Origin of the sequence: Pseudomonas chlororaphis subsp. chlororaphis, assembly GCF_003945765.1 — a bacterium.
GTDB classification, from domain to species: domain Bacteria; phylum Pseudomonadota; class Gammaproteobacteria; order Pseudomonadales; family Pseudomonadaceae; genus Aquipseudomonas; species Aquipseudomonas chlororaphis.
Window position 1 is genome coordinate 2283220 of record NZ_CP027712.1, and the last position, 105869, is coordinate 2389088.

Here is a 105869-nt window from a genome sequence, read left to right on the forward strand (position 1 = left end):
GCCTTTGCGGCGGTGCTCAATCGCGGTACAGCGTTGCGCCGCGTGGTCACCGAAGGGGCGGATGTGCGCCGGGCTCTGCTGGCCGACAATGGCTGGGGGCTGGCCGCCGCGGTGTTGTTGATCACCGGCTTGCTGCGCGCCTTCGCTGGCTACGAAAAAGGTACGGACTACTACCTGCACCAGCCGCTGTTTCACATCAAGATGACCTTGTTCGTCATCATCCTGTTGCTCGAAATATGGCCAATGGTTGCGCTGATCAAATGGCGAATCGCCCTGGGGCGCGGGGCGTCGATCGATACCGGTCGCGCCACGCTGTTTGCGCGCATCAGCCACCTGCAGGCGCTGCTGATTGTGCTGATAGTAGTGGCGGCCAGTGGCATGGCACGTGGGGTTATGTTCGGCCAGTCATGAGGTGAGGAGTCGCGTGTGCTCGGGCTCGCTGCGGGCTGTTGCGCGTCATTGAGCACCGCGCGCTCTAGCAGAGTTGGCTGAAAGCCTTGCTGATGGTGGCCCGGTTGGTTTTGAACTCGGCCTGCTGCACGGGAATGATGCCGAACTCGTCGCTGACGATAGCCAGCACGCGGTGCAGGTAGTCGACGTTGGCCTCGGAGCGGAAGGTGAATATTCCGCGTTTGACTTCGTAGAGCCCCTCCGTCGAGCAGGCGGCAATGGTCCGCATCGCATTCAGGTCGTTGGTGATCAGAAGGTAAGCGAACTCTTGCATATGACCGCTCCTTGTTCGTAAAGCATCTGCCGATGGCAAGGGGGGGAGCCTCGGCGGGTTCGCGGAGGCGGTAGGTCTTGAAATTACTCCTCCTGCTCATTGCCACGCTACTGAGTATTTATACAAAAACGAGGAAGGGCTTTCTCCCGGCCGAGTCGTATCGACAGATTGCCGGGATGGAGCGCTATCAGTGAAGGGCTTGGGTAGTGCACTTTTGCCAGGGCTGGCGCTGGCGGCCTGAACTGCGCCGCTGCCATATGAAGAGGGGGAGGATGCTGCGGGGAATCAATCAACGATGACGCTGCGCCAGCCATTGTGACGAGACAAAGGGCTGGCCGCTCATGGCGCTCAAGGTGTTTCGCGTTTGTCCGGGGCGGTGAGGCCGGCTTGGATCCGTTGGTAGATTTCTTCGCGATGGACTGCGACGTCTTTCGGGGCATTGATGCCGATCCGGACTTGCTGGCCGCTAACGCCCAGAATGGTGATCGTGATGTCGTCACCGATATTTATGCTTTCACCGACCTTGCGGGTGAGTATCAGCATGATCTTCTCCTTGATTGCTTAGTAGGGCACCTGATTCAGACAGTGCAGATGTCGGTAGTAGTGCGTATAGATTACTGCGAAGTACCACTGTGTGGGTGCCTCTTTCTGACGCGCAGACGCTGTATTAATTCCCGAGGTGCAACTATACAGAGGCGATAAATATCATTCTCCTTGTTTTGCGCTGATTTTGTGGCGTTTGTGCAGGGGATTGGGGTGCTAAAATCGCCGCCTCAGACTTTCAAGGGGTAGGTTGTGCGCACAGTAGCGATGATGATGGCGGTCCTGGCATTGGCGGGATGCGGTGAAGGCAAGCATGCCGAGGTGGACAAGAAGGTGGCGCCGGTTGTCCAGGCACAGCCGCCGCAGGCCGCCACGACGCCGCAATGGGATGTGCTGGTCGCCGGCACCCTGCCTCAGGCGACGAGCGATCTGGCCGGCTGGCTGATCGAACACGGGATCATTTCCTATGTCGTCGTCGAAGATGGCAAGGATCGGGTGCTGATCGGCCCGTTCGATTCCCAGGCCGAAGCCGAAGCCAAGAAAGCCGAGCTGGTCGAGAAGCTGACCAAGGCCAAGAAGCGCAATATCGAGCCGCAGGTGATCGAGCACCGCGTCGCGCAATAAGCCGTTCTTTTGGGTGCCGGGTCAAGGCCAGTCTTGCCGGCGCTCAATCATCCTTGAGGGGGGCTGTCCATGCCCCGGACGTTTATCGGCAACCCGGACGGATATCAGCCGCAGGCCTTCAGGTTGACCGGGCCGACGAACTCGTTGCCACGCCCCATCACACAAGCCACGCTCTGATTGCGCTGGCGCTCCCAGGGTTGTACCGGATAGGTCTTGTTCCAGGCTTCGTACAACTGACGATCCTGTTTCGACAGGCGCAGGTTGTACTGCTTGCTCATATAGAAGTAGGTCCGGGCGATCATGCCGCGAATGGATGGGCGTGGCATGACCTTCTTGGCCTTGAAGTCGACCTGAGTCAGGCACGAACCGTACTGGCCGGACCGCGCCGGCAGCCAGCCGAAGCTGAAGTTGTTACGGTCGCCATTGACCTCGCCGATGCTCGGTACCAGGTTGTGCAGGTCGGCTTCGGCGCGTTGATAAATAGGGTCGTGGCGCGTGCAGTTCTTGCGTCCGCCTTGCTGCCAGCATTGACGCTGATGGCCGATCTGCCAGGCGGGAACGATGTGCTCCCATTCGATGCGCGCGGCGCGATTGGCGTTCTTGCGGGGGACATAGCCGCAGGCGGCGAGGTTGACCCGATTGCCGCTGTACTTGCAGCCACAGTAGAACTCGGTGGATTGCGGGGCGTACAGCTTCCAGGCGATTTTCTTCGCTTCGTTGAAGGTACGGGGCGCATCGGCCTGGGCATTCAGGGCAACGCAAAGCAGCAGTACAGCAAAACAGCGGGCAATCATCGACTCAGTCTTCCTTCGGCACAACCCAGAAAATCTGCACACCGCCGTCATCGCGATAGGCGAGGGTGACGTTGTCGTTTTCGGCGATTTCTTCGAGCAGGCGCTCCCACTCGTCGACCGCTTCGTCGGGCTGACGGAAGATCAGGGCGGCCTTGGCTTTTTGTGCGTTGGGCGAATTGATGATTTGCTGAACGCGCAAACCGAGGCGTTCATAAGAGCTTGGTGGTGCTGCGGCGGGCACGGAACATTCCTTATTAAGCTGTATGCGCGTACAGTATTTTACTGTAGGAAATTTCGCAACCGCTTAAAATTCAAGAGGTTCTTCTGACAGCAATATCCGCGGATTGCTGCAAAACGATTGAGTTTTTTATCTGCGGGATAAAGAAGAGGGCAGGCCAACCGGGGCGGAGCACTCGCCCAGGGCGGGCGAGTGCGGGGTAGAGCGGTGCCCGACCAGAGCAGGTCGGGCGGGCCAATCAGTATTCCCAGAACATCCGCTGCAGTTCCTTGCTGTCCTGGGTCTTGGTCAGAGCGACCATGGCCAGGATGCGGGCTTTCTGCGGGTTCAGGTCGTTGGCCACGACCCAGTCGTATTTGTCGTCAGGCTGTTCCGCGTTACGCAGTACGAAGCCGCCGGCATTGACGTGGGACGAACGAATGATCTGTACGCCATTCTTGCGCAGCTCCTGCAGGGCCGGCACTACGCGGGAAGACACCGAGCCATTGCCGGTACCGGCATGGATGATGGCTTTGGCGCCGGACTGGGCCAGGGCCTTGTAGGCGGTGTCGCTGACGTTGCCGTAGCCATAGGCGATTTCGACGTCAGGCAGGCTCTTGATGGTCTTGATGTCGAATTCCGAATCCAGGGTGTGACGCTTGGCCGGCAGGCGGAACCAGTAGGATTTGCCTTCCACCACCATGCCCAGCGGGCCCCATGGGCTCTTGAAGGCTTCGGTTTTGATATTGATCATTTTGCTGACGTCGCGACCCGACTGGATCTCGTCGTTCATGGTGACCAGCACGCCCTTGCCATGGGCTTCCTTGCTGCCGGCGACGGCGACGGCGTTGTACAGGTTGAGCATGCCGTCGGCGGACATGGCGGTGCCTGGACGCATGGAGCCGACCACTACGATGGGCTTGTCGGTCTTTTCCACCAGGTTCAGGAAGTACGCGGTTTCTTCCAGGGTGTCGGTGCCGTGGGTGATGACGATGCCGTCGACGTCCTTGCTGTCGGCCAGTTCGGCGACGCGGCGGCCCAGTTGCAGCAGGTTTTCGTTGGTGATGCTTTCAGAGGCGATCTGCATGACCTGTTCGCCGCGCACATTGGCGACCTGGCTCAGCTCGGGGATCCCGGCGATCAGCTGCTCGATGCCGACTTTTGCGGCCTGGTAGGTGGCGCTGTTGGCGGCACTGGCGCCAGCGCCGGCAATGGTGCCGCCGGTAGCGAGCACGACCACGTTGGCCAGCTTCTGTTTGGTTTCGACTTCCTTGGCCTGCAATGCAGTCGGAAGGAGCAAGAGGAGGGCCAAAGCGCCCGGAACAAGGGTGTTGAAAGCAGATTTCATTATTTTCTCTCTAGTAGTGAGACGGTGCTGGTGCAGGTTCATCTAGATACACCCGAGACAGATCTGAATGCCGCGGGCGAAAGGGAACAGCAGGATCTGTACCAGCCGGACTGTGGTCGCAAAACTCTTTTAACTTAATGATTTATATCAACTTATTTTTAGTTATCGGATTCGATGGCCGTTTCGTTGTCCGGTTTTCCGAATGCTCGGAAGATTTGCGTTCGGTTGTCCGACAGTTCTGATTTTCATGAGGAAAAAGCTGAATTAAAGAGATGGTCCTTGCAGCCGATGCCCTTCAAGGATCGTTTCTTTATGGAGCTCACATGTCTATTTCTGTCGGTTTTCCCGCTGCCGGGGCCATCACCATCAACGGTAAATCACCGGCCACTATCGAGGCTCTGAGCCAGGGCGCCGCCGATAGCGCTGCGCAAGTCCTGGGGATCGATGAAGAGGGCAAGCTGCGAGTGGCGTCCGGTTCCGAGGCCGAGAAGGCCGAGACTCAAGACTCCGAAGGGGACAATCAAAGCCTGGTGGTGAAAATGCTGCTCAAGCGCATGAAAGAACTGCAGGCCCAATTGCAGGAGCAACAGCAGCAGTTGGCCGCTGCCCAGGCGGCGAGTTATCCGACCCCTGAAGCCAAGGCGACCGTGGTGATGGCGATTCAAGGCCAGATCGTCGATACCAACGGCGCGCTGCAGGAAGTGGCGGGGAAGCTGGTCAAGGAACTGAGCAAGGACGCTTCGTCAGGCACACTGGTCAGTACCACCGCATGATTGTGTGATGTCGTACGGGGCGCCTGTCCTGGCGTTCCGGGCGGCTCATGGGCTTGGCTCCCCCGTTGACAAATAGCAGCAGGGTTCGCATAGTTGGTTTTACGCAAACGTTTGCGCAGGCCCTGGGCGATAAAAGTCATACACCTCTCAGGTTCGCTTCAAGCCGCGTTAATCGGGGTCTGAAGGTCGTCGAGCGTACTCCGGCGCAAGCGTTGCTCACAATAATCATAAGATCGGAGTGAACCCATGAAGCTGCCATTCGCTGGACGTCTTCTCGCTGTCGCTGTTCTGGCTGCCGCATCCGCTACGCTTCCCCTCTCTTCGGCATTCGCCGAGACCCCAGAAAAACCCAAGGTCGCCCTGGTCATGAAATCCCTGGCCAACGAATTTTTCCTCACCATGGAAGACGGCGCCAAGGCTTATCAAAAAGACCATGCCGCCGATTTCGACCTGGTTTCCAACGGCATCAAGGATGAAACCGACACCGCCAACCAGATCCGTATCGTCGAGCAGATGATCGTTTCCAAGGTCAACGCGCTGGTGATCGCCCCGGCGGACTCCAAGGCCATGGTGCCAGTGATCAAGAAGGCGGTGGACGCCGGTATCACCGTGATCAACATCGACAACCAGCTGGATCCGGCCGTACTCAAAAGCAAAAACATCAGCGTGCCTTTTGTCGGCCCCGACAACCGCAAGGGCGCGCGCCTGGTGGGCGAGTACCTGGCCAAGGACCTGAAGGCCGGGGACGAAGTCGGCATCATCGAAGGCGTGTCGACCACCACCAACGCCCAGCAGCGCACCGCAGGCTTCAAGGATGCGATGGAGGCCGCGCAGATCAAGGTGGTCTCGCTGCAATCCGGCGACTGGGAAATCGATGCCGGCAACCGCGTCGCCGCCGCCATGCTCAGCGAATACCCGAACCTCAAGGCGCTGCTGGCCGGCAACGACAGCATGGCCGTCGGTGCCGTCTCGGCGGTGCGCGCGGCGGGCAAGGCCGGCAAGGTCAAGGTGGTCGGCTACGACAACATCAATGCCATCAAGCCGATGCTCAAGGACGGTCGCGTGCTGGCGACCGCCGACCAGTTCGCCGCCAAGCAGGCGGTCTTCGGTATCGAGACGGCGCTGAAGATCCTCAAGGGCGAGAAGGTGGACGGTGGCGCCAATGGCGTGATCGAAACTCCGGTTGAGCTGGTCACCCAGTAATCTTTCTGGCGGCGCAACGGCGCCCGCCTGAACAGGCGGGCGCATGGAGAGTTTCTTATGTCAGTTTCCGCTGTGAACGCTGTCCTTTCGGTCAGCGGTATCGGCAAGACCTATGCGCAACCGGTATTGACCGGCATCGACCTGACGCTGATGCGCGGGGAGGTGCTGGCGCTGACCGGGGAAAACGGCGCGGGCAAAAGCACCCTGTCGAAAATCATTGGTGGCCTGGTGACCCCGACCACCGGAGAGATGCGCTTCAACGGCCAGGCTTACCGTCCTGGCAGTCGCACCCAGGCCGAAGAGCTGGGCATCCGTATGGTCATGCAGGAACTCAACCTGTTGCCGACGCTGTCGGTGGCCGAGAACCTGTTCCTCGATAACCTGCCCAGCCGCGGTGGCTGGATCAGCCGCAAACAGTTGCGCAAGGCGGCTATCGAAGCCATGGCCCAGGTCGGCCTGGAGGCGATCGACCCCGATACCCTGGTCGGCGAACTGGGGATTGGCCACCAACAGATGGTGGAGATCGCGCGCAACCTGATCGGCGACTGCCATGTGCTGATCCTCGACGAGCCGACCGCGATGCTCACGGCTCGCGAAGTCGAGTTGCTCTTCGAGCAGATCACTCGTCTACAGGCCCGTGGCGTGGCCATCATCTATATCTCCCATCGCTTGGAAGAGCTGGCCCGGGTCGCGCAGCGCATTGCGGTGCTGCGCGACGGTTGCCTGGTCTGTGTCGAGCCGATGGCCAATTACAACAGCGAGCAACTGGTCAACCTGATGGTAGGGCGCGAGCTGGGCGAACACATCGATCTCGGCCCGCGCAAGATTGGCGCGCCGGCTCTGACGGTCAGCGGCCTGAGTCGTTCCGACAAGGTTCTGGACGTGTCTTTCGAGGTGCGCAGCGGCGAGATATTCGGTATTTCTGGGTTGATCGGGGCAGGGCGCACCGAACTGTTGCGACTGATCTTCGGCGCCGACAAGGCTGACAGCGGCACGGTGGCCCTGGGTTATCCGGCGCAGGTGGCGAATATCCGTTCGCCGGTCGATGCAGTGGCCCACGGCATTGCCCTGATCACCGAGGACCGCAAGGGTGAAGGCCTGCTGCTGACGCAATCCATCAGCGCCAATATCGCCCTGGGCAACATGCCGGAGATCTCCAGTGGCGGCCTGGTCAATGGTCGTGACGAATCGGCATTGGCGCAGCGGCAGATCGATGCCATGCGCATTCGCAGTTCGGGGCCAGCGCAGCTGGTATCCGAACTGTCCGGGGGCAATCAGCAGAAGGTAGTCATCGGCCGCTGGCTGGAGCGCGATTGCGCGGTGCTGCTGTTCGACGAGCCGACCCGGGGCATCGATGTCGGCGCCAAGTTCGATATCTATGGCCTGCTTGGCGAACTGACCCGCCAGGGCAAGGCGCTGGTGGTGGTCTCCAGCGACCTGCGGGAGCTGATGTTGATCTGTGATCGCATTGGTGTGCTGTCCGCCGGGCGCCTGATCGATACCTTCGAGCGCGATAGCTGGACCCAGGATGAACTGCTTGCCGCCGCTTTCGCCGGCTATCAAAAACGTGATGCGTTGCTCAACGAAGCGGCGCCTAGGGACCTCCCATGAAAACTGCATCTTCGGCCGGCAAACGTGGCGGCAACTATTACGGCCTCGGCACCTACCTGGGGCTGGCCGGTGCCTTGCTGGCAATGATTGCGCTGTTCTCGACACTGAGCAGCCACTTTCTTTCCTACGACACCTTCAGCACCCTGGCCAACCAGATCCCGGACCTGATGGTGCTGGCGGTGGGCATGACCTTTGTCCTGATCATCGGCGGCATCGATTTGTCCGTCGGCTCGGTGCTGGCCCTGGCGGCCTCCACTGTCAGCGTGGCGATTCTCGGCTGGGGCTGGAGCGTGGTTCCGGCGGCATTGCTGGGCATGGGTTGCGCGGCATTGGCCGGAACCATCACCGGTTCGATCACTGTCGCCTGGCGTATTCCTTCGTTCATCGTCTCCCTCGGTGTGCTGGAAATGGCCCGCGGCGTGGCTTACCAGATGACCGGCTCGCGCACCGCCTATATCGGTGATGCCTTCGCCTGGTTGTCGAACCCGATCGCCTTCGGTATCTCGCCATCGTTCATCATTGCCTTGCTGATCATCTTCATCGCCCAGGCGGTGCTGACGCGCACGGTGTTCGGCCGTTACCTGATCGGCATCGGCACCAACGAGGAAGCGGTGCGGCTGGCGGGCATCAACCCCAAACCCTACAAGATCCTGGTGTTCAGCCTGATGGGGCTGCTGGCGGGCATCGCCGCGCTGTTCCAGATTTCCCGCCTGGAGGCCGCGGACCCGAATGCCGGCTCCGGTCTGGAGCTGCAAGTGATCGCGGCGGTGGTAATCGGCGGTACCAGCCTGATGGGCGGACGCGGGTCGGTGATCAGCACCTTTTTTGGGGTATTGATTATCTCGGTGCTGGCCGCGGGGCTGGCGCAGATCGGCGCGACCGAGCCGACCAAACGCATCATCACCGGCGCGGTCATCGTGATTGCGGTGGTACTGGATACTTATCGCAGCCAGCGCGCAAGCCGGCGGAGCTGAGTCATGGCAACGATCAAAGATGTGGCGGCGCTCGCAGGGATTTCCTACACCACGGTTTCCCATGTGCTGAACAAGACGCGTCCGGTCAGCGAGGAAGTGCGGATCAAGGTCGAGGCGGCGATCCAGCAGCTCGACTACGTGCCCAGCGCCGTGGCGCGTTCGCTGAAGGCCAAGACCACGGCGACCATCGGCCTGTTGGTGCCCAACAGCCTCAATCCGTATTTCGCCGAGTTGGCCCGAGGGATCGAGGATTATTGCGAGCGCAACGGCTACTGCGTGATTCTCTGTAACTCCGACGACGACCCGGAAAAACAGCGCAGCTACCTGCGAGTGCTGCTGGAAAAACGCATCGACGGCCTGATCGTGACCTCGGCCGGTGGCGACGGCGGGCTGGCCAAGGGCCTGGCCGCCGTGCGCACGCCGATGGTGATCGTCGACCGCGGGCTGGAAGGGGTGGATGCGGACCTGGTGCGGATCGATCACGAATACGGCGCGTACCTGGCGACCCGTCATCTGCTCGAGTTGGGCCATCGCGATATCGCCTGCATCGGCGGCCCGGACTACACCAGCGTGGCGCAGCTACGTCTGGCGGGGTTCCAGCGGGCGTTGCGCGAAGCCGGCGTGGAGGTGCCTGCGCAGCGCATCCTGCAGAGCGACTTCACCAGTACCGGCGGTTATCACGCGGCGGCCCAGTTGTTGGAGCGCAACCGGCCCAGCGCGATCTTCGCCGGTAACGACATGATGGGCATCGGTGTGCTGCGCGCGGCGGCGGAGCGCAATATCCGGGTGCCGAGCGAACTGTCGGTGATCGGCTTCGACGATATCCAGATGAGTCGTTATGTGTATCCGGCGCTGACTACAGTTGGCCAGTCGATCCTGCAACTGGGCGAGCAGGCGGCGGAGCTGTTGCTGCGCCGCATTGCCACCCCTGGATTGCCGACCGACCAGCGTATCGTCACCCCAAGCATTGTCCTGCGCGAGTCGACGGCGCCTGTGGCCGGCGCATTCGCCGAGTACCGTTGAATCGAATTGTGAGTATCGATGTATGCCAGCAAAAGTAGTGGTAGTAGGCAGTCTCAATATGGACCTGGTCACCCGGGCCGAGCGGCTGCCGCGTGCCGGTGAAACCCTGATCGGCCAGTCGTTCGCCACGGTTTCCGGTGGCAAGGGGGCGAACCAGGCGGTGGCGGCGGCCCGCCTGGGTGCCCAGGTGTCGATGATCGGCTGCGTCGGTGATGATGCCTACGGCGAGCAATTGCGCTCGGCGTTGCTCGCCGAACGGATCGATTGCCAGGCCGTCACCGCTGTCTCTGGCTCCAGTGGCGTCGCCTTGATCGTGGTGGACGACAGCAGTCAGAACGCGATCGTGATCGTGGCCGGTGGCAATGGTCGGCTCACGCCAGAAGTGGTCAGCGGCTTCGACAAGGTGCTGCAGGCGGCCGATGTAATCATCTGCCAGCTCGAAGTACCGCTGCCCACTGTGGGGCATAGCCTCAAGCGCGGCCGTGAACTGGGCAAGACCGTGATCCTCAACCCTGCACCGGCCAGTGGCCCGTTGCCGGCGGACTGGTACGCGTCCATCGACTATCTGATTCCCAACGAAAGCGAGGCCGCGGCCCTCAGCGGCTTGCCGGTGGATTCCCTGGCGAGCGCCGAAGCCGCGGCCGCCCGCTTGATCGCCGCCGGGGCCGGCAAGGTCATCATCACGCTCGGCGCCCAAGGCTCGCTGTTCGCCAATGGCACGAGCTTCGAGCATTTCCCGGCGCCCAAGGTCAAGGCGGTCGATACCACGGCCGCCGGCGATACCTTCGTCGGTGGTTTTGCCGCCGCCTTGGCCGCCGGCAAGAACGAGGCTGAGGCGATTCGTTTCGGTCAGGTCGCGGCAGCGCTGTCGGTGACCCGCCCAGGTGCGCAACCTTCCATTCCCACGTTGTCCGACGTACAGGCGTTCTCTCCCGCATGAAAAAAACACCCTTGCTCAATGTCGCCCTGTCGCGACTGATTGCCTCCCTGGGGCACGGCGATATCGTGGTCATCGGCGATGCCGGCCTGCCTGTACCGCCGGGCGTCGAATTGATCGACCTGGCCTTGACCCAGGGTATTCCGGATTTCCTCAGCACCTTGCAGGTGGTGCTTTGCGAGATGCAGGTGGAAGGCCATGTGCTGGCGCGGGAGATCCTGGATCGACAATCCCCGACCCTGCAAGCGCTCGAGGCGTTGAGCGCCGAGGGGGCGCTGGGCGCGCGCAAGCTGTTGAGCCACGATGAGTTCAAGGCGCTCAGCCGCCAGGCGCGGGCCATCGTTCGCACGGGGGAGTGTCAGCCTTATTGCAACATCGCTTTGATTGCCGGGGTGACGTTCTGAGCGTTGCCCCTCTCTGTTCAACCACGCAAAGGAGTGCACCATGCACCGCTATGCTCAGCTATTGAAACACCTGATCCGGAGTGTTCTGCTCGTGTCCCTGTTCACTGCTACCAGCGCCCATGCGGCAGAAAAAATCGATCTGATCATCGATACCGATCCGGGTGCCGATGATGTGGTTGCGTTGCTGTTCGCCCTGGCGTCGCCGGAAGAACTGCAGATCCGCGCGCTGACCACGGTGGCCGGCAACGTGCGCCTGGACAAGACCTCGCGTAATGCGCGCCTGGCCCGTGAGTGGGCGGGGCGCGAAGAGGTGCCGGTGTACGCTGGCGCGCCTAAGCCGCTGCTGCGCACGCCGATCTATGCCGAGAACATTCACGGCAAGGAAGGCATTTCCGGGGTCACGGTGCATGAGCCGAAAAAGGGCCTGGCTGAGGGCAGTGCGATCAATTACCTGATCGACACCCTGCGCGCCGCCAAGCCCCACAGCATCACCATTGCCATGCTGGGGCCGCAGACCAACCTGGCACTGGCGCTGATCCAGGCACCGGATATCACTCAAGGCATCAAGGAAGTGGTGGTCATGGGCGGGGCGCATTTCAATGGCGGCAACATCACCCCGGTGGCCGAGTTCAACCTGTTCGCCGATCCGCAGGCTGCCGAGGTGGTGCTCAAGAGCGGCGTGAAGCTGACTTACCTGCCGCTGGACGTCACCCACAAGGTACTGACCAGCGATGCGCGCCTGCAGAAGATCGCGGCCTTGAACAACAATGCCAGCAAGGTGGTGGGCGATATCCTCAACGAATACGTCAAGGGTGACATGGAGCACTACGGCATTCCGGGTGGCCCGGTGCATGACGCGACCGTCGTTGCCTACCTGCTCAAGCCCGAGCTGTTCAGCGGGCGCCAGGCCAACATGGTGATCGACAGCCGTGAGGGCCCAACCTTCGGCCAGACCATCGTCGATTGGTACGACGGCCTGAAGCAGGAGAAGAACGTGTTCTGGGTGGAGAATGGCGATGCCCAGGGTTTCTTCGATCTGCTGACCGAGCGCCTGGCTCGCCTGAAGTAAGTGATATTCCCGGCAGGTGCCGGCCTGTCGGGCGCTACGCCTTCCCTGTATCCGGCGAGCCTGAGTGTTCGCCGGGATACTTCTCGAATATCTGCTCGATGAATGTCTGGGCCGCTTCGGTGCCCAGCTCCCTGATCAGCAAGTCGATGCCGATGATCGCCAGCTCTTCGGGGCTGCCGGGGCTGTAGGAGCAGTGGCCTTCGGGCCATTTGGCTTTGATGTCGGCGTCGATCGTCACGGTGGCCATGGAAGTCTCGCGAACTCGGAAAGGATAGGGCCGGACAGGCGCTTGTCGAGGGCTTCCGGTCTTGTAGAGTTAAACACCTTGGCGGGCTTTTCGCACTCCGACTTAGGCATGAGGGGAGGGCTGTGCGACACTTGGTCATTGTCTGTTTTCAAGGGGTGCCAGTGTGCAGATCGATTTGAACAACCCTGATGCCTTGACCTTCGAGGCGGTGCGCCAGTTGCTGGCGTCGGCCAGTGACGATGTGCATACCCAGTTGCGAGTGACCAAGGCGGGCATTGCCTATATCTCGTCGGGCGTGGTCGGTGGCGCGGACATCGACGGCCTGCTGTTCAGGCTGGAGACCTGGGCCGCCGGTTCCGGTTATGTCGGGCGGGTAGCGGCCAGTGATGAGGTCTGGGTGACGCAGATTTTTAACGCGTTGAAACAGAACTGGCCGAAGCCACCGTTCGATTACATCGATATTTACTGAGGCTGTTCATATCCGGTCACGATTGCTGCATGAAAACGTGGCCGTACCTGATGCAGACTTGCCCGCTGCCTGGCCAAGAGGCCATTGGCCAGTCCGTTTGTGAAACCAATAGTCAGAGCGGTTGTCGCACTATCTCTGCTTATTTTTGAAAAGGAGGCTTCATGCCTTGGAAGCTCGCGTCATTCGGTACCTTGTTGGCTGCAGTCGTTTTGACGGGGTGCAGCACTTCTTCGCCGGATAAGGATCCGGTAGCGACCGAGAGCGGCCATAGCCGCTGTGAGGCTAAGGCGGCCGAATTCGCCATCGGCAAAAAAGCTTCGCCTGAGCTGCTGGAACAGGCGCGTACTCGCGCAGGTGCGCAGAACGCCCGTATTCTCAAGCCGAATGACATGATCACCCTGGAATACCGTTCCGATCGGCTGAACCTAAACACCGATACCAATCTGGTGGTCACCCGGGTCAACTGCGGCTGATCGCGTCAGCGCTTTTGCACCTTGCATAAAAAACCCCGTCACATGGACGGGGTTTTTTTAGCTCGCTGAGAAATTACTCAGGACGAACTTGTGCAGCTTGCATACCCTTTTGGCCTTTCTCAGCCACGAAGGAAACGGTCTGGCCTTCTTTCAGGCTTTTGAAACCGTCGCTTTCAATAGCTTTGAAGTGTACGAACAGGTCGTCACCGCCACCTTGAGGAGTGATGAAGCCGAAGCCTTTTTCATCGTTGAACCATTTTACGGTGCCGGTTTGGCGATTAGACATGGTGTATCTCCAAGAAACATATATTTTCAGTAGTACTGTGCTGCTCAGGCCAACTGGGCACACCGGGCTATCATAGTCGAAATGTTCGACTTGGGAGCCCCCCGGACGTGCCGATTCCCAGGTGCTTGAGTCCGTTTTGTTGCTCCGATCGGCTGAAGGCCCCGGTTTAAGGGGCTTTCGCTGAAAATATTCGGTGATAAAAAAAGCCGTAAAAGCTGCGTAAATTGTGAAAAAAGGCCGGTTTTCAGATCGCATCGAACCTGATTCAAGGCCCTCTCTCGCGCTTTAAAGGCTTATTTCACCACCCGGCAAGCGGCAATAGCGTCCAGGGCCTTGGTTCTCAGCGCCGGATCCGGTTGAGTCTGCTTGCTCATGAGCTGTTTGATTTCGTCGGTAGTGAATTTCTCATTGAGCTTGTCCGCACCACAGGCGCAGTGCTTTTCCGCACTTTTCACATCAACGCTTTGGCTGGCGGCAGCCGTGCAATCCTTCATGTATTCGGCGCGTACCCCGGCTGGCCAGGCGGCTTGCGCGCTCAGTGGCAGCAGCAGGGCGAAAGGGGCGGCAAGGGCGAATAGTTGGGTGAGGCGCATGAGTCGAGCTCTCCTGGGATTGGTACAAGAATGGCGATTCTCGGTGTATTTGAGACCTTGCGTACACACCAAGTTCACTTTCTCGAAAGAAAGCGCGGATACGCTGGTCCCGGTGGGAAGTACGGCGCGATGACCGTTCATCTGTGCTAGCATGCCCGGCTTGGGTGTTTTCAGGCTCTGGGCGAGTTTCAATCCCACCGCGGTCTATGCCTCTATTTTTCTGATTTGAACTCCAGTCACTCTGGTTCGTTTTACCGGTTGGCCGCAAGGCTCCTGCCACTGTGAGGCAGGCGTTCGTCACGAACGGCCTGGATCGAACCGCGTACTGGCTCATCCCAACCCACGTGACCTTTGGTAGGGGTCACCACTAGGAGAGGAGGCGCCATGCCCACTATTACTCTTCCCGACGGCAGTCAACGTTCATTCGATCATCCGGTTTCCGTAGCCGAGGTCGCCGCATCCATTGGTGCAGGTCTGGCCAAGGCCACCGTGGCCGGCAAGGTCAATGGCAAATTGGTCGACGCCTGCGATCTGATCGACAGCGACGCGACCCTGCAAATCATCACGCCAAAGGATGAAGAGGGGCTGGAGATCATTCGCCACTCTTGCGCTCATCTGGTTGGCCACGCGGTCAAGCAGCTGTATCCGACAGCGAAGATGGTTATCGGTCCGGTGATCGATGAAGGCTTCTATTACGATATCGCCTACGAGCGTCCTTTCACCCCGGACGACCTGGCGGCCATCGAACAGCGCATGCAGCAGCTGATCGAGAAAGATTACGACGTCATCAAGAAGGTCACTCCGCGCGCCGAAGTGATCGAAGTGTTCAAGGCTCGCGGCGAAGACTACAAGTTGCGCCTGGTCGAGGACATGCCGAACGAACAGGCCATGGGCCTGTACTTCCACGAAGAATATGTCGACATGTGCCGTGGTCCGCATGTGCCGAATACTCGCTTCCTCAAGTCCTTCAAACTGACCAAGCTGTCCGGCGCCTACTGGCGCGGCGATGCCAAGAACGAGCAACTGCAGCGCGTCTATGGCACTGCCTGGGCGGACAAGAAGCAGCTGGCGGCTTATATCCAGCGTATCGAAGAAGCCGAGAAGCGCGACCATCGCAAGATCGGCAAGCGTTTGGGCCTGTTCCATACCCAGGAAGAAGCGCCGGGCATGGTGTTCTGGCATCCGAATGGCTGGACCCTGTACCAGGTGCTCGAGCAGTACATGCGCAAGGTGCAGCGCGACAATGGCTACTTGGAGATCAAGACTCCGCAGGTGGTCGATCGCAGCCTGTGGGAGAAATCCGGGCACTGGGCCAACTACGCCGAAAACATGTTCACCACCGAGTCGGAAAGCCGCGACTACGCCATCAAGCCGATGAACTGCCCGTGCCACGTGCAGGTATTCAATCAGGGCCTGAAGAGCTACCGCGAGCTGCCGATGCGTCTGGCCGAGTTCGGTGCCTGCCACCGTAACGAGCCGTCCGGTGCATTGCACGGCATCATGCGTGTGCGTGCCTTCACCCAGGACGATGCGCATATCTTCTGCACCGAAGAGCAGATGCAGGCTGAATCCGCGGCATTCATCAAGCTGACCATGGATGTCTATGCCGACTTTGGCTTCAAGGACATCGAAATGAAGCTTTCCACTCGCCCTGAAAAGCGTGTGGGTTCCGACGAGCTGTGGGATCGCGCTGAAAATGCCTTGGCTGCCGCGCTTGATAGCGCCGGGCTACCGTATGACCTGCAACCGGGCGAAGGGGCGTTCTATGGTCCGAAAATCGAGTTCTCGCTGAAAGACTGCCTGGGTCGTGTCTGGCAGTGTGGTACCTTGCAGCTCGATTTCAACCTGCCGATCCGTCTGGGTGCCGAGTACGTTTCCGAAGATAACAGCCGTAAACATCCGGTGATGTTGCACCGGGCGATCCTCGGTTCTTTCGAGCGTTTCGTCGGGATTCTGATCGAGCATTACGAAGGGGCATTCCCTGCGTGGCTGGCTCCGACCCAGGCCGTGGTGATGAATATCACTGATAAACAGGCAGATTTTGCCCTCGAAGTGGAAAAAACCCTCAATCAAAGCGGATTTCGTGCCAAGTCCGACTTGAGAAATGAAAAGATCGGCTTTAAAATCCGCGAGCATACTTTGCTCAAGGTTCCCTATCTCTTGGTTATTGGAGATCGGGAAGTCGAGACGCAGACTGTCGCTGTGCGTACCCGTGAAGGTGCTGACCTGGGCTCGATGCCCGTCGCCCAATTCTCGGAGTTCCTTGCACAAGCGGTTTCCCGGCGTGGTCGCCCAGATTCGGAGTAATTATTATTAAGCGTGAAATGAGACAAGATAAACGAGCTGCACCGAAAGCCCCGATCAACGAGAATATCTCGGCACGCGAGGTTCGGTTAATTGGCGCTGACGGCGAGCAGATTGGCATCGTCTCGATTGATGAAGCGCTTCGTATTGCTGAAGAAGCCAAGCTTGATCTGGTGGAAATCTCCGCCGACGCAGTCCCACCGGTTTGCCGTGTGATGGACTACGGCAAGTCGATCTTCGAGAAGAAGAAGCAGATTGCTGCGGCGAAGAAGAACCAGAAGCAGATTCAGGTAAAAGAAATCAAGTTTCGTCCAGGGACGGAGGAAGGGGATTACCAGGTAAAACTGCGCAACCTGGTACGTTTCCTGAGTGACGGGGACAGGGCCAAGGTATCCTTGCGATTCCGCGGCCGTGAGATGGCCCACCAGGAGCTGGGGATGGAACTCCTCAAGCGGGTTGAAGCTGACCTGCAAGAGTACGGTTCGGTCGAACAGCATCCTAAGATGGAAGGACGCCAGCTGATCATGGTCATCGCCCCGAAAAAGAAGAAGTAATCAACAGGGCACGGCAGGCCTTCTGATTATGTTTATCAACTGAATGCGGAGTATCCGAACATGCCAAAGATGAAAACCAAAAGTGGTGCTGCTAAGCGGTTTCTGAAAACTGCTAACGGTATCAAGCACAAGCACGCTTTCAAGAGCCACATCCTGACCAAAATGTCGACCAAGCGTAAGCGTCAACTGCGCGGTAGCAGCTTGCTGCATCCGTCTGACGTGGCAAAAGTCGAGCGCATGCTGCGCCTTCGTTAATTTTTGGATCAAGAATAGAGGAAGTAACTCATGGCTCGTGTAAAGCGTGGCGTCATTGCCCGTAAACGTCACAAAAAAATTCTGAAACTTGCTAAAGGCTACTACGGCGCGCGTTCCCGCGTATTCCGTGTTGCCAAGCAAGCGGTAATCAAGGCAGGCCAATACGCCTACCGCGACCGTCGTCAGAAAAAACGTCAGTTCCGCGCTCTGTGGATCGCTCGTATCAACGCTGGTGCTCGTATCAACGGTCTGTCCTACAGCCGTTTCATCGCCGGCCTGAAAAAAGCGTCCATCGAGATCGACCGTAAGGTTCTGGCTGATCTGGCAGTGAACGAAAAAGCGGCGTTTGCTGCGATTGTCGAGAAAGCTAAAGCCACTCTGGCTTAAGTACCCCCGACAGTCACCCGGGCTCACCTCTGTGGGCCCAGGTGTTAAACGTCATAAATAGGGGAAGAGCCTACAAGCTCTTCCCCTATTTTGTATCTGGAGTCTGTACATGGAAAACCTGGATGCGCTGGTCTCTCAAGCACTAGAGGCTGTGCAAAGCGCTGAAGATATCAATGCCCTGGAGCAAATCCGGGTTCAGTACCTTGGCAAGAAGGGTGAATTGACTCAGGTGATGAAGACCCTGGGGAATTTGCCGGCAGAGGAGCGCCCGCAGATCGGCGCCCTGATCAACGTTGCCAAGGAGCGTGTTACAGAGGCTCTCAATACGCGTAAGGCTTTGTTTGAAGAAGCCGAGCTGGCTGCCAAACTGTCCGCTGAGTCCATCGATGTGACCCTGCCTGGCCGTGGCCAGGTCTCCGGCGGTCTGCATCCTGTGACCCGGACTCTGGAACGTATTGAACAGTTCTTCACCCATATCGGCTACGGCATCGCCGAAGGCCCTGAGGTCGAAGACGACTATCACAACTTCGAGGCACTCAACATCCCAGGCCACCACCCGGCCCGTTCGATGCATGACACCTTCTATTTCAATGCGAACATGCTGTTGCGCACCCATACCTCTCCGGTACAGGTCCGCACCATGGAATCGCAGCAGCCGCCGATCCGCATCGTCTGCCCAGGCCGTGTGTACCGTAGCGACTCCGATATCACCCACTCGCCGATGTTCCACCAGGTCGAAGGCCTGCTGGTCGATCGCGACATCAATTTCGCCGACCTCAAAGGGACCATCGAAGAGTTCCTGCGGGTGTTCTTCGAAAAGGAACTGGCGGTGCGCTTCCGTCCTTCGTACTTCCCGTTCACCGAGCCGTCCGCCGAAGTCGACATGGAGTGTGTGATGTGCAGCGGTAAGGGCTGCCGTGTCTGCAAGCAGACCGGTTGGCTGGAAGTCATGGGCTGCGGCATGGTTCACCCGAACGTGCTGCGCATGTCCGGGATCGATCCGGAAGAGTTCCAGGGCTTTGCCTTCGGCATGGGCGCCGAGCGTCTGGCCATGCTGCGTTACGGCGTGAATGACTTGCGCCTGTTCTTCGACAACGACTTGCGGTTCCTCGCGCAATTTCGCTAGGTCGCACGCCCGTAACGAATCTTTCAGGAGAGCAGGATGAAATTCAGTGAACAATGGCTGCGTGGCTGGGTAAGCCCGCAGGTAAGTCGCGACGAGCTGGTTGCTCGTCTGTCGATGGCCGGTCTTGAGGTCGATAGCGTAACGCCGGCCGCCGGTGTTTTCAGTGGCGTGGTGGTGGGCGAGGTGCTGAGCACCGAGCAACACCCTGATGCTGACAAACTGCGTGTTTGCCAGGTCAGCAATGGTGCGGAAACCTTCCAGGTCGTGTGCGGTGCGCCAAACGTGCGTCCGGGCCTGAAGATCCCTTTCGCCATGATCGGCGCGGAGCTGCCTGGCGACTTCAAGATCAAGAAGGCCAAGCTACGCGGTGTCGAGTCGAACGGCATGCTGTGCTCCCAGGCAGAACTGCAGGTGGGAGAGGGCAATGACGGTCTGATGGAATTGCCGGCCGATGCGCCGGTAGGCAAGGATTTCCGTGAGTACCTGGAACTGGACGATGCCAGCATTGAAGTCGACCTGACTCCTAACCGCGGTGACTGCCTGTCGCTGGCGGGGCTCGCCCGTGAAGTCGGCGCGCTCTACGCAGCGCCTGTTGCCCGTCCGGTGGTGCTATCCGTGGCACCTGCGCACGATGAAGTGCGTCCGGTTGAAGTGCTGGCGCCCGCAGCTTGCCCGCGTTATCTGGGCCGGGTTATCTGTAATGTTGATCTGTCCAAGCCGACCCCGCTGTGGATGGTCGAGCGTCTGCGTCGCGCTGATGTACGCAGCATCGATGCGGCCGTAGACATCACCAACTACGTGATGCTGGAACTGGGGCAACCGCTGCATGCTTTCGACCTCGCCGAAATCAACGGTGGCATCCGTGTGCGGATGGCCGAAGAGGGCGAGAAGCTGGTCTTGCTCGACGGCCAGGAAGTGGCCCTGCGCAGCGATACCCTGGTTATCGCCGACCATACCCGTGCCCTGGCGATTGCCGGTGTTATGGGCGGCGAGCACAGCGGTGTAGCGGCAACTACCCGCGACGTTTTCCTGGAAAGTGCCTTCTTCGACCAGATCGCTGTCGCTGGTAAGGCCCGTTCCTATGGCCTGCACACCGACGCCTCGCATCGCTACGAGCGTGGTGTGGACTGGCAATTGGCCCGTGAAGCCATGGAGCGCGCCACCGGCTTGTTGCTGGAGATTACTGGTGGCGAAGCTGGCCCGATCATTGAAGCAGTCAGCGAGCAGCACCTGCCTTCGATCGCTCCGGTCACTTTGCGTGCCGAGCGCATCACCCAGATGCTGGGCATGGAAATCGAAGCGGCAGAAGTCGAGCGTCTGCTCGGTGCTCTGGGTCTGAAGATTTCCGCCGATGGAGCAGGGCAGTGGCGCGTTGAAGTGCCAAGCCATCGCTTCGACATCAGCCTGGAAGTCGATCTGATCGAAGAACTGGCTCGCTTGTACGGCTACAACCGCCTACCGGTTCGCTACCCTCAGGCGCGCCTGGCTCCACAAGCCAAGGCCGAAGCTCGTAGCGATCTGCCTGAGCTGCGTCGTTTGCTGGTGGCCCGCGGTTATCAGGAAGCTATTACTTACAGCTTCATCGATCCGAAACAGTTCGAGTTGTTTAATCCGGGAGTCGAGCCGCTGTTGCTGGCCAACCCGATTTCCAACGACATGGCTGCCATGCGTTCCTCGCTGTGGCCAGGGCTGGTCAAGGCGCTTCAGCACAACCTGAACCGCCAGCAGGACCGTGTCCGTCTGTTTGAGAGCGGCCTGCGTTTCGTCGGTCAACTGGAAGGCTTGAAGCAAGAGCCGATGCTGGCCGGTGTGGTATGCGGCACTCGTCTGCCGGAAGGCTGGGCACAAGGCCGCGATGTCGTGGACTTCTTCGACGTTAAGGCTGATGTGGAAGCGGTGCTGGGTTTTGCCGGTGCACTCGACGCGTTCACTTTCGTGCCTGGCAAGCACCCTGCGTTGCACCCGGGTCAAACCGCGCGCATCGAGCGTGAAGGTCGTCTGGTTGGTTATATTGGCGCTATCCACCCTGAGTTGTCGAAAACCCTCGGTCTCGACCGTCCAGTCTTCGTTTTCGAGCTGGTTCTGGCCGAAGTAGCCTCGGGTAAAATGCCTGAATTCCGTGAGTTGTCGCGCTTTCCTGAAGTGCGTCGTGACTTGGCCTTGCTGGCTGATCGAGATGTTGCTGCCAGTGCGGTACTGGATGTAATCCGTGAGAATGCAGGTGAATGGCTGACAGACCTCAGGTTGTTTGACGTGTACCAGGGTAAAGGCATTGATCCTCATAGAAAAAGCCTTGCAGTTGGCTTGACCTGGCAGCATCCATCGCGCACTCTTAATGACGATGAGGTGAACTCCACGACGCAAAATATCCTCACCTCGCTCGAACAAAGGTTGAACGCCACGTTAAGGAAGTGACGTATGGGGGCTCTGACGAAAGCTGAAATGGCCGAACGTCTCTACGAAGAGCTGGGCCTGAATAAACGTGAGGCCAAGGAATTGGTCGAGCTGTTTTTTGAGGAAATCAGGCACGCTCTCGAAGATAACGAACAGGTCAAACTGTCCGGTTTCGGTAACTTCGATCTTCGGGATAAACGCCAGCGACCTGGCCGCAACCCGAAGACGGGTGAAGAAATCCCGATCACGGCACGCCGTGTGGTCACCTTTCGTCCAGGGCAGAAGTTGAAGGCCCGAGTTGAGGCTTATGCTGGAACCAAGTCATAACGACGAGCTCCCGGTCATTCCGGGCAAGCGCTACTTCACCATCGGTGAAGTCAGCGAGCTCTGTGCGGTCAAGCCGCATGTGCTGCGTTATTGGGAGCAGGAGTTTCCTCAACTCAACCCCGTCAAGCGCCGCGGAAATCGCCGGTATTATCAGCGCCAGGATGTGCTGATGATCCGGCAGATCCGCGCGTTGCTGTATGATCAGGGGTTCACCATCGGTGGAGCGCGCCTGCGCCTTTCCGGTGATGAAGCCAAAGACGACACCACCCAGTACAAGCAGTTGATCCGTCAGATGATCTCCGAACTGGAGGACGTTCTGGTAGTACTCAAGAAATAATTTCAGCCTTTAAAATACTTCCAAATTTCAAAAGCTTGCGATATATTCTTGAACGCTTCGTTAAGAAGCTAACTCAGTAACACGCCTAGTCGGGGCGTAGCGCAGTCCGGTAGCGCACTAGCATGGGGTGCTAGGGGTCGAGTGTTCGAATCACTCCGTCCCGACCATATTTTTCAATGACTTAGCCCAATCTTCACAGGTTGGGCTTTTTCATTTGTGGGGAGATTTTCGGGACTTCATCCTGTCCTCCTCTTCAAAATCGTCAGTACAGGCCCGCGTGAGTCCGTGGCTGATACCCTATTTGCAGCGTCAATCAGCTTCTCAAGCTCCGCGCCGGAGTAGTGGCTGGTGATGCTGCCGTTCTTGTGGCCGAGTAAGGCCTTGCGATCTTCCTCGGTTACGCCTGCCGCCCGAAGGCGACGACCAAACGTGTGTTTCAAATCATGCACCCTGATGGATGCGTACCCTGGGTGAGCGGGGCGAAGGTTTTCCTCCTGCCAGAGTTTCGCCGCTCTCACCCGTGCTTTTTTCCATGCAGAGTCATTCATCCTGTGCATGGCTGTGCCGTTGTACGGAAACACCCACTCTTTACTCAGTCCGCGCTGCTTGTCGATAACCGACTTGGCCACGGCATTGAGCACCACCAGGCGCTCGTCGCCATTCTTCACGCCGGATCGCTCGTTACGGCCGCCGAAGTCGGAAGGGATCAGAAAAACACTGGTCCCCAGTTCCGGTACCTGGATTTCCCAATCCCATCTCAACTTGCAGACTTCCTGCTCCCGGCAACCCGTGTTCACCTTGAACAGGGCCATCTTCTGCAGGTGCGTCGGCAGCTCTCCAAAGAGGATCGACTGCTCGTCCCAAGTCATTGGGTAGGGCAGCCGCACCTTCTTCTTCAAATCGAGCTTTGTCAGCATCGGAACCGAGTCGAGCCAGGGCCTGCGCTCTTCATCCCGCCACTTTCTTGCGCAAAGCGACAGAATCCGGATCACCCGCTCAATGGAAATGTTCACTGTACGAGGTGCAACTGGCTTCAGCTGCTTACCGCACGGTAGAACCATCCCGTTCAATCGATCAGCCACAAACTCCTCAAGTGCCTGGTCGTCGATGTGAGTCAACGGCAGATCCTTCAGATAGGGATGAAGGTGCGTGAGGTGGTGTGCCGAAAGCTTGATTGAGGGTTGGTCCTTGTACTCAAGCAGGAATCGCGTCGCTGCTTCCTCCCAGGTGCGTGTACGGCGAACACCGTAAACGCGCTCCTGGCGTAACTTTTCAAGCCTGTGAATCAGATACTGCTCTGCTTCTTGCCGGTCACCAGTTCCAGTGCTTTCTCGAAGTCGCTCGCCACGGAAGACCTTGTCGATTTGCCAGATGCCACCTTTCTGGTAGAGACCGGAGATCGTTTTTCGCGCCATTGTGTTGCTCCTTGGCGCTCGCTGCGAGGCCGATTGTTGTCCTGTTTGGCGGCTTTTTCAATTGCCTTGGCCGCGATGTAGGCGTCGGCCCACTCGTCCAGTTCGTGCCGGTCGAAGGCGACTCCTTGTTTCCCTATCGGGAATTCCCGGACATTTGGCCTAACAGTTTTGTTGAATTCGTCATTGCACATACCGAGGTAGCCAGGCGCATCACCGAAGCGAATGAAGCGCGGCTGAATACTGGTGGCTTTGGCTGCTGTGGCATTTGCCATGGGGTGTCCTCGCCCGCGGTCAGCAGGCTTCAGGTTTATTCAGAATTGTGTTCGGGACAGTTGTCGCGACAGTTTGTAGAGTTGCGCCGCTCGACCGGCCCAGCGCACTTGTAAAGGGGCGAATGTGCTGGCCGGGACGAGCGCCAATTCAGATTTCGGGCGCGGGCATTTTGGAAAGCTCTGATAGTTACCGGCGTTGCGCGCGGCTATCGTTGAGTCGTTCGCCCAGTCCGTTGTCCTGGCTATCCGTCGACTTTCCGGTGGGCTGTGGCGAACTCCTCCAAGTTCAACTGCTTCGATTTGTTTCGCTCATGCTCGATTCGTGCACGGGCGATCGCTATATAACCGAGACAGTTTCCGTGCTCGTCTTGGTCTCGCTCGATGCCGATGAAGCGGAAGCCCTCGCGCATCGCCGCCTTCCCAGTGCTGCCGCTGCCCATGTACGGGTCAAGCACGGTACCGCCTGGCGGTGTGACAAGGCGTAGCAGGTAGGCCATCAGGTCTGTCGGCTTCACCGTTGGGTGGTTGTTTCCGCTGGTACCGACGTTCTCGACTTTGCGCAGGGTGGTGCCGGTGGTGAACTGCGGGCCGGGATTGGCCAGACCTTCATGGCGATCGGCGCGACTGGTCTTGGCGCAGTAGAAGAAGCGGGCGGCGCTGCCAGAATCCAGTCGCCGGGCCCCGGGTTTCATCTGAAAGCCGACGACGCCAGAATTATCGCTATTTGCACTGGCCTCTTTGCCGCGGCCCCGCTTCATGTTGCCGTAGCAGTTTTGACCGGCTCGCTGTGTGTCGCTGGTGCTTACAGCGGCCAGTTGGCCTGGGGCATCAGGGAATGCCGCTAGCACCTCAGGACTTCCGTCATGGATCAGGTTTGCGGGCCAGCGCCCAAGCTGTGAGGCCTTTTCGACGTTCGCTGTTACCTTGGCGTTATGTGCTGCGACATGGGAAGGATCATCCATCCACGGCCGGGCCCAACCTTCTGGCTTACCCGACTTACCGCACTCATCGCCGCCGCCCAGCCGCTCACCTGTCGGCATGACTCGACACATGTCGATGTTCAGCGCCCCGGTACCGTGAGCTTGGACATTATCTGCGACAGTTCCGGTGAACGGCTTGCGCGCCACGGTGATCGGCTCCAATGCCGGTTTCAGCGCTGTGCCCCATCCTTCATGCTCGCCCTCGAGGTTGTGCGACTTCGGGAAGCCAGAACCATAAGCCCAGGCGATCATGTCGCGGATCTCGAAGCCGGCGTCCTCGATCCGCACAGCCATACGGTGCTGAGTGCGGGTACCGGCGAAGGCCAGCAGGTGACCGCCCGGCTTGAGAACGCGCAGGCACTCAGCCCATACCTCGACCGACGGAACGTCGTGGTCCCATTTTTTCCCCATGAATGACAGGCCGTAGGGCGGGTCGGTTACGATGCTATCAACGCTGTTGTCTGGCATCTGCAGCAACTGCTCGAGGCAGTCGCCATGATAGAGCTGGTATTCGCTCATCGCTTCGGCCCCGTGTAGATCAGCCAGGCCATGTAGAGGATGGGAAGGATCATGGCGCCACCTTCGCGCCTGGCAGCTTCGGCACGGGCGCCGCTCGACGACCCCACACGCAGACCGGACCATCTTCCGCGTCATGAATCGACAGGATGAACCAGCCCGGTTCGTCTGGATGCTGGATCTCCCATGCCGAGCAATCGCACTGACCGTCATCCATGTATGTATCGAACACATCGGCGGGAACGTCGCTTTCCATGTAGGTGATTTTGGTTTCCACCTGGTGGCGCAGGCACCACTCCTGGAACTGTGCTTCGGTGATCTCGTCATCGAACTCCGATAGGTAATTTGGGTGAGACCACCAGCCGTCGATATCGCGCTCGACCGGCAGCGGCTGGATCAAAACAGTTTCTTCAGGCATGACTTCGTCCTTGCCGCTATAGCGGCTGACTTTGAAGGGGGAGGGAGTTACTGCGGGATGGAGTACGGATGCACTCCAGAAAATGAATTTGATACTCGATGACTGTTCGGCATCTTGGATGCGCTAATCTCGATGCCCGTGAACCTGTCAATGTTTGTTGCAGTAGAGTGTCGCTCAAGGGAAAAGCAAATGCGTAATGGGATATGCGGTTTGTGCGGACAGGCAGGGATCTTAAAAAAAAGTCACCTGCTCCCTAAATCAGCCTACAAGCAAGTTAGAGATCTGCCCTCAGAAGGTGGGAAATCACCTCTGAGGATAGACATGCAGTCGGGCAGATTTGGGAGGACTGATAAGCAGGTGGATGCTCATTTCCTATGTTCAAAATGCGAGCATCTTTTTTCCAAACATGGAGAAGCAATCGTTGCCAAGCATTGGGGTACCCATCATGAATTTCCTCTGCTTGAGCATCTTATGACTATTCGTCCCGTAGAAATGAGCGTTCGCAGACTCCTGTTTGTTCCCAACCAACTTCCCGAAGAGTTGAGTTTGGCTCTTTACTACTTCGCAGTCAGCGTATTCTGGCGCGCCCTAGAATGGCCGGTCCCGGCGCCGGGCATAAAAAGCTGTAAGGGGGCTTGCACTGGGGCGCAGTTAGAAAAGCTGAAGAGGTTTCTCTTGAATCCGCATGGGTACATAGAGGGTTTCTTGTTAGTGGCGGACGTTAACACGCAGCCAGAAATGAACGGGATTATGTCGCTACCAGCACTAATGGCTCTTCCAAGCATCAACGGTATACAGTTCGAGCTTTTGGGGATTAGATTCATGATGTTTGTTGGTGATAGCCTCCCTGAAGAACTCGATTTCTTACAGCGGAGGCTAAACCGCAACTTCATTATTGTTACGTCTGATCACTCCGGAAGTAATTCGGCGAAGCAAGTCGCTAAATTTCTGCACGACAATGATATTGATTAAAGTGTAGCGATTCCGTTGCCGACCGGCCTAGTGTAGACGTTGTGGTGGGGCCTCATGCGGCCACCGCTTCGCGCTGGTTTACCCTCCATGGATCATTCGCCCGGGCCAGTGCGGCCATCGGCGGTGGGCTGACGCTGTTGCCGCACATGTGAACCTGCTGGGTTTTGGTGAACGGCTTACCGTCGGCGCCGCGGTCGATGATGTAATCGGCCGGGAAACCCTGGGCCTTGTACAGTTCGGACGGCTGCAGCATTCGCAGGCAGATATCGACGATCACGTAAGGGGTGCCCTTTATGGTCACGGTGACGAGGCCGAGGCGGTCCCTGGTGGTGATGGTCGGCGCAGGTGCGTCGGTTCCGCTGATGTTCTCGGTGCCGTAGTAGCTGATCAGAAAGGCTGCGACGCGTAGGGCGCCGGCCTCGACCTCTGGCGATAGCTGCAGCTCGACCAGCGAGCTTTTGCCACCGCCTCCTGCTGTGATGGTGAGGGCTGGTTCGTCCACGGCTTGGCCGACACTTGCGCCAAACTGGCGCTCCATGAAGGCTGTCATCAGGCCGTGGTGAGTGCCGCCGGCGCTGATGGTGTGCAGCGGGTCCCCGGCGTCTCGCGCATCGCAGTTTCCGCGCAGGTGCACCAGGTTTGCCGTCACCAACTGCTGCTGGCTGCCGGTGTTGGTTACAGTAGTCATCGGGTCCTCGATGCTCTTGGCCGCAGTGGTGTTGAAACCTCCGTTCATCTGGGCCATGAACACTGTCGAGATGCCCATGGCGTGCTCGGCGCCGGCCGGGCGCTGGTAGTTCCCGCCGCTGGTGACGGTTGGCAGTGGATCGTCAAGCGCCTTGCCTTCATCCACAAACCGGAACTTGACCAGGTGCGCCGCCGCGATCGCGCGGTGGTTCTGAGTCATCAACGTCCCGGCCGGCTGGTCGACAGCTGCAGGCTTGCCGGAGTATTCGGGGCCACCGGCACCTACCAGCACTGCGCCGGCGAGGGCGTGTTTTACACCGCCGGCAACGACAGTGCCCAAAGGCTGGTCAAGGCCGGGCACTCGAGGTTCCTGTCCGGCGCGCTCGCCATATCCGGTCTGGATCAGGGTCGGGCTGATCAGCGTTAGCTCACCGCGATTCGCGCAGGTGACGGTCGGCAGCGGGGCTGCTGGGTCGTTGATCCGGTCGCCGCCCTGGTGCGTAGCCGGCGCGATGATCGGGCTGGCCATGGCGAACGATCCGCCGCGGGGCCAGGAAGTCACGGTGCGCAGCGGCTCATGTGCTGACTGCACGCTGTCACCGGACCAGTTCGCAATCGGCACGATGAACGGGTCAGCGGCATCGATGATGAATTTCTTCATACCCTTCGCGATCCGGCGTAGGGTGGCCGGTGCCAGTGGCTTCGGCCTGTTGAAGATGCTTTTGCTCGGGATAGTCCAGTCGATGCACTCGGCTGCGGTGCGCCACTTCTTTTGGCCCTTGGTCGGATTCTTGGCGTGGGTCGGCTCGGGCCAGACGATTGGCTGGTCGTCACATCGAGCGATCATGAACAGGCGCTCCCGGCTGGTCGGCGCGCCGTAGTCACAGGCCTTCAGCACCCGCCATTCAACGACGTAGCCCAGACGCTGCAGCTCGGCGACGAAAACGGCCCAGGTCTGGCCACGGCGTTTTGGGTCGGGCACCAGGAACTGCTGGTGGACCGGTACAACCTCACCGGGGGCTGCTACTCCGCCGCCGAGCTTCACCACGCGGCCGGTAGCCTTGCAGCGCTTGGCTATCAGCGGCCCCCACTGAAGGATCTGCTTCACGTTCTCCAAGCTGATGACGCGGGGCTTTTTCTTGCCGGCCCACTTCAGACCGATCCACGACAGGTTCCGGATCTCGCGCTTGCGCGGCTGACCGCCGGCAGCCTGGCTGTGGTGGGTGCAGTCCGGCGACATGTGGAACCAGCCAACGGCTTTGCCGCCGCACTCGGCATCTGGGTCACCGTCGAAAACGTCTGTGGTGAAGGGCACTGCACCGGGGTGATTGACGGTGTGCATGCTGATCGCTGCAGGGCTGTGGTTCTTCGCGACGTTCACCGCGCGGCCCAGGCCCATTTCCAGGCCGGTACCGGCGCCGCCACCACCGCAGAAGAAGTCGACAACGATCTCATCGTCTTGCGGATCGAGGCCAAGGCCGTACTGGGTTTTGAAGTCGAGCGGGTTCTTTTTCTGAAATGCAGACATGGGGGTCCTCGCCGAAGTGGCGTGAATAGATGATTTGAGGTATTCAGAGGGCTGAGGGAGGCAATGTGCCGCCCATGGAAACAAGGAGTGTTGTGTGGAGCAGACAAGGGCAGCCTTTGCTGAGGCTATTTTCGAAGCAATCCGTGAGTGCCACGAGTTCGGATATCACCCAACTAAGTGGGAAGCCATGAACCGTGCGCAGCATCCTGTTGAAGCGTCGATAAAGCTGGTTCAGTCCCCAGATTTTCAAGATGGGTTCAAGAAATTACTGCGAGAAGGAAGGGAGCATCTGACAGTGGAGGCTATCATGCTCAGACCCGAGTTCGCTTCTCTATTCAATGCTCCACTGCTCCAAGCTGCCAGATGGCGATTGCAGGCAGCGCCGCGTTAATACTGGTGATGTAGCGCGCCAGTGCTCCATCCGCCGAGGCCGGCGAACAGGTCGATTGCTGTTGTTCGTATATTGATTTAACGTTCACTTCAGAAGACGCTGCTGATGTTTGCGTGCGCCTGTGCGTTAAGGGATTTGTAATGATTAGGATTGATTTAAATTCATCGGAAAAATGGGTTGCGTTTGCAGTAACTGGTGTTCTAAGTATCCCCCCTATGGGGTTGGGATTGGGGCCAGACATGTTCCTGCTTCAGGATTCAAAGAATCCAGAGTGCGGCTCTTCGCATATTGTGTCTGCGGTTGCCAAATCATTTGTGTCCTTCGGGATTGCTGATCATAGACCCCTGACTCTAGACTATATAAAGGTATTGCTAATACCAGTTCCTAGTGTTGACGAGCAAGGCGTGAAAGATGCGTTAATGATTGCTGATCTTGCACTAGCTGTATTAAATAAAAAACTAGTTATGTCCCGGGCGCGTCTAATTAGTTGGAATAGAAGGCAAGGCGTGGCCGTTGGGGCTGTTTGCCATAGAGGTAAGTGGGAAGCGATTGAGGCAAGCAACACCGCAATGGGGCCAGGTTTTCGATACGCCCCTGAAGTATGTTACTGGGATAAATTTCTGCACGACTCTCTGAAAAATAATTTGACCCCGTTGGGGAAAGCACTGAGCAAGTGTATGTCTTGGGATCGAGAGTCTCAGAGGACAGCTAATATCGTCCATCGTTTTGCTTTCTCGTGGGTAGGCCTCGAGTCTATGCTCCCCAAAGGTGAGAAAGATGGACCTGGAGCAAATAAGCGGATTCCGTTATTAATAGGTGCTCCATCAAAATATTACTCTACTATCATTTACAAAAACCAAGCGCTTCAGGGGTTTTCTTCGGCAAACCCTAATCCAGAGTCAAAAAAATGGAAGAAAACAATAGAGGAAATGTATGTGTACCGTTGTGAGATATTTCATGAGGGGGGAACGGAGTTTACGTCTGAAACCGTTGATCCCCTGAAGGGCGACTGGTATGCAAAGCTAGCGGATTTTTTGTGCGATAGGCTTGTTACACTTGCTGGTATGGCCTGCGCAGCTGGTGTCGAATCTGTGGACGAATTCTGGGATTCCTACTTATTAAAATATCTAATGTCTGCGGACAATCACTGGCGCCAGACTAAGGTTTTCTTTGGCGAGCATCAAATTAATTTTGATTGGGCCTCGGGTATATATCCGGAGCTGAATCATGTTTAGATAATCGCTCAACTCTACTAATCTCCCGAGCAAATTTTGTCGGGAGGTTAGTCGTGATCGCCGAGGTTGCGCCGCAACTGAAGTGGCAGAATATATCGCATGGATAAAGGTTTTCTTCACCGGCTGGCGTGAGTCGTTAAGGTTGGGTGGGGGGCTGGACTACGGCGAGACTTCGCCAGTATCGATCCTCCGAAGCTCCACCACTTCGATGCGCTGCGTGCCGTCGGTGATCACCCAGCAAGGCAGCTCAAGGTTGCGAAAGGTGCCGTGGTAGCTGCGGTATGCACCGAGTGCAGCCTTGCGGAAGCAGTCTGCGGCGACTCTACCAATCGGCATTGGGCTACCCCCCCCAATAGGCTCAGCTCGTACACCGTTGCATTGGCTATGCGCTTCGACGCCGCTCGGATCGTGTTCGGGGAGAGCTTGAAGTCCTGGGCGACCTCAGCAACGTGCTTGTAGGTCAAGGCGTCGTGGATCTGCTGGTCGCGGGCGCCATTACGCAGGCCCGCATAGATGACTGCTTGCATGGGAAATCCTCCATGGCCTGGCCAGCCTCGGTGACGTGATTCGTTGATGTGGGGAAGGAGCTGTTGGGCAGAGCAGGAGGCTCAGGCTGCCGCGCGGACCTTGAAGGTGAGCATGGCTGTGGCGTCTTCGAAGCACTCGTCCAGTTCTTGGTAGGCCCGGTACTTGGCCTGGCTGCGAGTGGCAGCCCATACGCGCCGCACACAGTGGTGCGCATCGCCAAGCATGTACCGCACGTCATCCCAGTCGTACATACCATCGATGAGCACTTCCCACTGCTTGAGCGGTAGCTCTTCGGCCATGTCGCCGTACTGCATCTCCCAGGTCGGGTGGTAGTTCCGGATGCGCTTCTTCGGGTCGCTGTCGAGGATGACGCCGATGTAATGGCCGCGGTCAGCCATGATCACACCCGGCTCACCGTTGGCGATCACGCGGCGCCCGACCTCAGTCGGCACACCGTAGTGGTTGCGCACGTAGGCGCAGTTGAAATTGCTCATGGCTTTCTCCATGCATGCGCCGCCCTCCGTGCTGGCGGCGGCATGGTGGCAATTTGGCTTGGAATCGGGTGTGATAACTATTTTGGGCTGCAGATGGAGCTGATAGATGGAAACGAAAGACCTAATGACTTTGGCTCTTTCAGGCGGGGCCTTGCTAGTATCATTCGCAGCGCTGTACTTTTCTCAATTACACAAACCTTCCAGTGCGATGTTGATCCTTCTCGAAAGGACATTTACACCTGCATCAGTTTTGCTGCAGTTTGGAGACAATATTTACGATATACCTAAGGAGCGTCTTATTAGCCCTGAGATGCGGAACCTCAGATATACCTTAAGTAATACCGGTAAACAGGCACTATATGTAAAGTCTATCGAAATTCTCAGAGGGCCTGACAAGCGCGGGCACATGCGGTCAAGTCATTCGTTCACAATTATATATACTTCTGAGATGGAGTCCTGCCTGCTCGATCCAGGGCAGATTCTGCCAATTAATATAGATCACCCCGTTGACTTTAAGCTGCCCAGAGATTTCGACTATGTCTTTAATGCATATGAACTAGTTAGCGTTGAGTTGATTTCCGCTGACGGTGCTCGTTATCAAATTTGTCATGATATTTCAGAGCTTGGAGCCAGCGGGCCTGAGTTTCATCACCCTCTATGGGATGGTGTTGCTCTCGGGTCTCCAGTAAGAGGCTCCGGTTTAATGTAAAGAGCAGTCAAACCGTCCGACGGCATGGTGGCAATTTGGTTTTGAATGGGGTATTACGGGTGACCGGCATGGGGCCGGATACTGGAGGTACGATGGAAGCGCACTTCAACAAAATGCCGATTCCAGATGGTCACCGGCTCGTTGCTACAGGGATGGAGGCTAGGGGGGCTCGGCGGGGCGAAGACACTGATATTTATCACTACGAAGAACTTAACGCAGCTGGCGAAATAGTCGCTACTTATGAGGTGGAAGACAGCACTTCTGTCTACCCGCCCTTTAGTCGGCGGATATCTGTGTCGAAATCAGTCCGGGGTGAATAATTTCGTCACCTAGGTCACGTTTTAACTCGGCCAAACTCTCATCCCGGAACATACGCGCCACGTTTTCGCTTATCTGCACTTTGTGGCGCGGACTTTCAATCGCTTGAAATGAGAGGGTCGGCCCGAGCGCGTGAGCGTTGATGATCAGGTTCTGCACCGCCTCGCTGATTTCTTCGATATTGTTCCAGGCCATCAACTCATCAAGCATCTGCCGAGTACCCAGCCGTAGCCGGTGCCGCAACTCCTTCTCGTCGAACTCGATCCGCTTCAGCGCTGCTTTGGCCGATCGTTCTTTTCCAGTCTTGGCCATAGCCACCTCTTCAATTCCGCTGGCCGGCAGGCCCAGCCAGGTCTGTCTGCGGCGCGTGGCCGCCTGGTTGATGGTTCGTCTCACGCCGCTTCCTTCACTTGATCCGGATCGAGCTTTCGCCGCGCTCAAGATGCGCCCAGGCGGGCTCCGGAAGAAGTTCATGCTCCGCGTCTTCACCAGCTTCGATGCGCTTGCGCACTGCATTGTTGTGATCACGGATTTCCTTGAGTTTAACGGCGATGGTTTTCTTGTCTGGGGTGATCACGCTCTTCAGCGTGACAAATTCGTCAGGCACGGCTTGTTCGTTGTCGACGATGACCTTCTCAGGCGAAAGAGCAAGAGTGATGGTGAACAGCGGGCGCTTGATCGACTTGATATCTGCAGCCTCCATGTTCCGGCGCAGGAAGTCGCCGAGTTGGCCCACGGTGTTCTTCTTGACCCGCTTGAGCTCGTTCAGGCGATCGACTTCCTTGTCGATGGCGTCGATATCGCCTTCGATGTTCTGGCGCAGCATGACGATGCTGTCGGCCTTCACTTCGAACTCCCCCTTGATACCGTCCATGGTGTCCTGGATGGCCTGGCGCAGCCCTTCGTCGTCGGTATCCGCCATGGCGGCGAGTTCGGCCATCTGGCCGGTCAATGCATAGAGTCGGGTCATGCGGCACTCTCCTGGGCATCTTCAAGGTCAGCCTTGCGGGCATCTTTGGCGCGGGTGAATTTGAGTTTGTGGCCGTCACACTCCGGATCATTCTTGCGGAGATCCAGCTTTCGCATGGCCGATTTGTAGAGCTGCTGCAGCTCGTTGAGAGACTGCGCGGTAGCGATCAGATGGAGTGTTTCGGCCAGCCATTCGCGGTACTCGGCGGCCTGGCGCTCCTTCGTTTCGATCTTGTCCTCGGCCCGCTCGATCGCGGCCTCGCCGAGTCGTTCGTTGACGTAGTGGATGTCGTCATAGAGGCCCAGGCGAACGTCCGCGGAGAAGCCGAGCTGACTCAGGCATTTGCCGATAGCGTCGGTGAGAGACTTCTTCGGTGCATCGAAGTCGGTGCTGATGCTTCCGAATTTGTTTTGTGTGATGAATGGAGTGTGCCCGTAGTGGGTGATGGTCTTGCGCTCGCCATCGCCGCCCAGGTACCACAGGGCAACTTTGAGTGTGTGCACCTGGGCGTGAGCCAGCACATTTCCTTCCTTGCCGAGCAGAGGACCGCCGACGTCGAAGCGCTCCTCAATCACGTCGTAACCCCAGCCAGTGCCGCAGGGGCCGAACTGCTCGGTCGCGCGCTTAGCCAGGTACTGAGCATTCACCGCGGTACCGGTGAATCCACCAAGGCCGGTGTATTCCCTGGTGAACTTGGGATCGGTCTTTTCGACTTCTTCCCATAGAGCGAGGTTGGGTGCAGGCATGACTATCTCCCGCCGCGCAGGTGCGCAGCTTTGAAAGATGTGGGTTATTGGGTGAGGTGATCGGCGAGGGCGCTGATCAGCATTGCGGCAGTGCAGAGGGCAAGGGCAGGGAAGGAGCTACGCCAGTAAAGGAGGACGATCACGACTCGACCAGGGACAGAAGCCGTTCACCCAGGACGATCTTGGCGTTGGCCTGCTCCTTCTTGATGCCGGTGACCTGGGCGACTTCGGAAAGGGAAAGGCCTTCGCGACGGAGTTTCGCGCAGCGGATCGCCAGTTGCTGGCCGCGCTTGTGTGCGCCGGCGCCGCTCATTGCCGCCGCTCCAGCTGGGCCACGCGATAGCGGAGAACCTGCAGCACACGGCCGCGGTAACCTGGCTCCGCATACTGCTCAACTGGCGGCCCGTAGAAGCCCCGGCGCTCGGCCAGGCTGTATGCATCACGCAGGTTGTGAGCGGTAATGTCTTCCAATTGCTCGTCGATGAGCGATTTGACTGGGGAAGTGGTCATGCTGCCTCCTTTCGCTGCTGGCAGATGTTCAGCAGGCGTTTGCAGTAGTGGCTGAATTCTTCGGTGGTGATCAGCTCGTCGGTGTAGAGGCGGGTGATCAACTGTTGAACCAGAACGCTCATGTCGGCCTGGCTGGTGGGATCACTGACTCCCTCCAGCGCTTGGTCGATGAGGATGTGCGGGCTCAAAATCCGCACTCCTGTTCAACCCGCGCTTGCTCCTGGTCAAGGGCGACGGCCTTCTCGGCATGTGGCTTCAGCAGCTCGAGCGCAATGTCTTTCAGCGCTGTTTTCTTACCGAGCAGGTAGACCGCCAGGTCCATCAGCAGGCCGGAACTGCGAAAGCCCATGGCGTTGATCACCAACTGCCCGAAGGCGTCTTGCTGGTCTTCACCGTCGATCTGGCGCTGGTTCAGGTGATCCTGAACCGCCTTTGCAAAGTCGGCCTGGGTGACCTCGCCACGCTCTGAAGGGTGATAGCCCCAAGAGATCCGGTAGCCCATCAACAGACGCTCGGTGTTTGCTTCCAGCCATTCCGTTTCAGCGAGGTCTTCTTCGCTCACTGGTGGTGGCATCCGGTTGTCGTGCTCGAGCTGTGCCTTGCGTAGTGCTGACATGATCGTCTCCAGGGGGCTGGACCAACAAAACTCGGATGCACTCATCCATTCCGCTGGTTGCCGATGGGCGCGGAGGGGAGTGCATGCGGGTGGTGTCGGAGAGGAAGGGAATTATCTGTGAAGCTTTGATGTCAATATGGCATCATTTGAGCTGGTCAAATAGGATCCAAAATCCATCAAGAGGAACACTGCGATGTACAAGTTTTTTATCGATAAGGGAAATCTGAGGGCGACCGCCCAATTGCTTCATGATGCGAAGCGTGTAGATCCGGATCTTGATGTTGATGCTGTGCAGGAAATGTTGAAGCAAAAGCTCAACGCCCTATTCGCACCACTAGCTAATACACTGCGTTTGGCCGACTGCCCTTGCATCTATGGCCCGGTTTTCTGTATGCCAGCCATCGCACCGACTGGCTCGAAGACCGATATCATTTTGAACCTAACGGTTCGACCGAGCGATCCAGAAATAGCAAAATGGACTTTTGAAGCTCTTTGAAGCCAACGGTTGTCCGTATCGGGGTGTGATCTGCGCTTGTCATCGCAAGGACGCCCATTCTGTTCCGGCTCAAGGCCTCAGCTCAGCGACAAACTGAGCCCGGTATGGAGTCACCTTTCCAGATCACACTCCGATGCAGCCTCTTTCGAGGTGATCGGGCCGCATGTGCGGGCACTGATCGCGGCGCGGGCCAATTTCTACAAGCTGGCCATGCTTCGCCGGCAGTTTTCGTCAGGCTGACGTGATGTTTATGGCTCTGCCTCGCAATTGAATTGCTAGGCTGTCTGGCTGGCCGCAATGACCGCCTGCTGTAGCTTCAGGAGAAGATCTGCGGGCACGCTAAGCTCTGACGCTGATGGATCCAAGAAGCCCTCAGGCAGTGCTGTTACGAGCTCTTGTGCTGCAGTTCGTACCGCCTCGAGTCGCTGGCGTGGCGTCGTCGGGCCACGCATTGACCCTGCTGTCACCTTTGTCTTGCCGGTGGTCTTGGCCTTTTGCAGCTCGCCACCGAGGACTTTGCCTGCTTTTTCGCCATGCTGGCGGACGACTTGAACGGCCGTTGTCGCAGAGACCTGTCCTGAGGCGACCAGTTGCTGAACGTCGGTGTTGGCATTACCGAGCGTCATCACCTGCTCAACGTGCTGACGGGTCTTGCCGACCTTTTTTGCGATCTGATCAGGCGTCCAGTCGAACGCTGTGAGTCGTTTGTACCCGTCCGCAAGCTCAAGAGGAGAGAGCTTCTTTCCTTCCTGGCTGGTGATGACCCTGGCGACACGTTCGGCGTCGTTACCCTCGAAGGGGACAATCGAGATCCAGGCCTCTAAGCGCTTTGGGTCATCTTTGCTCGGCACCCTTGGAAGTCGTCCCGCTTGGTCGAGCTTCAAGTAGGCGCGGCGACGGCGGTGGCCATCGACAACCCACATTCCACCTTCAGCTCGAGGTCGTACCTCCAATGCCGGGATCTGGCCGCCGGCGAAGATGAACTCGGCCAGCGCATCAATACTCTCTTCCAGCTCTTCGCCTTCGGCTCGAAGGTTGAAGCCGGGTTCTTCGTAGAGATCCTCCAGGCGCGCCTTCATTGCGTCGGCACGTTTCAGATCCCCGTCCTTGATCATTTGCTTGAAAGACTTGGCCATGCAATTTATTTCCAAGTGGTTGTCATCCCAAGCAACCCTCGCGAGAAGGCTGCTCAGTGATGCTTTCCGCCGTGACCCGCTTCTGGCGTCGGTCACCGGCCTATCTCAAGTTGTTCCTCCAGCCGCGGGCCTTTCGGCTTGTTCTCCCGCTGGATAACTCTTCTTGGCGCTTTACGCTGCACGCCCGGGTCAGTTGCCAACCCTCTGAACCGTTGAGGCCGGTTCATCGCTGCCTTTGAAGCTGGGCCGGTGGTGATCCGGCAAGGGGTGTCGCTAAAGAGCGGCGGGTCTCTTGAGGCCCTGGCGAGTCCCTGTTGGGTGACTCGGCGAGGTGAAATATGTACCAAAGGTTCATATTGGTCAAGTACCAAAAGTACATATTTCTTGCGGCCATAAAAAAGCCCGCTCAATGGCAGGCTCTTATGGCTTGGACTGATTAAGTCAGGTGGAGGATCGGCGCCAGGTCAGGGCCGGCAGTTGAAGTGGGGATGGCAGAAACAAAAAGCCCAGCACTAGGCTGGGCTTATGGGCTCTCATTGCGGAGGCGGCGTAGACTTTATCTTACGCACTCGAGTTGGCGTTTTTTTAGCTCCAGAGGCAGTAATGTTTCCGCCCTTTGCTCCAGGAACTCCAGCATCTGGCTGCGAACCTCCATTTCGGTCTCCATCAGCTCCGCCATCATTTGTGATGTCGCTGCCAGCTCGGTCACCGCCTGGCTCATCGCGATTTTCTGGTTGCTGGACAGAAGGCTTGATACCTGAGACCTGCTCAGACTTGACATTTTCTTTCTCCTGCTTCGATTGCGGCGAAGGATAGTCGTCGGATAGACACAAAATCAAGGGTCTGCGACGAGATGCCAGCTGCTCATATTTTTGGAGCACCAAAAGCATCAATAGTTCTTCAGATGGAGAAGGTGGGCGAGCTGAAATGAATAGCTCATTGGCCTCCTCACGGTCAATTACAAATCCATGGGAAGGATAGCCACTGATCAGCTTGTTCAGTGCTCCTGGGTGGAGGTTGCCTTTGGATAACCTCTGTCCATAGTGGAATGCGATGGAGTTAGAGCGAGCAGATTCACCAAGGCTTAGCGGGTTTATTTGCGAGTAGACAGGTGCAAGCAACCCGCACACGATTTTTGCTGCATTATCAAGCGCATCCCTTGTTGATATCTGCTGGTTGAACCCAAGGCGCAAATCTATGAAATGCTGGCGCATGAGGCGGATTGATTCACTTTGCAATGCAACCAGCGTGTCAGTGATATCCAGCCCTGACCGTCGCCCGCTAAATTCCCCTTCTTTGGGGATCTGCACATCAAGCGGTCCTAATTCAGCCAGATCTGACATCACTAGCTCATCGGCCCCCAAGCAGAGCAGGGTTCCTGCGCTCTTGCAGTCCGAGAAGACCATCACGGTCAGGCGATCGTAGTTACGCTTAAAGGCCTTCGCAATCTTGTAAGCAGCATCGGCGTGACCGCCATATGTATCTAGATGCAGAACTGCATTCTTCTTCCTATTCTTTTTATGCTGAATAAGCATAAGCATCGCATTTTCGTATGACCTCTCAAGAGGCCCTCCGAATAGATACACGTCTGCATCTTTTTCTGCGCCAATCTTATTGATCATCCTCCCCAAAATTTCTTCAGAGGAATTCGATACTGGCTCTCCATCAGGCGAAGGGATCTCCTTTTGCCTTTTTTGGGGAACAGGCTGTTTTGCCATAACAACTCCCTTTGTTTGTATTTCAGTCCAGACAGTACAATGGCCCATTGCACTGCAAAGAGGAAGAGATTCCTTGCCTAGGTTAGCCTCCTCATCCTCGCATCATCCATATCAGCTTATTAATTGACTAGAGCATTCCACCACGCCAAACCACGCGCCCAATGATCCGGACCTCGTTGATTTCCTCATCACTAAGGATCTGATCGCCGTATTTTGCCTTGTCTGGGTTATCACTTCGGATGATCCAGCCGTTGAAATCTGACCTCACTAAGCGCTTTACGATTGTGCCCTTTGAATTGCTTTGCAGCGCGAAAATCTGTCCATCTCGAGGCTCAATCTTTGATTCATCAATTAGCAGCACGTCACCACCATTGATGGTTGGTTCCATGCTATGGCCGTCGGCGTAGATGACATCTAGGTGCTTTGTGTTGAGTCGATTTGCTCGTAACCACTCTGTCTTGAATGCAAGAACGCCGCGAATCTCGACATGTGAATTATCATCGTCGCTGCCGGTAGACCCGCGAGCAGTAAGCTGCAGGACCCCTGTATAGGATTTATCGTCTTGCAAGTTGAATTCGCGCGGGGGAATACGGTGATCAACAGGCTGTGCGGTGACAGCCTCCCGCATCTCTCCGCGACCGTACTCCAGCCACTCGACCCGGACAGAGAGGGCGCCAGCCAGGGCTAACATCTTCGTGCCACCCGGCATCGACTCGCCATTGAGCCACTTGCTGCAAGCTTTCGGCGTGACCTTGGCCATCTTTGCCAGGCGAACACCTGCTCCCCACTCTGGAATCCCTTCTGCGGCGAGAGCTTCCTTTAAACGGGAAACAAATGATCTGCGGATTTCTTCTATCTGAACCATAGGTTCAATATCGCATGCGCTTGCATGTACTTTCAGTTCCGACATAATATGTACTTGCAGTTCATATTTCCATTGGAGGCCCATATGCAGGCACTCAAGAAGGCAATCGATGATGCGGGCGGAGTTGCCGCCGTTGCTCTCGCTTGCGGGAAGACGCCGCGAGCCGTTTACAAGTGGCTCACAGCCGGCTGCCTCCCGCGCACCGAATACACCGGCGAAACCAAGTACGCAGAAAAGATCTCGGCCATGGCGAAAGCCTGCGGCAAGCCTTTCAAGGCATCTCATCTGCTTGCAGAAACAGCACCCACCAAATCCGCCGCCTAACCCTTTCGAGCAACCAAGGAGCAATCCCCGCATGTACGCAAACCCCAAGCACCTGCATGACCGCGAGATCAAGGTCCGGGTCGACGAGGACACGTTTGAACTGATCCAGGCCTTGGCCAAGTTTCATCGCACACAGCGTGCAGTTCTGTGCCGCGAGCTGCTCGAGGCGCAGCTGGCTGCACTGGCTTCGGAGAATACCGGCGATCAGCACGTGGCCTGAAGGCCCGAAGGAGGCCTCATGCCGACTGAAAAAGTCGGGCTGGACCAGGGATTGATGGAGCAGCTGGAGAGAGAGGCGGAAAAACGGGGAGTAACACCCGACGCCCTTGCGGCAGAGCTGATCCGGAAAGAACTGGCCAACCGAACAAAGCCCCGGAGTCCGCGGGGGGCGGTGATGCCATTTCACCGTAGGGCCTGAGCAGGCCCTGAAGAGTAACTAGCAAGCGCTCATCCAGACCACACCGTAGCAGCCAGGGGAATACCGATGGCCTATGACGACAAATCCCACCGCCACGACCACCAGGTCAAGGTCCGTCTGGATGACGAAGACTTCAACGAGCTGAAGGGATACGCCCTGGAACTCAAGGCGCAACACAGCGTGCTGGCCCGGGAAATCATCTTGGCAGCACTGGCTTTCAAGAAAGAACACGGCCATCTGCCGCTGATCAACGAGAAGAAGGCCAAGGCCTGAATAGGGAATGGGGAGAGGTTCATGTCGCCTGCAAACGAAGTCCAGCAGCACGACGTACAGGTTGAGAGATTCCGGAAGGACGACTTTGAGGACTTGGAAGCCTGGGCGCAGGAGGTTGGCGTAACCACCGACCAACTGGCCGAGCAGATCCTGAAGAAGGCCACGCAGTACCTCGCACAAAGGCGAGAGCGGAAGAGCAGCAACGTGGTGCTGTTCGCGGCGCCAAGGTAACCGCCCAATCCCTAATTAGGGACTCAGTCCCTGATAAGGCCACGCAAACGACAGGCACAAAAAAGCCGGGATTGCGCCCCGGCTAATTCGATACCACCTGATGGGGAAGATTATGCATACCCACACCAATTCAATCAACACCCCGACCAATGTCGCGACACGTTTTTCAAAACCAGAAAACGTGTCGCGGGAAAAGAAGACCTGGGACGGGCTGATCATCCACGACAAAGCCATGCGAGGTGGGGCGTGAGCATGGTGCCTACTTCTTCCTGTCCTGTGTGTGGCGACTCCAGCCAGGAAGCTCGCAATGCCATGTACTGCTATTCGCTCGAGGTCCCCGGCGCTTCTGTCTGTGGAGAGTGCGCTGAAAGAATTGCGAACGCCTATAGCAAGAAGCATGGCGGTGTCTGGCTTACCTGGCCGAATGAGGAAGCGCCAAGGTCTAAAAAAGCTGTTATCGGCCAATCCATAAGAACCCAAGTTTTCGAGCGCGACCTGTATCGCTGCCTGCGCTGTGGCGATCACAGAAACCTGAGAGCTGATCATATTCACCCTGAAAGCCTGGGCGGGGAGGCAGTTTTAGAGAACCTCCAGACGCTTTGTGCCAGCTGCAATAGCTGGAAGGGCGTCAAGGTCATTGATTTCCGCACATCGGCGGAGGCCTGAAATGCAATTCACCATCACGATCAACCAGGTGAAGGCGCTCGAGTGGGGGCTGAACTCTCAGCAGGCCCTGCTGTTCGCCTTCATCTACGGCTGCCCGAGCTGGACCAAGCCGGTTAAGACCGACGATGGGATCTTCTTCGCGCTGAGCAAGGCCAAGATCGTCGAGGAGCTGCCGCTTCTCACTGACAAGCCGGACACTGCCTATCGCATGCTGAAGGCCCTGGACGAGGCCGGTTTAATCGAACTTTCCAGCACTTCCAACATCACGCTTTTCCGGCTGACCGAGAAGGCCGTCGAGTGGAACCAGAAGCTTGATGGGTCGGAAAAATATCCGACCCCACCAGAAAACCAAGGTCGGAAAAAAATCCGATCTACCTCGGAAAAATCTCCGAGCAAGGTCGGAAGAAAATCCGAGCGAGGGTCGGAAAAATATCCGACAAATCAGGATACCAATCATCAGGATACCAATCAGGGCACCAGTCAGGAATTGGACGGCAGCCCGGACAAGCCGGCCCACAATCTGGTGCTGGTCGTTGATCGCACCGATACGCCCCGGGTTGAGATCCCCGCTGACATGCCTGGCCCCAAAGACCAGTCCTGCAAAACCTTCAAGGTCTGGGCGAATTACGCCATGGCCTACCGCAAGCGCTACAGCACCTGGCCGGTGTGGAACGCCAAAGTCGGTGGGCAGCTCGGCCAACTGGTCGACCGGCTCGGCGCCGATGTCGCCCACCACGTCGCCGCCCACTTCCTGAAAACCAGTGACGCTTCCATTCTCCGCAAGTGCCACAGCCTCAACGAGCTGCTGGCCAACGCCGAGAGTTACCACACCCAGTGGATCACGGGCCAGCGCATCAACGGGGCAACTGCCCGCCAGATGGAGCGCACCGAGGCGAACCTCTCCGCGGCAGAGCAGGCAGCCCAGATGGTTCTGGCCAAGCGCCAAGCAGGTGATCGCAATGAATACCTCTGAAATGAACGATCAGCAGGTAGCCGGGCTGGCGTCCGCGATCTGCGCCACTGCTGAGGCCATGGGGCAGGAGATGAACCCTGGAACTGCGGCGATGATGGCTGAGGACCTTTGCGCGTACCCGGTACCCGTCGTCAAGGCTGCACTGAAGGCTTGCCGCTTCGAAGTGAAGGGCAAGCTCGCCATGGCGGACATCCTGTCGCGTGTGCAACTCATGGATGGCCGCCCAGGGAAAGATGAGGCCTGGTCGATCGCACTGCTCGCTAGTGACGAGATCGAAACCGTAGTGATGACGACCGAGATACAGCAGGCCATGACCGCTGCTGCTCCGATCCTGCGGCTTGGTGACAAGGTGGGCGCACGCATGGCGTTCAACAGCGCCTACGACCGCCTGGTGGCAACGGCTCGGGCAGAAGCCATTCCAACTACTTGGAGCGTCTCCCTTGGATTCGACCCAGGGCGCCGGGTCATCGCCATAGAGTCCGCGGTCCGTATGCAACTGATTAATCAGCAGTCCGCCACTCAGTACTTGGCAGATCTTCGCATCACCCCAATCACCGCCGATGGCCAGGCCATTGCTGGGCTGCTCACCGGATCCCAAGCGAATCCGTCGCCACATCTTCGCGAAAGGCTCGCTGAGGTCCGCCAGATCGTGGATGCGGCAAAAGCACGCAATGACCTTCAGCGGCTGAAGAAGGCCCAGGCTGATCGTGTCGACACTTATCTGCGCAAACGCAAAGCCCGCAAGGCTATTGCGGCGGCACAACGCAAGGAGAGCCTTTGATGAACGAAACCAGGCAACAACAGATGCTCGCTGGCCAGACGGCACTGGCCCGCAAGGTCTTCCAAGTCGTCCCAGTCCAGCAGCACTGGGCCGCGCTCGAAATCCATCGGGCCCTGCAAGCCTCGAAAACCAGCAGCGCCGAATTCCCGGCAGTTCGCGCCTGCCTCGGCGCACTGAAAGAACACGGCCTGATCCGCGAACCCGTCAATGGCCACTTCCAGCGCGCTGCCGCCACCCAAAAATCAAGGAAAGAACAGACCATGTCGAAGACCGCCACCCAAACCGTCGTGTCCATCAAGAAAACCGAAACCGGAACGCTCGACTCTCTCGCGGCACTCTCCGGTGAGGTGTTGTTGCTCGCCGACGAGTTCGGCCAGCGCATGAAGGCCATGGCGGCCCGCATCGAAGAAGTGGCTCTTTCTGTGGCGGCTGATCAGGAGAGTAATGCCGAGGCCCTGGGTAAGTTGAAGCAGCTGCAGGCCTTGCTGAAGGGGATCGCTCAATGACCGATTACACCGAACTGAAGCAGTTGTCTGACCGCGTGATGACAGATCGACGGTTTTGCGTCGATGAACACCACAAGAATCTTGCTGAGGGGGCTCTGGCCCTGCTCGCTGATTTCAAAAACTTCCACCGCAGCCTCTGCGAGCGCTTCGGTTACTTCCACGATGACGCCGACTGGCAGCGTGACCAGGCATCGCTGGAAGAGCACATCGCCGCCCAGTTCAGCCACATCAGCGCGGAGAACAGTTCACTTCGCAGCCAGATGGAAACGGTGCAGCGCGGTGCTGGTCAGCTCAAGGCCGAGAACGAGGCGCTGCGCAAGGAGCGCGACAAGCTGGCCGAGGACAATCAAGGCTTGCTCGAAGACTTCGCGGGGTGCCTATGACTGACAAGATCTCCGTCAACTGCCAGGCCAAGCTCTCCGAAGCCATCACCTGCCTGACCACCATGTTCCGGGAGAAGAAGTTCGTGGTTGTCTCCCTGCGCCCGGGGAAGGACCGCACGCTCGATCAGAACGCCCTGTGGTTCGCGATGTACAAGCGCATTTCCGAGATGACCCAGATCGGCGATGCAGGCGACGCGCGCCGGTACTGCAAGCTGCACTTTGGCGTCCAGATCCTGCTGAACGAGGATGCTGGGTTTCAGGCTGAGTGGTACCGGGTCATGCGCCATCTTCCCTACGAGACGAAGCTGAGCATGATGGGCGGCTGCAAGCTGTTTGGCCCGGATGGCTTCCCGGTGACCAGCCTGTTCAATCGCGCCCAGGGCATCCAGTACACCGACCGTATGGCTGCGTACTTCACCGGCCATGGCGTGGTGTTCAGTGACCTGCTGAGCCAGGAGGCTGCATGAGCCTTCCTGCAAAGCAGCCCCGACCGAAGAAGTGCAAGAACCCAGAATGCAGGGCCTCATTCGTCCCGCAGCGCCTTGGGCAGGCCGTATGCAGTCCGAAGTGCGGCCTGGCGATCAAGGACGTGAACCAGGCGAAGGCCAGGAAGTCCCTGGCCCAGGTCGAGCGCCGGGAGATCAAGGTCCGCAAGGAGAGGCTGAAGACCAGGGCGGATCACGCTCGCGATACGCAGCAAGCGTTCAACGAGTGGGTGCGCCTGCGCGATGCCCAGTTGCCGTGCGTGAGCTGCGGCAGGCACCACGAAGGCCAGTACCACGCCGGGCACTACCGGACCGTGGCAGCGAGCCCGGAGCTGCGCTTCGAGCCGCTCAACGTCCACAAACAGTGTGCGCCCTGCAACAACCACAAGTCCGGTGACATCGTGAACTACCGCATCGAGCTGGTGCGGCGGATCGGTGCCGACCAGGTGGAGTGGCTGGAAGGCCCCCACCTACCGAAGAAATACACCATCGAGCAACTGAAGGCGATGACTGTCGAGTACAGAGCAAAGGCCAGAGAGCTGAAGGGGAGAGCAGCATGATCTATCACAACGTAATTTCCGCGGTCGTGCGCGCCCTGGCGGCCGAGACCATCAACTCCGCCGGCGGCTGCGACTTTGAGCCCAAGGTGCAATGCGCAAAACAGAAGGGCGAAATCACGGGCAAGGATGCGGCGCTGCTCATCGACTGTATGGTGCACAAGGTTCTGCATGCCCAGCTCTCGCCGCGGCACTGGAATGCGCTGACAGCGAAGTACAGCACCCACAAAGGGCGCAAGGTCGAGTCGATCGGCCGATTGATTGCAGTGCTGGCCAGCCCCGCGCCGATGTTGTTCACGCAGAAAGCCGTGACTGTGTGGGCGATTCCGCAGGTGAAGGGCATCCGGCGCGAGGCTGTGAAGGCTGCTGCGCCAGAGCGCCGTGACGATGATGAGAAGTGGGGCTGGCGGAACGATGCCGCACAACTGGCTGTGGATCGAGCAAACCAGCATTCGCAGCTGAAGGTCGAAACGCGCTCGAGCGACATGATCGTCTTGGCCGACTCGAACTACGACATGAACACCTGGGACAATCAGGGCCTGACCGAGCGTACTTACCGACGCTGGAATCAAGCGATCAAGGGGGCATTGGAGAAGCTTGTCGACGAAGCCCTGGTGGAGGCGCAATCACTTCTGGAGGAGGCGGAAGTGCTTACCAGCGAGGCGGCCTGAAAAGAGTCCCTCAAAAGGGCTTGCAATTGGTGTCCGCATGTCCGATTATTTCTCCATCCTGTCATTCCTGCGTGTGTAGGAGTGATCCAGAAAGCCCGGCACCGCGTCGGGCTTTTTTGTGGGTACTAACTTTTAGACTATGATCGCCCGCTATATTGGTTTTTATGATAGGTCAGGGAGCGGTCTGAATGGCTAGGTCGATTTTCGTTGATAGCTGCGCGTTCGATGCGCTTTTCAAGCACGGCATCGAGCCGAAAGATATTGATCCCGACGAATTCAAATTGTATGTGACGGGGGACGTCTTAAAAGAACTCAACGATATCCCTGAGCGACCCGAAGAGCCTGGGAAAAAGGCATTCATAGATCGGATATCTAGGGGTGGAGAAATACCCGAAGTGGGCTATTTTGGTTTCGGCTCAAATTCTTACGGTTTCGGCAGGGGAATTCTTGCCGACCTTTCACAAATCGAATACATCGAGTCGACCAAGGATCAGCTGGGAAAGGAAAGACCCTCGGGCAATCCAAAGAATTTTACCGATCAGCAGTTGCTCTCCCATGCCATTGTATTTGCGGTTCTAACCGCCGAGCCAAGACTTGGTAACAAGGTCTTGATGGATAAGGCTGTTGAGCGCGGAGCTACCGTGATTCGGATGATCGATTTCGACCCTGGCGCTGAAACATTCGCCGAGTTTTTGCGAAGGCACTTCCCGGCAGAAACTGTAGCTTGATCGCCCATAGCCCAGCCCTAAACCAGCTGGGCTTTTTGTTTCTCAACCAGCCACTCTCATCGCTCCAAGGTGGGACTTCCACTGGAGTCGATTTTAAATCCACTTTAGCCAGGGCAGCCTCACGGAAGGCCTTGACACTGATAATCCGGCAAGTGCAGTGCTACGAGAAAACACCGGAAGCCCGTGCACCTTGACCTCACATGCTTTCAGGGTGGCTCGAGGTCTTCGCGGCGAGACCGATGCAGTAGGGTGTCGGCGCTGTGATGGTCACGGCGGACGGCGGGAGAGACCGCGCACCTATTCAGGGCCTCAGCATTCGCTGGGGCTTTTTCATTTCTGGAGATCAAGATGAAAAGCGAGTACCGCGAACTGATTGAGTCGATAGTCGGTAAAAAGCAGAAGCTTGCAGAGGCGAAACGTATGCAGTCCGATGCTCAGGCCCAGTTGACGAAGGTGGATGGGTATGTGTCATTTAATGAAGCCAGCCTGAAGGAATCGGAGGCCAGGCTGGCTGAGCTTGAAGCCCTGATTTTTGGTTAAAACCCTAAGCAAGCTCCTAGGGTATGCTCATACATGTCAGGGCCACGAAACGCCTTCTCTTTCCTATCAAGGTCAATCACAACCATTTGATCCCAGGCCTCTACAAAGTCGGTACGAAGATAAAGTGTGTCGCAGATTTCCTGGGCTGTTCCAGTCGCGGTAATGGCATAAAAAGATGATGTCTCCTCCCATCTATCCGTAGAAATCTCTTTGACTTTCTCTACAAATGAGTCGTAGCGCTTTTGATAGCTACCCGTGTCCTTTATGCGGAAAGTGATAATGAAGTGCCCCATGGATCCGTCCCTTTTGTTGCGATTGTAGGAATCTCGACGATAGCACGGAGCCATACGCCCGCCACTGAGCGGGCTTTTTCATTTTTGGGCTATGCCCGGGCCAACGCAGGCCCTTTTTAATCCCCATGGAGACACCCAATGGCAGAACCAACGAGCACTGCCGCCAGTGTGCTGCTGGTTAAGTACGGCGTGGTCATGGCTGCATTCATTGGCTCGATCCTGTCCCTCGGTTTCCTGAAGGACCTGACTCGGGGCCAGGCGGCCGCGGCTGTGGCTACTGGCTTCTTTTTCTCGGTGTACCTGACCCAGCCTGTTACTGCCTGGCTCGCTACAAAGCTGAGCCTTGTAGTAGATGACAACCTCCTGTGTGGGGTGGCATTCGTGCTGGGCCTGACCGCGATGAACATCATCCCGGCCATCAAGAAGGTCATCGGGTCGTTCCCTGCGACGCGAGGTGCCTGACATGAACAGCATCCTGGTATCGGCGCTGAGTGTGACCGATGCGGTTCTGTGCATCCTGGTCGCCTTGGCAGCCTGTGATTACCTGCGCCGGGTTCGACCAATCGACCAACCTCTACTGAGCATCGCCTTCTACCTGGTGGCCATCGGCGCGTTCGGTTCGTTCGTGACGACCATGCAAGGTCAATGGGTTAACCCCTTAGGCGTAATGCTGCATGGCGGTGTCGTGGCGTATGCTTGGGCCCGCCGCGGCCATGTGTTCGACGTGAAGGGGTAGAGCGGTGGAGTACCTGATCGGCAACAACCAGTACTCGGCCAGCTACCAGGACCTGCGCGAGGAGCACGCCCGATTCATCGGCATGACCGACAAGCGCTTCTTGAAGGAGCTGCCCGCGGCGCTGCACTTCGCGGTGTTCGTGTGCTGGTTCAAGGAGCTGCCTTCGAGCGTCGTCCTGTCGGATGAGGGGATCGTTCACCAACTGGCTCACCTGATCCACTTGAAGGGCGAGCCGCTCGTGATGACTAGGCTTGGCGAGATCCGAGAGCTGTTCAACAAGCAGTTGCAGCTTTCACCGTAGGTCGCGACACATTTCGTGAGTCATCAAATTGTGTCGCGTTATACGAAGGAGTGCTGATCGTTACGGGTAGGTGATATTTACTCTGACCAAAGGAAGGTTGTTGGCATCGTATGCACAACGGTAGGTCTCCCCGGAATCAGCACCAGTATTGGGTAGCAGCTCGCACTTAAGTGTGTAAGTGATTCCGTCACCCTTGACCGAAAAGCCTTTGACTGCTTCCTGTGGCGAGAGAGAGCCGACATATCCGTGCTGACCGGCCAATTTGATCACTGGCCCACCAGCAACCTCGTACTTTTGCGTTTGAGAGCAAAGCCGGCCCTGGATGAGCTTTCCGTCAATGGTGTTACTCCCATCAGCACAGAATCGAACCTTAAACCAGTTGTCGAGGACAACTGCTTGTGTAGGTGCTTCGGTTTTAGGGGCTGGGGGAGGGCCGCTTTGGCAGGAGGCGGTAAGTGCGGCGGCGGAGAGTACGCCTAAGATTTTCAGGAAAGCCTTCATTGGCTGCAGTCCTTTGGTTTGCAGAGTTGGAATGTATTTGATCCGGTATGAGGGGTAGTACTTGAGTATAAGAGTGGCCCTCATCTACTTGGGAAGTGCCGCAGGTGACTGCGGCACGGCTAAGGTTAAGGCCTGGCGGCCAGGCATGCGAGAGTTGCCGGTTCGCTATAGCATTCTGGTCCGATCGCGTACCCGAGGACGGCTGCGGCCAGTGCGTACCATATAAGGCTGTTCATGGTTACTCCTGATTTCATTGTGGAAGCAGTAGTTGGCCATGGGAAAAGATACTTCGGGGCGTCAATTGACCCCCTTTACAGGGACACGATCATGAATCAGCGCCCCTTACCGTCACCCGATCTGCTTGATTATCCTTTCCTGACGCTGTTGCCCGCGCCCGAGGCGTGGGATTGGATACAGCAGGAGATCCTGGCTGCGACAGGCAGTATTCACAACGAAGACCATGCCCACCTACTGGATGCAGACATCCAAGTCATGTGGGCATCGTCACACTTCGAGAAGCAGGGCCGTACAGTCCTGGGCCAGGCCGAGCAGGTGGCATTCCGCGCCGGCGGTTGGCAGAAGGCCCGGATGGAACAGCAGATGCGTGACTGGTTCGGCGAGGTGCCGGCTTTCATCATCACCTTGGCTGCTGACTACTGCGCCCAGTGCAGCGATGAAGAGTTCTGCGCCCTGGTGGAGCACGAGCTTTACCACCTGGCCCACGCCAAAGACAAATACGGTCAGCCAGCCTTCACTAAGGAAGGCGCACCCAAGATCGAGATGCGTGGCCACGATGTCGAGGAGTTTGTCGGCGTGGTCCGCCGCTACGGTGCAAGCCCTGACGTCCAGGCATTGGTTGATGCCGCCAACAAGCCCGCTGAGGTGGGGAAATTGAACATATCGAGGGCCTGCGGAACCTGTCTGCTCAAGTCGGCCTGATTCTAGACAGGCTCTAGACGGATGAGACCCTATGGCAACCCTGAAAAATGAGGTGAAGAGCTTCATCGTTCAGGCTCTGGCGTGTTTTGACACACCTTCTCAGGTGGTCGACTCCGTCAAGAACGAATTTGGGGTGGTGGTTACCCGCCAGCAGGTGGAGACGCACGACCCAACCAAGGCCGCGGGTAAGGGGCTCGCCATCAAATGGCAGACCCTTTTCCACGACACCCGTAAGCGCTTTCGTGAGGACACGGCAGAAATCCCGATCGCCAACCGTGCGTACCGACTGCGCGCCATGAATCGCTTTGTGGAGCGCGCCGAGGGGATGAAGAATATCGTCTTGGCTATGCAGATCCTGGAGCAGGCTGCCAAGGAGTGCGGCGACGTCTATGTGAATCGCCAACGGAAGGACGAGCCTGATGACGAGCCGGTGATCCCGACCCGGATCCAGGTCGACGTAGTGGATGCGAGGAAGCCGAATGCCGAGCCTTAACGTTCCGCAGTCGCAGTTCCTTCTGTTGCCCCACAAATTCCGCGCATTCGTTGCTGGCTTCGGCTCTGGGAAGACCTGGGTTGGATGCTCGGCGCTGAGCAAGCACTTCATGGAGTGGCCAGGCGTCAACGCTGGGTACTTCGCGCCGACCTACCCGCAGATCCGGGACATCTTCTATCCGACCATGGATGAGGTGGCCTATGACTGGGGGTTGAAGACCAAGATCAACCAGGCGAACCATGAGGTTCACATCTACAGCGGCCGGCAATGCCGCGGCACTGTGATCTGCAGGTCGATGGAGAAGCCGCAGACCATCGTCGGCTTCAAGATCGGTCACGCCCTGGTGGATGAGTTGGACGTGCTGACGTCGATCAAGGCGCAGCAGGCCTGGCGCAAGATCATTGCCCGGATGCGCTACAACCTGCAGGGCCTGAAGAACGGCGTTGACGTCACCACGACGCCGGAAGGCTTCAAGTTCGTGTTCCAGCAGTTCGTGAAGCAGCTGCGCGACAAGCCGGCGCTCAAGGACATGTACGGTCTGGTCCAGGCCAGTACGTTCGACAATGAGTTGAACCTGCCGGACGACTACATCCCATCGCTGATGGAGTCGTATCCCGAGCAGTTGATCAGGGCTTACCTGAATGGCCAGTTCGTCAACCTGACCTCTGGCTCGATCTACCACGCTTACGATCGCAAGTTGAATCAGTGCTTCGACACTGTTCAGCCTGGTGAGCCTCTGTTCATTGGGATGGATTTTAACGTTGGTCGCATGGCGGCAATTACCCACGTCAAGCGCGACCATGGCATGCCGAGGGCGGTGGATGAGCTGATCGATGGCTACGACACGCCCGACATGATCCGCCGCATCAAGGAACGCTACTGGGAACACACCGGCAACGACTTCAGGAAGACCTGCGAGATCCGGATCTATCCGGACGCTTCCGGCGATTCGCGCAAGTCGGTCAATGCCAGCCTCACCGATATTGCCATGCTGAAACAGGCAGGCTTCACGGTCATCGCACCGGCGGCCAACCCACCGGTTAAAGATCGGATCAACGCCATGAACGCCATGTTCTGCAACGCGCAGGGCGAGCGGCGCTACCTGGTCAACCCGTTCACATGCCCGACGTATGCCGACGGCCTGGAACAGCAAATCTGGGCGCCCAACGGCGAGCCGGACAAGAGCCAAGGCAACGACCACGCCAACGATGGCGGTGGTTATTTCATTCACCGCGAGTACCCGATCATCAAACCGGTCACCGCTATCAAGATGGGATACGCCCGATGAGCAACGACGTCTCCTTCAAGCGGGCGGACTACCTCGAGGCGCTCGATCGTTGGTCTACAGTGCGCGACGTATGCGCCGGCCAGCACCGGGTTGTCGACCGGCTGCCGTACATCAACGCACACGACAAGTCGCCTGAGAACCAGGATCGCAACAAGGCATACCGTGAGCGCGCGGTGTTCAAGAACGCTACCGGGCACACCCGTAACGGGCTGCTCGGCCTGGCCTTCCACAAAGACCCGACGTTGGCGGTACCGAAGAAGCTGGAGTACCTGCAGGACAACGCCAACGGCTCCGGCGTGAGCATCTACCAGCACTCGCAGGGCACGCTTGAGAAGGTGCTTGAGGCGGGGCGCCATGGCCTGTACGTCGACTATCACCAGGACGATGGCATTGGCGGCCACTCGGTGATCCTGTCGTACTGCGCCGAGGACATCATCAACTGGCGCACCGGCATGGTGAATGGGCACAGCGTTCTGACCCTGGTGGTGCTGCGAGAGGCGCCGGAAGTGGAGGATGGCTTCGGCTTCAAGGTGATTGAGCAGTATCGCGAGCTGGCACTTGAGCCTGACGGCTTTGTCTGTCGGGTCTGGCGGCGGTCTGGTCCTAAAGGTGGCGGCCCGCTGGCCATTGTTGAGGAGTTCAGGCCTGAGGGCATCACTGGACGTCTGAAAGAGATTCCGTTCACCTTCGTTGGCGCGCAGAACAATGATCCCAGCATCGACGAGTCGCCGCTCTACGACATCGCGATGATCAACTTGGGCCATTACCGGAACAGCGCCGACTACGAGGACAGCGTCTTCTGGTGTGGTCAGGCTCAGCCGTGGATCTCCGGTTTGGATGAACAGTGGCGCGACTGGATGGAGAAGAACGGCGTCTATGTTGGCTCCAGAGCGCCGATGATGCTGCCTGCCGGTGGTGCATTCGGTTACGCGCAGCCGCTGCCGAACACACTGGTCAAGGAGGCCATGGCCGACAAGAACCAGATGATGATCGAGCTGGGCGCTCGCATGGTGGTGGCTTCGCTTTCGTCCAAGACGGCAACTGAAGCCCGCGGCGATCAATCGGCATCGACTTCGGTGCTGGCTGGTTGCGTGGCCAACGTCAGCGAGGCTTACACCCGGGCGATCATGTGGTGCTGTGCCTATATGGGCGTCGCCGACAAGAAGGTCGCCTACCAGGTGAACCAGGAGTTCGTCGAGCTGACGGCTGATCCTCAGATGATCACCGCACTGGTGGGGCTCTGGCAGAACGGCGGGTTTGCGAAGGCTGACCTACGCGCCTACTTGCGCAAGCTGGGCCTTATTGCGCCGGAGCGCACGGACTTGCAGATCGACGGTGAGCTGCAGGAACAGGGCGATGGCCTGGGCCTGGACGATGAGGACAATCCAAATGGCGGCAAACCAAGCGATCCTTGATGCCACAATTCGGCACGCCGTCTTTCTCGAGCAGTTGAAGGCGGGAGAGGTGGGCAAGTTCGCTCCCTTCCTCAAGGAGATTGACCGGTCGATCCGGGATCGCCTCACTCAGTCGGATCTGACCGAGTACAACACCAAGCGGTTGGAGGCGCTGCTGAAAGAGGTTGACAGCCTGCTGCTGGGCATCTTTGACCGGTACAGCGCGCAGCTGAACCTCGATCTGATCGACATCGCCAACTACGAGGCCGAGTTTGAGGCTGCGAGCTTGGCCTGGTCGGCGCCGGTCGGTGTCTCGCTTGACGTAGTAGCCCCAACGACTGCTGCGATCCGTACAGCGGTGCTGACAAACCCGCTCAGCGTGCGCGGCACCGGTGGCGGCAAGCTGCTGAAGTCGTTCATCAAGGGCTGGACCGTCGCAGAGCGTGACCGGGTCACCGGAACGATCCGGCAGGGCTTCTTCGAGGGGCAAACGAACTTCCAGATCATCCGCAACATTCGCGGTACCAAGGCGGCCGGATACAAAGACGGCATCCTGGCAACCACAAACCGCAATGCCAGCACGGTCGTACATACCGCGATTCAGCATGTGTCGTCGCAGGCGCGCATGGAGGTGGCCAAGGCCAATACGGACATCGTGTCCGAAGTTGAAATGGTCGCCACTCTGGACAGCAAGACCAGCCAGCAATGTCGGTCGATGGATAAGAGGCGGTTCCCGGTCGATTCCGGGCCCAGGCCGCCATTTCACCCGAACTGCCGCACGACTTTCATTCTGCTGACCAAGCTCAGCGAGATGTTTGCCAAGGGCGCCACGCGAGCCGCAGTGGGCGCAGATGGAGCAGGGCAGGTCAGTGCGAGCCTCGACTATTACCACTGGCTTTATCAGCAGCCAGCATCGTTTCAGGACGTGGCAATCGGGCCAGTGCGGGCAAAGCTGTTCCGTGAGGGTGGGTTGAGCGTTGAGCGATTCGCGGAGCTGCAGCTCGATCGCAACTTCGCGGCGCTGACCTTGGCACAGATGAAAGCACTAGAGCCTTTAGCATTCCAACGGGCTGGGATTAGCACGGCTTGACATTAAGAAATCTGATATCAAGCCCCATGCCTCTCTGTATTGTTCAAGTTCAGGTAAGTGATTCAGATTGACTTTGCCCCAGCCCTCGGAGCGACGAAGTGCCTGGACAGTTGCAGCTGGCAAAACGTAGTAATGCGGCGGCATAGGTAGCTTTTTTCCGTCAGGAGACCCGCGGTTGAGGAACACCGCTACCACAAACTCGCACTCGAAATTCTTGATTGGGAATCCATTCGCACCAGTTTTCCATCGACTCTTTACCTGAATCCTCGCGGAGGAGCTGTGCTCAGCGTTGGTGGCGACGATGTCGTATCCCGGCATATTGGTGTAAGTCTTGTAAGCCGCAATTTTGTGAATCAGTAATTGCCCCAGGACGAGAAATTCAGCTCCCTCGCTTTCCAGTCTTGTGTCCATCCGCGCCATAAATCTCTCCATTTCGAACGTCCCTGAATTTAGGGACACGATTTCCTACGCCTGTTAGGCAGGCTAATCCAAACCCAAGGGGTGCATCAACGTGGCAGAAGAAAACGAAATCGACCTGGAAAACCCGGCAATCAAGGCCGCTATCGCGACTGCCGTTGAAGCATCCGTTTCCGGGCTGAAAACCAAGAACACCGAACTGCTGGGCAAGCTGAAGGACGCCTCCGGCAAGCTCAGCCAGTTCGAGACCCAGTTTGAAGGCATCGATATCGACGCCGTCAAAGGCTTGCTCAGCCGGGCTGGCCAAGACGAAGAGACCAAGCTGCTGACTGAGGGTAAGGTGGATGAGGTCTTCAATCGACGTACCGAGCGCCTGCGAGGCGACTACGACAAACAGTTGAAGACTGTCACTGCGCGGGCCGAGAAAGCCGAAGCGTTCGCCGCCAAGTTCCAGGGCAAGGTCCTGGGTGATTCGGTGCGCGGCGCAGCACTGAAAGCCGGAGCACTGCCGGAAGCAACCGACGACATCATCCTGCGCGCCAAAGGCGTGTTCTCGTTGAACGAAGAGGGCGAAGCGGTAGCCGTGGATGAGTCCGGTCAGGTCATCCTCGGCAAAGACGGCAAGACCCCTCTGACACCGCTCGAGTGGGCGGAATCTCTGCGCGAAAGCGCGCCTCACCTGTGGCCAAGGGCTTCAGGCACACAAGCCCCGGGCGGGGGTAGCGGCCAGGCTGCATTCAAGCGCTCCGAAATGACTGCCGAGCAGAAGCGCGACTACCAGCGCAAGCACGGCCAAACCGCATTCCTGCAATTGCCCAAGTAAGGGGATTCACCCATGGCAACGACTGTTAATAGCGACCTGATCATCTACAACGATGAGGCGCAAACCGCATACCTGGAGCGTGTCCAGGACAACCTCGATGTGTTCAACGCATCGTCCAATGGTGCGATCGTGCTCGACAACGAGCTGATTGAAGGCGATTTCCGCAAGCGTGCCTTCTACAAGGTTGGTGGCTCGCTGGAGCATCGCGATGTCAACTCCACCGGTAAGGTGACCGCGAAGAAGATCGGCGCCGGCGAGGCTGTTGGCGTCAAGGCTCCATGGAAGTACGGCCCATACCAGACCACCGAAGAGGTGTTCAAGCGCCGCGGTCGTCCGGTAGATGAGTTCTCCCAGATCATCGGCGCCGACGTTGCTGATGCCACTCTGGAAGGCTTCATTCAGTACGCCACCGCGGCGCTGCGTGCGGCCATCGGCTCCAACGCCGGCATGGTGGTCACTGCCAACATCGAAACCGATGGCAAGAAAACTCTGACCCGTGGCATGCGCAAGTTCGGTGATAAGTTCGGCCGTATCGCCCTGTGGGTCATGCACTCCAGCGCCTACTTCGACATTGTCGACGAGGCCATCACCAACAAGATCTACGAGGAAGCCGGTGTCGTCATCTATGGCGGCCTGCCAGGCACCCTCGGCAAACCGGTGCTGGTGACCGACACCGCGCCGGCCGACGTGATCTTTGGTCTGCTACCCAATGCGGTGGTGATCACCGAGTCCCAGGCCCCGGGCTTCCGCTCCTACACCGTCGACGATGAGGAGAACCTGGCTATCGGTTACCGCGCCGAAGGTACCGTCAACATCGACGTGCTGGGCTACAGCTGGAAGGACGCGGTCGGTGGCTCGAACCCAACGCTGGCTGCGGTCGGCTCGGCGGCCAACTGGATCAAGCATGCCGGCAGCGACAAGGTCACTGCCGGCGTGATGATCACCCTGACCACCACGCCACCAGCCGGCGGCTGATACTGGCCCTGACAGCGGCCAGCGATGGCCGCTATGGAGACTTTTATGGAACTGGTTTATTCCACTCAGAATTCGGACTTCGACCCGGAAAAGCGGTACCGCAATCCAGCTCACTTTGATCGACCGGAGGCTGGTGTGACCCATGCGGTCGTGATTGGCGACTGGCCGAAGGTGGTCGGCGCCTATGAGGCGCTGGGCGTCGAAGTCTCGGTGTTAAAGCCTTTGATCAGCCAGCCGGTTGATTCGGGCGGAGCCGACATCATTGCCGGTCTGGAACAGGAAAACGATAACCTCCGTACTGAGCACGCCGGAATCCTGCGATTGATCGAAGCTGTTGAAGGCGAGTCGACCCTGGAGCGCCCCGGTGATGGCGAGCTGCCGATCCGGTTGTTCGACGCGCTGAAAGCCATTCACGAAGGTGTCGCCACCCTCACGGGCGAACGTGACACCCTGGTGGGCGAGGTTGAATCGCTCCGCTCTGAAGTCGCACGCCTCAAGGCGGCTGCGGAGCCAGTCGACAATGCCGAGAAGATCGCAAGCCTCAAAGCTCAACTCGACGCCGCCAACGTGCAATATCGGGCGAATGCGTCGGTAGAATCGCTGGAAAAGGCGGTTGCTGATCTGCAAAAGGCCTAATAACTCGGGTGCGCGTTCACCGGCACCCGAATCAACCACACAGCGAGCGGATTCATGACTCTCATCATTGAGGACGGTACCGGCAAGCCTGACGCCGAAAGCTACGCCTCCACCGAGGACCTGGCTATGTACGCCGTGAAGTTCGGTGTGACCATCCCCGGGGAAGTTCCAGCACAGGAAGCGCTGCTTCGCCGGGCTGCCTTAGCGATGGATGGCATGACCTGGAAGGGGCGCAAGACCAGTAGCGAGCAGGCTCTGGCCTGGCCGCGCCGGGAAGTGCTTCTAGATCAGGAGATCAAGCCCAACAACTACCTGCCAGCGCGTATCCAGTACGGCCAGATGGCCCTGGCTGCCGAGATCCACACCGACGACATCGACCCGATCGAAAAGCGCAAAGGTGCAGTTACCCGGGAACGGGTTGAAGGTGCAGTTGATCGCGAGTACGCGACGATCCCGAACACGAGCGGCCGCCTGTTGCCGGCGGCGCCGAATCGGCCGAGTGCAACGCAGTTTGCCGACTACCTGTTAAAGCGTGGGTTGTTTGCTGTGCGCGCATAATGTCAAATGGCCGCTCAACGAAAAGGAGTTTCAAATGAGCAAGGTTTTGAAAGGTCAACAAGAGGTTTGGGTGCAATTTGCGGCAGCAGCACTAAGTGGCTACTTGGCTACTGCAAAATGGGATGATACGGCTGCTAAGAAGGCAGCTCAGCAGGCAGATGAGCTACTAAAAGAGTTCGAAGCTCGTGTAAAAAATGCTAACGGAAAATAATAGCTAGCTTAGACAGCCCAGCTATCGCGCTGGGCTTTTCACATCTGGAGCCCTCATGGCCTTCTACGACGAAATGGCCGTGATGGCTCTGGAGATGATCACAGAGTTCGGCCAGCCTGTGCTGATCCGCGACATCAAGCCCGGCGAGTACGACCCGGGCACTGGAACGGCAGGTCCTGATACCGTTACCGAGCAAACCGCCCAAGGCATCCTGCTCGACTTCAGCGGTCAGGAGTTCCAGGCCAATAGCCTGATCAAGGTCGGCGACAAGAAGCTCAAGATCGCTGCCCGCGGGCTTGAGTGGGCGCCAGGCCTGCTGAACAAGGTCGTTGTCCAGGGGCGCACCTGGTCAATTGTCCCGCCGCTGAAAGAGATCAACCCGGCCGGCACACCCATTCTGTACGAGCTGCAGGTGAGATCGTGAGTCGGGCAGGGGCCGGACAGTCCGGCAGCTTCGCCCTCAGCCTTGCCGAGTTTGCAGCCCAGGCCACGGAAGCCATCGATGCCAGCCTGCGCGAGATCATCATCGAGGTCGGTAGTAGCCTGATCCGCATGTCACCCGTCGGCAACCCGGAGATCTGGGCGCAGAACGCTGTGGCCCAGCAGTACAACAAAGCCGTGGACGATCACAACAGCGACTTGCGCAATGACCCGGCCAATCTCACGAAGGCCGGCCGGCTCAAGCCAGGGCGCAAGCTGAACGACGGCATGGACATCGTTGCGCCTGAGGGCTATGTCGGGGGCCGGTTCCGGGCGAATTGGCACCTCTCGATAGATGTGGTCGAGAACGTCACTTTTGATGAGGTTGACCCGGGCGGGCAGGAGACGATCACAGCGTTGGTTTCGGCGGTCAGCGATTTCACTGCCGGACAGGTTGCCTACCTCATCAACAACTTGCCATACGCCATCCCGCTCGAGTTCGGGCATTCGACCCAGGCCCCCGGGGGCATGGTCCGTGTCACTGTCGCTCGCTTCCAGCAGATCGTGCAGGAAGCCATCAGGAACAATCAGGTATGAGCCACAACGTGATTGCCTCGATCTACGAGGCCAGGGTCATCGGATGGGCAAAGGCTTTGCCGTCACCGCTGAAGGTGGTCGTCGAGAATGAGGCATACAAGCCGGGAGACGGTGAAACGTACCTCAAGGCGTTCACGCTGCCGGGCGACACCGTGACCAACACGCTCGCCGGAGATCATAAGCTGTTCACCGGCGTGTTTCAGGTCAGCATCGTGACGCCTGCAGGCAAGTACCGCGGCGTAGCCGGTACACTGGCTGATCAGATCGCAGCATTGTTTCCGCTGTACGAGCGCATCACAAAAGGCGCGCTAACCGTCGTGACCATGTCGCCAGTCGACCAGGGCCCCGGCATTCCTGATGACACAACCTACATCGTACCGGTCTCATTTGTGTACCGGGCTGACACCGACTGAGCGGCATCGCGTTAGAATCGCACCATGTGAATGCAGTGATCAGGGCTACTCCATGGATGATGCAACAAAGGCGCGCTTACAGTGGTTGGATGAATCAGCCGACGATCACGGTTGGAACAATCGTGAGGAAATCAACGCGAGCGACAGATGCATCTGCAGCGCTTGCGGCCAATGGTCAGAGCCGGCTCAAATCACGAAGTGGTACGACGAGAAGCATGCCTGTTGTCCGCACTGCGGGCTGACCGGTGTTGTCGTTGGCTCCAAGTCGGGGCTACCGCTTGCGGAGTACGAGAGCTGCCGATTTCCTGAGTAGCGCACCATCCAAATAATTCGCCCGTTGGGCAAACCCAGAACCCGCCATTGAGCGGGTTTTGTCATTTCTGCAAAGAGGAAAAACCATGAGCGTCAGGATTCCCAACGGAACGACCTTCGAAATTGCGGGCACCATGAGCGCCCCAAAGGCATTTACTGCGATCACCAATGCAAAGCCCGCAGTTCTTACCGCCGCCGCGCACGGATTGGCCAATGGCGATGTGATCGTCATTGAATCTGCCTGGGCCAAGTTGAATGGTCGTCCGGCGCGAGTTATCGACTCCGACGTAGGCGATTTCGCCGCGGAAGGCGTGGACACTACCAGCACCAAGAACTATCCAGCTGGGTCGGGAGCAGGTACGGTCCGTGCTGCCTCTAGCTGGACGCAGATCTCCCAGATCACCGAACCGGCAGCTAACGGCGGGGATCAGCAGTTCCTCACCTACGGATTCCTGGAAGACGACGATGATCGTCAAATGCCCACCACCAAGTCCGCCAGCAGCATGACTCTTCCTGTGGCCGACGATCCGGAGAAGGCGTATGTCGCCATCGTCGAGGCGGCGGACGAAGACAAAGAGCCGCGCCTGGTCCGAGCCAATCTGCCCAGCGGGGCAACGATCTACTACTACGCCTACGTGTCGATCACCGCGACCCCAACGCTCAGCCGCAACAACATCATGACGCGGACCATCACACTGTCGTTCGCCTCCCGCCCAACTCGCTACAACTCGTAAGGGGGACTCATGGCAAAGTTCTCTATCGCACCAAAGCCTACGTTCACCATCGATGTCGCCATCCCCCAGGTTGGCGATAAGCCGGTGATGGTTCCGTTCACGTTCAAATATCGTGACCGCACCGCTTTGGCTGAGCTGTTCGACTCCTGGAAAGAGCGAGCCGAGGCCATTGGCGAGCGCTTCAAGGGTGTAGAGCCGACACTCTCCGAGATTACCGCGGCAGAGGTGGAGCAAGGCGTCGAACAGATCAAGGACCTGGTGGTTGGATGGGGGTTTGGCGACAAGTTCAACGACGAGTCCGTCACCGCATTGGTGAAGAGCTGCGTTGGTGTTTCTGACGCCGTTGTGAAGGCTTACAGCGACGCCTTCGGGAAAGCCCGCCTGGGAAACTGATCGCCGCCGCGCGTGCGCTCTATGAGTCGAGCAGTTCCGCCAAGCAGATGGCAATGTTCGGCTTCTCCCCTGAGGATTACGACGAAACCATTGAGGTCTGGCCAGATAACTGGCCGGCCTTCTTAGTCATGGAGTCAATGGGGACTCAATGGCGCGTAGGTGCCGGCGGCGCTATTGGGCTGGACTACGGAGTGCTGCCCAGTGTCATGCGGCTCACTGGGATCCCTGCCAAGGAAAGATCCACCATTTTCCAAGACATTCGTGTCATGGAGGCCGAAGCCCTCGCCGTAATGGCTGAGGCCAGAGAAACCAGCCCGTGACCATGGGCAACTATTCAAGGTGAGTCGATGAACATCGCTGAACTGGGGATCCGCGTCGACTCCGCTGATGCTGCTCGGGCTGCAACCGACCTCGACAAGATGACGAAGGCCGGTACCCGGGCCGAGCAGTCTGCTGTCGGCCTGATGAACGAGATGCAGGCGCTGGAGAAGTCGCTGTCATCTGGCGCCAAGTCCACCCAGGAACTGGCTAAGCAGCGTGATGCCCTGGCCAGGCTGACCAAGACCGGTGCCTATGGCGAAGCTGAGTTCGCGAAGATCACCGCGCAGCTCGACAAGCAGCAGGCCGCGCTGGTCAAGTCCACTCTGGACGAGCAGAAGGCTCTCAATAGCCTGCTAGGCGCTATTGATCCTGCTAGGGCCGCAGTAGGCAAGCTTGATAAGCAGATCGAGGACCTGGGTAAGCACCTGGATGCCGGCCGTATCAGCCAGGAGCAATACAACTCCGCGCTGAGCAAGATCGACAAGGACTACGCCAAGCTCGAGAAGACTGCTTCCGGCTTCGACAAGCTGCGCCTCGGCACCCGCCAGGCCCAGGAAAACGTCGTGCAGCTTGGTAACGCACTGTCGTCTGGTGACTGGGGCAGTGGTGTGCGCGCCGTGGCTCAGTTGGGCGCTGGTGCTGGCGCATCGGCAGCGGGGTTGCTGGCCATTCTGGCGCCTATCGCGTTGGCCACTGCCGCAGTCGCTGCTCTTGGCGTCGCCTACTACAAGGGCACCAAGGAGCAGGACGAGTACAACAAATCCCTGGTACTGACCGGCAACTTCGCCGGCGTGAGCGCTGGGCAGCTTGGTGATATGGCGCGCCAGGTCGGCGCAACTGTCGGCACCACCGGGCAGGCTGCTGAGGTTCTGGCGCTGCTGGCGGGAAATGGCAAGATCGCCGGCGAGAGCTTCCTGGGTATCACCCAGGCTGCTGTGTCGATGCAGGAGGCTACCGGCAAGGCGGTCAAGGAGACGGTCGCCGAGTTCTTGAAGATCGCCGACGAACCGGTAAAGGCCTCGGCAGCGCTCAACGAGCAGTACCACTACCTGACCGCCTCGGTTTATTCGCAGATCGCCGCGCTTGAAGAGCAGGGTGATCATGCTGGTGCGGTAAAGCTGGCGACCGAGCAATACGCCGACGCGATCAACGAGCGCACGCCGCGGATCCTCGAAAACCTGAGCTTCTGGGAGAAGGGCTACAACGCAGTAGCGCGGGCAGCGGACAACCTGAAAAACCTGGGACGTCCCGATATCGACGCTGACATCGAGCAGGCTCGGCGTAACCTCGAGCGGGCCCAGTCGGGAAATGTTGGCGCATTCCAGAACCAGAAGGAGATGGTCGAGCTCTACAGCAACCAGCTCAACATGCTGGAGGATCAGAAGGCTGCGGCGACGGACATTGCCAAGTGGGAAAGGGAGCAGGCAAAAGCCCAGCAGGACGCTGTCACCGCAATGGGCAAGGTCGATGCGCTGACCAAGTCCTCTTGGACGAACGAGCAGAAGCGCGCCGATGCTCTGAAGGAGTACAAGCGGCAACTCGACGATATCCGCAAAGTCAGCCCCAACGATGCACGCCTGAATCAGGCGGTGGTCGACAAGAACATCGCGAATATCAACGACAAGTTCAAGGACTCGAAAGCACCCGCGGGCGCCGTCGACCTGACCAGCTTCAACGACTCGAAAAACGCGCTCACCGGCATCCTGTCCGAGTACAAAAACGCCCAGAAGGAACTGGACGCGGCGCAGAAGGCCGGCCTGGTCTCCCAGGCGGATTACCTACTCAAACGTCAGGCCATGATCGGCAACGAGCGCGACGAGGTCACCGCGGCTTACGAGGCGGAGATCTCGGCACTCGAAGCGACCAAGGGCAAGGCCGGCACCTCGGCGGCTCAGCGCATCCAGCTGGACCAGAAGATTGCCGATGCCCGTGCCTCCATGGTCAAGGCGCAGAAGGATGCCGACTCGGAACTGGCTGTGCTTGCCTCGAACGAGGAGGGCAGGCTCAAGAAGCAGGCCCTGGCTGTCAGCACCTATACCGGGGCCTTGCAGCAGCAAGTCGACACTTTGCGCCGGCAGGGGCAGCGTGCGGCCGCCGGCCTTGGGCAGGGGGACCGGCAGCGCGGGCTGACCGACCAGCAAAACGGCATCGACGACCGCATCAACCAGCAGCGCCTGACCTTGGCCGACCAGTATGGCGACGGCTCGCGTGGCATGAGTCTCGACGAGTACAACCAGAAGCTGGCGGCCCTGGACAAGACTCAACGGGACCTGCAGGAAACGGCAATCGCCAACTACGACGAGATGACCGCTGCCCAGGGCAGCTGGAGCGCCGGCGCCTCGTCGGCGTGGCAGAACTACCTGGAGTCGGCGCGCGATATTGCTGGCCAGACGAAAAGCTTGTTCACCAACGCCTTCAGCTCCATGGAGGACGCAGTCGTCAACTTCGCCATGACCGGGAAGTTCTCGTTCTCCGACTTCACCAAGTCGGTGCTGGCGGACATGGCACGGATTGCCACGCGCCAGGCCAGCTCAGCGTTGCTGGGCAGTTTGGTGGGCGCAGCAACCAGCTATTTCACTGGTAGTGGTAGCGGTACTGGGGCGGCCTCGGCTGGTAGTACACAGGCTGGTTATACCGGGGTCGATTTCTCTGGATATCGAGCCGCTGGCGGTCCTGTTGCGCCCAACTCTCTGTACGAGGTCAATGAGCTGGGGCCGGAGTTGTACAACGAGGGTGGTCGGTCGTTCCTGATGACCGGGGCAAATGGAGGCAGCGTTACGCCCCTGAGCAGTGGCGGCGGGCCTGCTCTGGCAGCGATGTCTGGAGGCGGAGGTGGTAACACCTACAACTTCCCGGTAGCCGTCTCGGTGCAAACATCGGGCGCGGGTGAGGGAGCCACCCAGGAGGACACGACGCAGCTGGGCAAAGGCATTCAGCAGGCCGCCAAAACTGAGGCTGAAACGGCAATCGCCAGAGGGCTGCAGCCAGGTGGTTCGATTTGGCGCGTGATAAATGGGAGGGGGTAATGGCGATTGAAACGTTCACCTGGCCAACGCAGAACGGGGACGCACCCGAGATCACCTATCGGGTGCGAACCGCGCAGTTCGGTGACGGCTACAAGCAAACAGCCGGCGACGGACCGAACAACAAGGAAGACTCCTACCCGGTCACCTACACCGGTTCGAAGGCCCGGGTGCTTGAGATCATGGCCTTCTACGATCGGCACGCCGGCGCGAAAGCCTTTCTCTGGACGACCCCGCTCGGTGAGCTGGGCCTGTTCACCTGCGTCAATCCCGTTCCCACTCCTGTCGGGGGCGGGGTCTTCAAGGTCACGGCCACGTTCAACCGGGCCTTTCATCCATAAGGGGCAATCATGCCGCTGATCAGTGATATCCAGGCTCTTGAGCCTGGCAGTGAAGTGCTGCTCTTCGAACTGGACGGATCGGACTACGGGGCGGATGTGCTGCGCTTCCACGGGCATGCGATCCCACACTCGCCCGAGGAGCTGCTGGCAGCAGGGCCAAACGCCGACCAACTGCCGGCAAAATCCATCTGGTGGCAGGGCAACGAGTACGGCGCCTGGCCCATGCAGATCGACGGCATCGAAGCCAACGGCGACGGTACCGCGGTACGCCCCACGCTTTCGGTCGGCAACGTCAACGGGCGCATCACCGCGCTCTGCCTGGCGTTCGCGGACCTGCTCGAGTTCAAGCTGACCATGCGGCACACGCTGGGCAGCTACCTGGACGCGCAGAACTTCCCGAGCGGCAACCCAACGGCCGACCCCACCCAGGAGACGATCGAGGTCTGGTACATCGATCAGAAGACCAATGAGGACGGGGAAACAGTCAGCTGGGAGCTGGCCAGTCCGGGCGACGTTGGCGGAGAGTCCATCGGCCGGCAGGCAACGACACTGTGCCACTGGGCGCTGACGGGGGGCTATAGAGGTCCCAACTGTCAGTACACCGGCCCTTATTTCGACATAGAGGGCAATCCTACGGATGACCCTGAAAAGGATCAGTGCAATGCGCTGCTCACGACCGGGTGCGAGTGTCGGTTTGGGAAGGGAAATCCTCTCAGCCACGGTGGCTTCCCTGCTGTTTCTCTGATCGCCCGGAGCTGACCATGCGCAAACACATCCTGAGCGCTATCCAGGCGCACGCGGCGGCCGAGTACCCGAAAGAGTGCTGCGGCCTGCTGCTGGCCGTCGGGCGCAAGCAGCAGTACTTCCCGTGCCGCAACATCTCCACCGAGCCAAACGAGGAGTTCCGGCTGGATCCGGAGGACTACGCGGCGGCCGAGGACCAGGGCGAGGTGATCGGCATCGTGCATTCGCACCCAGACGCCACCAGCCGGCCGTCGCCGCGCGACCTGGCCATGTGCGAAGCCACAGCGCTGCCCTGGCACATCCTGAGCTGGCCTGAAGGGGATCTGCGCACCATCGCGCCGGCGGGCAGCACGCCGCTGCTCAAGCGACCATTCGTTCACGGCGCCTGGGACTGCTGGCAGGTCTGCGCGGACTGGTACAAGCGAGAGTGGGGGTTGGAGTTCGAAGCCTTCCAGCGCGCTGATGGCTGGTGGGAAGACCCGGCCGGGCCGAGCCTCTACGAGCAGGCCTATGAAGCGGCGGGATTCGTGCAGGTCGACAAGCCGCAGCGCGGCGACATGGTCGTCATGTCCGTGGGGCGCACGGCGCACCCGAACCACGCGGGGATTTACCTCGGCCCGGATCCGCAGTTGCCAGGGGAGGCTGCCGAGGTGTTCGGTCCTGGGCCTTTCCTGTTGCACCACCTGTATGGCCGGCCAAGCGAAATCATCGTTTTCGGCGGGCCTTGGGCTCAGCGCACGCGCCTGATCCTCAGGCACAAAGATGCACCCGAATCATCTGATGCAAAAAAAGCGCTTAAGAATATTTATGGAGGGTGAGCAACAGTGGATTCTCTTCTTCAAAAAACTTTTGCTCAGGCATATTTCTGGAGAAAAAACCCTCAAATACCATCTGGAATCTCTCCCTGCAATCGTATAGCTGCGCTCTCTTGAGGTTTCGAATTTTGAAAAAGTCATTACGATCAAGGTGACATCCGAATGAGAGAAAGCAGTGGCTAAAAATTCGAAACACCTGCCACGAGAGATCTTCAGAAATAGCCTCATCCTTCGCTAACTGGTACAGAGCCCACTCCAGGAGCCAATACTCATCTTGCGCCCAAAGAGCGTGCTCGTGCAGCTTTCCGAGGAATGAGTTGTCATCGTAGTTATCGCATCGCGGGAAGTTTCTTTCGATTACAAATCGAGGGTCCATCAACGTGGTTCCTTATGTCTGTGCGGCAGACAGTTTTTTCAGTTCAGCCAAATTGAGCTAGGAGGGCGATATGCAAATAAGCCAGCGTTACATTCTGACCATTCATGACCTCTTCACCATGCCCGGCGGCGTTCTCTGCGGCGCCGACGCCGAGGTCGCAATTTTGGATGGCGGCATTGAGATCGACCGTATGAAGTTCTCGGGTAAAGTCGGGCCAGGTGGGTCGGGTTACCACCGGAGCTTCACTGGCAAGCCCGGCTTGATCGCCAAACTTGTGATTGGCCCATGCCGCATCCAACTAACCGAGGAAAGCCTTCCCGCTACTTCGGAGGCTTAGATCCGCCAATGAACTCGTCCGTGCCAAGACGGTGAGTGCCATAGTCAACGAAGTAGTCAGGGCCCAGGCGTAATGCTTCAGCATCAGCTACGTCTTTGGACGCATAGATGTCGATGAATTCCCATGAAGATCTTCGGCGCAAACCCCAGCCAAGTACCCACCCATTGTTGTCGGGATCAGCGGGAAGGTTTTTCGCGAGGCTTCTGATAGACATGACCGCTCCTTGGTTCTGAGAGAGGCGAAACGTTACTGCTAACCTTGAGACGGGCGCTACTGGCTTTCCATCCACGCTGGATGCGCGGACAGCTTGGCGCCGAGACGAATGGGGCTATGATGGCGTTTTGCACTCTCAGGGATTAGAGCCATGGCATTTCGCATCCGGAAGAGCTTCAAAGTCGCCCCAGGCATTCGCCTTAATGTCAGCAAAAGCGGTCTCAGTACGTCTATCGGGGGAAAAGGCACGACAGTGAACCTGAGCAAGCGCGGCACGAAGGTCACGAGCAGCATTCCAGGAACAGGAATTTCTACGTCGAAGCTTTATGGCAACGGCAAGGCGCCCAAGATCAGCCACAGCGCGCCGACAGCAAGGCCAGGCTTCGGCTCCTACTTGCTCGCTTTCTTGATTATCGCCGGAGTGCTTTGGGCAATCTTTCACAAGTGACCCGTGCGTCGAGGGGACAGCCCAGCCCCCGCTGGGCTTTTTCGTTTCTGGCTACCCGGTGCTACATTGCCCGCATTTCCACAGGAGTGACCTGCATGAAATTGATTGTAGGAGCGTTAGCGGTAGCGCTACTGGCGGGGTGCTCCCCCAAGAGGCAACCACTTGATAATCGTGATCCCTGCTTAGATTTCGGCCCCCCTGAAAGCTCAGGTTTTAAAGCTTGCTTAGACCGTCGAGCCCAGGCTCTGAAAGACCTACTTGAGGGCACTGGTAAAAAACAGTATCAAATAGTTTTCGATGAGAAGGTCGATCCCTAACTCGAAACCAAAAGCGCACCTGGAATTGGTATTGGAGCAGTAGCGCTGCGTGCTTCAGCCGATCTGCAATCGGAGTCGTAAATGGAGCTGTCTCGCTTAAACGAACTCTTTTTCGAACACAATTGCGTAGCTTCGATGCGGCTCGAAATGGTGGATTTCAAATACAACCTCACGCTGACTATGTCTTCCTCGGAAGATCCAGAAACAGAGGGTGTGACGGCTGTTTTTCATGACGTTAGCGCACTGAGCCTAAGCGGCTTCGGTGGCGGACTAACCCAATTCATGGACCTCGTCGTGACTCGCATCGACGATGGTCTGGATAGAATTCGGTACGAGCTGAGGGATATTGAGAACGAAAAAATCTCGTTCTATTTCTTCACCCTCACCGTACGAGAGCACAAGGAGTAAATATGCGGATTGTGATAGGAGCGTTGGCTGTTGCGCTACTGGCGGGGTGTTCGACTTCAGGCCTGGAGCAAGACAAGCCAGTTTTTTCGAGCCAATCAAAAAAAACACCGCAACAGTTTGCTCGGTGTCTTGCGCCTAAGTGGCAAGAGTTCAACCCGTCAACCAGCTCCATTGAGACTGAGGCTGGGTACAAGATTGCTGCTTCAGCCACTTTCTCTGGCGTTGTTGCATTGGCGGTTGTTGAACAGGTGAACACCGGCTCTAAGGTTCGTGTCTTCCTCCCGATGGATTGGGCAGGAACAAGTGGCTGGAAGGATACAGCTAAAGCGTGCATCTAAATAAATTGAACATGGCCGCCTTCGGGCGGTTTTTTTATGGAAGCATGAAATGTCAAATACGGCAGCGCATTACGCGCCTCGGACAGAAATCAAATTACTTGGGCGTATGTGGCGTGGTCTTGAGAAGGTCCATTACCGCACTCTAGACAATGGCACCGCAGTTGAAGTGTTCAAGGCCTTGGAGGTCACTGTTTCTGGCTTCAAGGAGGAGGTGGTTAGGCTTTCTAATCTCGGAATGCGATTTGCCATCTTTCGTAACGGCAAGAACGTTGGAGAAAAAGAGTTCAGCCTAAGTGGTACGAGGGAGCTGAAGATAGTTCCGGTTATTACAGGCAGCAAGCGCGCAGGACTTCTGCAAACTATTGTTGGCGCCGTGATGATTGTCGCTGGCGTAGTGATCAGCGGGATGTCTTTTGGCGCAGCATCCCCAATTGGCGGGGCGTTGATCGCCGGCGGTATAGGAACAGTCGCCGGTGGCGTGATCCAGATGCTCAGCCCGCAACAGGGAGGCTTATCGCAGAGCGCATCCCCCGAAAACCTGCCCTCATACGCCTTCGGCAGCGCCAAGAACACAACCGCCAGCGGCAACCCTGTCCCGATCTGCATAGGTGAGCGCCGGTGGGGCGGGATGATCATTTCTGCATCGATCTACGCGGAGGATAAAGTGTGAGCTTGGCATGCTTGCAAAATGGCTTTGACATGCTTGCATTGATGATTTTTAATGCAAGCATATCAATCAGAGGATGCAAGCATGTTGGAGCCAAAGGGGAAAGCCGCAGGTGGCGCAGCTCGAGCAAAAGCTTTATCGCCGAGCGAACGCTCTGAAATTGCCAAGAAAGCTGCAGAGGCCCGCTGGGGTTCCCCAAAGGCTCTGTACGTTGGGCAGTTGAGTATCGGCGAGTTAAGTATTGACTGCGCCGTGCTGCCAGATGGGACTCGGGTGCTTTCTCAGCGTGGTGTCGGGCGCGCACTAGGAAGGGGCTACGGCGGTAATGACTTCAGGAAAAAAGAGGACGATTCTGCTGGTGGAAAACTTCCGTTTTTCATGAATCCAAAGGCTCTTTTACCCTTTATTTCCAATGACTTGATGGCGCTGGTGTCTGCCCCTCTTGAGTACCGGCACGGTCAGGGAGGTGGTGTTGCTCATGGCATAAATGCAACCGCACTACCCCAAGTTTGCGAAGTATGGCTGAAGGCCCGGGATGCTGGGGAGTTGTCGGAAACTCAGAAAAAAGTAGCGGCCAAAGCTGAGATCATAATGCGGGGTTTGGCCCATGTAGGTATTACCGCTCTGGTCGATGAGGCTACCGGCTACCAGGAGGTTAGGGACAAGCAGGCCCTTCAAGCAATTCTCGATCAGTTTCTGAGGAAAGAACTGGCTGCATGGGCGAAACGTTTTCCTGACGAGTTCTACAATCAGATGTTTCGGCTCAAAGGATGGCAGCGGAAAGATTTGAGTTCGCCATCAAGGCGGCCCGGAGCAGCCGGGATGTACACCAATGACATTGTTTATGAGCGCCTCGCTCCCGGCATTGTTCAGGAGCTTGAAATGCGAAACCCGAAGGATGCCAAAGGCAATCGCAAGGGCAAGCATCACCAGTTACTCACTGAGGATGTGGGGCATCCGGCATTGGCTCAGCATGTACACGCGCTCATCGCCTTGATGCGCGCATCGACATCTTGGGACCAGTTCATGCTCATGCTGAATACTGCATTCCCCAAGAAAAACGATACGCTTCTGCTGGACCTGCAACCGCAAAAAACATGATCTGATAAAAGTAATCCCGGCCCGCCTAGCGCGGGCTTTTTTATGCCTGGAGGAAAACATGGGCGCAGCAGCACAGATCGACATCCGCGGCGAGAAGGGCGGTAGCAGCAAGCCAAAGTCACCAACCGAAGCCAACGACAGCCTGCGCTCGACCAACCTGGCCAAGATGCTGATTGCCGTGGGCGAGGGCGAGTTCGACAGCGCCCCGACCGACTACGACATCTACCTGGACAACACGCCGATCAAGGATGCGAGCGGGAACATCAACTTCCCGAACGTGAAGTGGGACTGGCGCTCGGGCTCCGTGGATCAGTCGTACATTCCGGGCATTCCGTCGGTCGAGAACGAGACCACGCTGAACGTCGAGCTGCGTAGCGACCCGTGGGTGCGCTCGATCACCAACACCCAGCTGTCGGCCGCGCGCGTTCGGTTCGCCTGGCCGGCCCTGCAGGCTCAGGACGAAGAAGGGATCGGCGGCTACCGCATCGAGTACGCGATTGACGTGGCCACCGATGGCGGCGCCTATCAGCAGGTGCTGCTCGAGGCGGTGGACGGCAAGACCACCACCCGCTACGAGCGGTCCCGTCGTGTAGACCTACCGCCGGCCACCAGTGGCTGGTTGATTCGCGTGCGCCGGCTGACACCCAACCAGAACAGCAACAAGGTCGCCGACACCATGCTGATCGCCGGCCTGACCGAGGTGATCGACGCAAAGCTGCGGTACCCGAACACTGCGCTGCTGTACATCGAGTTTGACGCCGAGCAGTTCACCAACATCCCGGCCGTCACCGTGAAGTGCAAGGCGCGCAAGTGGCAGGTGCCGAGCAACTACGACCCTGTCGCCCGCACCTACACCGGGACCTGGGACGGCACCATGAAGCAGGCCTGGACCAACAACCCGGCCTGGATCACCTACGGGATTTGCACCGAGGACCGCTTCGGCCTGGGCAAGCGCATCAAGCCGTATATGGTCGACAAGTGGGAGCTGTACCGGATCTCGCAGTATTGCGACCAGAACGTGCCAAACGGCCTGGGCGGCCAGGAGCCGCGCTTCCTCTGCGATATGAACCTGCAGGGCAAGGCCGACGCCTGGTCGCTGCTGCGCGATATCGCCGGCATCTACCGAGGCATGACCTATTGGGCCCAGGGCCAGCTGGTGATGCAGGCCGACATGCCACGCGCCCAGGACTACGACTATGTCTTCACCCGGGCCAACGTCGTCGACGGGAAGTTCTCCTACGGCAGTGCCTCGGCCAAGACCCGGTACACCCGCGCCCTGGTCAGCTACGATAACCCGGCGAACAACTACGACACCGACGTCATTCCGTTTGCCGATCTGGAGCTGCAGCGCCGCTTCGGCGATAAGCCCACCGAACTGACGGCCATTGGCTGCACCCGTGCTTCGGAGGCACAGCGCCGCGGTAAGTGGGCGATCCTGAGCAACAACCAGGACCGGACCATCAACTTCAAGACTGGTATGGAAGGTGTGATTCCTCTGCCCGGGCACATCATCCCGGTGGCGGATTCGCTGCTGGCCGGCCGGCAAATTGGCGGCCGGATCTCGGCAGTGGCCGGGCGCGTGGTGACGCTCGACCGCGACACCCAGGCCAAGGCCGGCGATCGCCTGATCATCAACTTGCCGGGCGGACGCGCCGAAGGCCGGACCGTGCAAAGCGTCACCGGGCGCGCTGTCACCGTGACCGCGGCCTACAGTGAGCCACCGCTGCCTCAGTTGCAGTGGGCGCTGGATGCCGACGACCTGGCAATCCCGCTTTACCGGGTGCTGAGCACCAAGCGCACCACCGAGGGCGACTTCGAGATCAGCGCCCTGCAGTACGAACCCGGCAAGTTCGCTTTCATCGACACCGGCGCCCGCCTGGAAGAGCGGCCGATCAGCGTGATCCCGATCACCGTCGTTCCGCCGCCGGCGAGCGTTACCTTGACCTCGAACTATGCGGTTGACCAGGGCATCGCCGTCAGCACCATGAACATTTCGTGGCCCGCGGTGAACGGTGCTGTGGCCTACGACGTGGAATGGCGCAAGGACAGCGGGAACTGGATCAAGGTGCAGCGCACTGGCGCGACCAGCGTCGACGTGACCGGGATCTATGCCGGTGCCTACCTGGCCCGGGTACGGGCGGTGAGCGCCTTCGATATCTCGTCGATCTGGAAAAGCTCGAGCCTGACCCAGCTCAAGGGCAAGGAGGGGGTGCCGCCGTCGGTGTCGTTCCTGACCCCGACGAGCCTGGTCTACGGCATCCGGCTGGACTGGGGCTTCCCTGCGGGCGCAGAGGACACCCAGCGCACCGAGATCTGGTACAGCAAGACCACGTCGCTTGCAGACGCGATCAAGCTGGGCGACTTCGCATACCCGCAGGCCCGGCACGAAATGCAGGGCATCCTGGCGGGTGCCTCGTTTTTCTTCTGGGCGCGCCTGGTCGATCGCACCGGCAACATCGGGCCATGGTACCCGACGGGGATTGGGGTCAACGGCCAGGCCAGTTCTGACCAGAGCGAATACGAGGAGTATTTCTCCGGCCAGATCGGCGAGTCCGCCCTCGGCCAACACCTGGGCGACCGAATCAACCTGATCGATGGACCGGCCGACCTGCCCGGGTCGGTCAACAACCGCATCCAGGTGGTATCGGGTGAGGTATCGGCCATCAGCGAGAAGGTAGACGGCGTGTTTGCCCAAGTGAACCCGCCGATGGCGGGCTCCACCGAGGACCTGGCCGGCTCGACGGAAAGCTTTGTTGGGGTCTGGTCGGTGCAATCGGCAGTGATTGAGGGGGACGTGGCCACCGGCAAGCGAGTCGATACCGTTCAGGTTGAAATGGCGCAAAACAGCGCAGTAGTCCAGCAGGTCAGCCAGGCCCAAGTGGCGCTCGACGGCAAGGCCTCAACCATGTGGTCGGTGAAGATGCAGATCGATTCTGCGGGGCGTTATGTCGCCGCAGGTATTGGGCTGGGCATCGAGAACGGCCCGGCCGGCCTGCAGAGCCAGTTCCTGGTGAGCGCGGATCGCTTCGCCGTGGTGAATGGCATGGGCGGGGGCGCTCTCGCTGTGCCATTTGTTGTCCAGGACGGCCAGGTCTTCATCAACCAGGCGTTTATCAACCAGGCCTTTATCAAGGAGCTCGTACTTGGCATGACGCTCAGGTCGGCAGCACTCAACAGCGAAGGCCTGCCGTTGCTGGAAATCAACATACCGGCAGGGACGCTGACGCTACGTGGCCAGTCAGCGGAAGGTTCTACGCTGCTGAACAACAATGGCATCTTCGTTTACGACCTGAACCATATCGAGCGTGCAGGGCTGGGGAGGCTTTCGTAATGGCGTTTTATGGAGCCAGAACAAGGAGCGCCGCCGGCGTGGAAACGCTCAACACGTCGACCATGGGGATTCGTTCGATCGTGACCAAGAAGGTTACGGTCCCACCGATCACCAGCGACTTCACCAGCTTCATCGATATGCCGGAGATCACCGCGACTTCGTTCGTTTGCGTCACGCTTCAGGACGCTTCTAACAGCTCCTCGGCGCTCCCTGCTGTGTTCTGGTCTACCGGCCAGCTCAGGGTGCGCCGTGGCGCCGGCATAGCCTTGAACGTTTTCATCCTGACTTATCAATAGGGGGAGGCATGGACTACGGATTCAGGTCGCGCAACGGTCTGAACTTCTTTCAGATTGACAGCGTGAACAGGGTTCTCGGGGTCGCTGCCAGTGGCAGCTATGTGATCGGTAAGCCGCCTGGTGCCCCTCTCACCATCACTTCAGCAACCATCACTTACCCAACGCCGATCACCACACCCGATCCGCCCATGGTGTTCTTGAACCCGAACAACCAGGGCATGTATCACACGCTGATGAACATCGGCAGCCCGGGGAGCTGGACGGGGTTCTCGTTCCAACTGCAGCTGATGTCGCCATTCAACAGCTCGGATTGCAGCGGGAAGTGGCTGGTGGCGACGTTCCGTTCTGTTGGCCCACCCAGCGAGTATGACATCAGGCTGAAAAACGCGGCCGGCGAGGTGATTTTTGTCGGGGCCGACAACCTGCTTTCGATGAGAGGGTTTCCTGTCAATGAAGGCTGGTCACTCGATAATCGTGGCGAGCAGGTCGGAGGAGTCTACTGGTCTGGCTGCCAGATGCCGTGGACTGGCGACTATGCGGATTACTTCCTCGCTTCGACCCTGATCGGCGGGAGGATCTACAACGGCAACTCGACGCTTGAAACGCCTTGTGGATTCCATGCCGGTGTGCGCTCAACCCTCAATGGCTACATAGGTGCGATGGTGAGCTCTGAAGGCGGCACTGCAAAGAACGGACGAACCACCTTTGCCGCCAGGCCAATGCGACCCCTGTAATCAGGCACGCATTCAACCAAGCCCTCCGCGCGAGGGCTTTCTTTTGGGAGCAATAAATGGCTAAGCAGGTAATTCAACTCGGGACGCCACCAACTGGCGTAGGCGGTGATACGCCACGAAGCGCCAACATGAAAATCAACGGCAACTTTGATGAGCTGTACGCCGCGCTTGGGGGGAACACGCCCGTAGCAGCTCAGCCGCTCGATGCCACCCTGTCCAGCTTGGCGGGGCAGGGGTTCGTTAAGAAGTTCTCGGACAACAGTCTGCTGGCAACCACAGGTTGGCGTCGAATGCCGGATGGTGGCATCACTCAATGGGGGCTTGTTGCGCTCTCTGCCGTGGGAGCTTTTAACCCGCAGACGATCGGCGGCCAGACCTGGTACACGCACTTCTACATAGTCACGTTGCCGATCAACTACCTGTCAGCCCATCACAACATCGTCGCGAGCCTCAATGGCGCGCCGTCCTACGCCCAGTCTGCGATGACCCCCTTTTTCCTGACCACCGACAAGCGCACAAACAGCACAACGGAGAGCCTAACCGCTTTCACCGTTGCCATCTGCACGCCGGTCACCGGCTGGGTTCCTTATCTCAACTTCCGGAGCTGCGGGAAATGACCATGTTCTATTCGCCCAGTGCTGGCGGTTTCTACGACGATAGTTTCAAGCCTGATGACGCGATCGAACTGGATGACGAGGAGTATGCAGGCCTTGTCGCGGGCCAGCGTGGTAATGGCTTTATCGTCAAGGACGGCGTGGTCGTGGTTGCCGAGCCGCAAGAAGCTCCCGCAAGGACTCCCGGGCAGATCTGTGCCGAGAATGCACTCAAGCGTGATGAGCTCCTTGATGTCGCACGCCTACGCATCGCACCGCTCAAGGATTCGGTAGAGCTTGGCCTTTCGACAGATGAGGATGTCGCGGCATTAACAGCCTGGAGGCAGTACCGAGTTGCTGTAAACCGGGTCGATCTAAGCCTTGATCCGCCAGTCTGGCCGCCGCGGCCAGAGTGATTCGTCCGCAAGCCCGCACCCGCCATTGAGCGGGTATTTTTTTGCCTGGAGAAAAGTATGCCGAACACCGAAACCCGCGGGGTGCGCAATCGCAATCCCGGGAACATCGACTACAACCCGGCCAACAAGTGGCAGGGCCAGCTCCCACCAAACCCAGCGCTTGAGAAGCGATTCGCTCGGTTCGATACGCCAGAGAATGGCATCCGCGCCCTGGGCAAGCTTCTGCTGACCTACCAGCGTAAGCACGGGCTCAAGACGGTGAAGGCGATTATCAGTCGCTGGGCGCCGGCGGTAGAGAACGACACAGCTGCCTACGTGCGGGCCGTAGAGGCAAACACCGGCACTCGGCCTGGGGCGGAGATTGACCTGGCCCAGGCCACGGTCATGGCCGGGTTCGTCAAGGCGATCATCCATCACGAGAATGCCGGGTATGCCTATCCGGACGCCGTGCTGGCCGAAGGCGTGCGGCGGGCGCTGACATGACGCCGGTGCAGAAGCTGCTCGGCATGCTGGTGCTGGCCGGCCTGCTGATCGCCGCCGGCGCCGGTCTTGGTGCCTGGCTTGCCGCGGGCCACTACCGACCACAGCTCGACGCCGCCCAGGACGACCTGGCAACGGCCAAGGCCGGCCGGGCCAATCTGGAAGCGCTAGCGGGCGAGCAGGGCAGGAAGCTCGGCGAGCTGGTGCTGGCCGGTAGAGAGCGTGAGCAGCGCGCCGCCCAGGCCCAGGCCGACGCCCGAGAGCTGGCCCAGGGCGAGTATGCCGCGGCAAACCGTCTGCTGCAGGAGCGAACCGGTGGCGACCAGTGTGCGGCCGCCACGGTCGTTATCGATCAGGAGCTGGGGTTATGAAGTTGCTGCTGTTGTGGGTTGTAGTGGTACTGGCGGGGTGCGCCGGCCGGGAGCCTGAAGTGCGCACTGTTCGGGTCGAGGTGCCGGTGCCGGTCCTGTGCAAGACTCAGGAGGTGGCGGTGCCACCCTGGGCAGCTGCCGATCTGAAGAAGTCCGACGATCTGGAACTGAAGGTGCGGGCGCTACTGGCGGAACGGCGGCAGCGGATTGGCTATGAGCGGGAGCTGGTCGCGGCGGTTGGGGCGTGCCTGTAGGAGGAATGGTGCGGCGTACCGCACCAAACTACTTCGCCCAAATGGGGGGCGCTGCTCGACGTTACTGGTTGTCCCAGTATGAGTCAGCCCTATCGATCAGCATTTTGGTCAGGTTGAACTTTTTACCGAGCTCGGCGGAGCCCGACATGGATAAATGGCCTTTATCACGATGAAGCGGAAAACCATTTATATGAGTGGAGCACACACCATCAACACAAGTGAGATCTTGCAGATGGAAAACTGGAGCAAACGTTTCCACTTTTTGCATGAATTGACTTATATCAAAGGTCATTTCATTTGAGTTCTTATACAAGAAGTCGCAGCTCGCCTCTGCTCTGACGAGTGATCGTCTTGCCCAGCATCGTCCCATGTCATAACCAGACCAAGGCGTCGGTGCAACAACAATGGGTTTGACGCCCAGTGCTCGTAACTTATCTATTGTCAACTCCATGTAGCGGGCTTGGGTGTCATACCCGCCTTTGACAACCTTTCCCTCAACAAAAATATCACTCTTAAGGTTGTACGGTGACGACAGGATGACGTGTGTGATTTGTCTGTTTTCCGATAACCATTTATACACCAGCTCATTTTGTCGCAAGCAGTTTTTTACAAAGTTATCCCCGTCCGGTCCGTTGTCATAATAATTCATATCCAAGATAGGACGGCAAGAAGATGCCGTGTGCTGACGAAAGGAATAAACATCCTTGCTGGATTCTAGTGCCTGCACCAGATGCATCGCATAAGAGTCTCCCCATAGCAAAACTGTGGGACTATCGCCAAATTTACACTTATCAGTCTTGAAGTCCTTGTCATATACACAGCTATCACCCAGTCCAAGGTTAATGGCCAAGAGGTCAGAGTACTCGGAAAACTTCACACCGTTAGCAGCCACTCTGTCGCCAAAACCATCCTTCTTATAGGTTAAGCCCCCCAGAGCGCCCACAACCAACATCAAAAATACCAGCGTTGAAGGTACATGTTTGCGCCACCGTCCGAGACGAACTGGGCGCTCGACTAGCCGATAGGTCAACCACGAAAGCAAAACAGATAGCACCAGAACTATCAGCAGCGCCTTATAGCTTGGGTTGCCGGCTTCGATGATCCATAGAAACGATAATAATGGCCAATGCCACAGGTAGAGGGGGAAACTGATCAGTCCCAGCCAAACCAAAACTGGGTTTGACAAAACAAGTCTGTTAATTATGGTCTGCGGTCCCGCACAGATAATCAGTACTGTAGCCAGCACTGGGATTATTGCCCATTTACCTGGAAAACCTATCCCAGAATCAATACGCCAGAAGCCGTACACGAGCAATGACAGGCCAACAAGTGATAGCAGATTGGATAGTTGCCGTTCTCCACTATTTACTTGAATTCCTGGTATCGCTACCTCCAGAATGCGCCCTGTCTTAACCTTGATGGTATTGAAAAAATCACCCTTATAGAGAGTCGCCCATGCTAAAAGGCTGCCACTTAGTAACTCCCAGAAGCGTGTCTGTGGGGAATAAAATGTGGCCACGGCATCTTTGCTTACTCCTCGAAGGTTGAGGTAGAGAGAAATGACTGCAAGCGTAGAGATTATCAATGCGGGGCTGAACTTTCGCTTCCATGCCAACCAAAGCAGCAACGGCCAAACAATATAGAATTGTTCTTCAATGCCCAGACTCCACAAGTGCAGAAGCGGTTTGCTCTCGGCGGAGTTATCAAAATACCCGGCTTCCCCCCATAATGTGAAGTTGGATGCGAAGGATGCTCCGGAAAAAATATGTTTTCCTAGTTGCTTGTATTCATCAGCAAATAACGCAGCCCAGCCAATCGCTAAACATGCCGATAACACTAAAAGAAGTGCTGGAAAGATTCGTTTTATCCGGCGTGCGTAGAAATCGGAAAAGCTGAATGTTTCCTTATCAAGGCCTTCAAAGATAATCGTCGATATCAGAAAGCCAGAGATAACAAAGAATATATCAACACCAATAAAGCCACCTTTCATCCAGTCAGGAAAAGCATGGAAGGCAACAACTGATAATACAGCAATAGCTCGTAATCCATCTATGTCGGGTCGGTATCTTTGATGTCTCGGCTGGGGTATCTGGGAATTGATTTGAGGCGAGTCACTCATCGATGTTTCTCTTGTCTGGAGCTTTGAGCGGTTGGTCGGAGCAGATCAGCTTGATGCTAAACAATGTTTCTGTACTTATTGATTTGACTTGGCACAGGATAATTCAAGGGGCTGCGAACGGCTGCGCGTGAGCATTATTTATAAGGCGGCCATTCTACATAATGTGGATCACCTGGCACGCGTTTTTATGCTTGACCTTTGCAGAGTTATAGGTAAGCACGAAGATTCGGTCACCGCGCTAGATGCGATATTTGTTGCGTAGGAAGCGTGTTGGTGAAGGGTAGGCTAATTGGCTTAGTCGCTCCCCTTGTAGTCTCCATCTGTGATATCCCCCGTCCTGGCCATCGGATCCGGGTTGTGATTCTTAACGTTGCCCACGGCCATGTCGGCCTTAAGCTATACAAAGGCTCTGACTGGCTCCCCTTGATGTGGCGCCATTCCTATCGCACTTGATCATCGTGGAGCGTTTCTCCCACCAGATGAAGCAGGGCGGCCATTGTCGTTGGCGTCACGTTATACCGCCCCAGCGGTTGATTGCCGACGGTGTGACCAACGCGCCTGGCATGCTGAGTACGGCAACAAAGTCGTGAGTGCCGTGGTACTGCGCGATACGTCCGCACATGCTCGCCTCTGAAGTAATGATCCACTTCATTCAACGTAAACCAACGGGCGGGCCATTCGTCAGCGACCGATTGATGGTCTCGGCGCCGCGGATAGGGGGATTGTATGTGGTCGACAGAACGCCGAAAGAGGGTGGGGACTTTTTCGGGGATTTGTGAAATTCGGTTGGGGCCGGTACGGCATCGTTTGCAGCGAGCGCCGGTAAAGACCCAATAAAATCAGCACTTTATGTGCATTTTCAAGCATGGGGTGCTAGGGGTCGAGTGTTCGAATCACTCCGTCCCGACCATATTTTTCAATGACTTAGCCCAATCTTCACAGGTTGGGCTTTTTCATGTCTGGGATTTTGTGTTGCTGGTTTTGCAGTCTGCTTTCCCGGCGTCAGCTAAACGCCCCTCAAACATTTCAATGTTGATACCTGCATTTAAATGCGTTCCCCCAATAGGAGGGCGTAGGATGGATTTGCCTACGGTTCGTCGGTACTCAGCTCTGACCAGGGGATGCTAAGCATGAAGGTGAATGGCTTAAAAGTTGTGTTGATTGCCGCAACGCTTGTGTTGAGTGCGTGCTCCGGAACGACGACACGCTCCTGTTTCTCGGATGCCTGCAGGCTCGGCGGCAATTACACGAAGTTGAATACCGGCGGTGGCGCTTCCGCGCTGGGCAATAGCTATAACGAGTATGGTTCGAGCCTTTTGCACGACTGAGGTTTTCTCCGAGTGCCAGAAGAGTGAGTCGTCAACGATCCAGGACGCTTTCCTGTCAAAGCCCGGCCCAGAGCCGGGCTTTTTCATTCCGGTCTTTCCCCCAGGCGAGGTTGAGACGCTGATAGCCGATGGATTACCCGCATGGGAGACCGGTCAGGTGGGGGCGTGAAGGATTGAGAGAATAAAGAAGGGCCCACCGTAAGGTGGGCCCTTTTCGTTTCTGTAATGGCCAAGGCTGATCGGGCAGCACCCTCATCTGAACGGAGAGTGTGCCCATCGAGCATCAGACCAGGCTGATCATGTCCGCACTGAGTTGCGCGGGGTTGAAGCCGACCAGGGTAATGCTGCTGTCTCCCGCCACGATCAGGCTGTCGCTGCCTTGCTGGCTGGTGGCGCTGAGGACGGCGGCCGTGGAGGCGAACAAGGACTTGGAAAACACCAACTGATCGAAGCCGTTCTGGTGAACGTTGAAGTCGCTGATCACATCATGGCCGAAGCCGCCCACGTCGAAGACAAACAGATCGCTGCCCACTCCGCCGCTGAGGGTGTCGTTGCCCAGGCCACCCACCAGGATGTCGTTGTGCGCGCCGCCGTAGAGTGCGTCGTTGCCATTGCCGCCGAGCAGGGTGTCGTTGCCGCTTCCGCCGTGCAGCAGATCATGGCCCGCGCCACCTTCGATAAGGTCGTCGCCGCCCTGGCCGAAGATTAGGTCGCGGGAGGCGGTACCTTTCAGCAGGTCTGCCAACTGTGTGCCTTCGGTGGCCTTGGCGTAGCTCTTGTCCGACCCGAACAGGCCTTCGAAATCGAGCTTGCTGCCGGTCACGGTAAAGGCCGGAGTCAAGGCCTGGCCCAGGAGGCCTTCGAACTCGACATGCTCGACGTCGTGCAGCTCCTTGAGGCCGTAACGCCCGTTGGTGTCGTTGAGAAACAGGCTGCCATCGCTCAGGCGCACGGCTTCGTAACTGGTGACCGTACCCTGCAGGAAGACTTTGTCGTCGCCCACACCGCCGGCGACGACGTCGGTGCCGGTGCTGACCCTGAAGCTGTCGTTGCCGGCGAAGCCGTCGAGGAAGTCGTCGTTCCTGCCGTCCTGCAGCTTGTCCGCGCTGTCCGTGCCGAGGAGAAAGGCCGGTGTGCCGAAGTGGTTGGAGGTGGGGGAGTATTTGTCGCTGACCCAGGTAAAGCTGCGGCTGACCGGGTCGAGGTTGCTGATGACGATGGTGCTGTCACGCTCGATGTAGTCGTAGAACGTCGACTGGCCGATGCGCTGGATGGGGTTGATGAAAACGCCTTCCAGGTGCGCCACCCAACCGTTGGGATTGATCACGGAGAAGGGGCCGTTGGGCCAGGTGGGCAAAGCGTAGACCGTGTCGAACAGCACGATGTTGTCGGTGGTCGAGGTGTAGCTGGCGTCACTGCCTTTGAGGGCCGCGAGAATGGCGCCGCTCAGGTCGGTCTGTTCGCCGATGAGCCGGTGCACGATGTCGTTTTCGAAGCCGAAGTTGAAGATACCGTCGCTGTTGCTGGCCTTTGGCGACGCCATGCCGAAGTAGTCCGAATCCTTGAAAAAGCCATCGGCCAGGTTTTCCCTGCCCAGGTACATGCTGTTGGTCACGGAGCCGCCCTGGCTGTAGCCGGTGACCAGCACATCCTTGCCCGTCAGGTTATGGCTGGTGGCGTAGTTCTTGATCGAGTCGAGCAGGTAGTCGTAGCCGTGGATATAGGAGTTGTCGATCATTGCCGGGTATCCCAGCAAGTCCATCGGCGAGTTGGTGCCGGCAATCGAAAAGCCCATTTTCACCAGCTTGCCGCTCTCGTCGTATTGGCCGAATACCTTGGCCTGGGAGCCGGATACGTTTTCGCCCTTGAAGCTGCCTGTCAGGTCGAGGTGGCTGCCGTCGATGCCCAGGTCGCTGGCGCTGATCTCGCGCCAGCCCTTGGGCAGGACAAAGGTGTTGCCTTCGCCCAGGACCGCCCCGGGCAAGTGATAGAGCGCGCCTACCGTCGCTACGCCGCTGGTGTAGGTGGCCAGGTTCCAGGCATCTGAAATCAGCACGCGGCCGTCTTGGCCCTTGTAGTCGAATATCGCCATGGTTCGTTTTCCCTCACAAACTAAAAAGTCATGAACAAAAACAAGAGCTGAAGTCTTCTTGTTCTTCTTCGCTCGGATTTCGGAGCCTGGTGACTGCGCGCTCCGGAATCTGCGCCCAAGCTACTCATTCATTTGGAGGGTGTGGGCCAGGCAAGGGGGACATTGGCACGATCGTCCTAGTAAAAGCCCGATCCAGCCGCTATAAATCCGGCGTCATTACAGTTTGGTTAGCTCGAGGGTGGCTTGCAGCCGCCCATCCTCTCTACCTTCCAGCCCGGGCGTCAGCCGCGGCGGCGAACCCTGAGCAACATGCGCGCAAGAATGTCGTCCTTGTCGAAGAAGTGATGCTTGAACGCCGCCAGCACGTGGACCAGGATCAAGGCGCCGGCGCCCCAGGACAGCAGGCGATGTATCCACATGGCCAGGTCGTAGCGGGACTGATCCACCGGCGCTATGGGCGGCAGGTTGAACAGACCCAGCAGCGGTATCGGGTGACCGGCGACCGAACTCCAGTACCAGCCCGAAAGCGGCACGGCCAACATGGCGATCAGGTAGAGCAGGGCGTGGGCGATATGGGCGATACCGGACATCGCCCTGGAGACGCTGCTGGGCATGGCCGGGTAGCGGTGGGTCAAGCGATAGCAGAGCCGGGCAAGCAGCAGGAACAGCACGGTGCTGGCAATCGCCTTGTGCACGAAGACCGCCGGGCCGCCCCTGGGCACATCGCCACGCAGGTTGGCGGAGTAAAAACCGATCAGCCAGGCGCCGATGATGATCAGCGCCATGCTCCAGTGGAAAAGCCGTGCTGCCAGACTGTAGGAAGAGGAAGCATTCATAGGGACAATCTGCCGTTGTGAAAGGTGGAAGGACTCCGGGTTGCCGTCGGTTGAGTCAACCGGGTGTCGCCTCCTTGGCTCGGAACGCGATGGCGGCCTTGGGTCGAGGGCGATCGCGGAAGGAGTATTTCAACAGATATTTGTATTTACAAGTGTTGCATTTGCAATAGTTGTAAGTGCATGTTTTCCACCATCTCCATTCGGCCAGTGTCGAATGAAAGGGACAGGCGCATTTCACCGGATCAGCTCAACGACGTAACATGCCCCCGCGCAGAGCCGTCTCAGCAATGGATACCGAGGTCTGAACCTTTGAACAGTTACTGTTTTTCCACCGCCGTCCCTTACCTGGTCACTCGTGTCGGGGTGCGCATGGGCGAGTGTTTTTCCCAGGAGCTTGGCGAGCATGGCCTGACGCTGGTCATGTACCGAGTGCTTGCGGTGCTTCGGGAACAGGGCGGGCTCAGCCTTGGCGAGCTGGGCGGACGGGTTTCGGCGGAGATCTCCACCTTGTCGCGGCAAGTGACCAACATGCAGAAGCTGGGGCTGATCCTGCGCGAGCGGCAGGACGCCAATGGCCGTCAGGTCTGCATCAGCCTGACGCCCGCGGGGTTGGCCCTGGTGGAGTCGCTGGTACCACGGGCGATGTATTGGGAGGAGGTGGCCATCCAGGGTTTCAGCGAGGCGGAAGTGGAGCAGCTCAAAGCCATGCTGATGCGCATGCACGCCAACCTGGCGAAGGTGCCGGACGTGTCGACAACCTACTGAAAATACCCCGTTGCACAAGGCTGGCCGGGCACATCGAGGTTTCAGCGAAGCCGCACTGAAACCGCCCTGTGCCCGGCGAACAATCCCCGCCTTACCCCCAGCGCCGGAACAGCACGCTGGCATTCACCCCGCCAAAGCCGAAGCCGTTGGACATGGCGTATTCCATCGCCAGCGGCTGGGCCTGGCCACGAATCAGGTTGAGGCCTTTGGCGCCGGCATCCGGGTTTTCCAGGTTGAGGGTGGCGGGGGCGATCTGGTCGCGCAGCGCCAGGATGGTGAAGATCGCTTCGATCCCGCCGGCGGCGCCCAGCAGGTGGCCGGTGGCCGACTTGGTCGAGGCGATGGCCAGGTCGCTGTGGTTGCCAAACACGCTCTTGATCGCCGCCAGTTCGCCTTTGTCGCCCACCGGGGTCGAGGTCGCGTGGGCGTTCAGGTGCCGGACCTGGGACGGCTCGACGCCGGCCTGACGCAACGCCTGCTGCATGGCGCGGCGGGCACCGTCGCCGTCCTCCGGCCCGGCGGTCATGTGATAGGCGTCGGCGCTGGTGCCGTAGCCCACCAGTTCGGCGATCGGCGTGGCGCCCCGGACCAGGGCGTGTTCCAGCTCCTCGATCACCAGCAGCCCGGCGCCTTCGCCCATCACGAAGCCGTCGCGCGCCTGGTCGAAGGGCCGCGATGCGCGTTCCGGCGTGTCGTTGAAATCGCTCGACAGGGCGCGCGCGGCCGCGAAACCGGCCAGGCTGACCCGGTGAATCGTGGCTTCCGTGCCACCGCAGACCGCGACGTCGATCTCCCCGGCGCGAATCATCCGCGCGGCGTCGCCGATGGCCTGGACGCCCGCGGCGCAGGCCGTCACCGGCGTGCCCAGCGGCCCCTTCAGGCCATGCTGGATCGACACATGACCGGCGGCCATATTGCTGAGGAAGGACGGAATGGTGAACGGTGAAAGACGGCGCGGCCCCTTGCTGTCGGTGGTGCGCACGGCGTCGGCGATGGCCGGGAAACCGCCCACGCCCGACGCGATGATGGTGGCGGTACGTTCCTGCGCCTCTGCCGTCTGCGGCGCCCAGCCGGCCTGGGCCAGCGCCTCCTGGGCGGCGGCGAGGGCGAACAGGATGAAGCGGTCCATCTTGCGCTGTTCCTTGGGCGCCAGCAGCGCGTCCGGATCGAAGCCGGCCTGAGGGTCCTGGATGCGGTCGGGAACCTGGCCGCCGATGCTGATCGGCAGGTCGCCGATCAGTTCTTCCGGTAGCCGGCGGATACCCGATTGCCCGGCCAGCAGGCGTTGCCAGACCTGTTCGACGCCGCAGCCCAGCGGGGTCAATGCGCCCATGCCGGTGACGACAATGCGTTTGTTCATGACCTTCAGCTCCTTCATCTCGTGTGGGGTGTGTCGCTCTATGGACGTCACTATCATCATGAAAGTAACATGCCCGAACCACAAATACGCAACTGCGAAATCCGAGGAACCGCCATGCAACGCAAGACCCTCCTTCACGACGAATGCCCGATTGCCCGTAGTCTGGAACGGGTGGGCGAGTGGTGGAGCATCCTGATCATGCGCGATGCCCTGCATGGCCTGCGGCGTTTCGAGGAGTTTTCCCGCAGTCTGCAGATCGCTCCCAACATGCTCACCCGGCGTTTGAATTCGCTGGTCGAGGACGGCTTGCTGGAGCGTCAGGCCTACAGTCAGCGGCCGCTGCGCTACCAATATGTACCGACGGCCCGGGGCGAGGATTTTCGTGTGGTGCTGATGGCGTTCGTCGCCTGGGGCAATCGTCATTACGCGCCGGAAGGGGAAAGCGTGCAGATCGTCGAGCGCGCCACCGGCAGGCCGGTGCGGCCGATGATGGCCGACCTGGCCGATGGCCGCCCGGTGCCGCTGGAGGCGTGCACGGTCCAGGCCGGGCCGATGGCCAGCGAAGGCATACGTCAGCGGCTGGGGGGCCTGCGGGCGATGGAGGCCGAGGGCGAGGCCTGAGAGGCCGCGAATCGCCGCGGCCCCCCTGGCTTAACGACAGGCGCTTGTCACTGGTCCTTTTCGCAGTTGACCATCCACGAGGCGCCGAAGCGGTCGACCAGCATGCCGAAGCGCGCCGCCCAGAAGGTGGCCTCCAGCGGCATCTGCACAGTGCCCTGGTCCGCCAGCGCGGCGAACACCCGCTCGGCCTCGGCGATGCTGTCGACATTCAGCGATATCGAGCAGCCGTGGATACCCGAATATGGCCGGTCGGGCGTGCTGTCCGAACCCATGATGGCCTGGTCGCCCACCAGCAGGCGGGTGTGGATGACCCGGTCGTGACACTCGGCGGGAACATGGTCGCGGGCGGGGCTTTCGCCGAAGGTCATCATCACTTCGAGGGTGCCTTGCAGGCACTGGGCGTAGAACTTGAAGGCGGCGGCGCAATCGCCGTTGAAGATCAGGTAGGGATTGATTTTCATGCTGGGACTCCCGGATGGCAGGGGCCGCGGGCGCGCCGGGTGAGCCGGCCCGCTGGCAAAAGCTGATGGGGTGAGGCCTCCCCTAGCAAAGCCTAAACCTGTGTGGCAGTGGGCTTGTTTTTAGACGGATTTCTCATGGCCCCGTGGCGGGTTATCACCCTTGGGGCACCCCTGTCAGGCCCGCCGCCCGGTTGGCGGCGGGCCTAGGCTGGTGGCTACACCAGCCGGGTCTGGGGCATACCCAGCAGGCCAGTCAGGCGGTCCATGATCGCCTGTTGCCGGGCGCGGTCGGCCAGGTAGTCGGCCTCGGCGCCGGCCACATCGGCCGAGCAGTGCGGGCAGGTGGTTTCGTGGGCATGGATGTACTGCCAGCAGCCGCGGCACAGCGCCAGCTGGGTGGGCAGGCGTCCTTCCTCGGGGGATTTCTGCCCCTGGTTGATCCACGCCAGCTTGATCACCTGGCCGCTGTCGCTGACGCTGCTGACCGTCTCGCCGGTGTCGATGCGTTCGGTGATCAGGTCGAAGCGACCGACCGCAAATGACGCCTGGGCGGCGTCCTCGAGTTTGACGATGCGTTCGCGCAGGCCCTTCTTCTGCAGGTCCAGGGCGCGGTAGTGGCAGTACGGATTGTTGCCGGGCTTGCCCAGCAGCGAGTGCGAGGTCCAGGTGCAGCCGCCGCGGCACACGTCGTTGTAGTAGCAGGTGCGGCAATAACCCCAGAGGTCGTCGACCGAACGCAGGCGGCCAAAATGCATGCCCTCGCTGTAGTGCCAGATGTCGTGCAGGTTCATGTCGCGCACATTGCCGCCGGAAAACCCCACCGTCGCCAGCGAAGGGCAGCCCTTGACCGTGCCGTCGGCTTCCAGGGCCAGCACCGTTTGCCCGGCGGCGCAGCCGCTCCAGTGCACGCGTTCGTCGCCGAAGCCGCGCCACATATGCTCGTAAGGGCCGTAGTAACCGATGTTGTTGCCCACGTTCATCAGCAGGCCGCGTTCCTGGCCTTCGCGGTAGAGACGCGCGAGCAGCGGCATCACTTCCAGCAGTTGATAGGGTTGCAGCAGCAGTTCCGGGTGGTCCACCGCGTTGCCCATGGCCACCGTCAGCTGGATCTGCCAATGGGTGGCGCCCAGTTCGATGATCTGGTTCATCAGCTCCGGCAAGTCGGGCAGGGTGGCCGCGCCGATCTGCGTGTTGACGCTGACCGCGAGCCCGGCCTGCTTGGCCCGGCGCAGGGTGTCCACGGCCTTGTCGAAGGAGCCTGGGACATTGCGCACGGCGTCGTGCAAGGGCGCCAGGCCGTCCAGCGAAACCCCCACGCCGTTGAGCCCGGCCTCCACCGCGGCCTGCATTTTCGCCGGGGTCAGGTTGCGCCCGCCGGTCTGGATCGCGCAGTAGATGCCGTGGTCGTGGATGGCCTGGATCAGGCGGGTCCAGTCCTTGCGCAAATAGGCTTCGCCGCCGATCAGGGTGACTTCCCGCGTGCCGAGGGCGGCGAGGGCGTCGATCACGTCGAGGCATTCCTGGGTGTTCAATTCATTGGGGCGTCGGTGGCCGGCGCGCGAGCCGCAATGCAGGCATTTGAGGTCGCATGCGAGGGTGATTTCCCAGACCACATGCACCGGTACGTAACGCTTGAGGTCGGTTTCGCTGAGGTAGCGGGCGGGGCGATTGGCTGACATGGACAGTCCTTTGCGCGCACACAGGCGCGCGGCACGAACCTGGCGGATGTCCGCGCCGTCCCTGGCGATGCCGGCCCGGGCGGACAAAGGGTTTGCCAGTGGGGACCCGGGCCTGGCCCTGAGGAAGGCCAGGCCCGGACGCCACCTTTCAGCGAGCTTCGAGGCGGGCGATCTCGGCGTTCAGCTGCTGCAAGGCGCTGCGCAGCGCATCGCCGCTGGCCAGTTGCTGCTCGCCCTGGCGGACGACCGCCTTGAGCTGCGCCAGGTCACCGCTGCTTTGCGCCTGCTGCACCGCTACCGCATACAGCGGCACGGGGTGATGAGGCACGGGCTCGGGGTGCGGGATCGACGCCTGGCTGACCGTGGCGTGCTGCACGTCCTGCCAGCTGCCCTGGTAGCAGTATTTGTAGCTGGCGAAACCGCTGGCCCAGTCGAGCCCGAGAATCCCGTGCAGCTGGAAGGTCGCGGCGATCTGGCTGGTCGGGCCGCTGGGGTTGCCGGTCAGGCTCAGGATGATGTGGCCTTCGGTCGACGGGTGCAGCTGTAACTGGGAATAGTCGCCCCACACGTCGGCGAAGAAGTTCACCGGCGGGTAGGTGCTCTTGAACACTCGGGCCACGCCGCTGACTTTTTTCTGCACGGTGTTGACCAACAGGTCGAGGGTCAGAACCGGGGCACCCAACAGCCCCGTGGTGGCTTGGATGCGGGTATGGAACAGTCCAGTTTGCATGGTGCAACTCCTTGTTCTTGTTCAGGGAAGCCGGATGGGTTGGCGCGCCATGGTCAGCGCCGCTCGAGCCTGCCGATCTCGTCCTTGGCCGCGTCCAGCGCGCTGCGCAGCTGGGGCAATTGCTCCAGTTGCTGCTGGGCCAGGCTGGCCAGGCTCTTCATCTGGGCCAGGTCGCCGCTGGCGATGGCGCCATGGATCGGCGCGGCATACAGCGGGGTGATCGGTGGATAGGGCAGCAGGACCGGGCCGGGCTCCAGCGGTATCGGCAAGGCTGAGAAGGCGTAGGAGGGCACCGACTCGACGAGGTGGGCGGGAACGTTCTCCACCGATACCCAGCGCTGGCCGTTGTAGTACTGGTAGTTGGCGATGCCGTTCTTCCAGTCGTGATCCACCACCAGTTGAATCTTGAAAGTGATGATCGAGTTCGAGCCCGGCCCGCCCTGATTACCCTGGGCGGTGACCAGGATCTTGCTGGTGCTGGGTGGCATGACGGTCAGGTAGGTGTATTGCCCCCACACATCGGACTGCAGCTCCAGCGGCGGGTTGGTGGCCTGGGTCACCAGCGAGGTGCCGCGCACGGTCTGCTCGGGGGTGTAGACCAGAAGGTCGAGGGTGAGGCTCGGCGCGCCGGGGATCGAAGTGCCGATCCGGTAGCTGAGGGGAAACAAGCCAAGATTGGACGAAGTGGAACCGGACATGATTGCCTCCAGTGCATTAGAAAATGGAACGGCCTTAGCGCCGTTCCAGACGGGCGACTTCCTGTGCCAACTGCTCGTAAGCGCTGCTCAGTTCTTTGGATTCTTTCTGGGATGAATCGCGTTGTTTGAGCAGGGACTTCATCTGCGGCAGGTTGCCGAGGGCGATTGCTTCTTGAATCGCCACACCATAAGGCGTGACGGGGTGCAGCGAGGATGAACTCATGGCGTTGCCTTCCGTGGGAGTTGTAGAGACTGCGCTATCCGGCAGCTTTTGCAGTTAAGCAGGCCGGGCACGGGGCAAACGCAAGGGTGAACAAATAACTTTGAATAGCCGTTATCGGGAAAAAATATATCCAGGCAGGACAAGGAACTGGCGCGGCCCTATAGCGCGTTTGGCAATCAGCGACCCACCGCTTACAAGGAATGAATACAAGCCGGCGCCGCCACTTAACATGCCCCGCCATCCACCTTACCTGTAGCCGCTGCCGAAGGCTGCGATCGAGCCGCAGGCTCGCGGCGACCGCACGGACGCGGAAGTCCCTGCGGGCCTTCACGCAGCCTGCGGCAGCGGCTACAGGAGGTCATTTTTTGCCAGAGGGAATGCGCAGCGGCTACAGGGGCGGTTGTTGTCTGTGGGAATGCGGTCGGCAGTCGATGGTCGCAGGTGCGGTGATTTGGCGGGGTGGTCGGCAATTGCCGTTGCGCCGCGGTTCAGGCCACGGCGCTCTGCGGCGCGCTGTTCAACAGCCGTTCCAGGGCACCGCTGAGCAGGTGTTCCAGCAGGGTTTCGCGCTCGTGCTCGGTCAGTGGCTGTTCGTCCAGCCAGCCGGGCGCGCTGTTGAGCAGGCTGGCGATGGCATGCCCGGTGGCCAGCAGCGCCGCGTCGCCGAGCCGCGGCAGCGGGCCGAGGAGCATCAGCAGGCGGCGTTCATATTGCTCGCGCAGCTGGCGCACCCGTTGCTGCTGGTCCTGGTTCAGGCAGCCGCTGTCGCGCTCCACCAGGCGGAAGTGCCGGGGCAGTTCCCGGTGCAGTTTCAGGTGGGCGCGGATCAGGGTGCGCAGGCGATCGTCCGGCGCCTTGCGCCGCCGTTCGATGCGCCCCAGGGTATCGAGCAGTTCGTCGTAGAACTCTTCGATCAAGTCCAGCAGCAGGTGCTGTTTGCTCGGGTAATGGTGATACAGCGAGCCCGGGGTCAGCCCCAGATGGCTCGCCAGCTCGCGCATGCCGACCTGGCCGAAGCCCTTGCTGGCGAACAGCTCCAGGGCCTTGTCGCGGCTTTCGGCGAAACGCGAGCAACGCTCAGCCATAGCGGTGGAAGCCACGTTCGGTCTTGCGCCCCAGGTAACCGGCGGCGACCATTTCCTTGAGCAGCGGCGCGGGCCGGTATTTGCTGTCGTTGAAGCCATCGTAGAGGGCCTCAAGGATCGCCAGCAGGGTGTCCAGGCCGATCAGGTCGGCCAGGGCCAGCGGGCCGATCGGCTGGTTGCAGCCCAGACGCATGCCGGCGTCGATGTCCTCGGCGCTGGCCAGGCCTTCCTGCAATACCAGGATCGCCTCGTTGATCATCGGCACCAGGATCCGGTTGACCACGAAGCCCGGGCGGTTGCCGGCGGTGATCGCGACCTTGCCCAGGCGGGTGGCCATGTCCAGGGCCAGGGCGTGGGTCGCGTCGCTGGTCTGCAGGCCGCGGATCACTTCGATCAGCGCCATCACCGGCACCGGGTTGAAGAAGTGCAGGCCGATAAAGCGCTCGGGCGCGCTGACGCTGGCGGCGAGCTGGGTGATCGACAGCGACGAGGTGTTGGAGGCGATGACACAGGTGCTGGCAACCTGGGCGGCGATCTGTTGCAGCACCCGCCGTTTCAGCTCGAGGTTTTCCGTGGCCGCTTCGATCACCAGTTGTGCGTCGACCAGGCTGGCGTAGTCGGTGCTGGTGCGGATGCGCCCCAGCGCCGCCTGTTTCTGCGCTTCGTCCAGGCTGCCCTTGGCGATCAGCCGGTCGAGGTTCTTGCTCACGGTGGCCACGGCCTTTTGCAGGGCGCTGTCGCTGATGTCCAGCAAGGTCACTTCGAACCCGGCCTGGGCACAGACCTGAGCGATACCGTTACCCATGGTGCCGGCGCCGATCACACCGATATTCTGCAGATTCATCTTGGCTTCTCTTTCTTCGTCCGGACGTGTCGCAGCGCAGCGCGAGCGCGTCTTGCAATGCAACCTTCGAGGCGCGAGTCTAGTGCCCGCGCCGACCCCGGCCTATGCCAAAAGCGCTCAGCCGTCCTGGCGTTTTTTGCCATGTCCACAGCCACAGAGAGCAGTCATTCCATGCGGGAAAAGGATTCGGTCGCGGTCTACTTCGTGCAGGTGATGGTCCACGCCTTGCGTGAGCGGCCCGAGCGCCTGGCCGCGGTGCTGGCCGAGGCGGGCATCGATCCGGCCTTGCTCGGCCAGCCCGAGGCGCGGGTGCCGGCCAGCGCGTTCGCGGCCCTGTGGCTGATCCAGATCCGCGAGCTGCGCGACGAGTTTTTCCAGCTCGATTCCCATGGCCTGCCGCCGGGGGCGTTCGCCCTGATCTGCCGCGGGCTGATCCAGGAGCCGACCCTGGAAAAAGCCCTGCGCCAATGCCTGGCCAACTTCGGCCTGTTCCTGCGCGATTTTCGCGGCAGCCTCAGCGTGCGCGGCAAGCGCGCGGTGCTGAGCCTCGACAGCCAGCCTTGCGATGACGCCGCCGGGCGTTTTGGCGAAGAGACCTTCCTGGTGCTGATGATCAGCCTGCTGTGCTGGCTCGGCGGGCGGCGCATTCCCATCGACCGCGCCGACTTTCGTTATCCGCGCCTGTCCCTGAGCGACGATGCCTTGCTCTGGGGGCCGAACCTGACCTTCGGCGCCGAGCGCACCGAAATTGAATTCGCCAGCCGCTTCCTGCGCCTGCCGGTGGTCCAGGACCTGGCCTCGCTCAAGGTCTTTTTGCGCAGCGCGCCGCAGTGGCTGGTGATCCGTTTTCGCAACCAGCACGGCCTGGCGACCCAGGTCTATCAACGCCTGCGCCGCAGTCACTACAGCCAGTGGCCAACCCTGGAAGCCTTCGCCGGCGAGGTGCAGGTCAGCCCCAGCACCCTGCGTCGGCGCCTGGAGCGCGAGGGCGTGTCATATCAGGAGATCAAGGACGAAGTGCGCCGCGGCATGGCCGTCGAACTGCTGCGCCAGAGCCGTGCGAGCATCGGCGAAATCGCCGAGCGCACCGGCTTCCAGGAGCCCAGCGCCTTCCACCGCGCGTTCAAGAAATGGACCGGCGAAAGTCCCGGGCGCTATCGCGCGCGCTACCAACCCCCGACCCCATAGCCACTGCCGCGCGCCCGACTGTGTAGCCGCTGCCGTAGGCTGCGCACGGCCGCGCAGCGGACGCCAAGCCAGGCAGCGCGGTGCATCAGGTTAACCATGGATGCGGGTTTTACGTCTCCTGCGCAGTCTGCGGCAATGGCTACGGACTCTGCATCGCCGACCCCGCTCAGGCCGGGCTGCGTCCGGGCATCTGGATGCCGTGCTGCTGCACCCGGCGGTACAGGGTCGCGCGGGAAATACCCAGGGCCCTGGCGGCCGCCACCGGCTTCCAGCGATGGCGCACCAAGGCATCCAGCAACGCCTGGCGCTCGGGGCTGCCGCCGGTTTCCGGGGCGGGCAGGTCGCCCGCGGGCTCGACCCCGCGCACCTGTTCCGGCAGGTCATGCAGTTGGATCAACGGTCCCTCGCACACCGCGCAGGCATAGCGCAGTACATGCCGCAATTGCCGCACATTGCCCGGCCAGCGATAACCCAGCAGGCATTCCAGGGCCGCGTTGCCCAGTTGCACCGGCGCCCCGCAGCGCTTGGACTCCTCCTCGACAATCCGCGTGATCAGCGCCAGCCGGTCGCTGCGTTCGCGCAGCGGCGGCAACTGAAAGCGCGCGCCGCCCAGGCGGAAATACAGGTCCTCGCGAAAGCGCCCCTCGGCCACCAGGCTTTCCAGGTCGCGGTGAGTGGCGCAGATCACCTGGATATCCACCGCCCGGCGCTGCGACGCCCCCAGCGGCGCCACTTCGCCCTCGGCCAACACCCGCAGCAAACGGGTCTGCAAGGCCAGGGGCATGTCGCCGATCTCGTCGAGGAACAGGGTGCCGCCATCGGCTTGTTGCAACAGGCCCTGCATGCCCTTGCCGGAGGCCCCGGTAAAGGCTCCGGCGACATAGCCGAACAGCTCGCTCTCGATCAGGCTTTCCGGGATCGCCGCGCAGTTCACCGCCACGAACGGCCGCTCGCGGCGCTGGCTGGCCTGATGCAGCTGGCGGGCGAAGACTTCCTTGCCGGAGCCCGTCTCGCCCTGGATCAGCACCGGCAGATGCCGGTCCTTGACCCGCACCGCCAGGCGCAGGCTCTGTTCCACCCGCGGGTCCAGTGGCTCGCCGGCCAGGCTCAGGCGCGGGCGGCTCAGGGGCCGGCGTGGCGCCCGCAGCCGTCCATGCAGTTCCGCGGACAGCGGGCACAGCGCTTCATCCTGGGCGCGATGCAGCAATTGCGGATCGAACACCTGGGCGATGTGCCGGGGCAGCTGGCCATAGCGTTGCAGCAGGTAGGCGCGGGCCGCCGGGTTCAGCGCGCGCAGGCAGCCGTCGTCGTCCCAGGCCAATAAATAATCGGGCTGGCTGTCGACATAACCCGGGCTGGCGTGGGCCCGCAGCACCCAATAACCCTGGGCGCTGCTCATGAAGAACGCCTGTTCGATCTCCCGGGCGCTCTGCACCACCATCTGCCGGATCAGGTGCTGGGAACGGCGCTCGTCCGGAGAGCGCACCGCCGAAACATCCAGCACCCCCAGCAGTTCGCCCTGGGGGTCGAACACCGGCGCGGCGGAGCAGGTCAGGCCGATAAAGGCCGCGCGAAAGTGGTCGCGCTTGTGCACCGTGATCGGCGCGCGGGCGGTGAGCACCGCCGCCACGCCGCAGGTGCCTTCCTCGCCCTCCGACCAACAGGTGCCCAGGTACAGGCCGGCCTTGCGGCAGTCGTTGCGAATGGTCGATTCCACCCGGTAGTCGATGGTCCGGCCCTGGGCGTCGGTGAGCAGCACGCAATAGTCGGCGTCGCGCACCCGGCCATGGAGGCGGGCCACTTCTTCGCTGGCAATGCGCAGGAACAGCTCGGAGCGCTCGCGGCATTCCTTGAGCACATCCTGGGACAGGATGCGTGGTCCCTGCAGCGAACCGGGGTCCAGGTGGTGCTGCTCCAGGGAGCGGCGCCAGGAGTCGAGGATCAGGCTCGGGACCGGCGCCTGGGGCAGGTGCGCGGCGTTTTTCAGGACCCGGCTGACGCAGTCCACGTGGGCTCTTGAGTGTGCGGAAAGCATGAAGGCCTCCGGTTGCAGCTTCTTATCGTTGTGGGCGCAATTAAGCGCCGATCCGCCCGCTTCGACAAGCGCCGGCTGCCCCGGCAGCGACGGTGAGACGCAACGTCTCAAGGTCTCGCCGAAGCCCCGTGCAACCTGACATGCAACGTCTCATCGGTGGGGCTGGCCAAGGCCTCGCCAGCGTCAAGGCAACCGCTCTGGATCGGCCTTGTCCGAGTTTTCCAGGGCAATTGGCACCGGCCTTGCTCTATCCCTGGATAACCAGCCCCGACTGGCTCATCCAAGAATAACAACGAGGTGCCCTATGTCTTGTCCTGCCTGTGATCCGCCCGCGGTGGGCTTATGAGTCGCCGTCCCCTGAGCGTGGGCATCATCGCCAACCCGGCCTCGGGGCGCGATGTGCGCCGCCTCACCGCCAACGCCGGGCTGTTTTCCAGCACCGACAAGGTCTCGGTGATCCAGCGCCTGCTGGCGGCCTTCGGCGCCACCGGCATCGAGCAGGTATTGATGCCCACCGACATGACCGGGATCGCCGCCGCGGTGCAGAAGAACAGCCGCAGCCGCCAGGCCCGCGACCATCACTGGCCGGCCCTGGAATTCCTTGACCTGACCCTGCGCCAGAGCGTCGAGGACACCCGCCGGGCGGCGCGCTGGATGGCCGAGCGCGAGGTGGCGCTGATCGCTGTGCTCGGTGGCGACGGCACCCACAAGGCGGTGGCCGCCGAGGTCGGCGATATCCCCTTGCTGACTCTGTCCACCGGTACCAACAACGCCTTCCCGGAACTGCGCGAAGCCACCAGTGCCGGGCTGGCCGGCGGCCTCTACGCCAGCGGCCGGGTGCCCGGCGCAATCGCTCTGCGGCGCAACAAGCGCCTGTTGGTGCGCGAGCCTTCCCGGGGTCTTTGTGAAGTGGCCCTGGTGGACGTGGCGGTGTCGCCCCTGGCCTTTGTCGGCGCCCGGGCCATCAGCCGCGCCAGCGACCTGGCCGAGGTCTTCGTGACCTTCGCCGAGCCCCAGTCCATCGGCATTTCCGCGCTCTGCGGGCTGTGGCTGCCGGTCACCCGCCAGGAGCCCCACGGCGCCTGGATGCGCCTCGACCCCCAATCCCCCGAGGCGCTGCTGGTGCCCCTGGCCCCGGGCCTGTTGCAGGGCTGCGGCGTGCTCGACGGCGGCTACCTGCAACCCGACATGCCCCAGCCGCTGTGCCTGAGCGCCGGCACCCTGGCCCTGGATGGCGAGCGCGAGATCGAATTCAACGCCCACGACCGGCCCACGGTCACCCTCGATGGCGGCGGCCCGCTGAGCATCGACGTCAACGCGGTGCTGGACCACGCGGCGCGCCAGCGCCTGCTGGCCATCGACCGCCAGCACCGGCAACACCCCGTGAACTTTCAGTCCGAAGACACCCTGGAGAATAAAAATGTCGACACCTTTGACCACTGAGCAGTTGCTGCATGCCTACCGGGTGATGCGCACCATCCGCGCATTCGAAGAACGCCTGCACGTGGAGTTCGCCACCGGCGAGATCCCCGGTTTCGTCCACCTCTACGCCGGCGAAGAGGCCTCGGCCGCCGGGGTCATGGCCCACCTGCGGGACGATGACTGCATCGCCTCCAACCACCGTGGCCACGGCCATTGCATCGCCAAGGGCGTGGACGTGTACGGGATGATGGCCGAGATCTACGGCAAGAAGACCGGGGTCTGCCAGGGCAAGGGCGGCTCCATGCACATCGCCGATTTCGAAAAGGGCATGCTCGGCGCCAACGGCATCGTCGGTGCCGGCGCGCCGCTGGTGGTGGGCGCGGCCCTGGCGGCGCGGCTGCAGGGCACCGACGGCGTGTCGGTGGTGTTCTTCGGCGACGGCGGCTCCAACGAAGGCGCGGTGTTCGAGGCCATGAACATGGCCTCAGTGTGGAACCTGCCGTGCCTGTTCGTCGCCGAGAACAACGGCTACGCCGAGGCCACCGCGTCCAACTGGTCGGTGGCCTGCGATCACATCGCCGACCGCGCCGCCGGCTTCGGCATGCCCGGGGTGACGGTGGACGGCTTCGATTTCTTCGCCGTGCACGAGGCCGCCGGCGCCGCCGTGGAGCGGGCCCGGGCCGGCGAGGGCCCCTCGCTGATCGAGGTCAAGCTGACCCGTTACTACGGCCACTTCGAGGGCGACGCGCAGACCTACCGCGCCCCCGACGAGGTCAAGCATTACCGCGAGCACAACGACTGCCTGATGCAGTTTCGCGAGTGCACCACGCGCTCGGGCCTGGTCCAGGCCAGCCAGCTGGAGCAGATCGACCAGCAAGTGGACGCGCTGATCGAGGACGCGGTGCGCAAGGCCAAGTCCGACCCCAAGCCGAGCCCGGCCGACCTGCTCAGCGACGTCTACGTCGCTTACCCCTGAGCGGCCCCTTCATCGCCCCCACAACAAAAAATCGAGAGAACCATCATGGCGAGAAAAATCAGTTACCAGCAGGCCATCAACGAAGCCCTGGCCCAGGAAATGCGTCGCGACCCCAGCGTGTTCATCATGGGTGAAGACGTGGCCGGCGGTGCCGGCGCCCCCGGCGACAACGACGCCTGGGGCGGCGTGCTGGGGGTGACCAAGGGCCTCTACCACCAATTCCCCGGGCGAGTGCTGGACACCCCATTGTCGGAAATTGGCTATGTCGGCGCCGCCGTGGGTGCGGCCACCCGGGGCGTGCGCCCGGTGTGCGAACTGATGTTCGTCGACTTCGCCGGCTGCTGCCTGGACCAGATCCTCAACCAGGCGGCCAAGTTCCGCTACATGTTCGGCGGCAAGGCGCAGACCCCGCTGGTGATCCGCACCATGGTCGGCGCCGGCCTGCGCGCCGCGGCCCAGCATTCGCAGATGCTCACCTCGCTGTGGACCCATATCCCCGGTCTTAAGGTGGTCTGCCCGTCGTCGCCCTATGACGCCAAGGGCCTGCTGATCCAGGCCATCCGCGACAACGACCCGGTGATCTTCTGCGAGCACAAGCTGCTCTACAGCCTGCAGGGCGAAGTGCCGGAGGAGTCCTATGCGATTCCGTTCGGCGAGGCCAACTTCCTGCGCGACGGCAAGGACGTGACCCTGGTCTCCTACGGGCGCACGGTGAATACCGCGCTGGAGGCGGCGCGCAGCCTGGCCGGGCGCGGCATCGATTGCGAGGTCATCGACCTGCGCACCACCAGCCCGCTGGATGAAGACAGCATCCTGGAAAGCGTGGAGAAGACCGGGCGTCTTGTCGTGATCGACGAAGCCAACCCGCGCTGCTCCATGGCCACCGACATCTCGGCGCTGGTGGCGCAAAAAGCCTTCGCCGCGCTCAAGGCGCCGATTGAAATGGTCACCGCACCGCACACCCCGGTGCCGTTCTCCGATGCCCTGGAAGACCTGTACATCCCTGACGCGGCGAAGATCGAGCAGGCCGTGCTGAACCTGATCGAGTGGAGCCGCCGATGAGCCAGATCCATACCCTGACCATGCCCAAGTGGGGCCTGTCGATGACCGAGGGCCGGGTCGATGCCTGGCTCAAGGAAGAGGGGCAAAGCATCAGCAAGGGCGACGAAGTGCTGGACGTGGAAACCGACAAGATTTCCAGCAGCGTCGAGGCACCGTTCTCCGGCGTGCTGCGCCGGCAGGTCGCCCGCCAGGATGAGACCCTGGCGGTGGGCGCCTTGCTCGGTATCGTCGTCGAGGGCGAAGCCAGCGATGCCGAGATCGACGCGGTGATCGAGCAGTTCCAGGCGTCTTTCGTGCCCGGCGATGCCGCCGACGAAGACAGCGGCCCGGCGCCGCAGAAGGTCGAGCTGGAGGGCCGGCTGATCCGCTACTTCGAGCGCGGCGCAGGCGGCACGCCGCTGGTGCTGGTGCACGGTTTTGGCGGCGACCTGAACAACTGGCTGTTCAACCACGAAGCCCTGGCCGCCGGGCGCCGGGTCGTCGCCCTCGACCTGCCGGGCCACGGCGAGTCGGCCAAGGCCCTGCAACGAGGCGACCTGGACGAGCTGAGCGACGTGCTGCTGGCCTTGCTCGATCACCTGGAGATTCCCGCGGCCCACCTGGCGGGGCATTCCATGGGCGGCGCGGTGGCCTTGAACACCGCGCGCCTGGCGCCGCAGCGGGTGCGCTCGCTGAGCCTGATCGGCAGCGCCGGGCTGGGGGTCGAAATCAATGGCGATTACCTGCGCGGTTTTGTCGAGGCCGGCAACCGCAATGCCCTCAAGCCGCAGCTGGTGCAGCTGTTCTCCAACGCCGAGCTGGTAAACCGGCAGATGCTCGACGACATGCTCAAGTTCAAGCGCCTGGAAGGGGTGGACGCGGCCCTCGGGCAACTGGCCGGCCAGCTGTTTGCCGAGGGCCGCCAACAGGTCGACCTGCGCCCCGTGGTGCAGGACGGCGGGCAGCCGGTGCTGGTGATCTGGGGCAGCGACGACCGGATCATTCCGGTGAGCCACAGCGCCGGGCTCAAGGCGCAGATCGAGGTGCTGCCGGGGCAGGGGCACATGGTGCAGATGGAAGCGGCGGAGCAGGTCAATCGCCTGGTCCTCGACTTTATCCAGCAGCACTGAAGTTTTCTGCGGCGGCCAAGGGGCCGTCGCAGCCCGACAAAAACAAGGAGAAGCCAAGATGAGTGTTTCCCTCAAACCCGTCTCCAGCATGCGCGCCGCAGTCTGGCATGGCCGTCACGATATCCGCGTCGAAGACGTGCCGCTGCCCGAGGCGCCGCCCGCCGGCTGGGTGCAGATCCGCGTCGACTGGTGCGGCATCTGCGGGTCCGACCTGCACGAATACGTGGCCGGGCCAGTGTTCATTCCGGTGGAAGCGCCGCACCCGCTGACCGGGATCAAGGGCCAGTGCATCCTCGGCCACGAGTTCTGCGGCGAGATCGTCGCCCTCGGCGCCGGGGTCCAGGGGTTCAGCGTTGGCCAGGCGGTGGCCGCCGACGCCTGCCAGCACTGCGGCACCTGCTATTACTGCACCCAAGGCCTGTACAACATCTGCGAGAACCTGGCCTTTACCGGGCTGATGAACAACGGCGCCTTCGCCGAACTGGTCAATGTGCCGGCCAACTTGCTGTACGCCTTGCCGGACAACTTTCCCGCCGAGGCCGGGGCGCTGATCGAGCCGTTGGCGGTGGGCATGCACGCGGTGAAGAAGGCCGGCAGCCTGCTGGGCCAGAACGTGGTGGTGGTCGGCGCCGGCACCATCGGCCTGTGCACCATCATGTGCGCCAAGGCCGCCGGCGCGGCCCAGGTGATCGCCCTGGAAATGTCCGGCGCGCGCAAGGCCAAGGCCCTGGAAGTCGGCGCGAGCCATGTGCTCGACCCCAAGGCATGCGATGCCCTGGCCGAGGTCAAGCGCCTGACTGGCGGGCTGGGGGCGGATGTCAGTTTCGAATGCATCGGCAACAAGCACACCGCCAAGCTGGCCATCGACCTGATCCGCAAGGCTGGCAAATGCGTGCTGGTGGGCATCTTCGAGGAGCCCAGCGAGTTCAACTTCTTCGAGTTGGTGGCCACCGAGAAACAGCTGCTGGGGGCGCTGGCCTACAACGGCGAATTCGCCGATGTGATCGCCTTTATCGCTGACGGCCGCCTGGACATTGCGCCGCTGGTGACCGGGCGTATCCAGCTGGAACAGATCGTTGGCCAGGGCTTCGAGGAGCTGGTCAACAACAAGGAACACAACGTCAAGATCATCGTTTCACCCGGACCGTTGCAAGGCGCCTGAGCAGGGCGATTTGGCGATGGCCGGCAGCGGCCATCGCTTTTTTTATCGCAGATCGGTTGATCCTGGCTGTCATTGCGGCAACGGGTTCATGCAGCTATTTCACATCGCGCCCAGCAGTCCCAAGACCTGCAACTGGCGACGGGTTTCAGCCGCCGACTGGTGGTGAATCGCATTCCAGCCCAGGGCCTTGGCGGCGACGATATTCGGTGCGTGATCGTCAATGAACACCAACTCCTGAGGCGCCACATCCGGCAGGTGCGCACGAATGCGCTGCAGGGTGGTGTGGTAGATCTCGGCGTCAGGCTTGATCTGCCGCTCCTGCCCGGACACCACGATGTCGCGAAAACACTGGAGGAACGGATAGTTGTCCCAGGCGTAGGGGAAGGTCTCCTGGGACCAATTGGTCAGCCCGAACAGCGGCATCTGCGCCTGGTGCAGCTCTTCCAGCAAGGCCACGCCGTCGTCCAGCTGGCCGCGGAGCATTTCCGGCCAGCGCCCGTAATAGGCCTCGATCAGCGGCGCATGCTCCGGGTGTTCGGCCACCAGGCTGCGGGTCGCTTCGGCCAGCGTTCGCCCGGCGTCCTGCTGGGTATTCCAGGCCTGGGTGCAAATGGTCTCGAGGAACCATTGGCGACGGGCATCGTCGGGGATCAGTTGGCGGTACAGGTGGTGCGGGCTCCAGTCGAACAGCACGCCACCAAAATCGAAAACCACAGCACGAATTGTCATCGGCACGTCCTTTTGAGCGGTTGTGGGTCAGGGCGACATCCTGCGACGGTAGGCGATGCAATGCAATTTGCCGGCGCACCGACAGCCGTACGTTGTGGGCTTTTGTAGGAGCGAAGCTTGCTCGCGATAGCGTCGGCCCTGGCACCGCTTTTTTGAACGGTGTACATATCCATTCCTGCGGTAACGGCCACTTAGGGTTCCGCCCTTACGGCGGGTCACTTTGGAAAGGCCCCAAAGTAACCAAAGGGCCTTGCCCCACCACTCGGTGCCTCGCCTAGGCTCGGCATGCCCGAACGAAGGCATTGATCCGTGGGCCGCCGCAAGGGGCCATCCCTGGCCCCGTGCGGCTAACCCGGCGTCCTGCCGGGTTACCCACGGCTCAATGCCTGCGTTCGGCCATCGTGGTTAACGGGGCCTTCAGATCAAAAGCCAAAGCAAAAGCCAGACGGCGGCCTACCGGCCGACCTGAGGCTGAACGCAATTCCTGTAGCCGCTGCCGAGCTTGCGAGGCTGCGACCGGGTGCGAAGCGCCCGCCAAACCTGACAACGCGGTGCAACAGGTAAATCCGCGAAGCAGGATGTGCGTCTGCTACGCAGCCGATCGCAGCCTTCGGCAGCGGCTACAAACAGCCTCCCAGGCTCAATAGCGCTCAGGGCTCCTGCGCCGCACGCCACTGAATCACCTCCAGCACCGCGCACCCTTCCCGGGTCAGCAGATGCACCCCTCGGGTCACCCGCGTCAGGTCGCAGTCGGAAATATCTTTCAGGTTAAGCGTGGACAGCGTGTCCATCAGGTCGCGTACCACGGTGAAACGATGGGCAGCACTGCTGGCCAGATCGCTCAGGGAGGCTTGGGTATCGAGGTAGAAAACCGCTTGATCGGCGTCGTGGGTGTCGACGGCGGTAAAGCGCGAGAGTGACTGGGCAATCATAGGTACAGCTCCTGTGCATGGAGCAATCACCTGTGTTACCGACGACGAAGAAAATGACCGCTGTGCGCGTATATGACGACCGGAGAATCACCGCGCACAGCCGTCATAACATCCTGTCGCGGGCACCCGATAGGTGACTGCAAAGGTGTTGTGGGCGCTGATGCAGCGTTGTAATTCGACCGGCCAAGGTCGTTCGCGAATTTTGCTGCGAGGGCGAGCTATAGGAGTGACGCTTGAACGCCGCAACGGTGCATGAGTGGAGATGTTTGAGTGGTTGTGTCATAGGGCCGACGGAAACTGCGGCAGATGTGTAACTGCTCTGAGCTGGCTATCCGTTTGCATGGGACCTATCCAGCCTGAGCTTGAAGGGCTTTTGCACGAAGTGACCGAAATAAGGCTTTGGGACTCGATCAATAGACAGTTTGTTAATTATATTGGTGTGTTGACGGTGAGCCCTTTGGAGGCCGGTCAATTACTTTCGGAGTAGAGTTCAAGTCGTGGCTACTGCCAGTCAAGGTACTCTGCTTCGAATGATGTTTATGACTATCTAACTCAGAAACTGAATCGGCCTTGCCGTTATAGGTACACATGACATATCGCTTTTGGCCGACAACGACCGCTCATGAAGGGCGGCTTACGGCCAATTTAGTTTTGCTGACGCGTTGTTGAGCACCGTGAGGGTCAATCGGTGCAGGCTGAAACTTTCCCTTTTGCGGCGCCACAGCGAATGATGTTCCTCACGCTCGGGTTATTGAAATAATTAACGTGAGCATCTGCGGGGTCTTCAAAGAGATAGAGCCAACGTGTGGCGTTTCGCACGAATACATCCGTCACATGGATCACCTGCCGTCCCGGTGCGCTAGCCTTTGCGGTGTCGTACCAACTGGGGATATGCCAGGTCAACAGGTCGTTGGTATCGTTGAACGAGACGATCTCCAGCTTAGTGACTGGCCTGCGTGTCTTCGCGGCTGCCAGTGCCTTGAGGTTGCCAATCTTGAGCAGGACATTATCGAAAACGAGGGGCTCGGACGGTGCCTTTGGTAATTCCGGAACGCCAGGAGCCTCACTCTCGACTGCCAACGAAAAAGGCAAGGGCGGTGATGATCCATTGGACCCTTTGGCAGGCTCTATAAGTTGACCGGTTGTGTTTGATAACGGACGCGGATTCACCGATCGAATGTCCGGCGAGACGTTCGCTAGGCCCAGCAACGCTAGCTGGTTAGCCATCATGTAAAAGGCAGGCGTGTCGGCCAGCATGCGTTCAATAAACGGCCGCGCTTTTTGGCGCTCATCTAGGGGGATAATGTTCTCTTTTGCATCCGACATCAGATCAAGGAACATGTCGTAGATCATGCGACTACCAAGGCTGTGCGTCACAAACAAGTTTTTGTACGCTGATCTGTCGCTGTCCTGTGCCGAAGGCCAGATGCACTTGGCGTCGTCTGCGGTAGGGGTGACTGCATGGCAAAGCCCTTCGGCCAGGCCACGTTCGATTGTCTGCCGGTAGGTGCCCGCGTAGAGCATGGCATCGGCTAGGTTTCTGTCGAATACCTGTTCCTTGATTGTTTTATTGATCGGCACTCGCCAAGGGGCCTGCACAGTCGACGCCAGGTCTACACCGCCGCGTTGTAGGCAAGGCGGGCTGTCTTTATCAGCAAAAATCGACGGTGAGTCATACCCGAGTTGAGTGCTCTTGATCCATTGAGTCAAAGATGACCAGGTAATTTCAATCGCTTCTACCTCGACTTCCGCGCGGTCAGGCAACGTCAATCTATAGTCCTTTTTGGCGAAGCTGACCCCTGAAGACCTGTCCTTAATGCCTTTCATATAGACGCTGACGTCAATGAAGTGCGCGACCGGCTCGACGTTCGAGACCGGGGTCAGCCCCATAGCTGCAGCGTTTTCGGTGCTCAACCAGCCCGTTTCTGGATCCAGTGCATAGCCCGGGCAATGATCGCCAACACCGTGAACAAATATCAGCCTGACGTGGGAGTCAATGGGAAGCAAATTGGTTAATGGCTGCACTCTGCCGGTGGCTTTCCCGCTGGTATCGGAGGGTTGGTAAACCAGTGGCGTCGGAGAGCAAGCGATACAAACCAGTGGGATGGCGGCGCAGAACAGTCTTGAAATCTTCATGTTCAGATTCCTTGCTGATGGATGCGGTTACCCGCAATCGGCATTGAAATCACGCAGCCTGGACGCTGACAGCACGTACGTTGATGCCTCCACTTAGGCTAGATGGGATCTACCGTGGTGCAACCCGCAAAGACGTAACTCTCCAGACGTCGGCCCCCCTGTCGCTCCTAGATATTGATCAGATTTTGACGGCCCAGCATCGCGTGGTCCGAAGCAATGTCTAATTTCATCATGGACTGCATTAGTGACGAAAAAACGGCGCCTTGCGCCTACAAATCGCAGCGGCCTCCCACCGCTTGTGACGGATACCTGGTTTTGACGAAGATCTGCTACTGGCCGGCAGCAGCCTCTGCTTCTTTCAAGCCCCACCCATCAATCAACAATCACCCGCTCATCCGGGTCATCCCCCAAGCACACGCTCAGCTGTTGCCCAGCCTTGTTGAACGCACAATGAGGCAGGGTCTGCTCCTTGATGAAACTCAACGCGGGAAGGATGAACACGCCGGCCAGGATCAGCGCTCCTACAGTCCGCAAGAACAATACATCCGCGCTGCTGGCGGCTGGCCGGAGCTTGAGGCGGCCGTGGCGATACCAGTACAGCCCGCTGGCGACAAAGCCGACGCCGATCGCCATGGCGTAATCCAGTTCCCAGGCTTGCGGGCTGAAGATCAGGTTGCCGTCGGCGTCGTCCGGGTAGTTGATGCGCCACCAGGCGCCGAGTAGCAGCGGCACCAGGCCGGCGACGATCCAGGCCAGGCGGGCGCCGGGCATGCGGGTGAGCAGGGCCAGGCCCAGGCCGAGGGCGCAGAGGAGCCAGATTCCGAGGTACAGCTGAAAGCCCATGGCCCCACCGAACAGCGTGCCGCTGACGTCCCGGGGGACGATCAGTTGCAGGTCGGCAAACACCATCACGGACAGCGGGGCCGCCACGGCGATTCCGCTCAGGACGGCGTTGATCCATAACCACAAAGTGAACAGGCGATGCATGGGCGTACTCGACAAAGACAGGGAAGGGGATGGCTCGGGGCGGGCCGGATTCAAGGGAATGGCAAGCCGCTGCCGGTGGCGGACAGGGCCGGATCACCAAGTTGGAATAGGCGAGTAGCGAAGGTGCGGATCAGGTGCGGAGCATCGGGCAGCAGCATGGCTGGCCGGGCAATGATCGGGGCGGGCGCCAACACGTTTCTTCCTTGGGCGGTGTTCGGGGCGCGCAGTATGCAAGGCCGCCGCCGGTTTTGCATCAGCCGCCGTGCAGCAGGGCGGGGCATGGAGGCCCCGCCCTAGGGGTTAGAACTGCTCCGCTTCGAGGCCGAACAGCGAGGAACTGCCGGCGCGGATGCTTTGCTCCAGGCTAAGGATGCGCGGCAGCAGGCGGCTGAAGTAGAAACGCGCGGTGGCCAGCTTGGCGCCGTAGAAACTCTCGTCCTCGGCGTGCTTGTGCTCGGCCACTTGGGCCATGCGCGCCCACAGGTAGGCGTAGGCCACGTAGCCGAACAGGTGCAGGTATTCGACGCAGGCGCTGCCCACGGCGTTGGGGTTCTGCACTGCCTGTTCGCGCAGCCAGTCGCTGAGGTCTTCCAGGCGCTGCACGGCGTCCAGCAGCTCGGCGGCGTAGGCGGCGCCGGGCAGGTAGGCGTAGTCGCGGATCTCGCCGGTGAACAGGCGCAGGGCCACGCCGCCGTTGCCCACCACTTTGCGGCCCAGCAGGTCGAGGGCCTGGATGCCGTTGGTGCCTTCGTAGATCTGCGCGATGCGCACATCCCGCACCAGCTGCTCC

The 105869-nt window shown here is 59.5% G+C and carries 135 protein-coding genes, 1 tRNA gene and 1 pseudogene (2 of these 137 only partly in view); 87 read left to right on the top strand and 50 right to left on the bottom strand.

Annotated elements, in window-relative coordinates:
• Positions 1 to 411 carry the 3' portion of a DUF2214 family protein gene (locus C4K27_RS10425; RefSeq protein ID WP_053260350.1) on the top strand. 51 nt of this gene lie to the left of the window's left edge, so 411 of the gene's 462 nt are visible here — the last part of the coding sequence; the start codon falls outside the window, past its left edge; it ends in the stop codon at positions 409 to 411.
• A gap of 64 nt (positions 412 to 475) precedes the next feature.
• Here the strand turns inward: C4K27_RS10425 and C4K27_RS10430 are convergent, their stop codons facing one another.
• On the bottom strand, positions 476 to 724 hold the full coding sequence (locus C4K27_RS10430; protein ID WP_007920551.1) for a hypothetical protein: 249 nt from the start codon (positions 722 to 724) through the stop codon (positions 476 to 478).
• A gap of 348 nt (positions 725 to 1072) precedes the next feature.
• Complete coding sequence (gene csrA, locus C4K27_RS10435) at positions 1073 to 1267, bottom strand: carbon storage regulator CsrA (protein ID WP_007920550.1); 195 nt, start codon at positions 1265 to 1267, stop codon at positions 1073 to 1075.
• Between the two features lie 267 nt (positions 1268 to 1534).
• Here csrA and C4K27_RS10440 point away from each other — a divergent pair, with 267 nt between their 5' ends.
• Entirely contained in the window at positions 1535 to 1891 is a 357-nt protein-coding gene (locus C4K27_RS10440; RefSeq protein ID WP_053260351.1) for a sporulation protein, read from the top strand.
• A gap of 104 nt (positions 1892 to 1995) precedes the next feature.
• Here the strand turns inward: C4K27_RS10440 and C4K27_RS10445 are convergent, their stop codons facing one another.
• The 3 genes from C4K27_RS10445 to C4K27_RS10455 all read right to left on the bottom strand — a co-directional run bounded on the left by C4K27_RS10445 (position 1996) and on the right by C4K27_RS10455 (position 4250).
• The gene (locus C4K27_RS10445) at positions 1996 to 2685 is read right to left on the bottom strand and encodes an endonuclease (RefSeq protein ID WP_053260352.1); all 690 of its coding nucleotides are present in this window, start codon (positions 2683 to 2685) and stop codon (positions 1996 to 1998) included.
• A gap of 4 nt (positions 2686 to 2689) precedes the next feature.
• Positions 2690 to 2926, bottom strand: a complete 237-nt coding sequence (locus C4K27_RS10450; RefSeq protein ID WP_053260353.1) for a DUF1654 domain-containing protein — start codon at positions 2924 to 2926, stop codon at positions 2690 to 2692.
• 235 nt (positions 2927 to 3161) lie between these two features.
• Positions 3162 to 4250: an asparaginase gene (locus C4K27_RS10455; protein ID WP_007920539.1), complete on the bottom strand. Its 1089-nt coding sequence runs from the start codon at positions 4248 to 4250 to the stop codon at positions 3162 to 3164.
• A 323-nt stretch (positions 4251 to 4573) separates the two neighbouring features.
• Here C4K27_RS10455 and C4K27_RS10460 point away from each other — a divergent pair, with 323 nt between their 5' ends.
• The 8 genes from C4K27_RS10460 to C4K27_RS10495 all read left to right on the top strand — a co-directional run bounded on the left by C4K27_RS10460 (position 4574) and on the right by C4K27_RS10495 (position 12244).
• A complete protein-coding gene (locus tag C4K27_RS10460) occupies positions 4574 to 5023 on the top strand; it encodes a hypothetical protein (protein WP_053260354.1) in 450 nt (149 codons plus the stop codon).
• 246 nt (positions 5024 to 5269) lie between these two features.
• Positions 5270 to 6226 carry a sugar ABC transporter substrate-binding protein gene (locus C4K27_RS10465; protein WP_009043052.1) on the top strand — a complete coding sequence of 319 codons (957 nt, stop codon included), beginning with the start codon at positions 5270 to 5272 and terminating at the stop codon, positions 6224 to 6226.
• 57 nt (positions 6227 to 6283) lie between these two features.
• Positions 6284 to 7837, top strand: a complete 1554-nt coding sequence (locus tag C4K27_RS10470) for a sugar ABC transporter ATP-binding protein (protein ID WP_053260355.1) — start codon at positions 6284 to 6286, stop codon at positions 7835 to 7837.
• Positions 7834 to 8811: an ABC transporter permease gene (locus C4K27_RS10475; RefSeq protein WP_053260356.1), complete on the top strand. Its 978-nt coding sequence runs from the start codon at positions 7834 to 7836 to the stop codon at positions 8809 to 8811. Before C4K27_RS10470 ends, C4K27_RS10475 begins: the two co-directional genes overlap by 4 nt.
• A 3-nt stretch (positions 8812 to 8814) precedes the next feature.
• Positions 8815 to 9834, top strand: a complete 1020-nt coding sequence (locus tag C4K27_RS10480; RefSeq protein ID WP_007920529.1) for a LacI family DNA-binding transcriptional regulator — start codon at positions 8815 to 8817, stop codon at positions 9832 to 9834.
• Between the two features lie 22 nt (positions 9835 to 9856).
• A complete protein-coding gene (gene rbsK / locus C4K27_RS10485; protein ID WP_053260357.1) occupies positions 9857 to 10774 on the top strand; it encodes a ribokinase in 918 nt (305 codons plus the stop codon).
• A complete protein-coding gene (rbsD, locus tag C4K27_RS10490; RefSeq protein WP_053260358.1) occupies positions 10771 to 11175 on the top strand; it encodes a D-ribose pyranase in 405 nt (134 codons plus the stop codon). The genes rbsK and rbsD overlap by 4 nt, the downstream gene beginning before the upstream one ends.
• Positions 11176 to 11215: 40 nt before the next feature.
• Complete coding sequence (locus tag C4K27_RS10495) at positions 11216 to 12244, top strand: nucleoside hydrolase (protein ID WP_007920524.1); 1029 nt, start codon at positions 11216 to 11218, stop codon at positions 12242 to 12244.
• Positions 12245 to 12278: 34 nt separating this feature from the next.
• On the opposite strand, the gene C4K27_RS10500 is transcribed toward C4K27_RS10495, so the two are convergent.
• Positions 12279 to 12491 (bottom strand): hypothetical protein, encoded by a 213-nt coding sequence (locus C4K27_RS10500; protein WP_053260359.1) that lies wholly within the window; start codon positions 12489 to 12491, stop codon positions 12279 to 12281.
• Between the two features lie 163 nt (positions 12492 to 12654).
• Between C4K27_RS10500 and C4K27_RS10505 the strand changes: the two genes are divergently transcribed.
• Both C4K27_RS10505 and C4K27_RS10510 read left to right on the top strand, forming a co-directional pair.
• Positions 12655 to 12960, top strand: a complete 306-nt coding sequence (locus C4K27_RS10505) for a hypothetical protein (protein WP_007920522.1) — start codon at positions 12655 to 12657, stop codon at positions 12958 to 12960.
• Between the two features lie 161 nt (positions 12961 to 13121).
• A complete protein-coding gene (locus C4K27_RS10510; RefSeq protein ID WP_007920521.1) occupies positions 13122 to 13433 on the top strand; it encodes an I78 family peptidase inhibitor in 312 nt (103 codons plus the stop codon).
• Between the two features lie 73 nt (positions 13434 to 13506).
• Here the strand turns inward: C4K27_RS10510 and C4K27_RS10515 are convergent, their stop codons facing one another.
• Positions 13507 to 13719, bottom strand: coding sequence for a cold-shock protein (locus tag C4K27_RS10515; RefSeq protein ID WP_003179963.1), 213 nt, complete (start codon positions 13717 to 13719; stop codon positions 13507 to 13509).
• Between the two features lie 293 nt (positions 13720 to 14012).
• Positions 14013 to 14312, bottom strand: a complete 300-nt coding sequence (locus C4K27_RS10520; protein WP_009043058.1) for a hypothetical protein — start codon at positions 14310 to 14312, stop codon at positions 14013 to 14015.
• 384 nt (positions 14313 to 14696) lie between these two features.
• On the opposite strand from C4K27_RS10520, the gene thrS reads away from it, so the two are divergent.
• From thrS to C4K27_RS10565, 9 genes are all read left to right on the top strand, one after another.
• Positions 14697 to 16619 (top strand): threonine--tRNA ligase, encoded by a 1923-nt coding sequence (gene thrS / locus C4K27_RS10525; protein WP_053260360.1) that lies wholly within the window; start codon positions 14697 to 14699, stop codon positions 16617 to 16619.
• The gene (gene infC, locus C4K27_RS10530; RefSeq protein ID WP_169914426.1) at positions 16619 to 17170 is read left to right on the top strand and encodes a translation initiation factor IF-3; all 552 of its coding nucleotides are present in this window, start codon (positions 16619 to 16621) and stop codon (positions 17168 to 17170) included. Before thrS ends, infC begins: the two co-directional genes overlap by 1 nt.
• Before the next feature lie 60 nt (positions 17171 to 17230).
• Positions 17231 to 17425 carry a 50S ribosomal protein L35 gene (gene rpmI / locus C4K27_RS10535; RefSeq protein ID WP_002553160.1) on the top strand — a complete coding sequence of 65 codons (195 nt, stop codon included), beginning with the start codon at positions 17231 to 17233 and terminating at the stop codon, positions 17423 to 17425.
• A 30-nt stretch (positions 17426 to 17455) separates the two neighbouring features.
• Positions 17456 to 17812, top strand: a complete 357-nt coding sequence (gene rplT, locus C4K27_RS10540; protein WP_007905879.1) for a 50S ribosomal protein L20 — start codon at positions 17456 to 17458, stop codon at positions 17810 to 17812.
• A 109-nt stretch (positions 17813 to 17921) separates the two neighbouring features.
• On the top strand, positions 17922 to 18938 hold the full coding sequence (pheS, locus tag C4K27_RS10545) for a phenylalanine--tRNA ligase subunit alpha (protein ID WP_053260361.1): 1017 nt from the start codon (positions 17922 to 17924) through the stop codon (positions 18936 to 18938).
• A gap of 36 nt (positions 18939 to 18974) precedes the next feature.
• Positions 18975 to 21353: a phenylalanine--tRNA ligase subunit beta gene (gene pheT / locus C4K27_RS10550; RefSeq protein WP_053260362.1), complete on the top strand. Its 2379-nt coding sequence runs from the start codon at positions 18975 to 18977 to the stop codon at positions 21351 to 21353.
• A 3-nt stretch (positions 21354 to 21356) separates the two neighbouring features.
• Positions 21357 to 21659: an integration host factor subunit alpha gene (gene ihfA / locus C4K27_RS10555; RefSeq protein WP_002553164.1), complete on the top strand. Its 303-nt coding sequence runs from the start codon at positions 21357 to 21359 to the stop codon at positions 21657 to 21659.
• On the top strand, positions 21640 to 21996 hold the full coding sequence (locus C4K27_RS10560) for a MerR family transcriptional regulator (protein ID WP_007920509.1): 357 nt from the start codon (positions 21640 to 21642) through the stop codon (positions 21994 to 21996). The genes ihfA and C4K27_RS10560 overlap by 20 nt, the downstream gene beginning before the upstream one ends.
• Positions 21997 to 22086: 90 nt before the next feature.
• Positions 22087 to 22163: transfer RNA gene (locus tag C4K27_RS10565), tRNA-Pro, on the top strand.
• Positions 22164 to 22232: 69 nt separating this feature from the next.
• Here C4K27_RS10565 and C4K27_RS10570 read toward each other — a convergent pair.
• The 4 genes from C4K27_RS10570 to C4K27_RS10580 form a co-directional block, all read right to left on the bottom strand.
• Positions 22233 to 23396 (bottom strand): tyrosine-type recombinase/integrase, encoded by a 1164-nt coding sequence (locus C4K27_RS10570; RefSeq protein WP_242627814.1) that lies wholly within the window; start codon positions 23394 to 23396, stop codon positions 22233 to 22235.
• Complete coding sequence (locus tag C4K27_RS31425) at positions 23282 to 23683, bottom strand: hypothetical protein (protein WP_242627812.1); 402 nt, start codon at positions 23681 to 23683, stop codon at positions 23282 to 23284. Before C4K27_RS31425 ends, C4K27_RS10570 begins: the two co-directional genes overlap by 115 nt.
• A 242-nt stretch (positions 23684 to 23925) precedes the next feature.
• Positions 23926 to 25182 (bottom strand): DNA-methyltransferase, encoded by a 1257-nt coding sequence (locus tag C4K27_RS10575; RefSeq protein WP_053260364.1) that lies wholly within the window; start codon positions 25180 to 25182, stop codon positions 23926 to 23928.
• Between the two features lie 49 nt (positions 25183 to 25231).
• Positions 25232 to 25597, bottom strand: coding sequence for a hypothetical protein (locus C4K27_RS10580; RefSeq protein ID WP_053260365.1), 366 nt, complete (start codon positions 25595 to 25597; stop codon positions 25232 to 25234).
• 189 nt (positions 25598 to 25786) lie between these two features.
• On the opposite strand from C4K27_RS10580, the gene C4K27_RS10585 reads away from it, so the two are divergent.
• The gene (locus tag C4K27_RS10585) at positions 25787 to 26569 is read left to right on the top strand and encodes a hypothetical protein (RefSeq protein ID WP_125737996.1); all 783 of its coding nucleotides are present in this window, start codon (positions 25787 to 25789) and stop codon (positions 26567 to 26569) included.
• Positions 26570 to 26621: 52 nt separating this feature from the next.
• Here the strand turns inward: C4K27_RS10585 and C4K27_RS10590 are convergent, their stop codons facing one another.
• Positions 26622 to 28784 (bottom strand): DNA cytosine methyltransferase, encoded by a 2163-nt coding sequence (locus C4K27_RS10590; RefSeq protein ID WP_053260367.1) that lies wholly within the window; start codon positions 28782 to 28784, stop codon positions 26622 to 26624.
• A 335-nt stretch (positions 28785 to 29119) separates the two neighbouring features.
• Positions 29120 to 29416: a hypothetical protein gene (locus C4K27_RS10595; RefSeq protein ID WP_125737998.1), complete on the bottom strand. Its 297-nt coding sequence runs from the start codon at positions 29414 to 29416 to the stop codon at positions 29120 to 29122.
• Here C4K27_RS10595 and C4K27_RS10600 point away from each other — a divergent pair.
• Positions 29415 to 30410 carry a hypothetical protein gene (locus C4K27_RS10600; protein WP_125738000.1) on the top strand — a complete coding sequence of 332 codons (996 nt, stop codon included), beginning with the start codon at positions 29415 to 29417 and terminating at the stop codon, positions 30408 to 30410. The genes C4K27_RS10595 and C4K27_RS10600 overlap by 2 nt on opposite strands.
• Before the next feature lie 230 nt (positions 30411 to 30640).
• On the opposite strand, the gene C4K27_RS10605 is transcribed toward C4K27_RS10600, so the two are convergent.
• Positions 30641 to 30937, bottom strand: coding sequence for a hypothetical protein (locus C4K27_RS10605; RefSeq protein ID WP_125738002.1), 297 nt, complete (start codon positions 30935 to 30937; stop codon positions 30641 to 30643).
• 81 nt (positions 30938 to 31018) lie between these two features.
• Positions 31019 to 31432, bottom strand: a complete 414-nt coding sequence (locus C4K27_RS10610) for a hypothetical protein (protein ID WP_053260371.1) — start codon at positions 31430 to 31432, stop codon at positions 31019 to 31021.
• A gap of 106 nt (positions 31433 to 31538) precedes the next feature.
• On the opposite strand from C4K27_RS10610, the gene C4K27_RS10615 reads away from it, so the two are divergent.
• Positions 31539 to 32141, top strand: coding sequence for a hypothetical protein (locus tag C4K27_RS10615; RefSeq protein WP_125738004.1), 603 nt, complete (start codon positions 31539 to 31541; stop codon positions 32139 to 32141).
• Between the two features lie 276 nt (positions 32142 to 32417).
• On the opposite strand, the gene C4K27_RS10620 is transcribed toward C4K27_RS10615, so the two are convergent.
• The 7 genes from C4K27_RS10620 to C4K27_RS10645 all read right to left on the bottom strand — a co-directional run bounded on the left by C4K27_RS10620 (position 32418) and on the right by C4K27_RS10645 (position 35301).
• Positions 32418 to 32855 carry a hypothetical protein gene (locus tag C4K27_RS10620; RefSeq protein ID WP_394325636.1) on the bottom strand — a complete coding sequence of 146 codons (438 nt, stop codon included), beginning with the start codon at positions 32853 to 32855 and terminating at the stop codon, positions 32418 to 32420.
• Between the two features lie 10 nt (positions 32856 to 32865).
• Positions 32866 to 33429 (bottom strand): siphovirus Gp157 family protein, encoded by a 564-nt coding sequence (locus C4K27_RS10625; RefSeq protein ID WP_053260372.1) that lies wholly within the window; start codon positions 33427 to 33429, stop codon positions 32866 to 32868.
• A complete protein-coding gene (locus C4K27_RS10630; RefSeq protein ID WP_053260373.1) occupies positions 33426 to 34175 on the bottom strand; it encodes a hypothetical protein in 750 nt (249 codons plus the stop codon). The genes C4K27_RS10625 and C4K27_RS10630 overlap by 4 nt, the downstream gene beginning before the upstream one ends.
• A 139-nt stretch (positions 34176 to 34314) precedes the next feature.
• Positions 34315 to 34488, bottom strand: a complete 174-nt coding sequence (locus C4K27_RS31190) for a hypothetical protein (protein ID WP_164523763.1) — start codon at positions 34486 to 34488, stop codon at positions 34315 to 34317.
• On the bottom strand, positions 34485 to 34685 hold the full coding sequence (locus C4K27_RS10635; RefSeq protein ID WP_053260374.1) for a hypothetical protein: 201 nt from the start codon (positions 34683 to 34685) through the stop codon (positions 34485 to 34487). Before C4K27_RS10635 ends, C4K27_RS31190 begins: the two co-directional genes overlap by 4 nt.
• Complete coding sequence (locus tag C4K27_RS10640; protein WP_053260375.1) at positions 34682 to 34873, bottom strand: hypothetical protein; 192 nt, start codon at positions 34871 to 34873, stop codon at positions 34682 to 34684. The genes C4K27_RS10635 and C4K27_RS10640 overlap by 4 nt, the downstream gene beginning before the upstream one ends.
• Entirely contained in the window at positions 34870 to 35301 is a 432-nt protein-coding gene (locus tag C4K27_RS10645) for a hypothetical protein (protein WP_053260376.1), read from the bottom strand. Before C4K27_RS10645 ends, C4K27_RS10640 begins: the two co-directional genes overlap by 4 nt.
• 193 nt (positions 35302 to 35494) lie before the next feature.
• Here C4K27_RS10645 and C4K27_RS10650 point away from each other — a divergent pair, with 193 nt between their 5' ends.
• The gene (locus C4K27_RS10650; protein WP_053260377.1) at positions 35495 to 35797 is read left to right on the top strand and encodes a hypothetical protein; all 303 of its coding nucleotides are present in this window, start codon (positions 35495 to 35497) and stop codon (positions 35795 to 35797) included.
• A gap of 275 nt (positions 35798 to 36072) precedes the next feature.
• Here the strand turns inward: C4K27_RS10650 and C4K27_RS10655 are convergent, their stop codons facing one another.
• The 3 genes from C4K27_RS10655 to C4K27_RS10665 form a co-directional block, all read right to left on the bottom strand.
• Entirely contained in the window at positions 36073 to 36933 is an 861-nt protein-coding gene (locus tag C4K27_RS10655; RefSeq protein ID WP_053260378.1) for a ParB/RepB/Spo0J family partition protein, read from the bottom strand.
• 533 nt (positions 36934 to 37466) lie between these two features.
• Positions 37467 to 38651, bottom strand: a complete 1185-nt coding sequence (locus C4K27_RS10660; RefSeq protein WP_162235123.1) for an SDH family Clp fold serine proteinase — start codon at positions 38649 to 38651, stop codon at positions 37467 to 37469.
• Between the two features lie 127 nt (positions 38652 to 38778).
• Entirely contained in the window at positions 38779 to 39561 is a 783-nt protein-coding gene (locus tag C4K27_RS10665) for a S24 family peptidase (RefSeq protein WP_394325637.1), read from the bottom strand.
• Between the two features lie 39 nt (positions 39562 to 39600).
• Between C4K27_RS10665 and C4K27_RS10670 the strand changes: the two genes are divergently transcribed.
• From C4K27_RS10670 to C4K27_RS10740, 15 genes are all read left to right on the top strand, one after another.
• Positions 39601 to 39840, top strand: a complete 240-nt coding sequence (locus tag C4K27_RS10670) for a hypothetical protein (protein WP_053260606.1) — start codon at positions 39601 to 39603, stop codon at positions 39838 to 39840.
• Between the two features lie 31 nt (positions 39841 to 39871).
• Entirely contained in the window at positions 39872 to 40060 is a 189-nt protein-coding gene (locus C4K27_RS10675; RefSeq protein WP_027919780.1) for a hypothetical protein, read from the top strand.
• A gap of 264 nt (positions 40061 to 40324) precedes the next feature.
• Entirely contained in the window at positions 40325 to 40531 is a 207-nt protein-coding gene (locus tag C4K27_RS10685; protein ID WP_053260382.1) for a hypothetical protein, read from the top strand.
• A gap of 21 nt (positions 40532 to 40552) precedes the next feature.
• Positions 40553 to 40762, top strand: coding sequence for a hypothetical protein (locus C4K27_RS10690; RefSeq protein WP_053260383.1), 210 nt, complete (start codon positions 40553 to 40555; stop codon positions 40760 to 40762).
• Between the two features lie 112 nt (positions 40763 to 40874).
• Positions 40875 to 41012, top strand: coding sequence for a hypothetical protein (locus C4K27_RS31195; protein ID WP_155500334.1), 138 nt, complete (start codon positions 40875 to 40877; stop codon positions 41010 to 41012).
• A 62-nt stretch (positions 41013 to 41074) separates the two neighbouring features.
• Positions 41075 to 41428 carry an HNH endonuclease gene (locus C4K27_RS10695; protein WP_053260385.1) on the top strand — a complete coding sequence of 118 codons (354 nt, stop codon included), beginning with the start codon at positions 41075 to 41077 and terminating at the stop codon, positions 41426 to 41428.
• Between the two features lies 1 nt (position 41429).
• Positions 41430 to 42401 (top strand): hypothetical protein, encoded by a 972-nt coding sequence (locus C4K27_RS10700; protein WP_053260386.1) that lies wholly within the window; start codon positions 41430 to 41432, stop codon positions 42399 to 42401.
• Positions 42388 to 43182: a hypothetical protein gene (locus C4K27_RS10705; RefSeq protein ID WP_053260387.1), complete on the top strand. Its 795-nt coding sequence runs from the start codon at positions 42388 to 42390 to the stop codon at positions 43180 to 43182. Before C4K27_RS10700 ends, C4K27_RS10705 begins: the two co-directional genes overlap by 14 nt.
• The gene (locus tag C4K27_RS10710; protein WP_053260388.1) at positions 43182 to 43688 is read left to right on the top strand and encodes a hypothetical protein; all 507 of its coding nucleotides are present in this window, start codon (positions 43182 to 43184) and stop codon (positions 43686 to 43688) included. The genes C4K27_RS10705 and C4K27_RS10710 overlap by 1 nt, the downstream gene beginning before the upstream one ends.
• Entirely contained in the window at positions 43685 to 44071 is a 387-nt protein-coding gene (locus C4K27_RS10715) for a hypothetical protein (RefSeq protein WP_053260389.1), read from the top strand. Before C4K27_RS10710 ends, C4K27_RS10715 begins: the two co-directional genes overlap by 4 nt.
• Positions 44068 to 44538, top strand: a complete 471-nt coding sequence (locus tag C4K27_RS10720) for a NinB/YbcN family protein (RefSeq protein WP_053260390.1) — start codon at positions 44068 to 44070, stop codon at positions 44536 to 44538. The genes C4K27_RS10715 and C4K27_RS10720 overlap by 4 nt, the downstream gene beginning before the upstream one ends.
• On the top strand, positions 44535 to 45116 hold the full coding sequence (locus tag C4K27_RS10725; protein WP_053260391.1) for a recombination protein NinG: 582 nt from the start codon (positions 44535 to 44537) through the stop codon (positions 45114 to 45116). Before C4K27_RS10720 ends, C4K27_RS10725 begins: the two co-directional genes overlap by 4 nt.
• Positions 45113 to 45784 (top strand): hypothetical protein, encoded by a 672-nt coding sequence (locus C4K27_RS10730; protein WP_053260392.1) that lies wholly within the window; start codon positions 45113 to 45115, stop codon positions 45782 to 45784. The genes C4K27_RS10725 and C4K27_RS10730 overlap by 4 nt, the downstream gene beginning before the upstream one ends.
• A gap of 188 nt (positions 45785 to 45972) precedes the next feature.
• A complete protein-coding gene (locus C4K27_RS10735) occupies positions 45973 to 46512 on the top strand; it encodes a hypothetical protein (protein ID WP_053260393.1) in 540 nt (179 codons plus the stop codon).
• Positions 46513 to 46860: 348 nt separating this feature from the next.
• Positions 46861 to 47052 carry a hypothetical protein gene (locus C4K27_RS10740; protein ID WP_053260394.1) on the top strand — a complete coding sequence of 64 codons (192 nt, stop codon included), beginning with the start codon at positions 46861 to 46863 and terminating at the stop codon, positions 47050 to 47052.
• Here C4K27_RS10740 and C4K27_RS10745 read toward each other — a convergent pair.
• The gene (locus C4K27_RS10745) at positions 47049 to 47345 is read right to left on the bottom strand and encodes a hypothetical protein (protein ID WP_053260395.1); all 297 of its coding nucleotides are present in this window, start codon (positions 47343 to 47345) and stop codon (positions 47049 to 47051) included. The genes C4K27_RS10740 and C4K27_RS10745 overlap by 4 nt on opposite strands.
• 138 nt (positions 47346 to 47483) lie before the next feature.
• Here C4K27_RS10745 and C4K27_RS10750 point away from each other — a divergent pair, with 138 nt between their 5' ends.
• Genes C4K27_RS10750 through C4K27_RS10760 form a run of 3 tightly spaced genes read left to right on the top strand, consistent with a single transcriptional unit; the run spans position 47484 to position 48382 of the window.
• Positions 47484 to 47807 (top strand): hypothetical protein, encoded by a 324-nt coding sequence (locus C4K27_RS10750; RefSeq protein WP_009048032.1) that lies wholly within the window; start codon positions 47484 to 47486, stop codon positions 47805 to 47807.
• A 1-nt stretch (position 47808) separates the two neighbouring features.
• A complete protein-coding gene (locus C4K27_RS10755; protein ID WP_053260396.1) occupies positions 47809 to 48081 on the top strand; it encodes a hypothetical protein in 273 nt (90 codons plus the stop codon).
• Between the two features lie 4 nt (positions 48082 to 48085).
• Positions 48086 to 48382, top strand: a complete 297-nt coding sequence (locus tag C4K27_RS10760; protein ID WP_053260397.1) for a hypothetical protein — start codon at positions 48086 to 48088, stop codon at positions 48380 to 48382.
• A gap of 60 nt (positions 48383 to 48442) precedes the next feature.
• Here the strand turns inward: C4K27_RS10760 and C4K27_RS10765 are convergent, their stop codons facing one another.
• The gene (locus tag C4K27_RS10765) at positions 48443 to 48883 is read right to left on the bottom strand and encodes a hypothetical protein (protein WP_084890051.1); all 441 of its coding nucleotides are present in this window, start codon (positions 48881 to 48883) and stop codon (positions 48443 to 48445) included.
• A gap of 327 nt (positions 48884 to 49210) precedes the next feature.
• On the opposite strand from C4K27_RS10765, the gene C4K27_RS10770 reads away from it, so the two are divergent.
• The 5 genes from C4K27_RS10770 to C4K27_RS10790 are packed head-to-tail and all read left to right on the top strand — an operon-like array spanning position 49211 to position 54087.
• A complete protein-coding gene (locus C4K27_RS10770) occupies positions 49211 to 49822 on the top strand; it encodes a putative metallopeptidase (protein WP_053260607.1) in 612 nt (203 codons plus the stop codon).
• A 31-nt stretch (positions 49823 to 49853) separates the two neighbouring features.
• Positions 49854 to 50315: a DUF2280 domain-containing protein gene (locus C4K27_RS10775; protein ID WP_053260398.1), complete on the top strand. Its 462-nt coding sequence runs from the start codon at positions 49854 to 49856 to the stop codon at positions 50313 to 50315.
• A complete protein-coding gene (locus C4K27_RS10780) occupies positions 50302 to 51603 on the top strand; it encodes a terminase large subunit domain-containing protein (RefSeq protein WP_053260399.1) in 1302 nt (433 codons plus the stop codon). The genes C4K27_RS10775 and C4K27_RS10780 overlap by 14 nt, the downstream gene beginning before the upstream one ends.
• Positions 51600 to 53018 carry a DUF4055 domain-containing protein gene (locus C4K27_RS10785; protein WP_053260400.1) on the top strand — a complete coding sequence of 473 codons (1419 nt, stop codon included), beginning with the start codon at positions 51600 to 51602 and terminating at the stop codon, positions 53016 to 53018. Before C4K27_RS10780 ends, C4K27_RS10785 begins: the two co-directional genes overlap by 4 nt.
• Positions 52993 to 54087, top strand: coding sequence for a minor capsid protein (locus tag C4K27_RS10790; RefSeq protein ID WP_053260608.1), 1095 nt, complete (start codon positions 52993 to 52995; stop codon positions 54085 to 54087). Before C4K27_RS10785 ends, C4K27_RS10790 begins: the two co-directional genes overlap by 26 nt.
• On the opposite strand, the gene C4K27_RS10795 is transcribed toward C4K27_RS10790, so the two are convergent.
• Entirely contained in the window at positions 54052 to 54507 is a 456-nt protein-coding gene (locus C4K27_RS10795) for a hypothetical protein (RefSeq protein WP_081002244.1), read from the bottom strand. The two genes, C4K27_RS10790 and C4K27_RS10795, sit on opposite strands and share 36 nt — an antisense overlap.
• A 91-nt stretch (positions 54508 to 54598) precedes the next feature.
• Between C4K27_RS10795 and C4K27_RS10800 the strand changes: the two genes are divergently transcribed.
• From C4K27_RS10800 to C4K27_RS10870, 15 genes are all read left to right on the top strand, one after another.
• Positions 54599 to 55327: a hypothetical protein gene (locus C4K27_RS10800; protein ID WP_053260401.1), complete on the top strand. Its 729-nt coding sequence runs from the start codon at positions 54599 to 54601 to the stop codon at positions 55325 to 55327.
• Positions 55328 to 55339: 12 nt separating this feature from the next.
• The gene (locus C4K27_RS10805) at positions 55340 to 56302 is read left to right on the top strand and encodes a major capsid protein (protein ID WP_053260402.1); all 963 of its coding nucleotides are present in this window, start codon (positions 55340 to 55342) and stop codon (positions 56300 to 56302) included.
• A 45-nt stretch (positions 56303 to 56347) separates the two neighbouring features.
• On the top strand, positions 56348 to 56938 hold the full coding sequence (locus C4K27_RS10810; RefSeq protein ID WP_053260403.1) for a hypothetical protein: 591 nt from the start codon (positions 56348 to 56350) through the stop codon (positions 56936 to 56938).
• A 54-nt stretch (positions 56939 to 56992) separates the two neighbouring features.
• Positions 56993 to 57496 carry a DnaT-like ssDNA-binding protein gene (locus C4K27_RS10815; RefSeq protein WP_053260404.1) on the top strand — a complete coding sequence of 168 codons (504 nt, stop codon included), beginning with the start codon at positions 56993 to 56995 and terminating at the stop codon, positions 57494 to 57496.
• Positions 57497 to 57530: 34 nt separating this feature from the next.
• Positions 57531 to 57707 (top strand): hypothetical protein, encoded by a 177-nt coding sequence (locus C4K27_RS31200; RefSeq protein WP_155500335.1) that lies wholly within the window; start codon positions 57531 to 57533, stop codon positions 57705 to 57707.
• 55 nt (positions 57708 to 57762) lie between these two features.
• On the top strand, positions 57763 to 58131 hold the full coding sequence (locus tag C4K27_RS10820; RefSeq protein WP_053260405.1) for a hypothetical protein: 369 nt from the start codon (positions 57763 to 57765) through the stop codon (positions 58129 to 58131).
• Positions 58128 to 58724, top strand: coding sequence for a hypothetical protein (locus C4K27_RS10825; protein WP_053260406.1), 597 nt, complete (start codon positions 58128 to 58130; stop codon positions 58722 to 58724). Before C4K27_RS10820 ends, C4K27_RS10825 begins: the two co-directional genes overlap by 4 nt.
• Positions 58721 to 59137, top strand: coding sequence for a phage tail terminator-like protein (locus tag C4K27_RS10830; protein WP_053260407.1), 417 nt, complete (start codon positions 58721 to 58723; stop codon positions 59135 to 59137). Before C4K27_RS10825 ends, C4K27_RS10830 begins: the two co-directional genes overlap by 4 nt.
• A gap of 398 nt (positions 59138 to 59535) precedes the next feature.
• On the top strand, positions 59536 to 60183 hold the full coding sequence (locus C4K27_RS10840) for a phage tail protein (protein WP_053260408.1): 648 nt from the start codon (positions 59536 to 59538) through the stop codon (positions 60181 to 60183).
• A 9-nt stretch (positions 60184 to 60192) separates the two neighbouring features.
• The gene (locus tag C4K27_RS10845; protein ID WP_053260409.1) at positions 60193 to 60576 is read left to right on the top strand and encodes a phage tail assembly chaperone; all 384 of its coding nucleotides are present in this window, start codon (positions 60193 to 60195) and stop codon (positions 60574 to 60576) included.
• Between the two features lie 47 nt (positions 60577 to 60623).
• Positions 60624 to 60896 (top strand): DUF1799 domain-containing protein, encoded by a 273-nt coding sequence (locus C4K27_RS10850; protein ID WP_053260410.1) that lies wholly within the window; start codon positions 60624 to 60626, stop codon positions 60894 to 60896.
• Between the two features lie 27 nt (positions 60897 to 60923).
• Positions 60924 to 63923, top strand: a complete 3000-nt coding sequence (locus C4K27_RS10855) for a phage tail tape measure protein (protein ID WP_053260411.1) — start codon at positions 60924 to 60926, stop codon at positions 63921 to 63923.
• A complete protein-coding gene (locus C4K27_RS10860; RefSeq protein WP_053260412.1) occupies positions 63923 to 64261 on the top strand; it encodes a phage tail protein in 339 nt (112 codons plus the stop codon). Before C4K27_RS10855 ends, C4K27_RS10860 begins: the two co-directional genes overlap by 1 nt.
• 9 nt (positions 64262 to 64270) lie before the next feature.
• A complete protein-coding gene (locus C4K27_RS10865) occupies positions 64271 to 65020 on the top strand; it encodes a phage minor tail protein L (protein ID WP_053260413.1) in 750 nt (249 codons plus the stop codon).
• A 2-nt stretch (positions 65021 to 65022) separates the two neighbouring features.
• The gene (locus C4K27_RS10870) at positions 65023 to 65823 is read left to right on the top strand and encodes a C40 family peptidase (protein ID WP_053260414.1); all 801 of its coding nucleotides are present in this window, start codon (positions 65023 to 65025) and stop codon (positions 65821 to 65823) included.
• Here the strand turns inward: C4K27_RS10870 and C4K27_RS31725 are convergent.
• Entirely contained in the window at positions 65801 to 66196 is a 396-nt protein-coding gene (locus tag C4K27_RS31725) for an Imm41 family immunity protein (protein WP_053260415.1), read from the bottom strand. The two genes, C4K27_RS10870 and C4K27_RS31725, sit on opposite strands and share 23 nt — an antisense overlap.
• Positions 66197 to 66266: 70 nt before the next feature.
• On the opposite strand from C4K27_RS31725, the gene C4K27_RS10880 reads away from it, so the two are divergent.
• Entirely contained in the window at positions 66267 to 66533 is a 267-nt protein-coding gene (locus C4K27_RS10880) for a hypothetical protein (protein ID WP_053260416.1), read from the top strand.
• Here C4K27_RS10880 and C4K27_RS10885 read toward each other — a convergent pair.
• Positions 66517 to 66747 (bottom strand): hypothetical protein, encoded by a 231-nt coding sequence (locus C4K27_RS10885; protein WP_081002246.1) that lies wholly within the window; start codon positions 66745 to 66747, stop codon positions 66517 to 66519. The genes C4K27_RS10880 and C4K27_RS10885 overlap by 17 nt on opposite strands.
• Positions 66748 to 66897: 150 nt before the next feature.
• Between C4K27_RS10885 and C4K27_RS10890 the strand changes: the two genes are divergently transcribed.
• The 14 genes from C4K27_RS10890 to C4K27_RS10955 all read left to right on the top strand — a co-directional run bounded on the left by C4K27_RS10890 (position 66898) and on the right by C4K27_RS10955 (position 76500).
• A complete protein-coding gene (locus C4K27_RS10890; RefSeq protein WP_053260417.1) occupies positions 66898 to 67194 on the top strand; it encodes a DUF4236 domain-containing protein in 297 nt (98 codons plus the stop codon).
• Between the two features lie 95 nt (positions 67195 to 67289).
• Complete coding sequence (locus tag C4K27_RS10895; protein ID WP_125738006.1) at positions 67290 to 67511, top strand: hypothetical protein; 222 nt, start codon at positions 67290 to 67292, stop codon at positions 67509 to 67511.
• A gap of 81 nt (positions 67512 to 67592) precedes the next feature.
• Positions 67593 to 67919 (top strand): hypothetical protein, encoded by a 327-nt coding sequence (locus tag C4K27_RS10900; protein ID WP_053260418.1) that lies wholly within the window; start codon positions 67593 to 67595, stop codon positions 67917 to 67919.
• A gap of 2 nt (positions 67920 to 67921) precedes the next feature.
• Positions 67922 to 68257 carry a hypothetical protein gene (locus C4K27_RS10905; RefSeq protein WP_053260419.1) on the top strand — a complete coding sequence of 112 codons (336 nt, stop codon included), beginning with the start codon at positions 67922 to 67924 and terminating at the stop codon, positions 68255 to 68257.
• 49 nt (positions 68258 to 68306) lie between these two features.
• A complete protein-coding gene (locus C4K27_RS10910; protein ID WP_053260420.1) occupies positions 68307 to 68927 on the top strand; it encodes a tail assembly protein in 621 nt (206 codons plus the stop codon).
• A gap of 81 nt (positions 68928 to 69008) precedes the next feature.
• Entirely contained in the window at positions 69009 to 70025 is a 1017-nt protein-coding gene (locus C4K27_RS10915) for a P63C domain-containing protein (protein ID WP_053260609.1), read from the top strand.
• 58 nt (positions 70026 to 70083) lie between these two features.
• Positions 70084 to 73356, top strand: coding sequence for a TipJ family phage tail tip protein (locus C4K27_RS10920; RefSeq protein WP_053260421.1), 3273 nt, complete (start codon positions 70084 to 70086; stop codon positions 73354 to 73356).
• Positions 73357 to 73394: 38 nt separating this feature from the next.
• Positions 73395 to 73652: a hypothetical protein gene (locus C4K27_RS10925; RefSeq protein WP_242627813.1), complete on the top strand. Its 258-nt coding sequence runs from the start codon at positions 73395 to 73397 to the stop codon at positions 73650 to 73652.
• Between the two features lie 8 nt (positions 73653 to 73660).
• Positions 73661 to 74386 carry a hypothetical protein gene (locus C4K27_RS10930; RefSeq protein ID WP_053260423.1) on the top strand — a complete coding sequence of 242 codons (726 nt, stop codon included), beginning with the start codon at positions 73661 to 73663 and terminating at the stop codon, positions 74384 to 74386.
• Positions 74387 to 74442: 56 nt separating this feature from the next.
• Complete coding sequence (locus C4K27_RS31365) at positions 74443 to 75003, top strand: hypothetical protein (protein ID WP_081002247.1); 561 nt, start codon at positions 74443 to 74445, stop codon at positions 75001 to 75003.
• Entirely contained in the window at positions 75000 to 75395 is a 396-nt protein-coding gene (locus C4K27_RS10940; RefSeq protein WP_053260425.1) for a tail fiber assembly protein, read from the top strand. The genes C4K27_RS31365 and C4K27_RS10940 overlap by 4 nt, the downstream gene beginning before the upstream one ends.
• Before the next feature lie 57 nt (positions 75396 to 75452).
• Positions 75453 to 75878: a structural protein gene (locus tag C4K27_RS10945; RefSeq protein WP_053260426.1), complete on the top strand. Its 426-nt coding sequence runs from the start codon at positions 75453 to 75455 to the stop codon at positions 75876 to 75878.
• Entirely contained in the window at positions 75875 to 76246 is a 372-nt protein-coding gene (locus C4K27_RS10950; RefSeq protein WP_053260427.1) for a hypothetical protein, read from the top strand. Before C4K27_RS10945 ends, C4K27_RS10950 begins: the two co-directional genes overlap by 4 nt.
• Positions 76243 to 76500, top strand: coding sequence for a hypothetical protein (locus tag C4K27_RS10955; RefSeq protein WP_053260428.1), 258 nt, complete (start codon positions 76243 to 76245; stop codon positions 76498 to 76500). The genes C4K27_RS10950 and C4K27_RS10955 overlap by 4 nt, the downstream gene beginning before the upstream one ends.
• Before the next feature lie 61 nt (positions 76501 to 76561).
• Here the strand turns inward: C4K27_RS10955 and C4K27_RS10960 are convergent, their stop codons facing one another.
• A complete protein-coding gene (locus tag C4K27_RS10960) occupies positions 76562 to 78619 on the bottom strand; it encodes an acyltransferase family protein (protein WP_081002248.1) in 2058 nt (685 codons plus the stop codon).
• A gap of 443 nt (positions 78620 to 79062) precedes the next feature.
• Positions 79063 to 79241 (bottom strand): annotated as a pseudogene (locus C4K27_RS31430) (DUF159 family protein); the annotation flags it as partial.
• 508 nt (positions 79242 to 79749) lie between these two features.
• On the opposite strand from C4K27_RS31430, the gene C4K27_RS10970 reads away from it, so the two are divergent.
• Positions 79750 to 79947, top strand: coding sequence for a hypothetical protein (locus C4K27_RS10970; RefSeq protein ID WP_081002249.1), 198 nt, complete (start codon positions 79750 to 79752; stop codon positions 79945 to 79947).
• A gap of 283 nt (positions 79948 to 80230) precedes the next feature.
• Here the strand turns inward: C4K27_RS10970 and C4K27_RS10975 are convergent, their stop codons facing one another.
• Positions 80231 to 82039, bottom strand: a complete 1809-nt coding sequence (locus C4K27_RS10975; RefSeq protein WP_053260431.1) for a calcium-binding protein — start codon at positions 82037 to 82039, stop codon at positions 80231 to 80233.
• 281 nt (positions 82040 to 82320) lie between these two features.
• On the bottom strand, positions 82321 to 82875 hold the full coding sequence (locus tag C4K27_RS10980) for a cytochrome b (RefSeq protein WP_053260432.1): 555 nt from the start codon (positions 82873 to 82875) through the stop codon (positions 82321 to 82323).
• 309 nt (positions 82876 to 83184) lie between these two features.
• Here C4K27_RS10980 and C4K27_RS10985 point away from each other — a divergent pair, with 309 nt between their 5' ends.
• Positions 83185 to 83640, top strand: a complete 456-nt coding sequence (locus C4K27_RS10985) for a MarR family winged helix-turn-helix transcriptional regulator (RefSeq protein ID WP_203031565.1) — start codon at positions 83185 to 83187, stop codon at positions 83638 to 83640.
• Positions 83641 to 83731: 91 nt separating this feature from the next.
• On the opposite strand, the gene fabF is transcribed toward C4K27_RS10985, so the two are convergent.
• Complete coding sequence (fabF, locus tag C4K27_RS10990) at positions 83732 to 85000, bottom strand: beta-ketoacyl-ACP synthase II (RefSeq protein ID WP_053260611.1); 1269 nt, start codon at positions 84998 to 85000, stop codon at positions 83732 to 83734.
• Positions 85001 to 85114: 114 nt separating this feature from the next.
• Here fabF and C4K27_RS10995 point away from each other — a divergent pair, with 114 nt between their 5' ends.
• Positions 85115 to 85621, top strand: coding sequence for a winged helix-turn-helix transcriptional regulator (locus C4K27_RS10995; RefSeq protein ID WP_053260433.1), 507 nt, complete (start codon positions 85115 to 85117; stop codon positions 85619 to 85621).
• A gap of 47 nt (positions 85622 to 85668) precedes the next feature.
• Here the strand turns inward: C4K27_RS10995 and C4K27_RS11000 are convergent, their stop codons facing one another.
• The 7 genes from C4K27_RS11000 to C4K27_RS11030 form a co-directional block, all read right to left on the bottom strand.
• The gene (locus C4K27_RS11000; RefSeq protein ID WP_053260434.1) at positions 85669 to 86082 is read right to left on the bottom strand and encodes a VOC family protein; all 414 of its coding nucleotides are present in this window, start codon (positions 86080 to 86082) and stop codon (positions 85669 to 85671) included.
• 215 nt (positions 86083 to 86297) lie between these two features.
• Positions 86298 to 87761 carry a GDL motif peptide-associated radical SAM/SPASM maturase gene (locus tag C4K27_RS11005; protein WP_009043069.1) on the bottom strand — a complete coding sequence of 488 codons (1464 nt, stop codon included), beginning with the start codon at positions 87759 to 87761 and terminating at the stop codon, positions 86298 to 86300.
• A gap of 148 nt (positions 87762 to 87909) precedes the next feature.
• Positions 87910 to 88491, bottom strand: coding sequence for a DUF1842 domain-containing protein (locus C4K27_RS11010; RefSeq protein ID WP_053260435.1), 582 nt, complete (start codon positions 88489 to 88491; stop codon positions 87910 to 87912).
• Positions 88492 to 88544: 53 nt separating this feature from the next.
• Complete coding sequence (locus C4K27_RS11015; RefSeq protein ID WP_053260436.1) at positions 88545 to 89189, bottom strand: DUF1842 domain-containing protein; 645 nt, start codon at positions 89187 to 89189, stop codon at positions 88545 to 88547.
• Between the two features lie 34 nt (positions 89190 to 89223).
• Positions 89224 to 89412: a DUF1843 domain-containing protein gene (locus C4K27_RS11020; protein WP_009043072.1), complete on the bottom strand. Its 189-nt coding sequence runs from the start codon at positions 89410 to 89412 to the stop codon at positions 89224 to 89226.
• Between the two features lie 488 nt (positions 89413 to 89900).
• The gene (locus C4K27_RS11025) at positions 89901 to 90497 is read right to left on the bottom strand and encodes a TetR/AcrR family transcriptional regulator (RefSeq protein WP_053260437.1); all 597 of its coding nucleotides are present in this window, start codon (positions 90495 to 90497) and stop codon (positions 89901 to 89903) included.
• Positions 90490 to 91341: a 3-hydroxybutyryl-CoA dehydrogenase gene (locus C4K27_RS11030; RefSeq protein WP_053260438.1), complete on the bottom strand. Its 852-nt coding sequence runs from the start codon at positions 91339 to 91341 to the stop codon at positions 90490 to 90492. The genes C4K27_RS11025 and C4K27_RS11030 overlap by 8 nt, the downstream gene beginning before the upstream one ends.
• A gap of 171 nt (positions 91342 to 91512) precedes the next feature.
• Here C4K27_RS11030 and C4K27_RS11035 point away from each other — a divergent pair, with 171 nt between their 5' ends.
• Complete coding sequence (locus C4K27_RS11035; RefSeq protein WP_053260439.1) at positions 91513 to 92529, top strand: AraC family transcriptional regulator; 1017 nt, start codon at positions 91513 to 91515, stop codon at positions 92527 to 92529.
• A gap of 166 nt (positions 92530 to 92695) precedes the next feature.
• On the opposite strand, the gene C4K27_RS11040 is transcribed toward C4K27_RS11035, so the two are convergent.
• A complete protein-coding gene (locus C4K27_RS11040; RefSeq protein WP_053260440.1) occupies positions 92696 to 94564 on the bottom strand; it encodes a sigma-54-dependent Fis family transcriptional regulator in 1869 nt (622 codons plus the stop codon).
• A 342-nt stretch (positions 94565 to 94906) separates the two neighbouring features.
• Between C4K27_RS11040 and C4K27_RS11045 the strand changes: the two genes are divergently transcribed.
• The 5 genes from C4K27_RS11045 (at position 94907) to C4K27_RS11065 (ending at position 100295) form a co-directional block, all read left to right on the top strand.
• On the top strand, positions 94907 to 96007 hold the full coding sequence (locus tag C4K27_RS11045; RefSeq protein ID WP_053260441.1) for an ATP-NAD kinase family protein: 1101 nt from the start codon (positions 94907 to 94909) through the stop codon (positions 96005 to 96007).
• Complete coding sequence (locus tag C4K27_RS11050; RefSeq protein ID WP_053260442.1) at positions 95985 to 96962, top strand: thiamine pyrophosphate-dependent dehydrogenase E1 component subunit alpha; 978 nt, start codon at positions 95985 to 95987, stop codon at positions 96960 to 96962. The genes C4K27_RS11045 and C4K27_RS11050 overlap by 23 nt, the downstream gene beginning before the upstream one ends.
• A 45-nt stretch (positions 96963 to 97007) precedes the next feature.
• Positions 97008 to 98024: an alpha-ketoacid dehydrogenase subunit beta gene (locus tag C4K27_RS11055; RefSeq protein ID WP_009043079.1), complete on the top strand. Its 1017-nt coding sequence runs from the start codon at positions 97008 to 97010 to the stop codon at positions 98022 to 98024.
• Positions 98021 to 99133: an acetoin dehydrogenase dihydrolipoyllysine-residue acetyltransferase subunit gene (locus C4K27_RS11060; protein WP_053260443.1), complete on the top strand. Its 1113-nt coding sequence runs from the start codon at positions 98021 to 98023 to the stop codon at positions 99131 to 99133. The genes C4K27_RS11055 and C4K27_RS11060 overlap by 4 nt, the downstream gene beginning before the upstream one ends.
• Before the next feature lie 88 nt (positions 99134 to 99221).
• Positions 99222 to 100295, top strand: coding sequence for a 2,3-butanediol dehydrogenase (locus C4K27_RS11065; RefSeq protein WP_238437635.1), 1074 nt, complete (start codon positions 99222 to 99224; stop codon positions 100293 to 100295).
• Positions 100296 to 100394: 99 nt separating this feature from the next.
• Here C4K27_RS11065 and C4K27_RS11070 read toward each other — a convergent pair whose 3' ends face one another.
• The 6 genes from C4K27_RS11070 to C4K27_RS11095 all read right to left on the bottom strand — a co-directional run.
• Positions 100395 to 101024 carry an HAD family hydrolase gene (locus C4K27_RS11070; protein ID WP_053260445.1) on the bottom strand — a complete coding sequence of 210 codons (630 nt, stop codon included), beginning with the start codon at positions 101022 to 101024 and terminating at the stop codon, positions 100395 to 100397.
• Positions 101025 to 101674: 650 nt separating this feature from the next.
• Positions 101675 to 101956, bottom strand: a complete 282-nt coding sequence (locus tag C4K27_RS11080; protein WP_053260446.1) for a hypothetical protein — start codon at positions 101954 to 101956, stop codon at positions 101675 to 101677.
• A gap of 681 nt (positions 101957 to 102637) precedes the next feature.
• Positions 102638 to 104092, bottom strand: coding sequence for a hypothetical protein (locus C4K27_RS11085; protein WP_053260447.1), 1455 nt, complete (start codon positions 104090 to 104092; stop codon positions 102638 to 102640).
• 372 nt (positions 104093 to 104464) lie between these two features.
• Entirely contained in the window at positions 104465 to 105079 is a 615-nt protein-coding gene (locus C4K27_RS11090; RefSeq protein WP_053260448.1) for a hypothetical protein, read from the bottom strand.
• A gap of 50 nt (positions 105080 to 105129) precedes the next feature.
• The gene (locus tag C4K27_RS31205; RefSeq protein ID WP_155500336.1) at positions 105130 to 105273 is read right to left on the bottom strand and encodes a hypothetical protein; all 144 of its coding nucleotides are present in this window, start codon (positions 105271 to 105273) and stop codon (positions 105130 to 105132) included.
• 106 nt (positions 105274 to 105379) lie between these two features.
• Positions 105380 to 105869, bottom strand: partial view of an acyl-CoA dehydrogenase C-terminal domain-containing protein gene (locus C4K27_RS11095; protein WP_053260449.1) — the end only. Its footprint extends 1283 nt past the window's final position; 490 of the gene's 1773 nt are visible here — the last part of the coding sequence; the start codon falls outside the window, past its right edge; the stop codon is at positions 105380 to 105382.

Excerpts from the sequence above, each read along its gene's own strand:
- C4K27_RS10430 (WP_007920551.1), bottom strand. The coding sequence starts at position 724 with ATGCAAGAGTTCGCTTACCTTCTGATCACCAACGACCTGAATGCGATG.
- csrA (WP_007920550.1), bottom strand. The coding sequence starts at position 1,267 with ATGCTGATACTCACCCGCAAGGTCGGTGAAAGCATAAATATCGGTGAC.
- C4K27_RS10440 (WP_053260351.1), top strand. The coding sequence starts at position 1,535 with ATGATGATGGCGGTCCTGGCATTGGCGGGATGCGGTGAAGGCAAGCAT.
- C4K27_RS10445 (WP_053260352.1), bottom strand. The coding sequence starts at position 2,685 with ATGATTGCCCGCTGTTTTGCTGTACTGCTGCTTTGCGTTGCCCTGAAT.
- C4K27_RS10455 (WP_007920539.1), bottom strand. The coding sequence starts at position 4,250 with ATGAAATCTGCTTTCAACACCCTTGTTCCGGGCGCTTTGGCCCTCCTC.
- C4K27_RS10460 (WP_053260354.1), top strand. The coding sequence starts at position 4,574 with ATGTCTATTTCTGTCGGTTTTCCCGCTGCCGGGGCCATCACCATCAAC.
- C4K27_RS10465 (WP_009043052.1), top strand. The coding sequence starts at position 5,270 with ATGAAGCTGCCATTCGCTGGACGTCTTCTCGCTGTCGCTGTTCTGGCT.
- C4K27_RS10470 (WP_053260355.1), top strand. The coding sequence starts at position 6,284 with ATGTCAGTTTCCGCTGTGAACGCTGTCCTTTCGGTCAGCGGTATCGGC.
- C4K27_RS10475 (WP_053260356.1), top strand. The coding sequence starts at position 7,834 with ATGAAAACTGCATCTTCGGCCGGCAAACGTGGCGGCAACTATTACGGC.
- C4K27_RS10480 (WP_007920529.1), top strand. The coding sequence starts at position 8,815 with ATGGCAACGATCAAAGATGTGGCGGCGCTCGCAGGGATTTCCTACACC.
- rbsK (WP_053260357.1), top strand. The coding sequence starts at position 9,857 with ATGCCAGCAAAAGTAGTGGTAGTAGGCAGTCTCAATATGGACCTGGTC.
- rbsD (WP_053260358.1), top strand. The coding sequence starts at position 10,771 with ATGAAAAAAACACCCTTGCTCAATGTCGCCCTGTCGCGACTGATTGCC.
- C4K27_RS10495 (WP_007920524.1), top strand. The coding sequence starts at position 11,216 with ATGCACCGCTATGCTCAGCTATTGAAACACCTGATCCGGAGTGTTCTG.
- C4K27_RS10500 (WP_053260359.1), bottom strand. The coding sequence starts at position 12,491 with ATGGCCACCGTGACGATCGACGCCGACATCAAAGCCAAATGGCCCGAA.
- C4K27_RS10510 (WP_007920521.1), top strand. The coding sequence starts at position 13,122 with ATGCCTTGGAAGCTCGCGTCATTCGGTACCTTGTTGGCTGCAGTCGTT.
- C4K27_RS10515 (WP_003179963.1), bottom strand. The coding sequence starts at position 13,719 with ATGTCTAATCGCCAAACCGGCACCGTAAAATGGTTCAACGATGAAAAA.
- C4K27_RS10520 (WP_009043058.1), bottom strand. The coding sequence starts at position 14,312 with ATGCGCCTCACCCAACTATTCGCCCTTGCCGCCCCTTTCGCCCTGCTG.
- thrS (WP_053260360.1), top strand. The coding sequence starts at position 14,697 with ATGCCCACTATTACTCTTCCCGACGGCAGTCAACGTTCATTCGATCAT.
- rpmI (WP_002553160.1), top strand. The coding sequence starts at position 17,231 with ATGCCAAAGATGAAAACCAAAAGTGGTGCTGCTAAGCGGTTTCTGAAA.
- rplT (WP_007905879.1), top strand. The coding sequence starts at position 17,456 with ATGGCTCGTGTAAAGCGTGGCGTCATTGCCCGTAAACGTCACAAAAAA.
- pheS (WP_053260361.1), top strand. The coding sequence starts at position 17,922 with ATGGAAAACCTGGATGCGCTGGTCTCTCAAGCACTAGAGGCTGTGCAA.
- pheT (WP_053260362.1), top strand. The coding sequence starts at position 18,975 with ATGAAATTCAGTGAACAATGGCTGCGTGGCTGGGTAAGCCCGCAGGTA.
- ihfA (WP_002553164.1), top strand. The coding sequence starts at position 21,357 with ATGGGGGCTCTGACGAAAGCTGAAATGGCCGAACGTCTCTACGAAGAG.
- C4K27_RS10560 (WP_007920509.1), top strand. The coding sequence starts at position 21,640 with ATGCTGGAACCAAGTCATAACGACGAGCTCCCGGTCATTCCGGGCAAG.
- C4K27_RS31425 (WP_242627812.1), bottom strand. The coding sequence starts at position 23,683 with ATGGCAAATGCCACAGCAGCCAAAGCCACCAGTATTCAGCCGCGCTTC.
- C4K27_RS10575 (WP_053260364.1), bottom strand. The coding sequence starts at position 25,182 with ATGAGCGAATACCAGCTCTATCATGGCGACTGCCTCGAGCAGTTGCTG.
- C4K27_RS10580 (WP_053260365.1), bottom strand. The coding sequence starts at position 25,597 with ATGCCTGAAGAAACTGTTTTGATCCAGCCGCTGCCGGTCGAGCGCGAT.
- C4K27_RS10585 (WP_125737996.1), top strand. The coding sequence starts at position 25,787 with ATGCGTAATGGGATATGCGGTTTGTGCGGACAGGCAGGGATCTTAAAA.
- C4K27_RS10590 (WP_053260367.1), bottom strand. The coding sequence starts at position 28,784 with ATGTCTGCATTTCAGAAAAAGAACCCGCTCGACTTCAAAACCCAGTAC.
- C4K27_RS10600 (WP_125738000.1), top strand. The coding sequence starts at position 29,415 with ATGTTCCTGCTTCAGGATTCAAAGAATCCAGAGTGCGGCTCTTCGCAT.
- C4K27_RS10595 (WP_125737998.1), bottom strand. The coding sequence starts at position 29,416 with ATGTCTGGCCCCAATCCCAACCCCATAGGGGGGATACTTAGAACACCA.
- C4K27_RS10605 (WP_125738002.1), bottom strand. The coding sequence starts at position 30,937 with ATGCAAGCAGTCATCTATGCGGGCCTGCGTAATGGCGCCCGCGACCAG.
- C4K27_RS10610 (WP_053260371.1), bottom strand. The coding sequence starts at position 31,432 with ATGAGCAATTTCAACTGCGCCTACGTGCGCAACCACTACGGTGTGCCG.
- C4K27_RS10615 (WP_125738004.1), top strand. The coding sequence starts at position 31,539 with ATGGAAACGAAAGACCTAATGACTTTGGCTCTTTCAGGCGGGGCCTTG.
- C4K27_RS10625 (WP_053260372.1), bottom strand. The coding sequence starts at position 33,429 with ATGACCCGACTCTATGCATTGACCGGCCAGATGGCCGAACTCGCCGCC.
- C4K27_RS10630 (WP_053260373.1), bottom strand. The coding sequence starts at position 34,175 with ATGCCTGCACCCAACCTCGCTCTATGGGAAGAAGTCGAAAAGACCGAT.
- C4K27_RS31190 (WP_164523763.1), bottom strand. The coding sequence starts at position 34,488 with ATGAGCGGCGCCGGCGCACACAAGCGCGGCCAGCAACTGGCGATCCGC.
- C4K27_RS10635 (WP_053260374.1), bottom strand. The coding sequence starts at position 34,685 with ATGACCACTTCCCCAGTCAAATCGCTCATCGACGAGCAATTGGAAGAC.
- C4K27_RS10645 (WP_053260376.1), bottom strand. The coding sequence starts at position 35,301 with ATGTCAGCACTACGCAAGGCACAGCTCGAGCACGACAACCGGATGCCA.
- C4K27_RS10650 (WP_053260377.1), top strand. The coding sequence starts at position 35,495 with ATGTACAAGTTTTTTATCGATAAGGGAAATCTGAGGGCGACCGCCCAA.
- C4K27_RS10655 (WP_053260378.1), bottom strand. The coding sequence starts at position 36,933 with ATGGCCAAGTCTTTCAAGCAAATGATCAAGGACGGGGATCTGAAACGT.
- C4K27_RS10660 (WP_162235123.1), bottom strand. The coding sequence starts at position 38,651 with ATGGCAAAACAGCCTGTTCCCCAAAAAAGGCAAAAGGAGATCCCTTCG.
- C4K27_RS10665 (WP_394325637.1), bottom strand. The coding sequence starts at position 39,561 with ATGTCGGAACTGAAAGTACATGCAAGCGCATGCGATATTGAACCTATG.
- C4K27_RS10670 (WP_053260606.1), top strand. The coding sequence starts at position 39,601 with ATGCAGGCACTCAAGAAGGCAATCGATGATGCGGGCGGAGTTGCCGCC.
- C4K27_RS10675 (WP_027919780.1), top strand. The coding sequence starts at position 39,872 with ATGTACGCAAACCCCAAGCACCTGCATGACCGCGAGATCAAGGTCCGG.
- C4K27_RS10685 (WP_053260382.1), top strand. The coding sequence starts at position 40,325 with ATGGCCTATGACGACAAATCCCACCGCCACGACCACCAGGTCAAGGTC.
- C4K27_RS10690 (WP_053260383.1), top strand. The coding sequence starts at position 40,553 with ATGTCGCCTGCAAACGAAGTCCAGCAGCACGACGTACAGGTTGAGAGA.
- C4K27_RS31195 (WP_155500334.1), top strand. The coding sequence starts at position 40,875 with ATGCATACCCACACCAATTCAATCAACACCCCGACCAATGTCGCGACA.
- C4K27_RS10695 (WP_053260385.1), top strand. The coding sequence starts at position 41,075 with ATGTACTGCTATTCGCTCGAGGTCCCCGGCGCTTCTGTCTGTGGAGAG.
- C4K27_RS10700 (WP_053260386.1), top strand. The coding sequence starts at position 41,430 with ATGCAATTCACCATCACGATCAACCAGGTGAAGGCGCTCGAGTGGGGG.
- C4K27_RS10705 (WP_053260387.1), top strand. The coding sequence starts at position 42,388 with ATGAATACCTCTGAAATGAACGATCAGCAGGTAGCCGGGCTGGCGTCC.
- C4K27_RS10710 (WP_053260388.1), top strand. The coding sequence starts at position 43,182 with ATGAACGAAACCAGGCAACAACAGATGCTCGCTGGCCAGACGGCACTG.
- C4K27_RS10715 (WP_053260389.1), top strand. The coding sequence starts at position 43,685 with ATGACCGATTACACCGAACTGAAGCAGTTGTCTGACCGCGTGATGACA.
- C4K27_RS10720 (WP_053260390.1), top strand. The coding sequence starts at position 44,068 with ATGACTGACAAGATCTCCGTCAACTGCCAGGCCAAGCTCTCCGAAGCC.
- C4K27_RS10725 (WP_053260391.1), top strand. The coding sequence starts at position 44,535 with ATGAGCCTTCCTGCAAAGCAGCCCCGACCGAAGAAGTGCAAGAACCCA.
- C4K27_RS10730 (WP_053260392.1), top strand. The coding sequence starts at position 45,113 with ATGATCTATCACAACGTAATTTCCGCGGTCGTGCGCGCCCTGGCGGCC.
- C4K27_RS10735 (WP_053260393.1), top strand. The coding sequence starts at position 45,973 with ATGGCTAGGTCGATTTTCGTTGATAGCTGCGCGTTCGATGCGCTTTTC.
- C4K27_RS10740 (WP_053260394.1), top strand. The coding sequence starts at position 46,861 with ATGAAAAGCGAGTACCGCGAACTGATTGAGTCGATAGTCGGTAAAAAG.
- C4K27_RS10745 (WP_053260395.1), bottom strand. The coding sequence starts at position 47,345 with ATGGGGCACTTCATTATCACTTTCCGCATAAAGGACACGGGTAGCTAT.
- C4K27_RS10750 (WP_009048032.1), top strand. The coding sequence starts at position 47,484 with ATGGCAGAACCAACGAGCACTGCCGCCAGTGTGCTGCTGGTTAAGTAC.
- C4K27_RS10755 (WP_053260396.1), top strand. The coding sequence starts at position 47,809 with ATGAACAGCATCCTGGTATCGGCGCTGAGTGTGACCGATGCGGTTCTG.
- C4K27_RS10765 (WP_084890051.1), bottom strand. The coding sequence starts at position 48,883 with ATGAAGGCTTTCCTGAAAATCTTAGGCGTACTCTCCGCCGCCGCACTT.
- C4K27_RS10770 (WP_053260607.1), top strand. The coding sequence starts at position 49,211 with ATGAATCAGCGCCCCTTACCGTCACCCGATCTGCTTGATTATCCTTTC.
- C4K27_RS10775 (WP_053260398.1), top strand. The coding sequence starts at position 49,854 with ATGGCAACCCTGAAAAATGAGGTGAAGAGCTTCATCGTTCAGGCTCTG.
- C4K27_RS10780 (WP_053260399.1), top strand. The coding sequence starts at position 50,302 with ATGCCGAGCCTTAACGTTCCGCAGTCGCAGTTCCTTCTGTTGCCCCAC.
- C4K27_RS10785 (WP_053260400.1), top strand. The coding sequence starts at position 51,600 with ATGAGCAACGACGTCTCCTTCAAGCGGGCGGACTACCTCGAGGCGCTC.
- C4K27_RS10790 (WP_053260608.1), top strand. The coding sequence starts at position 52,993 with ATGGCGGCAAACCAAGCGATCCTTGATGCCACAATTCGGCACGCCGTC.
- C4K27_RS10795 (WP_081002244.1), bottom strand. The coding sequence starts at position 54,507 with ATGGCGCGGATGGACACAAGACTGGAAAGCGAGGGAGCTGAATTTCTC.
- C4K27_RS10805 (WP_053260402.1), top strand. The coding sequence starts at position 55,340 with ATGGCAACGACTGTTAATAGCGACCTGATCATCTACAACGATGAGGCG.
- C4K27_RS10810 (WP_053260403.1), top strand. The coding sequence starts at position 56,348 with ATGGAACTGGTTTATTCCACTCAGAATTCGGACTTCGACCCGGAAAAG.
- C4K27_RS10815 (WP_053260404.1), top strand. The coding sequence starts at position 56,993 with ATGACTCTCATCATTGAGGACGGTACCGGCAAGCCTGACGCCGAAAGC.
- C4K27_RS31200 (WP_155500335.1), top strand. The coding sequence starts at position 57,531 with ATGAGCAAGGTTTTGAAAGGTCAACAAGAGGTTTGGGTGCAATTTGCG.
- C4K27_RS10820 (WP_053260405.1), top strand. The coding sequence starts at position 57,763 with ATGGCCTTCTACGACGAAATGGCCGTGATGGCTCTGGAGATGATCACA.
- C4K27_RS10830 (WP_053260407.1), top strand. The coding sequence starts at position 58,721 with ATGAGCCACAACGTGATTGCCTCGATCTACGAGGCCAGGGTCATCGGA.
- C4K27_RS10840 (WP_053260408.1), top strand. The coding sequence starts at position 59,536 with ATGAGCGTCAGGATTCCCAACGGAACGACCTTCGAAATTGCGGGCACC.
- C4K27_RS10845 (WP_053260409.1), top strand. The coding sequence starts at position 60,193 with ATGGCAAAGTTCTCTATCGCACCAAAGCCTACGTTCACCATCGATGTC.
- C4K27_RS10850 (WP_053260410.1), top strand. The coding sequence starts at position 60,624 with ATGGCAATGTTCGGCTTCTCCCCTGAGGATTACGACGAAACCATTGAG.
- C4K27_RS10855 (WP_053260411.1), top strand. The coding sequence starts at position 60,924 with ATGAACATCGCTGAACTGGGGATCCGCGTCGACTCCGCTGATGCTGCT.
- C4K27_RS10860 (WP_053260412.1), top strand. The coding sequence starts at position 63,923 with ATGGCGATTGAAACGTTCACCTGGCCAACGCAGAACGGGGACGCACCC.
- C4K27_RS10865 (WP_053260413.1), top strand. The coding sequence starts at position 64,271 with ATGCCGCTGATCAGTGATATCCAGGCTCTTGAGCCTGGCAGTGAAGTG.
- C4K27_RS10870 (WP_053260414.1), top strand. The coding sequence starts at position 65,023 with ATGCGCAAACACATCCTGAGCGCTATCCAGGCGCACGCGGCGGCCGAG.
- C4K27_RS31725 (WP_053260415.1), bottom strand. The coding sequence starts at position 66,196 with ATGGACCCTCGATTTGTAATCGAAAGAAACTTCCCGCGATGCGATAAC.
- C4K27_RS10880 (WP_053260416.1), top strand. The coding sequence starts at position 66,267 with ATGCAAATAAGCCAGCGTTACATTCTGACCATTCATGACCTCTTCACC.
- C4K27_RS10885 (WP_081002246.1), bottom strand. The coding sequence starts at position 66,747 with ATGTCTATCAGAAGCCTCGCGAAAAACCTTCCCGCTGATCCCGACAAC.
- C4K27_RS10890 (WP_053260417.1), top strand. The coding sequence starts at position 66,898 with ATGGCATTTCGCATCCGGAAGAGCTTCAAAGTCGCCCCAGGCATTCGC.
- C4K27_RS10895 (WP_125738006.1), top strand. The coding sequence starts at position 67,290 with ATGAAATTGATTGTAGGAGCGTTAGCGGTAGCGCTACTGGCGGGGTGC.
- C4K27_RS10900 (WP_053260418.1), top strand. The coding sequence starts at position 67,593 with ATGGAGCTGTCTCGCTTAAACGAACTCTTTTTCGAACACAATTGCGTA.
- C4K27_RS10905 (WP_053260419.1), top strand. The coding sequence starts at position 67,922 with ATGCGGATTGTGATAGGAGCGTTGGCTGTTGCGCTACTGGCGGGGTGT.
- C4K27_RS10910 (WP_053260420.1), top strand. The coding sequence starts at position 68,307 with ATGTCAAATACGGCAGCGCATTACGCGCCTCGGACAGAAATCAAATTA.
- C4K27_RS10915 (WP_053260609.1), top strand. The coding sequence starts at position 69,009 with ATGTTGGAGCCAAAGGGGAAAGCCGCAGGTGGCGCAGCTCGAGCAAAA.
- C4K27_RS10920 (WP_053260421.1), top strand. The coding sequence starts at position 70,084 with ATGGGCGCAGCAGCACAGATCGACATCCGCGGCGAGAAGGGCGGTAGC.
- C4K27_RS10930 (WP_053260423.1), top strand. The coding sequence starts at position 73,661 with ATGGACTACGGATTCAGGTCGCGCAACGGTCTGAACTTCTTTCAGATT.
- C4K27_RS31365 (WP_081002247.1), top strand. The coding sequence starts at position 74,443 with ATGGCTAAGCAGGTAATTCAACTCGGGACGCCACCAACTGGCGTAGGC.
- C4K27_RS10940 (WP_053260425.1), top strand. The coding sequence starts at position 75,000 with ATGACCATGTTCTATTCGCCCAGTGCTGGCGGTTTCTACGACGATAGT.
- C4K27_RS10945 (WP_053260426.1), top strand. The coding sequence starts at position 75,453 with ATGCCGAACACCGAAACCCGCGGGGTGCGCAATCGCAATCCCGGGAAC.
- C4K27_RS10950 (WP_053260427.1), top strand. The coding sequence starts at position 75,875 with ATGACGCCGGTGCAGAAGCTGCTCGGCATGCTGGTGCTGGCCGGCCTG.
- C4K27_RS10955 (WP_053260428.1), top strand. The coding sequence starts at position 76,243 with ATGAAGTTGCTGCTGTTGTGGGTTGTAGTGGTACTGGCGGGGTGCGCC.
- C4K27_RS10960 (WP_081002248.1), bottom strand. The coding sequence starts at position 78,619 with ATGAGTGACTCGCCTCAAATCAATTCCCAGATACCCCAGCCGAGACAT.
- C4K27_RS10970 (WP_081002249.1), top strand. The coding sequence starts at position 79,750 with ATGAAGGTGAATGGCTTAAAAGTTGTGTTGATTGCCGCAACGCTTGTG.
- C4K27_RS10975 (WP_053260431.1), bottom strand. The coding sequence starts at position 82,039 with ATGGCGATATTCGACTACAAGGGCCAAGACGGCCGCGTGCTGATTTCA.
- C4K27_RS10980 (WP_053260432.1), bottom strand. The coding sequence starts at position 82,875 with ATGAATGCTTCCTCTTCCTACAGTCTGGCAGCACGGCTTTTCCACTGG.
- fabF (WP_053260611.1), bottom strand. The coding sequence starts at position 85,000 with ATGAACAAACGCATTGTCGTCACCGGCATGGGCGCATTGACCCCGCTG.
- C4K27_RS10995 (WP_053260433.1), top strand. The coding sequence starts at position 85,115 with ATGCAACGCAAGACCCTCCTTCACGACGAATGCCCGATTGCCCGTAGT.
- C4K27_RS11000 (WP_053260434.1), bottom strand. The coding sequence starts at position 86,082 with ATGAAAATCAATCCCTACCTGATCTTCAACGGCGATTGCGCCGCCGCC.
- C4K27_RS11005 (WP_009043069.1), bottom strand. The coding sequence starts at position 87,761 with ATGTCAGCCAATCGCCCCGCCCGCTACCTCAGCGAAACCGACCTCAAG.
- C4K27_RS11010 (WP_053260435.1), bottom strand. The coding sequence starts at position 88,491 with ATGCAAACTGGACTGTTCCATACCCGCATCCAAGCCACCACGGGGCTG.
- C4K27_RS11015 (WP_053260436.1), bottom strand. The coding sequence starts at position 89,189 with ATGTCCGGTTCCACTTCGTCCAATCTTGGCTTGTTTCCCCTCAGCTAC.
- C4K27_RS11020 (WP_009043072.1), bottom strand. The coding sequence starts at position 89,412 with ATGAGTTCATCCTCGCTGCACCCCGTCACGCCTTATGGTGTGGCGATT.
- C4K27_RS11025 (WP_053260437.1), bottom strand. The coding sequence starts at position 90,497 with ATGGCTGAGCGTTGCTCGCGTTTCGCCGAAAGCCGCGACAAGGCCCTG.
- C4K27_RS11030 (WP_053260438.1), bottom strand. The coding sequence starts at position 91,341 with ATGAATCTGCAGAATATCGGTGTGATCGGCGCCGGCACCATGGGTAAC.
- C4K27_RS11035 (WP_053260439.1), top strand. The coding sequence starts at position 91,513 with ATGCGGGAAAAGGATTCGGTCGCGGTCTACTTCGTGCAGGTGATGGTC.
- C4K27_RS11040 (WP_053260440.1), bottom strand. The coding sequence starts at position 94,564 with ATGCTTTCCGCACACTCAAGAGCCCACGTGGACTGCGTCAGCCGGGTC.
- C4K27_RS11045 (WP_053260441.1), top strand. The coding sequence starts at position 94,907 with ATGAGTCGCCGTCCCCTGAGCGTGGGCATCATCGCCAACCCGGCCTCG.
- C4K27_RS11050 (WP_053260442.1), top strand. The coding sequence starts at position 95,985 with ATGTCGACACCTTTGACCACTGAGCAGTTGCTGCATGCCTACCGGGTG.
- C4K27_RS11055 (WP_009043079.1), top strand. The coding sequence starts at position 97,008 with ATGGCGAGAAAAATCAGTTACCAGCAGGCCATCAACGAAGCCCTGGCC.
- C4K27_RS11060 (WP_053260443.1), top strand. The coding sequence starts at position 98,021 with ATGAGCCAGATCCATACCCTGACCATGCCCAAGTGGGGCCTGTCGATG.
- C4K27_RS11065 (WP_238437635.1), top strand. The coding sequence starts at position 99,222 with ATGCGCGCCGCAGTCTGGCATGGCCGTCACGATATCCGCGTCGAAGAC.
- C4K27_RS11070 (WP_053260445.1), bottom strand. The coding sequence starts at position 101,024 with ATGACAATTCGTGCTGTGGTTTTCGATTTTGGTGGCGTGCTGTTCGAC.
- C4K27_RS11080 (WP_053260446.1), bottom strand. The coding sequence starts at position 101,956 with ATGATTGCCCAGTCACTCTCGCGCTTTACCGCCGTCGACACCCACGAC.
- C4K27_RS11085 (WP_053260447.1), bottom strand. The coding sequence starts at position 104,092 with ATGAAGATTTCAAGACTGTTCTGCGCCGCCATCCCACTGGTTTGTATC.
- C4K27_RS11090 (WP_053260448.1), bottom strand. The coding sequence starts at position 105,079 with ATGCATCGCCTGTTCACTTTGTGGTTATGGATCAACGCCGTCCTGAGC.